Origin of the sequence: Gillisella taibaishanensis (assembly GCF_001938985.1) — a bacterium.
In the GTDB taxonomy this organism is placed as follows: domain Bacteria; phylum Pseudomonadota; class Alphaproteobacteria; order Rhizobiales; family Rhizobiaceae; genus Allorhizobium; species Allorhizobium taibaishanense.
On record NZ_MKIN01000020.1, the window covers coordinates 55,740 to 168,177 of the forward strand.

Here is a 112,438-nt window from a genome sequence, read left to right on the forward strand (position 1 = left end):
AGAATGTCAGGCAAAGATAGTTCGTCCTACGGAACACCGTCCATGACCTTTCTCATCGCCATGACCATCGGCATCGTCACCGGAGCCACCAGAAGCATCACGGCCATCGTCGCCGTGTCGCTGGTGTTGTTGGTGGCCGGGCTCTTTATGTTGGCCATGACGCCTGCCATGTCGGCCATGGACCTGCTGACGGCACTGATCGCCTATAATGTTGGCCTGATTGATTGCCTGATGGTGTCGCTCGCCCTGTCCAGCCGCAAGATCGCCTGAAGCGACCGGGCTTTGCCGCTTGCTCCAGTCTTATTTGACGCGGTAGACCCAAAGGCCTGTCTCGGTACCGCTCGCTAACAATTCCAGATAATCCGGCAGATTGCCTCGATCGAGCGCCCCGTACAGGCCATCAGGCTTCAGCTGGATCAATTCCCGGGTCTGCGGATCGGAGGGGCAAAAAGCAACCAGTCCAGCTTTGGCCCCAGCCAGAAATGCACGGGCATCCTCGGGGATCGACAGGCCAATATGCAGCTCCGTCAACATGCCAGCCTGGTTGCGGTGATAAGGCGCCGTTAGCACCCGATGATGGGTGAAGCGCAGTATGGCGGTTCCGAGTTCCGAGGATGCGGCAACGGTTGCTGGCGGTAGCGCTGCAAGCGGTGCCAGAGCCTGCGGCGTCGCGCAATTGACACCTGATGCTGGGCTTGAGCCCGCTGTCGAACCCGTTCCGCTGGCAATCTGCGGCTTCAGTCGCAGCGAACCCTGCACGATTGCCGTCCCCACGACAGCCCAGAGGGACGGTACCGACACGAGAATGGCAGCGATATAGACAAGGCTTTCCTTGATGCCTGCTGCGGGCCTCTGCGTTCTCTTGCGAAGATCAGCGATCAGCAGCGCCAGCGGCAGGATCGTAATGAGGTTGGAAAACATGGCGCCGCGCACTTGGATCAAGGCAACCGCAAAGCTCGTTGCCAAAAGCAGACCGAAGACCAGATGCGCTTCGACCTGTTCCCGGCGCCAGATCCTGGCACCACAGACGATAAGGCCGATCACGCCGACGACGTAGAAGCCGGCGACCGTCCCGGGTTCCTGGCGCGCCACGGCAAACACGGAACGGGCCTCGCCGACATTGTCCAGCCAGAGCGTCACCAGCATCGGGTCGAGATTGGAGAGTGGGTTGCCGAGGCATTGCGGCGCCAGAATGAGAGCGGAGAGGCCGACGCTGCCGCCGATTACTGCCAGCAGAACAAATCGCAGGCCAATTACGAGCCGGCTGGCAAAGGCGGCGGCGGAAAACAGCAGCCCGCCACCGATGGCCGTCAGCGAATAGTAACCGAAAGACAGGTTGTCGCAGGTCACAACCCGATAGGATTGCTGCGGAACGGTTGCCGCAAACAGCAGCGTCACCATCAGCGCCAGGCTGAGGCAATAGGCCATGGCGCAGGCACGCATCGACGCGCCATGATAAGCCCAGAGCAGGGCGACGATTACGCAAGCCACGGCAATCAGCGGCGTCGTTTCGGCGCCAATCGCTAAGGCCAGCGCTGCGGCTATTCCTGCGAGGCCGAACCATGGCCAGGTACGAGCCGTTGCCAGAATGGCAGTGAGAAAAACAATGATCGCGATCTGAACGTTATGGTGATCAATGGCGCCGGGCAGGAACCGGTTGGATGCCAGCAGATAAAGCGCCGTCAGGCCGAGCACGATATGCATCGCGACCCGCCCGCCAAGCCGGAGCCCAGCGTAACCTGATGACAAGAGTACCGGCACGGTCCAGGCAAGCGGCCAGATCGCCAGCGCAATCGCCTCTGCTGCCTGTTGTGGAAACCATAGCCCAGCCAGGCGGATCAAGGTGGCTATCGGCCAGTCGATCAGCCGCGACCAATGCATCAGCGTGCCGGGTAAAAGCCCCAGCCGATACTGCATCATGTCGAACCACCCTTGGCCGGAGAGATAGTCGCGCACCTCGACAAGCCGCATGGCATCGTCATTGTCTGCGCCGACATAATCAGTGGCAAAGGGAAGGCTGCCGGCGCACAGGCCGATCACGACCAGAAGGCAATAGCCGATCATCACTGCGAACGGGCGGACGCCACTTGATGCAGACGTCGCGGAAGGCGCGGAAGAAACGGGCTCTGCGGTCATGATCTGTCCGGGATGAAACGAGAAGACCTACCCGCAGATAGGTGCGCGTCTAGAATTTAGCGCTGGCGAAACCTAGCCTTAACCTTATCAAGAAATAGTAAAATCTTGACGGAGCCGCGTTTTGGCTGCCCGGACAGCGTATCGAGTAAGTTCATGGGCGAGACATCAACACCGGACGTGGCGGTCCTCATTCCCTGTTACAATGAAGCCGGCACGATAGCTTCGGTGGTGCGGGGCTTTCGCTCGGTCCTGCCGCAGGCGCGGATTTATGTCTACGATAACAATTCCACCGACGGCACGCCGCTTGCCGCCATGTTGGCTGGCGCCGAGGTGCTGCAGGAGCGCCGCCAGGGCAAGGGCCATGTCGTGCGCCGAATGTTTGCCGATATCGAGGCCGATCTCTACGTCATGGCCGATGGCGATGGAACTTATGATCCGATGGACGCTGGCGCCTTAATCCGCGCGCTTCTGGACGAGCGCGCCGACATGGTGGTCGCCACCCGCCGCAATGTGCGCCAAGATGCCGGTCGTCAGGGGCATGCGCTGGGCAATCGGCTGTTCAATGGCCTCTATCGGTTTTTGTTCGGACCCGGCTTCACCGACATCTTTTCCGGCTATCGAGCCTTCTCGCGCCGCTTCGTCAAAACCTTTCCGGCTGTCTCGGCCGGGTTCGAGATCGAGACGGAAATGTCGGTGCACGCCTCGCGGCTGAAGTTGCCCGTCGTCGAGCTGGAATTGGATTACGGCCGTCGTCCGGAAGGCTCTCATTCCAAGCTGTCGACATTGCGCGATGGGGCAAAGATTCTTTGGATGTTTGCAATGCTGGCCAAGGAGACACGGCCCTTCGCGGTGTTCAGCGCTCTTGCCGGCCTGGTGCTGGCGGTTAGCCTCGGCTTGATGGCGCCAGTCCTTGCCGAATATTTCAAGACGGGCCTTGTATCGCGCCTGCCGACCTGGGTGCTTTCTGTGGCGCTGCTGTTGATGAGCCAGCTTTTGCTGACCGCCGGGCTGATCCTCGATTCGCTATCGCGGGCGCGGGCCGAGCATCTGCGGCTCTCCTACATCGCTCTGCCGGCCTTCCGCGATCACCATGCTGTAACGGCCGAACGCGATCCGAGAACCGAGCCTCTGTCCGTGGATGCGGCATGAAAAGGCTACTGCGCTTCGCCTTGGTCGGCGCTGCCGGGTTTCTGATAGATGCCGGTATGCTATGGCTGTTGTTATCCGTGACGCCGCTTGGACCTCTAGCAGCGCGGGCGCTGGCAATCGCCATTGCGCTGATCTGTACCTGGCAACTCAACCGCGCCGTCACCTTCGGCGCGTCTCGCCACGGTCTTGCCCTGGAAGGCTTTCGCTACGGTTCCGTCGGCCTGGTCTCGTCGCTCGTCAACTACGGGCTTTATGCCGGGCTGCTGCTTGCAGTCCCGGCCCTCAATCCCTACGCGGCCCTGGTCTTCGCCTCGGCATCAGCCATGGCCTTCAGCTTCTTCGGCTATTCCCGCTTCGTATTTCGACGCTGAGCCGCAGGGTCAAACCGGTTCCCAGCCATCCTTTTCGCTGGCCCGGTAGATGGCGTCGATGAAGCGCTGGTTGGCGCGGGAGTTTTCGAGGGTTACCACTTCGCTCACCTCACCCGCGGCGGCCTTCGCGAAGGCCTCGACCTCCAGCCGGTACTGGCGACTATCGGGAAAGCGGAAAATGCGCGATTCCTGATGGTTGCGCGTCGTCAACTCCACCTCTTCGGCGCCCCAGCGGTCCGCATTGAACGGTGACTTCACCTCGATGAAACCTTCGGTGCCGTGAAACACCATGGTCTGGCGTGCTGCCATCTGGGTTGCGATGTAGAAGCTCATCTCGAAAGAGCCGAAATCGGCTTTGACGCTGGAATAGATATCGGTGCCGAACTCCGGATCACGCTCCGTCACGGCCTGCACCCGTACAGGCTCCTGCCCGGTGACGAACCGGGTGGTGATGGTCGGATAGACGCCGATATCTGGCAGTGCTCCGCCGCCAAGCTCCGGGATATTGCGCATGTTGCCGGGATCGCGGTTGAAATAGGTAAACGAGCCCTGCACATGCCTCAGCCGGCCTATGGCACCTTCGGCAAGAAGCGCCCGCACCTTATGCCAGACGGGCGTATAGGTCACCATGAAGGCTTCCGAAACCAGCACCTTGTTAAGGTCGCGCGCGGCGATCAGGCTGTCGATCTCCTGCGCTTTCAAGGCAATCGGTTTTTCGCAGAGAACATGCTTGCCGGCATCGGCGGCCTTGATGCTCCATTCCACGTGCTGGGCGGTCGGCAGCGGAATATAGACGGCGTCGATCACGTCGGAAGCCAGCATCTCCTCGTAGGAGCCGAAGGCGTGAGGCACGGAAAACCGGTCGGCCATGGCGCGGGCCCTGTCCAAGTCGCGGCTGGCAATGGCCGTGACGACGGCACCTTCCGCATCCTGAATGGCGGGAACGACCAGTTCCCGGCCGATCTTCGCCGTGGACAAGATTCCAAATCGCAGCATAGTTTCCTCCGCAAAACCATTCTTAAGCACAGGGGATATAGAGCATTTCCTGGGAAAGTGGAAACCGGTTTCCCGTCCGGAGATGCGTGAATGCGGCAGGTTCTGTCCCGGGAATGTGAATGGTGGCCGGTTGCCATCGGGATCGCAAACGTTAGTTTCTTTTCACTTTTTCCATTTTTAGAACTTTGGAGATCAACCATGCAGAAACGCAATCTTGGTCGCTCGGGCCTTGCTATCGCCCCGGTCGTGTTTGGCGGCAACGTCTTCGGCTGGACCGCGGATGAAGCCACATCCTTCAAGCTGCTCGATGCCTTCTTCGACGCCGGTTACAATGCCATCGATACCGCGGATGTCTATTCGCGCTGGATCGATGGCCATTCCGGTGGCGAATCCGAGACGGTGATCGGCAAATGGCTGAAGCGCGGCCATATCAGCCGTGACAAGGCGGTGATTGTCACCAAGGTCGGCATGGATATGGGCCAGGGCAAGCCTGATCTGTCGGCCAAATGGATTATCGAAGAGGTGGAAAATTCGCTCAAGCGACTGCAGACCGATTATATCGATCTCTACCTGTCCCATACCTTCGACAAGGACACGCCGCATGAGGAAACGCTGGGCGCCTATGCCCGGCTGAAGGAACAGGGCAAGATCCGTTCTCTCGGCTGCTCGAATTTCGATGCCGATCAGTTGCAGGCCTCGTTTGACGCCGCAGCCAAGGCCGGCTTGCCGCGCTATGACGTGATCCAACCGGAATACAATCTCTATAGCCGCAATCGGTTCGAAGGTCCGCTGGCCAATCTCTGCATCCGCGAAGAGATCGGCGTGATCAGCTATTACGCACTCGCCGCAGGCTTCCTCACCGGCAAATACCGTCAGCCTGAAGACAGCGCGGGCAAGGCGCGATCCTACCGGGTCAATGACTACATGAATGACAAGGGCTTTCGCATTCTCGACGCGCTCGATGCGGTCGCAGCTGAAACCGGCACGACGCCGGCGACCGTGGCCATTGCCTGGGTCGCGGCCCGGCCAGGCATTACAGCACCGATTGCCTCTGCCACGAGCCTGTCGCAGCTCGAGGCGATGATCAAGGCAGGAACGCTTGTTCTGTCGCCGGAGCAAATGGCCCGACTGACAGAGGCTGGCGCTGAAGCATGACGGAGCGTTTTGCTCCGCCGCGCACGGCCAAAGCCATGGCGCCACAGAGACGCGCGAGATTTGAAATCATGACGTAAATATAACAGCTTAGCGTGAAAATTTCTATTGCCTTTGTCGTGCCCCGGGCCTACCAATGGCCCGGGGAAAACGTGGGGCAAAAATATGAAAATCACCAAGACGATTTCGGCTCTTGCCACTATTGCATTGCTGTCCGGCTGCGCCATGTCACAGGAGCGCTATATGGCCATGAAAACCGCATTCGAAGGTAGCCCGAAGCTGCGTCAGAAGGCGGTGGCGGAATGCGAATTGCATGAGTCAAAGATGTCTCCAAAGACGATCAGAAATGTGGCGTTGGTGGCCAACACCACCCCTGATAAGATGCCCTATGTCATTTGTTCGCGGCTGATGAACGGGCTTGTATCTGGTCGGCTGACCTATGAGGATTACAGGAAGACGATAACCAGCGACGCTCCGCCGCCTGAGGTCATCAAAGTCATCCAGGGCCGATAGGACCATGCATTTTGTAACGGGAAAACGCGGCATTCTTGCCGCCGGACTGCTGCTGCTTGGCGGTTGTGACATGACGCCGGAAAAATTCGAGGCCACCCGTACCGCGCTCGAAGGCAGTCCAGGTCTGGTGCAGCACGTCATCAAGACTTGCGAGGCCGACTATCGCTCCAATCCGTCCGAGCGCCATAGCGCCGATGCGATCATGCGGGCGGCGGGCGTCCAGCTTTCGCCAGAGGTCTTATGCACCCGCGTCATCGCCAGGATCGCCAAAGGCAAACTGACCGTGCATGATTATAACAGTGGCGGTCGTGGCCAAGCCACTCCCGCCATGATCGCGGTTGTCCGCGGGCGATGATGCATCAACTGCGGTACCGGAAAAAGTCTACGAAAGCCCGTAGCGCCGGGCGCATCTGCCGGCGGGTCGGATAGTAGATATGGAAGCCGTCGAAGGGTGGGCACCAGTCTTCAAGTACGCGCACCAGCCGGCCTTCTGCCACATCCTGCTCCACCCTTTGATCGAAGACGAAGGCGAGACCAGCGCCGCCGAGTGCGGCCAGTCGGATCAACCTCTGGTCGGCAAGCGTCAGGATACCAGGCACGTCGACCACGACGGCTTGTCCGTCCCGCTCCAACTCCCATCGATAGATCCGACCGCTGGAAAACCGACGGCGGATACAGCGGTGCTGCATCAGGTCATGAGGATGGTACGGCGGTGGATAGCGCTCGAAATACTGTGGTGCGCCGACGATGGTGCCACGAATGGGTGCGCTCGCGCGGACCGCCACCATGTCGGCTTCCAGATGCTCACCCAGCCGCAGGCCCGCGTGAAATCCCTTCTCGACGATATCCTCGAACAGATCATTGGTGATCAGTTCGAGCCGGATATCGGGATAAAGTGCGAGAAACGCGCCAAGCTTCGGTACGATCAGGTCTTCGGCGGCAAGATGCGGCAGGGTGATCCGCAAGGGACCGGCCGGATGCGTTTTGTTTTCCGTCAGCGTGTCCAGTGCCATGCCGATATCGGCCAGCGCTGGCGCCAGCTTTTCCAGCAATTGCCGTCCTTCCTGCGTTGGCGCGACGCTGCGGGTGGTGCGGGCGAGTAGGCGCACGCCAAGGCTTGCCTCAAGCGCCGAGACCGCATGGCTGACGGCCGACGGAGCAATACCCCGTTCTTCCGCGGCCTTACGAAAGCTGGCGGTCTCGGCGACGGTGGCAAGCACCGCCAGTTGCGACAATTGGATTCGATTCATTGTTCTATTTGTTAGAACAGTCCTCGCGCAATTGCATGCATTATCTTCTGAGCACTGCGCTGTATCTTTGCTCAAGCCAATTCGATCTGGAGATCCATCATGCACACACGAAAACTCGGCTCCACGCTTTCCGTTTCCGCCATCGGCCTTGGCTGCATGGGTATGAGCCATGCCTATAGCCCATCGGCGGATGAATCCGCCTCGCTCGCCACGCTGGCACGGGCCGTCGAACTCGGCGTCACCTTCTTCGATACGGCGGAGGTCTACGGCCCTTTTACCAATGAAGTCCTGGTCGGCAAGGGCCTGAAGCCCTATCGCGATCAGGTGGTGATCGCCACGAAGTTCGGCTTCAAGATCGACGCGTCGAAATCCTCGCAGAGCGCCATGGTCGGTCTCGACAGCCGGCCGGAACATGTCAAGGCGGTGGCAGAGGCCTCATTGAAGCGGCTCGGCATCGAGGTCATCGACCTCTTTTACCAGCACCGCGTGGATCCGCAGGTGCCGATCGAAGAGACCGTAGGGGCCATGGCCGATCTGGTACGGGAAGGCAAGGTGAGGGCGCTCGGTCTTTCCGAGGCCAGCGCCGATACCCTGCGCCGCGCCCATGCGGTGCATCCGATTGCTGCCATTCAAAGCGAATATTCGCTCTGGACGCGCGATCCCGAAGAAAATGGTGTGCTGGATACGTGCCGCGAACTCGGCATCGGCTTTGTGCCCTTCAGCCCGCTTGGACGAGGTGCTTTGACCGGAGCCTTGAAGAACCTGGAAGGTCTGTCTGACAACGACTTTCGCCGAGGTCTGCCGCGCTTCCAGCAAGAGAATTTCGAGGCCAATCTGGCGCTGATCGAAGCCTTGGAAGCCATGGCCGCATCTAAGAACACAACGGCTGCCCAGCTGGCGCTGGCCTGGGTTTTGGCGCTGGGCGATTTCATCGTGCCAATCCCGGGGACCACCAAGATTGCCAATCTGGAAAAGAATGTCGGTGCCGTGGATATCAGCTTGAGCGCCGAAGAGGCTAAGGCGCTGGGGGATCTGCTGTCACCGCAGAAAGTGGCGGGCGGGCGTTATCCCGACGCCATGGCGGCGATGGCTAATAAGTGAGCCGCGATCGCTGCAATGCAAGTATGATTTCTCCCCGGCCTTCGCCGGGGAGAAATCAGCAATAAATATTAGCCGCGATAGTGCTTGCCGTGCCGGATCGGCGGGCCGTTATCAAGCGACTTCGGCGTCGATGGCGGCATATAGGAAAGCTTCAACGAAGCAAGCGTTGCACCGAGATTGATGCCGAGCGTGCTTTCAAGCGCGATAGGCTGCAGCGCTACCGAACCTTCGAAACCGCCCATCAGCACATTGACCGCGCCGCCAAAGCCGACGGCCACATTTGCGCTGGTGCCGCCGTAGCTGCCCTGCAATGCGCCTTCGACGAGGTGACCGGGAGCGTAAACGGCCCAGGCCATCTTGCCGCCCTGGACATAGCCGAGGTCAACGCCGAACTTGCTGAGCTTTCCCTGGTAATATTCGACAGGGGCCGAACTCGTCGGCTTGAATTCGCAGGTCAGGTCGCGGCTGGAGCCGACGACGGCGCTGATGCCGGGACTCATTTCGCAGGTGAGCATGCCAACCTGCACGGCAGCCTTGGCGCCCGTGGCGCCGAGCGGCAGGGCAATGGCAGCGGCGAGGGCTACGGCGGACAGCCGTGCGGCCTTCGATGGAGCGAGCAATGACATGGTGTTCTCCTTCATGGATAATTGCTGATCGAGCCTAAGGTTACAATTTAGGCGAGATCGTGCCTTTCTTAGAATTCATGCCGTAAAATTTTGTTCCACCCCTGGCATTCGTCAAGACTGTCAAGCCTTTGTGAGCAAAGCGAGATCAAGCCGGTGATCTTGTCTCAAAACAGGTCGCCGATTTGCTGCCTCAGCCGCTGCGCAATTGGTGCTGCAAGGAAGCGCGCCCGCTGCTGCGGATCGATTGATTTAAACGATACGCCCAAGAGCTCGGCCAGCATCAGCCGGTCGCTTGCGGCAAGGCGGTGTTCAACCCTCAACCCCGTCTCGACAAGACCGCCCTGCAAGACCCGGCAATAGCCGCCCGGCCTTTTGGCCTTGGTGTAACGTTTGGCAAAAAACCTATCTTCCATGCGGGCATTGAAGGTTGAGCAAGGAGTGCGGGGCGCCGTGACTTCGAGCAGGACCTCGCCCAGCATCAACCGGTCGCCAACGGCGAGGTCGCGGTTATCAAGTCCGTCAATCACAATGTTTTCGCCAAACAATCCAGGCGGAATTGGCCGGCCCAACTCTTCCTCCCACCATCGCAGGGTGAGGGCTCCTTCAAGATAGATCGCTTGGTCAGGGCCGCCATGATATTTGCGGTTGAGAATAGCATCGCCGACCAAGCCCTCGGCATCCACCATGACAGGGCCAGATAGCGGTTCCTTGACAATTCCGGTCTTGGTGTTGCTGCCATCAAGTCTCTGCGGTTGGCCGCGACAGACGCTCAGGATTTTCATGCGGATCATCTCCTTGCGGAATTCCATTTCACACGAACAAGGGTTACTTCTTTTTTGACGCACCGGGTTAACGAAAAACCGGATTCCACTTTTTCGCCCGATGCTCTAAGAACACGCCATGGCAAAGCGAGTCACCGGCCCCGAAATCGAAAAATTGATCCAGCTCCTGGCGAAAGTACCGGGATTGGGACCGCGCTCGGCACGCCGGGCGGCGCTACACCTGATCAAGAAGCGTGAGCAATTGATGGGGCCGCTGGCGACGGCCATGGGCGATGCCCATGCCAAGGTAAAAATCTGCTCCTGCTGCGGCAATGTCGACACCATCGATCCCTGCACGGTCTGCACGGATGTCAGGCGCGACCAGTCGATGATCATCGTCGTCGAAGACGTGTCGGACCTATGGGCCCTTGAACGCGCCGGCGCGATGAATGCCGCCTATCACGTGCTCGGCGGCACGCTGTCGCCGCTAGACGGCGTCGGACCCGATGATCTCAACATCAAGGGGCTGATCGACCGCGTGGCCGTTGGCGGCGTGCGTGAAATCATCATCGCGGTCAATGCCACCGTTGAGGGCCAGACCACCGCTCATTACATAACCGATCATCTGGCCGGTCTTGACGTCAAGATCACCCGCCTTGCCCATGGGGTGCCTGTTGGCGGCGAGCTTGACTATCTTGACGAAGGCACTCTGTCGGCGGCACTGCGCGCCCGCACAGTGATCTGAGCCGCGATTTAGAGCATCGCCCGGAAAGTGGGAACCGGTTTTCGGGTGACGACACCAACGCAAGAATAAAACTCTAGAGTTCGTGCCGACTTCAATATTCGAAACGATGTTTTTAGAGGCGCTCAATCTAAGATTGTTGCTCAATGGGAGACCACATGGCCCTTTTTGATGGTATGCAGCCTTATCGCACTCTGCTTGCAGCCGTGGCCGCCGTGCTCCTGAGCCTCGCTCCGGCCCGGGCCGAGCCAACCAAGGCGGATGTCGAAAGTCAGTTCCAGACCTGGGTCAATCGGACCCTCTGGCCGGAAGCGAAAAAGGCCGGCATTTCCCAAGCCACTTTTACCGCGACCATGAAGACGGCCAAGCTCAATTGGACGCTGCCGGATCTGGCGCCACCAGGCTTTCCTCCGCCAAAGCAGCGTCCGCAGAGCCAGGCGGAATTTTCCTCGCCCGGTCCCTATTTTCGCGAGGCGCGAATGCAGGCGCTGGCAGCCAGCGGTCGGGCGCTTGCCGAGCAATATGCCTCGACATTGAAAAAGATCGAGGCGAAATATGGCGTTCCCGGGCCGATCCTGCTGGCGCTCTGGGGCCGTGAAACCGGCTACGGCAAGGCGAAACTGCCCTACGAGGCGATCGATGTGCTGGCCACCAGCGCCTTCATGTCGACACGACAAGACCTGTTCACCCGCGAGTTGATCGATGCGTTGCGCATCATCGACGGCAAGGATGTCACGCCAGATGTGATGACGAGTTCCAGTGCCGGCGCCCTTGGCCAGCCGCAGTTCATGCCGTCGAGCTTCCTGCAATATGCAGTGGATTTCGACGGTGACGGCCACCGCAATATCTGGACCTCTGTGCCTGACAGCCTGGCGTCCATGGCCAATTTCCTGGTTCAGAAGGGATGGCAGCGCGGGCGCGACTGGGGCTTCGAAGTAACGATCCCATCAAGTGTTTCCTGTGCTCAGGAAGGACCTGATCTCGCCAAGCCGATGTCGGCCTGGGCTGCGACCGGCATTGCCCGCGTCGGCGGCAAGGCCTTTCCGAAACAGGATCTATCGGCGTCCACCATGATGTTGGTGCCCGCCGGCACGCATGGGCCGGAATTCCTGGTGACCCCGAACTTTTATGTGCTGAAGGAGTATAACAATTCCGATCTCTACGCCCTGTTCATCGGCAATCTCGCCGACCGGATCGCCTATGGCGCGCAAGGCTTTTCGGCGCCCTGGGGCGATGTTGGCCATATGCTGCGCTCCGATGTGCAGGCCATGCAGCAGGCGCTGATGAAGAAGAACTATGATGTCGGCAAACCAGACGGCCTCGCCGGCTTCAAAACCCGTAGGTCGCTGGGCGACTGGCAGGCAAAGAACGGGCTGAAGCCGACATGTTTTCCGGATGAGGATCTCAAGGCGAAATTGCGGTAGAGAAAATGGGAAGCCAGAGATGCTCGAAGCTCTCTAGAGTCAGTCAGGTTCAGATCGAACGATGCAGCCTTTCGATTCTTTTGTGTTCGTTTGTCTTTTCGGGAAAACCGGGTTCCACTTTTCCCCGACAAACTCTAGCGTATTGACCCAATTCAGTGAGGCCACCCCCATGTCAGCGGCGCGTTCATGAATTTCAAAATTCCGCAATTTCAGGTTGAATCTTGGCTACCACGTCTCGAAATTGCGGCGGACGCGGAGACGGACGATACGTTCGAGGAGTTTTGTCGCTCACTTCCGACGGGATACACGAGTCCTGACATTACCTTTCGCAATGTTGGCGATTCCTACATCCTCGGTTGGTGCGCAGCGATCAGGTCGGGCCCGCACGGCGATATTGAGGATACCTTGCATGGCATTCAGCCTCCACGGTTCGACGATATCGTTCCCAAGGGATTCGAAGTTCAGCGGCTGGAAGGGATCGTGCCGCTGGTGATCGGTAATGGCTGGTACAAAAACTATTATCATTGGATGCTTCAGGCGCTTTCTACGCTTCTTCTATTTCGCAAGCATAGCGGGGATCTCGATGTAACGATCGCGACCCCGAGCCTCAACGGCTGGAGGCAGCAAACCCTTGCTCTTATCGAGTTCGACGGGCGGGTGATCGAAATGGACTACAAGGATGTTCTCGATGTCGGCGACTGCATCACCAGCAATCTGACTGGCGGCACCTTCGCCCACTTGCCCCATCCGGCCATGCTGGCCGAGTTCGAAGCGGTTGCTGCAGGACTGGAAGATCAGCAGCAAAGCGGCCGCAAGATCTATGTCTCCCGGCTGGATGCCGGCGATGTCAGGCGAGTCGTGAACGAGGACGCCGTCTGCGAGTTCCTGGCAAGCTGTGGATTCGAGATCATCACCCCGGCCGAGCTCTCCGTAGAGGACCAGGCGCTCGCCTTTCGCGATGCCGACATTATCGTTGCGCCGCACGGAGCAGGTCTTGCCAATCTCGTCTTTTGCCCCTCAGGCACAGGAACCAGAATGATCGAACTGTTTCAGGCCAGCTGCCTGAACACCTGCTACGCGAAAATCTGCCAGGCAAAAGGCATGAACTATACCGCCATCGTCAATCCCGACCGCGTTGGCCTAGAGCCGGACGGGACACTCAAGGACGTCAGGACCCAAAACGATATGTGGCAGATCGTCGATATTGGCCTGCTTGAAAAGGTACTCTCCGCGTAACCTTATTTATCGGATCAGTGATGATCGATATGCGGCTTATGAAAAACGTCATCCGCCGGCGGGATGGTCTGGCGTTCGATCATCCGGTGGACGCGCGGCGGGTTGATGCCTTTATGCAGGTCTCCCAGCCGGTCGGTGATCTCGGCGTCGGCCTTGGTGCGGCGGTGGTTGTGGCGGACGTAATCGACCCAAGTCGGGGTGTGGTAGGTCTCGGTCCAGATATCGGGGTTCTCGAGATCGCGCATCAGCGCCCAGTTCTGTGCCCCGTCTCTGAGGCGAATACGACGGCGCTCGACCATGACCTTCAAGAATTCCGGCACATCCTTGTCGTCGATCTCAAAGTCGATCTGCACGACGATCGGGCCGCTGCGTGGGCGGATGTCGAGGCGCAGCGGCGGCTCGTTGAAGCGGTTGAGCGGGTTGAGGTCGAGGGCCGCGAAGGCAGGCATCGGTAGCGCAAGGCCGATGCCGACGCCGAGCGCCATCAGCACGGCGGCGGCGACAAGCGCCTGCTCGGAGGAGCCCGATTCAGCCAGAAGGCCCCAGATCCATGCGCCGCCGGCCATGCCTCCGAAGGTCGCTGTCTGGTAAAGCGAAAGCGCGCGGCCGACGACCCAGCGTGGCGTCGATAATTGCACCACGGTGTTGAACAGCGAGAGCGATAGAACCCAGCATGCGCCGGCGAGAACCAGGGCAGGCGCGGTGATAAAGAAGGAGTGGCTGATGCCGGTCAGCGCCAAGGCCAGTGCAAAGCCGGCGAAGGAACAGCTTACGATCTGTTCGCTGCTAAGCTTTTCCCGGATCCTTGCATTGGATATCGCCCCGCCGATAGCGCCGATGCCGAAGGCCCCGAGCAATCCGCCAAAGGCCAGCGGCCCACCGGCAAGATTGTCCTTCACGACAAGTGGCAGCAGCGAGAGGATCGCAGTGGCACAGAAGCCAAAGAAGAAGCCGCGAAAAAGCACTTTCATCAGATTTGGCGACATCGCCATATAGCGCAAGCCGGCTGCAATCGCGTGGCCGAGATTCTCTCTTGGAAGCGTCGCCTTTGGGTAGACCGGCTTCCAGCGAAACAGCGCATAGATCATCGAGAGATAGCTGACGGCATTGATCGCAAATGCAGTCGCGGCCCCTGCCAGCGCCACGATCAGGCCACCGATGGCCGGGCCAACGCTGCGGGTGATGTTGAACCCCATGCTGTTGAGCGACACGGCTGAGGGCAGGTCTTCACGGCCGACGATATCACCGACCGAAGCCTGCCAGGATGGGCTGTTGAGGGCGGTGCCGCAGCCGATCAGGAAGGTGAAGGCCAAAAGCGACCATGGGGTGAGCAGGCCGAACCAGGTAAAGACCGAGAGCAGCGCCGAGACGATCAGCAGAAAGGCCTGGGCAAACAGCATGACCCGCCGCCGGTCGAATCCATCAGCAATGGCGCCCGCCACAAGCGAAAACAGCATAATCGGCGCCGTGTTGGAGGCCTGTACCAGAGCCACCATGCTTTCCGACTTCGAGATCGAGGTCATCATCCAGGCCGCACCAACGTCCTGAATCAGCCCGCCGAAATTCGAGGTAATGCTGGCAAGCCAGATCGTTAGGAAGACCTTATTCTTGAACGGCGCCAAAGATGATTGTCTGTCCGGCACTGGATTTCCGCCTGGTATCGGGATGTCTGTCGAAGCGAGGCACGGTTGCGCCTACCTGCAAAGCGATTCTCTAGCCGCTGGCAGCTGGGTGCCAGTACAGAGAATTTCTAATATGGTTCGACCCCTCCCAAAAGATAGAGGCAAAAATGTGCCGTCAACGGTATTGAAGCGCGGTTGTGATCGGCGCGCGACAAAGCACGCCGATCCTTGAAATCATAGCTGACTAAATTCCTGTCGCCGTGCCCATTTCGGGCTTCGTCATAGGTGTCTTGCCGATCTTCAGGACCACTTTTTGCAAGGGCTTTTCGATTAGCCGGAATATCAAGACAGAAAGCAGGATCGTCAGCGCTACGGTTACAGCGACGGCGGCGGTGAGGGCGACCGTTCCCATCATTTTACCGAAGATTTTGATAGCGGCCTGAATGAAATAGGGATGGATGAGATAGAGGGAGTAGGAGGCATTGCCGAGCATCACCAGCAGCGACGCAATCGCGCCCTTGGGGCTGCGCCAGAACAGGAAGCCGCTGACAACGAGGGTGGAAAATATGCTGGGTGCCACGACCTGATGTACCGGAAGATTGCTCACCAACCAGTAGAGCAGGCAGGCCGCGCCGACTAAAAGCACGGCGATCGCATCGGAGCCGGCCTGGAAGAAGGCGGAGCGGCGATAAATTTGGCAGAGCGCAATTCCCAGCGCGAACTCGATCAAAACCGGATTGAAATAGAAGTGCCAAAGCATCGACCCATGCGGCCAGATCTCGTGCATCGTCACCAGGGCGACAAGAATGAGCGGGCAGAGGATGTCCGCCTTACCGCGCCACAGCATGCAGAGCGCGTAAAGGCAGTAGAAGAAGATTTCGTAGCAGAGCGTCCAGCCCAGGAACAGAAGCGGTTGTAGCGTCCCGTTTGGCTTGGGAAATGGAATGAACAGAAAGGATTTGACGACCGTCTCGACCGTCACCACCGTCGAGTTGAGCATGTTGGGCTTGATGAGCGCGACCAGAATGATCGCCAGCGTCAGCAGCCAGTAGAGCGGCACGACACGGGCGAAGCGCCGATGCAGGAAGTGGCCGATGCCGCGACTGGCATCGGTGCTGTAGCTGATGATGAAGCCGCTGAGGATGAAGAAGATGTCGACACCCATGGTGCCGAAAAAGAAGGGATTATTGATCCCACCGTATTCGACCGCAAGCCCGCTGCCGGCGTGATAGAGCACCACGGAGAAGGCTGCGATGAAGCGTAAGATCTGCAAGGACGGCAACATTCCGATTTGCGGTCGAACATGTCCTTCTTGATGCGTCATGGAAAACTCCAACCGGTGTTGTGACGGATTGCATTGGTAAGAATATCGGCGAGAACGCGATGAGCCTCGGTACTGGGGTGCCAATCGCATCCCAGCCCTGTCGCAAGCCTGTTCTTCAGCCGCAGATATTGGATGTTACGGTCGCCGTCTTGTTGACGCAGCCTTACGGCATCATTGATGGCCTGTTCCGCGGCGGCAAAGTCGGCCGTGTCGAGCATCGGTCCCAAGACGGCATAAATAAGCGCCTGCGGTTGCAGGGCGCGAATTCTCTCAAGCAATGTGCGGTCGTCGGCGACGAAAGAAACAGGTCGCTTTCCGCCGCCGAAATCATTGGTGCCAAGATTGACCACGACGATCTGGAACGGACCGGCATCCTTGATCGCCGCGCCCGCGTCTTGTGGTGTCGACGGCGTTGGTTTGTCGAGCATTCTGATCATGGTCGGCGTCGCAAGACCAGGATCGTTTTTCGAAATGCCGATGCCGGAAACAGCGATCGTCGCTAAATCGGCATTGAAATGCCTGGCCGTAAGCGCCCCATAGGTCAGATCGCTATTTGTGAGATCAGCGTTTGGTGGGCATGCGACGCCTTGACCCTCAAGGCCATAGCCGACGGAAATGGAATCGCCGACGATCAGCAACTTCCGATCCGCAGGTCTATCCGGCATAAAAGCGCCGTCCGTCGATGCGGACACGAAGGTGGTATCGCCGGAGATGTTTTCGGCGCGGCGCGTGAGCCTTGCCAGGTGCATCCCCTGCGGCAGGCCGGAGGCCACTTGGTATGATTGCCGGCCAGCGCCAAGGTCGAGCCGAGTTTTGCTGCCGTCGATATCGACGATCATGCTCATGCGGCCGGAATTCTCCAGCGTCACCGAAAGTGCTGCGCCGGAAAACCTCACGGTAAACCCGCTGCCCGGCCAGCCGAAACTGGAGGTCTGTTTGTCGACAACTCCGATCCATCGAGAAGGCTGCGTGCTGTCGGCCGCTGACGATTGATCCGACACGAGGCAGAATACTGACAAAAGAAATAAATATAGCAGGAATTGCATAGGGTAACGGCAGCCCTTTTGCTGATCTTGAAACCCTATCGAAATCTGAAGACGAGTCAATTAACGCGGGTTAATATTATAATACAGCAGTTCCTTTTGTCGGGTATGGCTATGCGCTTCGGCGATACTGCCTTGCTGCAACAATAAAAATGGATAATGGCGGTCACGTGCCGGATGGCTCCCGGCGGGGGGGGGGCGCGAAGGCTGGCCTGCGTTCTGCGCTTCCGGGGGCGGGTGTTGCGCGATGCGGGGGTATGGTCAAGGCACGCAAAATTCGAAAAGCTTGCATTCACGTGGCAGACGGCGTATATCGGCTTCAAATTCTTGATCGCCAGATGAAGAGTGGGCCCGGAAGGACCCGCTCTTTTTTGTTGGCGATGCACCAGAAACTCCATATCGAGCTCACGGGCTCCATTGCTAGGAGGACAGGTTTGTCCGAACACGTGCCAGCCGAGGCGGCCCTCGAGCCGCGCCTGATTATCGAAACCGGGATTGACCGCCGTGTCGCCGAGATTATCGAGCCCGTGATTGTCGAATTGGGCTTCAAGCTCGTGCGGGTGCGGATCATGAACCAGAATGGCATGACCCTGCAGGTCATGGCCGAGCGTCTCGATGGCACAATGAATGTCGAAGATTGCGAAACCCTGTCGATGGCGATTTCTCCCGTTCTGGATGTAGAAGATCCGATCGATAAGGAGTATCATCTCGAGGTTTCGTCGCCGGGCATTGATCGCCCGATGGTGCGCGCGTCCGATTTCACGCGCTGGCAGGGCAACCTTTTGAAATGCGAAACGTCCATTCTCGTCGGCGGCCGCAAGCGGTTTCGCGGCACGATTGCCGAAGTGGGCGCCAATGATTTCGTTCTGGAACGCGACCAGGTCGCCGCTGGCGAGGATCCGCGCGTGACCATTCCGTTTACGGCGCTGGCCGAGGCCAAGCTGATCCTGACGGATGAGTTGATCCGCGACGCTTTGCGGGCCGACAAGCTGGCCAAGGCGCAGGCCGCCAATCAGAACGATGAAGCGGACCAGGACGACGATGCCGATCAGAACGATGGGTCGGGCGAAGACCAATAACCGATAACGCGCCTGGAGGTGACTATGCCTCAGGCTGGAAGACGGAGACTTTAGACAATGGCAGTCAGTGCTAACCGGCTCGAGCTATTGCAGATCGCGGATGCGGTCGCACGCGAAAAGGTCATCGACCGCGAAATCGTGCTTGCTGCGATGGCCGACGCCATCCAGAAGGCCGCCCGGTCGCGTTACGGCTCCGAGACCAATATCCGCGCCGACATCAATTCCAAGACCGGCGAAATCCGCCTGCAACGTCTTCTGGAAGTGGTCGAGACTGTCGAGGACTATTCCACCCAGATCGCTCTGCCGCTGGCCCGCGACCGCAATGTCGATGCCAAGCTTGGCGATTTTATTGCCGATCCGCTGCCGCCGATGGATTTCGGCCGTATCGCCGCCCAGTCGGCCAAGCAGGTCATCGTGCAGAAGGTACGTGAAGCCGAGCGCGACCGCCAGTTCGACGAATTCAAGGATCGCGTCGGCGAAATCATCAACGGCACGGTCAAGCGCGTCGAATACGGCAACGTCATTGTCGATCTCGGCCGTGGCGAAGGCATCATCCGTCGCGATGAGATGATCCCGCGTGAAACCATGCGCTACGGCGACCGCGTCCGCGCCTATGTCTACGACGTGCGCCGCGAGCAGCGTGGCCCGCAGATTTTCCTGTCGCGTACCCATCCGCAGTTCATGGTGAAGCTGTTCACCATGGAAGTGCCTGAAATCTACGACGGCGTCATCCAGATCAAGTCGGTTGCCCGCGATCCGGGTTCGCGCGCCAAGATCGCCGTTATTTCCAACGATAGCTCGATCGATCCTGTCGGCGCCTGCGTCGGTATGCGTGGTTCGCGCGTTCAGGCCGTTGTCGGCGAGCTTCAGGGCGAAAAGATCGACATCATTCCGTGGTCGGCCGATCCGGCCTCCTTCATCGTCAATGCACTGCAGCCAGCGGAAGTCGCCAAGGTCGTGCTCGATGAAGATGCCGAGCGCATCGAAGTTGTGGTGCCGGATGAGCAGCTGTCGCTGGCCATCGGCCGTCGCGGTCAGAACGTGCGTCTGGCGTCGCAGCTGACCGGCTGGGACATCGACATCATGACGGAAGCCGAGGAATCGGAACGCCGCCAGAAAGAATTCAACGAGCGCACAAACCTGTTCATGGACGCGCTCGACGTCGACGAAATGGTCGGTCAGGTTCTGGCATCGGAAGGCTTTGCCCAGGTCGAGGAGCTGGCCTATGTCGATCTGGAGGAAATTGCCTCCATCGACGGTTTTGACGGCGATACCGCCGAAGAAATCCAGACCCGCGCCCGCGAATATCTGGAAAAGCTGGAAGCCGAAATGGATGCCAAGCGCAAGGCACTCGGCGTTGCCGACGAGTTGCGCAGCATCGATGGCATCACCTCGCAGATGATGGTTGCTCTCGGTGAAGACGGCATCAAGACGATCGAAGACTTCGCCGGCTGTGCTGCCGACGATCTGGTCGGCTGGAGCGAGCGTAAGGACGGCGAGACCAAGAAGTTTGAGGGTCTGTTCGCGAAGTTCGACATCTCGCGCACCGAAGCGGAACAGATGATTGTGCAGGCCCGCCTGGCGGCCGGCTGGATCACCGAAGCGGATATCGCCGCTGAAGCAGAAGCGGAAGAGGGAGAGCCGGAAGAGGCCGAGCAGGGCTCGTGATGACCGCCGATCAGTCCTTGGACGGGCGTCCGGCAAAGCCGGTCAAGGCGGTGAAGGACGGTCAGAACGACCGGACCTGCATCGTCACCCGCCAGCCGGGAACGCCTGAAACGCTGATCCGTTTCGTTGCCGGTCCCGATGGGGCCGTCGTGCCGGATCTGAAGCGGGAACTGCCTGGCCGTGGCTGCTGGGTGTCCGTATCCCGCGAGGCTATCGACAAGGCAGTGGCAAAGAAACTCTTTGCCCGTGCCTTGAAGGCCGATGTCACTGTTGATCCCGAGATGGGATCGCGCGTCGACCGGCTGCTCGCGCAGCAGGTGGCGGGCATGATGAACCTGGCACGCAAAGCGGGCCAGTTTGTAACCGGATCGGCCAAGGTCGATCTCGCTATTCGCAGCGGCTCGGCACTCGGCGTGTTCCATGCCACCGACGCTGCAGCCGATGGCGTTCGAAAATTGGACCAGGCCCGCAAGGCCTGGCACCTGGGAATGGAAACGGACGAAGAGGTCCCTTCTTTCCGTCTCTTCTCCGAGGCTGAAATGCAGGACCTGATGGGCCAGAACGCTTTTATCCATGCCTGCGCGCTTGCAGGACAGGCGGGTGAAGGTGTAGTGAAACGCGCAACTCTGCTTGAAACCTATCGCGGCGTCTCGTCGCGTCAGGCAAGTAGCGCTGGCCGTAAACCACAATGACGCGGTCACCGGTGAAAACCGGCCTCCGTGGTGTAGGACAGTATGTGAACGGCGTGGTCTGATGCGATAGTCATCCGGCCTCGCTCGAAGGAACGGGAACGGAATGACCGACAGCAAAGACGACAAGACACTCAGCGTTACGGGCAAGAAGACACTCACGCTCAAGCCGACGGGAGTGAACCAAGGTACCGTGCGCCAGGATATGGGTCGCGGTCGCACGAAGGCCGTTGTGGTCGAAACGCGCAAGCGTCGCCCGACCCGTCCTGAAGACGAGCGTGCAGGCCAGCCGCAGGGCCGGAGCGAGGACGCTCCTGCGCCAGCAGCGCCGGTTCAGGCACCGGCTCCGGTTGCAGCAGCACCGCAGGCACCTCGCCCTGCCGCAGCACCGCAGCCGCGTGTGCAGCAGACCAATCAATATTCGCAGCAGCGCCATCCCGGCCAGCAGAACCGGCCGCAGGGTTCGTCCCCGAGCCAGCAGAACCGTCAGCCTGAGCGTCCGCGTGGCGCCGTGCTGCACGATCTGTCGGCCAGCGAGATGGATGCCCGTCGCCGGGCGCTTGCCGAAGCGCAGGTTCGCGAAGTCGAAGACGCCAAGCGTCGCGCCGAGGAAGAAGTTCGCCGTCAGGCCGAAGAGGTCGAGCGTCAGCGTTTGGCCGTGATCGAGGCCGCCCGCCAGGCGGAAGAAGACAAGCTGCGCGCTCTGGAAGCCAAGAACGCGCCTGAACCCGCTCCGGAAGCTCCGGCTCCGGCTGTTGAAGCAACCCGTCCGGCAGACGCTGCTGGTCGCTCACCGTCTGCAGCTCCCGCCAAGCCGGGTGCTGCGGCAACGCCGGCGCCTGGTTTTGTGCGCGGTCGCAAGCCGGAAGGCGAAGAAGACGATGCTCGCGGCCCAGCCCGTGGCAGCCCGGTACGCGGCAAGGTCGTGCGTCCGGAGCCTGCAAAGGTTCCAGCCCGTCCGAAGACCGAAGACGAGCGTCGCCGCGGCAAGCTCACGGTCACCACGGCTGCTGTAGACGAAGACGGTGCAAGCCGTGGTCGGTCGCTGTCGGCCATGCGTCGCCGCCAGGAGAAGTTCCGCCGCAGCCAGATGCAGGAACCGCGCGAAAAGGTCATGCGCGAAGTCGTGCTGCCGGAAACCATCACCATTCAGGAACTGTCGCAGCGTATGTCCGAACGGGCCGTCGACGTGATTAAGTACCTGATGAAGGAAGGCCAGATGATGAAGCCAGGCGACGTCATCGACGCCGATCTGGCTGAACTGATCGCCACCGAATTCGGTCACACCGTCAAGCGCGTTTCGGAATCCGACGTTGAGGAAGGCATCTTCAACATAAAGGACGACGAAGGCGAATTGGTATCGCGTCCCCCTGTTGTCACCATCATGGGTCACGTCGACCACGGCAAGACCTCGTTGCTGGACGCTATCCGCAAGACTTCGGTCGTGTCGGGCGAAGCCGGCGGCATCACCCAGCATATCGGTGCCTATCAGGTCGAACAGAACGGTCAGAAGATCACCTTCATCGACACCCCCGGCCACGCGGCGTTTACCGCCATGCGTGCCCGTGGCGCCCAGGCGACCGACATCGCGATCCTGGTGGTTGCGGCCGACGACAGCGTGATGCCGCAGACGATCGAATCGATCAACCACGCCAAGGCGGCAGGTGTGCCGATCATCGTGGCGATCAACAAGATCGACAAGCATGAGGCAAACCCTGAAAAGGTTCGCCAGCAGCTTCTGCAGCACGAAGTCTTCGTGGAATCCATGGGCGGTGAAGTGCTCGACGTCGAAGTGTCGGCCAAGGCCAAGCTCAACCTCGACAAGCTGCTCGAAGCCGTGCTGCTGCAGGCCGAAATCCTCGACCTGAAGGCAGATCCGACGCGGACCGCCGAAGGCACAGTCATCGAAGCGCAGCTAGATCGTGGCCGCGGTGCGGTTGCGACCGTGTTGGTGCAGAAGGGGACGCTGCGTCCTGGTCAGATCATCGTTGCCGGCGACCAGTGGGGCCGTGTGCGTGCCCTGGTCAACGACAAGGGTGAGCATGTCAAGGAAGCAGGACCGGCAATGCCGGTCGAAATCCTCGGCCTGTCCGGTACGCCGGCCGCCGGCGACAAGTTCGCTGTGGTCGAAAACGAAGGTCGCGCTCGCGAGATCTCCGAGTATCGTCAGCGTCTGGCTCGTGACAAGGCCGCTGCCCGCCAGTCCGGTCAGCGCGGTTCGCTCGAGCAGATGATGAGCAAGCTGCAGGACACCGGCTTCAAGGAATTCCCGCTGGTCATCAAGGCCGACGTGCAGGGTTCTGTCGAAGCGATCGTTGCAGCGCTCGACAAGCTTGGAACCGACGAAGTCAGGGCCCGGATCGTTCATGCCGGCGCCGGCGCCATCACGGAATCGGATATCTCGCTTGCCGAGGCATCCAATGCCGCGATCATCGGCTTCAATGTGCGCGCCAATGTTCAGGCACGCACCGCAGCCGAGCGCTCTGGCACCGAGATCCGCTACTACAACATCATCTACGATCTGGTGGATGACGTTAAGGCAGCGATGTCGGGTCTGCTGTCGCCGGAACGGCGCGAAACCTTCCTCGGCAATGCCGAGATCCTCGAAGTGTTCAACATCACCAAGACCGGCAAGGTCGCGGGTTGCCGTGTCATCGAGGGCAAGGTCGAGCGTGGCGCAGGCGTCCGTCTGGTGCGCGACAACGTGGTCATCCACGAAGGCAAGCTCAAGACGCTCAAGCGCTTCAAGGACGAAGTCTCCGAAGTGCCGATGGGTCAGGAATGCGGTATGGCCTTCGAAAACTACGAAGACATCCGCGCCGGCGACACCATCGAGTGCTTCCGCGTCGAGCATATCACCCGCACGCTGTAAGCGTCGGTTCAGATCAGGAAGGCCGCTCCCGGGCGGCCTTCTTTCGAACTTGCATGACACTTTCGCTGCTAGTGCCGGTCTTCCTATGAAGAGGCGCTCCAGCTCCAGGGTTCGATCCCCACCCGCCTCTTGAAGGCCAATGAGAAACGACAATGAGCAAACCTACCAATTCCGCGCCATCGCAGCGCATGCTGCGTGTTGGCGAACAGGTCCGCGCCGCCATTACCCAGGTCCTGCAGCGCGGCGAAGTGCGCGACGACCTGCTTGAAAAGACGGTCATCTCGATTTCCGAAGTGCGTATGTCCACCGACCTCAAGGTCGCGACCGCCTTTGTCTCGCCGCTTGGCGTCAGCGATCATGACACCGTCATCGCCGCACTCAACCGCCACGCAAAGTTCATTCGCGGGCGGATCGGCGGCCAACTCCGGCAGATGAAATATATGCCGGAAGTGCGATTCCGCGACGATACCAGCTTCGACAATTATCGGAAAATCGACGAATTGCTGCGCTCGCCGGAAGTCGCGCGCGACCTTGGACCCGATACAGACACCAAAGAAGAAGAATAAGACGCAATGTCCAAACCCAGAAAACCCAAGGGCCGGCCGATTTCCGGCTGGCTTATCCTCGACAAGCCGGTGGATTACGGCTCGACCGAAGCTGTCGGCAAAATCAAGTGGCTGTTCAACGCTCAGAAGGCCGGCCACGCCGGCACGCTCGATCCGTTGGCATCAGGCATGCTGCCGATCGCGCTCGGCGATGCTACCAAGACCGTGCCCTACGTCATGGACGGCCGCAAGATCTACGAATTCACCGTGACCTGGGGCGAAGAGCGCTCGACGGACGACCTGGAAGGCGAGGCGACGCAAACCTCCGACCAGCGTCCGAGCGAAGAGCAGATCCGCGCCCTGCTGCCTGATTACACCGGCGTCATCGAGCAGATCCCGCCGCAGTTCTCGGCAATCAAGATCGCCGGCGAGCGCGCCTATGATCTCGCCCGCGAAGGCGAAGTGGTCGACATCCCTTCGCGCGAAGTGGAAGTTCACCGGCTGACCCTGCTGAAGGCGGATCGCGACTGCGCCTATTTCGAAGTCGAATGCGGCAAAGGCACCTATGTCCGCTCGCTCGCCCGCGACATGGGCCGCGATCTCGGCTGTTACGGCCATATTTCCGAACTGCGCCGCTCCTTTGTCGCTCCCTTTGCCGAAGACATGATGGTGCCGCTCGAGGACCTGATTGAGCTCGAAAAGATCGAGGACCGGGACGAGCGGCTTGCAGCCCTCGACGCGTTCCTGGTCGACACCGGCGAAGCGCTGATGGCGCTGCCGCAGATCCGCATCAGCGACGATCAGGCGCATCGGCTGCGCATGGGTAACCCGATCATCGTGCGCGGGCGCGATGCACCGCTTGCAGAGCCGGAAGCCGTCGCCTTTGCTGGCGGCAAGCTTATCGCGATCGGCGAGATCGGTGAAGGCGAGTTCCGTCCGAAGCGGGTCTTTGCCTGAGCTCTACCGCATCGTGTGGGCGAGGGCGACGTTTTGCCGCCCCTTCCCATGCAGGGCGGAATAGTATATAGGCGCACCAGCATTGCAGATATGCGTGCATTCATGGCCTCCGCTGGACGACATCCCGGCCGCAGGCGACCCAATTCCTCCATTCAAGAAAGGAACCACGATGTCGATCACCGCAGAACGCAAGGCAGCCCTCATCAAGGAATATGCAACCAACGAAGGCGACACCGGTTCGCCGGAAGTCCAGGTTGCTATCCTGACTGAGCGGATCACCAATCTGACCGAGCATTTCAAGGGTCACAAGAAGGACAACCACTCGCGTCGTGGCCTTCTGACGCTCGTATCCACCCGTCGTTCGCTTCTTGATTATCTCAAGAAGAAGGACGAAGGCCGGTACAGCAAGCTGATTGCGAGCCTCGGCATTCGCCGCTAAGCAATGGACCGGCGGGCTTCCGAGAGGAAGGACCCGCCGGTCGCTTTTCCGGAGCGTGTTGCGCTTCGTATAAATCGTTTCCATGGCAATCCTGCCAGGAAACATGGTCGCAACGACCCTCTGGCTGCTTACGGCTGAAGGCGCGTCGCATGTGACCGAGAATTTTGCGGCCTGCCTTGCGTTGACCAACGCCGGGTGCTGCAAACGGCAGGCCGGATGGGCCGGTGCTGCCGATGACAACCGATGGCCTGTCATGGGGCAGGATTGTTGGATGCTTCCGCCAAGTGCGGTTCGAAGCCTCCCGCTGTCTTGCCCGTGATGGTTCAGCACGATGCGTCTGATCATGGCTTTGATGCTTAGGCATCCGAGCCGCCAGCGCATATGAAGGACAAGATATGTTTGATGTTCACAGCGTTGAGATCGAGTGGGCCGGCCGGCCGTTGAAGCTGGAAACGGGCAAGATCGCCCGCCAGGCCGACGGCGCCGTTCTCGCCACTTATGGCGAAACTGTTGTTCTCGCCACCGTGGTTTCCGCCAAGTCGCCGAAGCCAGGCCAGGATTTCTTCCCGCTCACCGTAAATTACCAGGAAAAGACCTATGCTGCCGGTAAGATCCCAGGCGGCTATTTCAAGCGCGAAGGCCGTCCGAGCGAAAAGGAAACCTTGGTTTCCCGCCTGATTGACCGCCCGATCCGCCCGCTCTTCCCTGAAGGTTACAAGAACGACACCCAGGTTGTCGTCACCGTTGTCCAGCACGACCTTGAAAACGATCCTGACGTACTGTCGATGGTTGCCGCATCGGCGGCCCTGACGCTGTCGGGCGTGCCCTTCATGGGTCCGGTCGGCGGCGCTCGCGTCGGCTACATCAATGGCGAATACGTCCTCAACCCGCATCTCGACGAGATGGATGAGTCGGTTCTCGATCTCGTGGTTGCCGGCACCCAGGACGCCGTCCTGATGGTCGAGTCGGAAGCCAAGGAACTGAACGAAGACATCATGCTCGGCGCCGTCATGTTCGGCCACAAGGGCTTCCAGCCGGTTATCGACGCGATCATCAAGCTCGCTGAAGTCGCCGCCAAGGAACCCCGCGAATTCGAACCGGAAGATCATTCCGCTCTCGAAGCCGAAATGCTTGGTATCGCCGAAACCGAATTGCGCGCCGCCTACAAGATCACCCAGAAGGCCGAGCGCTACGCAGCGGTCGACGCCGTCAAGGCCAAGGTGAAGGCGCATTTCTTCCCGGAAGGCGTAGAGCCGAAGTACACCGCCGAAGTCATCGGCGCGGTGTTCAAGCACCTGCAGGCGAAGATCGTTCGCTGGAACATCCTCGACACCAAGAGCCGTATCGACGGTCGTGACCTGGAAACGGTTCGCGCTATCGTGTCGGAAGTCGGCATTCTGCCGCGCACCCATGGCTCGGCCCTGTTCACCCGCGGTGAAACCCAGGCGATCGTTGTTGCGACGCTCGGTACCGGCGAAGACGAACAGTATGTCGACAGCCTGACGGGCATGTACAAGGAACGCTTCCTGCTGCATTACAACTTCCCGCCCTACTCGGTCGGTGAAACTGGCCGCATGGGCTCCCCGGGCCGTCGCGAAATCGGTCATGGCAAGCTCGCATGGCGCGCTATCCGTCCGATGCTACCATCGGCTGACCAGTTCCCCTACACGTTGCGTGTCGTCTCCGAGATCACCGAGTCCAACGGCTCGTCCTCGATGGCAACCGTTTGCGGCACCTCGCTGGCATTGATGGATGCCGGCGTACCGCTGGCCAAGCCGGTTGCCGGCATTGCCATGGGTCTGATCCTTGAAGGCGAGCGTTTCGCCGTTCTCTCCGACATCCTCGGCGACGAAGATCACCTCGGTGACATGGACTTCAAGGTTGCCGGTACCGCTGACGGCATCACCTCGCTGCAGATGGACATCAAGATCGCCGGTATCACCGAAGAGATCATGAAGGTCGCGTTGGCTCAAGCGCAGGGCGGCCGCAAGCATATTCTTGGCGAAATGGCCAATGCCATTACCGAAGGACGCTCGCAGCTTGGCGAATTCGCACCGCGCATCGAAGTCATGAACATCCCGGTCGACAAGATCCGTGAAGTCATCGGCTCCGGCGGCAAGGTCATCCGCGAAATCGTCGAAAAGACCGGCGCCAAGATCAACATCGAAGATGATGGCACCGTCAAGATCGCCTCTGCCTCCGGTAAGGAAATCGAAGCTGCCCGTAAGTGGATCCATTCCATCGTTGCCGAGCCGGAAGTCGGCTTGGTTTACGAAGGTACGGTCGTCAAAACCGCAGATTTCGGTGCTTTCGTCAACTTCTTCGGTTCACGCGATGGCCTGGTCCATATCAGCCAGCTGGCTGTCGACCGTGTCGCCAAGACCCAGGACGTCGTCAAGGAAGGCGACAAGGTATGGGTCAAGCTGATGGGCTTCGACGAGCGCGGCAAGGTTCGTCTGTCGATGAAGGTCGTCGATCAGGCCACCGGCAAGGAACTCGCTGGCGAGAAGAAGGCCGAGGGCGACGCTGCCGCTGAATAAGCGCAGCCGATTGTCTTTGAAGGCGCGGAAGATTTTCCGCGCCTTTTTTTATCCGACAGCGCCGCGCGTTTTGTAAAACGCGCAAAGGACGCTGTAACACCTTAAATCTACTGTATAATTCCTTAGATCGATTCTGATTTAAGGAATTATACAGCCACGACGAGATTGACGAGCCATGAGCCGCGAGACCCTGAAGACCATTTTTCATCCCTTCGTCACCGACGCCGTTGCCTTGCCGGGTGAAGGCGAGCGCTTCCTGTTTCTCGGTGCGGAAGCCGGCTTCGTAAAGCCGGAGGGCTTTGGTGCGGAACTGACGGTCGTTCAGGGCTTCCGGCCCGACTTCCGCCGATTGGAAGCGGCCCGGCAGGCACCCGTTCCTATTGCGGCTGGCGAGGCTTATGACGGCGCCTTGGTGTTGGCTGGCAAGCACAAGGGGCTGAACGAAAACCGCGTCGCTGGGGCGCTGACGCGGGTCAAGGCAGGCGGCATTATTGTCGTTGCTGGTACGAAGGAAGACGGCATCCAGCCGCTACGCAAGCAGATCGACCGACTCGGCTTTGAGCCACAATCCCTGCCGAAATACCACGGGATCGCCGTCTGGTTCACGGCTCCCGCCGATGCATCCGCAGCCATCTCTGCGCTAGCTTCCAAGCCCGTGATGATCGACGGTCGGTTTGAGACCTTTGCCGGCCAATTTTCGCATCTGCATGCCGATCCAGGCTCGGAGCTGCTGGCAAGCCGTTTGCCGGAGGACTTCGATGGCAATGCTGCAGATTTTGGTGCTGGCTGGGGCTATCTCTCCGTCATGCTTGCCGAAAAGGCACGCCGCACCAACCGCATCGACTTGTTCGAAGCCAATTACGAGGCCCTGGAGCAGGCGAAGAAGAACCTGGCGCGCAATTGCCCTACTTTGGCTACCCGTTTCTTCTGGCAGGATCTCGGCACCGAACCTGCCAAGGAGAAATACGATCTGGTCGTCATGAACCCTCCGTTCCACGAGGGGCATGCAGCCGAACCGTCAATCGGGGAAGCCATGATCAAGGCGGCATCCGATGCACTGCGCGGCGGCGGTGATCTGCTGATGGTCGCCAATCGCGGCTTGGCCTATGAGCCGGTCTTGGCCGCCCATTTCCGCCAACACGGTGAAACCTGCCGCAATGCGCGCTACAAGGTGCTGTGGGCGAAGAAATAAGTCTCAGACTATTCAACAAAAAAGCGCCGGGAAATCCAGGCGCCTTTTTTGTTGATCGAGTGGACCTCGGTTATTCCGCGTCCGATGAGCGCAGCACATCAAGGGCCGGCAATGAGGTAACGTTATAGCCGCTGTCGACGTAATGCACTTCGCCGGTTACGCCAGCGGAAAGATCCGACAGGAGATACAGCGCCGAGCCACCAATATCTTCAATAGTCGGCGTCCGGCGTAGCGGTGCGTTCTTCTGGTTCCAGTTCAGGATGGCGCGTGCGTCGGAGATGCCGGCGCCTGCCAGCGTGCGCACCGGGCCAGCCGAGATGGCATTGACGCGGATGCCGCGCGGACCGTAATCGCAGGCGAGGTAGCGCATGGAGGATTCCAGCGCGGCCTTGGCGACACCCATGACATTATAGTTCGGGATAACGCGCATCGAGCCGCCATAGGTCAGCGTCAACATTGCGCCACCATCGGTCATCAGGTCTGCCGCGCGCCGTGCAATTTCGGTAAACGAGAAGCAGGAAATCACCATGGTACGGGTGAAGTTTTCCCTAGATGTGTCGGCGTAGAGGCCTTTTAGCTCGTTCTTGTCGGAAAAGCCGATGGCATGTACGACGAAATCGAGCTTGCCCCAACGCTCCTTGATAGCAGCAATGGTTGCATCGACGGATGCCAGATCTTCGACGTCGCAGGGCAGAATGAAGTCTGAACCGAGCTGGCTGGCTAGCGGTTTAACGCGCTTTCCCAAGGCTTCGCCCTGATAGGTAAAGGCAAGCTCAGCACCGGCAGACGAAAGTGCCTGGGAAATACCCCAGGCGATCGAGTGGTTATTCGCGACGCCCATAATGAGCCCGCGTTTACCTTGCATGGAAGCGATCATCAATGTCATCCGTTATGGCGCTGAAACACCAGTGTTGCGTTGGTGCCGCCAAAACCGAAGGAGTTAGAAAGGACAGTGTCAATCTTGGCATTGTCGATGCGCTGGCGCACGACAGGCACGCCTTCGAATTCCGGATCGAGCGTGGTGATATGAGCGCTTTCGCCGATGAAACGCTCCTGCATCATCAACAGGCCATAGATCGATTCCTGCACGCCGGCAGCGCCGAGCGAATGTCCTGTCAGCGACTTCGTGGACTGGACATGCGGGATCTTGTCACCGAACACGGCGCGGATGGCACCGATTTCCTTGCTGTCGCCGACCGGCGTCGAGGTGCCATGCGTATTGATGTAGTCGATATCGCCCTTGACGGTCGACATCGCCTGACGCATGCAACGGATCGCACCTTCACCTGAAGGCGCAACCATATCGTAGCCATCCGAAGTCGCGCCATAGCCGGTGAGTTCGGCATAAATTTTCGCGCCACGGGCCTTAGCATGCTCCAGCTCTTCGAGAACCAGCACGCCAGCACCGCCAGCGATGACGAAGCCATCGCGGTCGACATCATAGGCGCGCGAAGCCAGGGCCGGCGTGTCGTTATACTTGGTCGACATGGCGCCCATGGCGTCGAACAGGTCGGACATCGACCAGTCAAGATCTTCGTGACCACCAGCGAACATGATGTCCTGCTTGCCCCACTGGATCATTTCTGCAGCATTTCCGATGCAATGAGCCGAGGTCGAGCAGGCAGACGAGATCGAATAGTTGACGCCGTGGATCTTGAACCAGGTCGCGAGCGTCGCGGATGCGGTCGAAGACATGGCTTTCGGCACGGCAAACGGGCCGATTCGCTTCGGGCTCTTGTTCTGACGGGTAATATCGGCCGCCTCGACGATCTGCCGGGTCGACGGACCGCCGGAACCCATGATGATGCCGGTGCGCTCGTTGGCGGCATAATCCTTTTCCTCAAGGCCAGAATCGGCGATTGCCTGCTTCATGGCCACGTGGTTCCAGGCACCGCCCTGCGACAGGAAGCGCATAGCGCGTCGGTCGACGAGGTCGCTCGTGTCCAGCGTAGGCTGGCCCCAGACCTGGCATTTGAAACCATGTTCGGCAAAATCGGGAGAAAAGGAAATGCCGGACCGGGCGTCGCGTAGCGATGCCGTCACCTCTGCGGCGTTATTGCCGATGGAGGACACGATGCCCAGACCCGTAACTACTACCCGTCTCATGTAATAGACCTTTTGCTTGATTGGGGAGAGGCGCTCAGTCGGCCTTATCCTTGAACAGGCCGACCCGCAGGTCGGTCGCCTTGTAGATGACCTCGCCATCGGCCTTCATCCAGCCATCGGCGATGCCAAGAACGAGGCGGCCGCGCATGACGCGTTTGAAGTCGATGCCGTATTCCACGAGTTTCGTGGAAGGGGTGACCATGCCGGTAAATTTTACTTCGCCGGTGGAAATGGCCCGGCCCTTGCCAGGCTCGCCGAGCCAGCCGAGATAAAAACCCGTCAACTGCCACATGGCGTCCAGGCCCAGGCAGCCCGGCATGACCGGATCGCCCTGAAAATGGCAAGGGAAGAACCAGAGGTCGGGAGTGATATCAAACTCGGCGCGAATATAACCCTTGTCATGAGGGCCACCGGTCTCGGAAATATCAGTGATGCGGTTGAACATCAGCATTGGCGGCAACGGCAGCTGGGCGTTACCCTGGCCGAACAGCTCGCCGCGACCGCAGGAGAGAATTTCCTCGTAATTGTAGCTCGTTTGTCTTTCGTTCATCGGTCTTTCAATTCCCCCCTTTAGGCGTTCCGCATTAGGAGACTTAAAGCAAGATGGCGACGAATTGAAGCCGATGCCAGTTCATTCCAACGCTTTGCGCGGATGTGTTTGGCCTCGGTTCCGGTCGCTTTCTGTCGTCCGCATACAGGAAGCGCCCATCCTCCACCAGTGGTAAAATCGGTCAATCGCCCCAACATCAGGGCTTTCACTGGATTTACCCTAGGTGAAACTATTGAAAGACCGGACCTTACCGGATATATCAGTACGGCAATGGTGTAATTTCAAGGGACGAAGCGGAGATCGTCGGCATGGTGGCGCAAGCCTCTCGGGAAGTAGAAGCAAAACTGCGTCGGTCCGGCCTTCGGCCGACACGGCAACGTGTTGCCTTGGCTTCTCTTCTTTTTGCCAAGGGCGACCGACATTTGACTGTGGAAGAGCTGCACGAAGAAGCGGTTTCCGCGGATGTGCCCGTTTCGCTTGCCACCGTTTACAACACGCTGCACCAGTTCACGGAAGCCGGCATGATCCGGGTTCTCGCGGTCGAAAGCAACAAGACCTATTTCGATACCAATGTTTCCGATCATCACCACTTCTTCGTGGAAGGTCGCAACGAAGTGCTCGACATTCCCGTCAGCAATATCGAGATCGGCAATCTGCCGGAGCCGCCTGAAGGCATGGAAATATCCCATATCGACGTGGTTATTCGCCTGCGTCCCAAGGCTTGAGCTCTCGGTTGACGGCTTGCTAGCCAATCATTTCCGGTCACTGATTTATTTGATCTCCTAACCCTCACATGACGTCGTCAGGATGTCTGCCGGCCTGATGGCCGTAGCGGGGAAATGTCCAGCCAAAGAAAATCGCGCCGGCACGGACTAGAAATGCTGCGAGAACACCACCTGCGGAAGCCCAGTAAAGCGGCGCTCCGACGATGAATGCTCCGGTGAACACGCAGGCCCCGATCAGGGCTGCAGTGATGTAGATTTCCGGCCGCAGCAGAACCGAAGGTTCGTTGGCGACAATATCACGCAAGACACCGCCAAGCGTCGCGGTCATCACGCCGGTCACGATGGCGATGGTTGGTGATCCCGTTGCGGCCAAGCCCTTGGCCGCTCCCATGACGCAATAGGCGGCAAGGCCAACTGCATCGAGCCAGATCAATAGCTTGTAGCGTGATTCCACCAGATGGGCCGTGAAAAACACCAGCACCGCAATCGTGCAGCAGATCAGGATATAGCTCGGATTGACCACCCAAAATACCGGCAGGCGGCCAAGAATGATATCGCGCACCGTGCCGCCGCCCGTGCCTGTTACCGTTGCCAGAAACAGGAAGCCGATCAGATCCAGCTGCTTGCGCGAGGCGGCAAGCGCGCCGGTTGCGGCAAACAGCGCGACGCCGGCATAATCGAGATAGAGCAGCAACGACATGACGGTCCTGACATCGTACGGTTGGTGAAGAATCGCCTGCAAGCTTATACCGCAAGGCCTTACCCAAGGCATTCGGCCTCGCATCTTCTTTCTTCCAAGACAAGGGCCGCGCAAGCTGGATGGGATATGGCAACAGATAATGCTCCGCCCCGAAAAATGGAAAGGCTCTGCGCACCAGGCGGGGAGCCGCAATCCTGCCGAAGGTTCCTGCCCGTGAAATTCCTCGCTCGTCTCCTTCTGTGCCTGCTTTTTGTCATGCCGGCTTCCGTCACCTTCAGCCAGCAGCAATTGGTCAGCGATCCCGAGATCTACGAGAAGGATCATTTCCGCAAAGTTTGCGACAAGGCCGAATTCGACGACAACTATGTTACCCGGCTCGACATTAACAACGACGGTCTCATTGATGCCGTTGTCAACGAAGGCGCGCTGACCTGCGACGGCAAGCACGGTCCCGATTGCGATGCCGACGGTTGCCCCTACAATTTCTATGTCCAGGTCAAGGAGGGCGGTTACCTGATGATCGCGACCGCCAAGATCTATGGCTACGACTTTATCCAGCGCTTCGGTAACAAGGTCTTCGTTTTGAAGATGCCGCCACACTTTTGTGATCGGACCGACGGGCCACAATGCGAAATGACCGTGCGGGTACGCGGTGTAATGTTCGTGACGATATTCAAAAAATAGGGTGCACGGGCCGGAACGGGACATGCGAAGACCGAAGCCTGTCGCATGTCCCGCGTCCCTCGAAGCGAGCGTTAGCCTTAGATCTTCGCCACAGAGGCTGATCGGAGACGATGATACTCTTCCTTCGCGATAGGTACTGCGGTCTTGAGGCCGAGGTCGTCGATCCCGATGCGGTAGGTTTCGCGCGCAGATAGCGCTGCGAGAGCTGAAATCACGGTAATCCCGAGCGTCCAGCAGCCAATGACCACGGGGATATTGGCGGAGCCGGGCGGAGCCACAGCCGTAAACAGTGCCGGAAACAGGGCGGTGAGGGCGGTACCGACATTTTGGGCGATGGCCATTGAGGAGACGCGGATGCGGCTCTTGAACAATTCCGGATAGAATGATGGGAAGACCGCGTTATAGCCCTGGTAGCAGACGCCCCACATCAGCAGCGACATGGCAATCGCCATCGGCACGTTATGGATGCTGATCGCGTAGAGATAGCCGAAGGACAGAGCCCCGGCGAGCAGCGAACCGACCACGAGCGGCGGCTTGCGGCCAATGCGATCGGACAATCCGCCGACAAATGGGATGACCAACACGGCGACGACGTTGCCGAGAACCGGAATCCAGAGGTAGACATCCTTGCTGAAGCCTATCCCGTAAGCCGGCTGCACCGCATAGGCCGCGCCGAACACTGTCGTGACTGTCGGTATGACATTCATGAGTGCCATGCACATGACGCGGATGATATCTGCCCAGCCTTCGCGAAACGCCTCGATAACAGGCGCCTTCGAAACTTCGCCTCTCTCACTGGCGGTGACGAAGGTCGGCGTTTCCTCGACCTTGCGGCGGATGATGAAGCCGACGATGACGACGAGGATCGACAACAGGAAGGGAATGCGCCAGCCCCATGCGATGAAGGCTGCCGGGTCCATGTAATGGGCAAGCGGCAGGAAGACGGCGGCGGCAAAAATCTGGCCCGCTTGCACACCCTGAAGCGCAAAGGAGGCGAAGAACCCGCGTCGGCCGGCAGGAGCGTGCTCGAGAATCATCGATGATGCGCCGGATATCTCGCCAGCCACGGCAAAGCCCTGGATCAGGCGAAGCACGATCAGGAGAACGGGAGCCCAGATGCCGATTTGTGCATAGGTCGGGAGCAGACCGACCGCCAGCGTCGAAAAGCCCATCAGAAACAAGCAGGTCAGCATCATTTTCTTGCGGCCGTAGACATCACCGATATGGCCAAGCACGAAGGCGCCGAGTGGGCGGCTGACATAGCCGACGCCATAGGTCGTCAGCGACGCGATGATGGCGGTGGTGGGATCTGCCGAGGGAAAGAACAGCTGCGGAAACACCAGCGCTGCGGCAGTCGCGTAGATGAAAAAGTCATAATATTCCAGCGCCGAACCGATCCAGCCGCTGGCCGTGGCGGCACGGGATTGCCCCTGCGCCGCATCCCGATCTGATGACATGTTTTTTCCTCCCAATGACTATTCCATCAGCGGGGAAACAAAGCAGACACCGGATCGTCATTCCTCTGCCGACAATTCGGGCCATTCAGCTTTGGCAGCCAAAGATGGAAACTTTTGTTGTTTGTTGTTGCCGTGTAAGGACGATAGTCAGCGCAAACACGTGGTGCAAGCCGATCCAACGATCGTTGGTACGCCTCTTGTCCTACACGGAAAACGCCAGAATTTAACTCGTTTTGGAAGGTTTGGTGGAGCTAAGCGGGATCGAACCGCTGACCTCTTGCATGCCATGCAAGCGCTCTCCCAGCTGAGCTATAGCCCCATAAGGGTCCGGCAATTGCCGGGTCCGGGAACCGTGTGAAGCAGTGCTTCGTTCGGTGTGGCGGCTTAATACGTGCTGCTATTGCCCGTGACAAGCCAAAAAATGCGACCCCGGCGATTTTTTTTAATCCGGGGTCGCGACGGCTGAAATTACACTTCGTCGTCGTCGCCGGTCACGCCGATAATGCCCGACATATCATCGTCTTCGTCATCTTCGTCGGCTTCCAGGAAGGTGTCGTCGTCATCGTCGCCGATTTCGACATCGTCATCGCCGATATCAGGAATGTCGTCGCCGCTTGCTGCGTCGTCGGCATCTTCCAGAGACACCAGTTCGACATCAGTGTTTTCGGTATCGACTTCCGCGACCTCTTCCTCTTCAGCCTTTTCCATGATGGCGGCAACAGAGGTCTCTTCGAAGTAAGAGAGCGGCCAGGATTTTTTCGTATAAGGGGATACGACCGGATCATTGTTCAGATCGTAGAATTTCTTGCCGGTGTCGGGGCAAGTGCGTTTGGTTCCAAGTTCTGCCTTCGCCACTGTCAAAGCCTCATGAAGTCGTTGGAAAAGAGGGCATGCGCCAAGGACCCGAACCCTTGGGGTCGGTCCAATCGTAGTCGGTCCCCTTAATCGTTGCGGTGTCGTCTGTCAAAGGCAAACTAGCCTTTGGCGCCCAGTATGCCTGGTATGCCTGCCGATAACACGCTCGGCAGCGTCGGGCGACACATGCGGGGATGACCGCACGGTTTCATTATGTTAGGGGCCGAGACCAAGAGGGACCGACGAGACAGGAAGAGGAAATCGTTTGACCGGGGCGACGAAAACCACCTTTGTAATTGCCATCGACGGTCCGGCCGCAGCAGGCAAGGGCACGCTGTCGCGGCGCATCGCCGACAGCTATGGATTCCACCACCTCGATACGGGCCTAACCTACCGAGCTACAGCGAAAGCGCTGCTGGATGCCGGCATGCCGCTGGATGACGAGGCAGTTGCGGAGCAAACGGCGCTGGACCTCGATCTGGCCGGCCTCGACCGTAACGTGCTCTCTGACCACGCAATCGGTGAGGCAGCCTCGAAGATTGCCGTGATGCCGGCGGTGCGCCGGGCTTTGGTGGAAGCGCAACGGCGATTTGCGTCGAAAGAACCCGGAACCGTGCTCGATGGGCGCGATATCGGCACTGTGGTGTGCCCGGATGCTGCGGTAAAACTCTATGTCACGGCCTCGCCGGACGTGCGTGCCCGGCGCCGTTTTGATGAAATCGCGGCCCGTGGCGAGCCTGCCGATTATCAGGCTGTGTTCGAGGACGTCAAACGCCGCGATGCGCGCGACATGGGGCGGGCCGACAGCCCTTTGAAACCGGCTGAAGACGCGCACTTGCTAGATACGTCCGAAATGAGTATAGAGGCGGCGTTTCAAGCTGCGCGTTCTGTGATCGATGCAGCCTTGAAGAGCAGATAGCATGCATTTAGCAGATGGAGGCCGTCCGGTCGTCATCTGAACCAGCCGAAACCAGTGTCCTTGCGCCGGATTGTCCTTTTAAAGGGCGGATGCGGGATCGGCCGTTATCAACACCAACCCACCGGCGCACTGCGCATTCCAAGTGAATGCGATTAGGAGATTTCATGTCTGTTTCTACCCCGACACGGGACGATTTCGCGGCCCTGCTGGAAGAGTCCTTTGCCAAGACCGATCTGGCCGAAGGCTATGTTGCCAAGGGCATCGTAACGGCCATCGAGAAGGACGTCGCTATCGTTGACGTCGGCCTCAAGGTCGAAGGTCGCGTTCCGCTGAAGGAATTTGGCGCTCGCGCCAAGGACGGCCAGCTCAAGGTTGGCGACGAAGTTGAAGTTTACGTCGAGCGCATCGAAAACGCGCTGGGCGAAGCTGTTCTTTCGCGCGAAAAGGCTCGCCGCGAAGAAAGCTGGATCAAGCTCGAAGCCAAGTTCGAAGCCGGCGAGCGCGTCGAAGGCGTTATCTTCAACCAGGTCAAGGGTGGTTTCACCGTCGATCTGGACGGCGCCGTTGCCTTCCTGCCGCGTTCGCAGGTCGACATTCGTCCGATCCGCGACGTAACCCCGCTGATGCACAACCCGCAGCCCTTCGAAATCCTCAAGATGGACAAGCGTCGCGGCAACATCGTTGTATCGCGTCGTACGGTTCTGGAAGAATCCCGCGCCGAGCAGCGTTCTGAAATCGTTCAGAACCTCGAAGAAGGCCAGGTTGTCGAAGGCGTCGTCAAGAACATCACCGATTACGGTGCGTTCGTCGACCTCGGCGGCATCGACGGTCTGCTGCACGTCACCGACATGGCATGGCGTCGCGTCAACCATCCTTCGGAAATCCTGTCCATTGGCCAGTCGGTCAAGGTTCAGATCATCCGCATCAACCAGGAAACCCACCGTATCTCGCTAGGCATGAAGCAGCTCGAGTCGGATCCGTGGGATGGCATTGCTGCCAAGTACCCGGTTGGCAAGAAGATCTCCGGTACCGTCACGAACATCACCGACTACGGTGCATTCGTCGAGCTGGAGCCGGGCATCGAAGGCCTGATCCACATCTCGGAAATGTCCTGGACCAAGAAGAACGTACATCCCGGCAAGATCCTGTCCACCAGCCAGGAAGTTGACGTGGTCGTTCTCGAAGTCGATCCGTCCAAGCGTCGTATCTCGCTTGGCCTGAAGCAGACGCTCGAAAATCCGTGGCAGGCATTTGCCTACAGCCATCCGGCTGGCGCTGAAGTCGAAGGCGAAGTCAAGAACAAGACCGAATTCGGCCTGTTCATTGGCCTCGAAGGCGATGTTGACGGCATGGTTCACCTGTCGGATCTCGACTGGAACCGTCCGGGCGAGCAGGTCATCGAAGAATACAACAAGGGTGACGTCGTTCGCGCCGTCGTTCTCGATGTAGACGTCGAAAAGGAACGCATCTCGCTCGGCATCAAGCAGCTCGGCAAGGATTCGGTCGGTGATGCCGCCGCTTCTGGCGACCTGCGCAAGAACGCCGTCGTGTCCTGCGAAGTGACTGCCGTCAATGACGGTGGCGTCGAAGTGAAGCTCGTCAACCATGAAGACATCTCGTCCTTCATCCGTCGTGCCGACCTCGCTCGTGACCGTGACGATCAGCGCCCTGAGCGTTTCTCCGTTGGCCAGGTTTTTGACGCTCGCGTCACCAACTTCTCCAAGAAGGATCGCAAGGTCATGCTGTCGATCAAGGCTCTGGAGATCGCTGAAGAGAAGGAAGCCGTCGCTCAGTTCGGTTCTTCCGATAGCGGCGCTTCGCTTGGTGACATCCTGGGCGCAGCCCTGAAGAACCGCAGCAACGACTAATCGCTGGTCTTTGACCGTTGATATCAGGCCGCCGGACAGCAATGTCCGGCGGCTTTTGTTTGCGCGCGAGGCGCAAGCGCAGGCCGCAGCATCGTTTGATGCTGTGAAGGCGCTGCATTTGCAGCAAAAATGGTATCGACCGACTTGATGTCAGGATCGTCATGCTCTAAATTTAGAACAATTCTAAATTGGAGATCCGGCATCATGTTTCGTTCCATGTTCGCCCCAGCTAAGCGTCGCCTTGACAGTCTCTCGGAGCAGGAAATTCTGGCGCTTGCGATTTCCTCCGAGGAGGACGATGCCCGAATCTACCTCGCCTATGCCGATCGGTTGAAAGAGCAGTACCCGCAGTCGGCCAAGGTATTTTCCGACATGGCGGAGGTGGAGCACGCCCACCGCAACATGCTGATCGAGATGCACCGTCAGCGGTTCGGCGATCAGATTCCTATTATCCGGCGCGACCATGTACAGGGGTTTCTTAGCCGCAAACCTGACTGGCTGCAGGCGCAATTGACTGTGGATCAGGTGCGCGATGAGGCAGAGGCCATGGAACGCTCGGCCTATAATTTCTACGTCGAAGCGCAGAAGCACGTCTCGGATGCGCGGATCAGGACATTGCTCGGCGACCTTGCCATGGCAGAGCAGGGGCATGAAGACGTCGCGCATATGCTGGGCGAGAAGCATCGTCCTGCAGACGTCAAGGAGCATGAGCAGGAAACCGCTCGCCGCCAATTCGTTCTCACCTATGTGCAGCCGGGACTTGCGGGATTGATGGACGGCTCGGTCTCGACCCTGGCGCCGATTTTTGCCGCAGCCTTTGCAACGGGCGATACCTGGCAAACCTTCCTCGTTGGCCTTTCCGCGTCAGTGGGTGCCGGCATTTCGATGGGGTTCACAGAAGCGTCTCACGATGACGGCAAGATTTCCGGTCGAGGTTCCCCGATCAAACGTGGCCTCGCCTGCGGGATCATGACTGCCCTTGGCGGTCTTGGACACGCTCTGCCATATCTCATCCCGCATTTCTGGACCGCGACGGCAATTGCCGGAATCGTCGTCTTCATCGAGCTCTGGGCTATCGCCTTCATTCAGAACAAATATATGGAAACGCCGTTCTGGCGGGCGGTCCTTCAGGTCGTCTTCGGTGGTTCGTTGGTGCTTGCTGCGGGCATTTTGATCGGTAACGGCTGAGACGTACCCGCGCCGTGACGCAGAAATGACACTGGGCGTGTGATCTCCGAGGACGCTCAGGCCATTACGCAACAAAGCCCGGATGTCGTCCATCCGGGCTTTGTGTTTGAGCTGTAAATCGGGCAGTTACTTCAGCGCAGCAACCGGAACGTCCTTGCCGCTTTCGATCGTCACCCAGCGGCCCGTGTCGAACGTCGCCTGGCGCTTCAGGTAGGTATAGGGCGTCTCGTTCCAAAGCTTGACGTCATCGACGAGGTTGTCGAGAATATAGTCGCCTGTCGAGGTACGCAGAGTCAGTACAGCGTGGCCTTCGCCATCCGCCTTGCGAACGACGGTGATCAGCAGATCCGATTCAGAAAAGCCAGCCTGCAGCAGGCGCTTGCGCTTCAACAGCACGAAATCTTCACAGTCGCCGGCATCGACAGGATATTCCCACCATTCCTCGCGACCATAGACTTCCATGTCGGTCATCGGCGTAATCGTCTTGTTGACATCGACGTTGATGGCACGCACGACGTCCCAGCCATGATCGGTGACCAGACGGGCCGGGGCCGGCTTGCTGCGCACCTGGCACTCTGCCTTGTAGCGCAGGCAGAATTCGTAATGACCGATCGGCTGCGAGGTGATGCCGCCAGTGACCATGGAAGCAGGAGCGAACGACGCCATGTCGGCAGCCGCATTGCCCGCCAGAAACAGCGGAAGCGCCAGAAAAGCAGCCAGTGCCGAAAGCCTGAAAGTCATTGGACGTCCCTTAAATTCTTAACAAAGAGTTAAGATTACCAGGGGCGCAGAGTCAATCTCCCGGCGTTCGGGGGAGGGGGCTATCGGCCAATATGGTTAAAATCCGTTAAGGAATGTGGAGTTTATGTCGCATTTGCAGGCGCCGGGTCACGCCGCTGGCGTGATGAGGGCCTTTATCGCGCTCTTCATTCTCTCTATGTCTTGGGGTCGGGAAAGCCTGTGGTCGCCATCGCGCACCAGGGTCAGCACCACATCGTCGGCGGGCAGATGCTCGACCAGCTTCAGCGCATGGGAATAGGGCACATCAGGGTCGACCATGCCCTGGAGAATATGAACTGGGCATCCGGTTTCGATCAATCCGGTCAGGACCCGATTTCCCCGCCCATCCTCGATCAACGCGCGAGTAAAGATGTTGGGCTCAGGACTATAGGCGGATACTTCTTCAAAATAGCCCTTCTCTGCTAATTGCGTGCGCTCGTTCTCACTCAACTGCGGCTCTATCAATTCGCTGGTGAAGTCCGGCGCTGGGGCAATCAGGACCAGCCCCGCCACCTTGACAACTGCCTTTCGCTTGCTCAGTTCCTGGATCAAGCGAAGCGCGATCCAGCCACCCATGGATGAGCCCACCAGCACGACCTGATCCTGTTTGACGTGGTCGAGGACGGCCAGCGCCTCTTCCAGCCAGCGGGAAATCGTGCCGTCGCGGAAAGCGCCGCCCGACGCGCCATGCCCTGAATAATCAAAGCGGATGGCGGGAGCCCCGAGAGAGGCCGCCAAATCCTCCATCTCCATTGCCTTGGTGCCTGTCATGTCCGACCGATAGCCCCCCAGCCAGACGCAGGCAGGTAGCCCAGCCACCGTGCCCGGCCGAAGGATCACTGCGATGTCGCGGGCCTCGCCTGCCTCGCCAACGGTGATGGTATGGGCAAGGGATGGGGTTGCGCTGTCGGTCATGCTGGTCTCCTGAAATGCTTGGCTGGTATAAAACAGATTCTTCTTCGCACGACAGCAGGTGATTTTTTTAAAAATCTATGCTATCAGGTTGCGAACAGCGGTCCGAAACAAAGCTCAGCCTTGCAAGGCGGGTGAATCGGGCCTATCTGACGTTTCGAAATCCACTCTTTCTCTGTCCGAAACTATTGAGGAGAATACGACCATTCGCAGACCGTTCAAAGCCGATGCCCCCGTTAAGGACGGGCCGCGCTCCAACCGGGAGATCCGGGTTCCAAAGGTCCAGTTGATTAACGAAGAAGGCCAGAACCTCGGCGCTGTGCCGACGGACCAGGCGCTCCGCATGGCGGAAGAAGCCGGCCTCGATCTGGTCGAAATTTCGCCGAATGCCGAACCGCCCGTGTGCAAGATTCTGGATCTTGGCAAGCTGAAATACGCCAACCAGAAGAAGGCGGCCGAAGCACGCAAGAAGCAGAAGATCGTCGAAGTCAAAGAAATCAAGATGCGTCCGAACATCGACACTCATGACTATGAAGTGAAGATGAAGTCGATGTCCCGTTTCTTTGAAGAAGGTGACAAGGTCAAGGTCACGCTGAAGTTCCGTGGCCGCGAAATGGCTCACCAGGAACTCGGCATGAAGCTGCTGATGCAGGTTAAGGAAGACACTCTCGAAGTGGCTAAGGTCGAGGCCGAGCCAAAGCTCGAAGGCCGTCAGATGATGATGGTTCTCGCCCCGAAGTAACCTGTCCACTGATGGATGGATCCTGCTGGCTTGCCTAGCATCTTAATCCTCCGGATAAAAAACGACGTGCGCCGCAGGGCGCGCGTCGTTTTTTTGCGTTGGTAGCCGCCGGACTAATAGGGCGCCGGGCCGGGCGTGGCCGAACTCAAAGCTGACAAAATCTTGACAGCGCCGTCAGCGCCGTGTCAGCGGCGATTTGGCATTGTCCAAATCAACAGACGGGATTTACCCCACGTCCCCACAACGTTCCCTGTTCTGTTAGCCATCCTGTGCCCCTGGATGGCGATAAGGCTCCTAAGCCTATCAAAAACTCCGCCGTATACGTTAGTATCGGCGGAGTTATTGTTTTTTGTTTTGTAATTATCCAAGCTTTGTCTTTTGTATTTCGCAATGCGGCGAATTTACTAAAGACAGCAGCCATAAAACTTTACACGCCATTTTCACGTATCTATGAAAAGGAAAGCCATCTGATTCGAGTTGCAGCCTCATACGCAGGGCGGCTTGGTCGTGCTGGAGCCTATTCGTTCGATGAAACCGGAAGCGCTATGAGAAACGGCTCAACGGAGGTCGAGAGATGCGAGGTCGCGCCTGCGTCCGAGCGTGGCCGTGTCCGTTGCATGCGTTCCCGCTCTTATCACCGCTCCCGATCGCCTCTCAGGCTGCTCATGATCATGGCTTTGAGCCTCTCCTGTTCGGCTCTTGTCGTTCAAGACGCCTTTGCGGATGGTCACGGAGGACCTCCGGGCGGGCGGGGCGGCGATCCACCAACAGGTGGCCAGCCGGGCGGCGGCCCTGGTGGCGGAATGGGCGGACCTCCTGGTGGACCACCAGGAGGCTTTGGTTTCAATGGTGGTGCTCCGGGCCGCGACAGTTCGGGTCATTCGCCAAGCGGAAACGTGCCGTCCTGGCGCTCTGATCCGCCCACCGCGCCGGACAGTTCACCGGAAAATGACTTGAATATGGTCCGACCTCAGGTGTTGGACGGCGTCAAGAGTGGGCGCTATCGCTCCTTGCGCGAAGTTCTCGCCAATGTGAACATGCCGGAGGGCTCACGCCTGATCGACGTTGATCTGCGTCACATGACAGGCGGCGACTTCTATCTGTTGACTATCAAGGATGTCTCCGGCCGATTCCGCACTTTGAAAGTGGATGCACGCACCGGAAAGCCGCCGTGAGGGTCTGGGTTGTTGAAGTGCGTGACCCGAGCAACGACGGTCGAACACTTGCGGCAGCGACATGCCAGGCAATAGATTAACGCGCGGGCCAAGCCGAAGGGCCTCATCGCGCGTCATGTTCCACATTCCCGGCGATTATGCGGAGAACACGAGACCTTGCGTATCTTACTGGCTGAAGACGACGTCAATATCGGCCGCCATGTCGCGGAATCGCTGAGGGCGGAGGGCTATGAAGTTATGGTCATCAGCGAGGGCCCGGAGGTCTGGGAAGCGGGGGAGGATAGCGGACTGAGCGCTATTATTCTGGACCTCGGTCTACCGGGACTGGACGGGCTTTCCATTTTGCGTCGCTGGCGCAAGGATCGTATTCAAACGCCTGTCCTGGTGCTGACGGCACGCGGTTCATGGATGGAACGAGTGGACGGCTTCGATGCCGGCGCAGACGACTATCTTCCCAAGCCTTTCCGCACCGAGGAATTGCTCGCGCGTTTGCGCGCCCTGTTGCGGCGCGCCGGCAAGGTCAGTCATACGCTGTTTTCGGCCGGGCGTTTCCAGGTGGACGAGGCCGGGCGAATCGTCACCTTCAATGGTGTGCCGCTCGATGTGAGCCCGCTGGAGTTCCGGCTGATCCAACTGCTCGTGCAGAACAAGGGACGGGTGTTTTCGGCCTACGAGATTGCCAACCAGATCCAGGGCCGAGACGATGATGCATCGAAGAATGCCGTCGAGGCCATGGTAGCGCGCATTCGCAAAAAGACCGATGGCAGCGCCATAGAGACCCGCCGTGGCTTCGGTTATGTCGTGCCGGAAGAAGGCTGATGCTGAAATCTCTGCGCTTCAGACTAGCAGTCGGTTCCTTCCTCGCAATCGGTCTTGCCCTGCTGGTGTTTTGGTTCGCAGTCGGCTTTCTGTTTATCAATTATGTCGGCCAGCAGTTCAGTACGGAGATGGGCGCGATCATCGACACCATTGCCTCTCGCCTGAAGGTGGAAAATGGTCGGCTTGAGATCGTGTCGCCGCCCTCAGATCCCCGCTTTTCCACCGTCAGCGGCGGTCGGTATTGGCAGGTCTCGACGCCGGATGGCCGGAGCCTGCGGTCGCGATCGCTCTGGGACGTGGAATTGCCGCCGACAGGTCTTCGCACCGAAGGTCCGTTCAACTTCAGCAGGGCTGAGGGACCAGGTGGAGAAGATATTTTGCTGCTGCGCAGTGAAATCAGTATTTCCGACAATGGCAAGGACTATCCCGTCATCATCTATGCCGGCTTTCCGCTGGCGGATCTGATCAAGCCTCTCGATCAGCATCGGGAACGATCGCGTATCGTCATGCTGGTGACGGCCTTCGTTCTCGTCTGTACGGCGCTTCTGCAGGCAAGGGTCGTGCTCAAGCCTCTGACGGGGCTGCGCAACGAAGTGTCTCTCGTTCGTGGCGGTCAGTTGCGGGTCATGGACGATAGTGTGCCGCTCGAAGTGATGCCGCTTGTCGATGAAATCAATCTTTTGCTGAGTGAGCGGCAACTGGCAATCGAGAAGGCCAGAGGTCGGGCAAGCGACCTGGCGCATGGGCTGAAGACGCCGCTTACGGTTCTGGCGCAACTGGTTCAGCACCTGCCGCCCGCCGAGCGCGAGGCGGCCTTCGAACAGATCGATCTGGTACGCCAGCGCGCTGATCGGCAATTGCAGGCGGCGCGGCTCGGGGTCGAGCAGATGCAGGCGACCGACATGCAGAGCCTGATCGGCAAACTGATCAAGGTTCTCGATCCGATTGCCAAGGCGAGAGACCTCCATTGGAATGCCGACGTGGAGCAGGGCCTGACCATAGAGGCCGATGCGGGCGATCTTGCCGAGGCGATCGGCAATATTCTTGATAATGCCGTCAAGTGGGCCGTATCGACCATCCAGATCAGGGCTTATGCTGAGCGGGATATGGCCACCATCGTGATCGGCGATGACGGCCCGGGCGTGCGGCCTGAAGACCGGCAGCAGGTTCTGCGCCGCGGCGAGTTTCTTGATGACAAACAGGGAAGTTCGGGTCTCGGCCTGGCAATCTGCGCCGATATCATGACCGCCTATGGTGGCAGTCTCAGCCTGGATCAGGCCGATATCGGTGGCCTGCAGGTGACCTTGCGCTTTCCTCGCAATGGCGGGCGGAAGGTTCCGGTCCATCCGATCTGACCGATATCGCGGCTTGGGAGCCTCAAATGCAGGCGGATCAGGCGATTTTTGCGCTGCGGTCTCGAATCCCGTTGCGCTTTTTCAGACCCGCGGTTATAAGCCCCCGTCCGAACGGTCCGGCAGGGCATGCCGTGGCCGTTCTTTATGCTTGAAAACAGGCTTCGTCTGCCTGTTTCGATACAAGAACAATGGAGTAGCAAAATGCCCAAGATGAAGACGAAATCCTCCGCCAAGAAGCGGTTCAAGATCACTGCCTCCGGCAAGGTTCTGGCCGCCGCCGCTGGCAAGCGTCATGGCATGATCAAGCGGTCCAATAAGTTCATCCGCGACGCACGCGGAACGATGGTCCTCGCCGAAGCAGACGGCAAGAAGGTCATCAAGAACTACCTGCCGAACGGTCTCTGAGACCACTCGCTTCTGGATCAATAAGGAGATCATGATATGTCACGCGTAAAACGCGGCGTTGCCGCTCATGCCAAGCACAAGAAGGTTCTGAAGGCCGCAAAGGGCTTTTACGGCCGCCGTAAGAACACCATCCGCGCCGCTAAGGCTGCAGTGGACCGTTCCAAGCAGTACGCTTACCGCGACCGCAAGGTCAACAAGCGCAACTTCCGCGCTCTGTGGATCCAGCGTATCAATGCTGCCGTTCGCGAATCTGGCCTGACCTATGGCCGCTTCATCGACGGCCTGAACAAGGCTGGCATCGAAGTGGACCGTAAGGTTCTGTCCGACATGGCCATCCATGAGCCGGCAGCTTTCGGTGCTCTGGTCGAAGCCTCCAAGAAGGCTCTCGTGTACCTCAAGGACGCCGGCACGAAGAACGAGTTTGAGACCGCTGTTAAGTAATCAGCGCGTCCCAGACTGAATTGGTATTGGGAAACCCGCGCTGGGCAAACTGGCGCGGGTTTTTCTTTTGTATTTGACGCATTGGCTCGACAAACCGCAGGCGGTTTGGCAAGCACTTCGGTGCGATGACAAAATTTACAGCATGGTGCTTGCGTCCGCTGGTGTGGATGCCGCATGACGCCGATGGCGCAACAGGGGCAGGAAAGACGACATGTCCGATCTCGAAAGTTTGAAAAGCGCGATTCTGGCCGATATCGCCGCCGCATCCGATGAAGCCGCCATCGAGGCCGTGCGCGTCGGAGCCATGGGCAAGAAGGGCTCCGTGTCTGAACTGTTGAAGACGCTGGGCGCCATGACGCCTGAAGATCGTCAGACGCGGGGTGCTGCGATCAATGCACTGAAGAACGAGATCACTGAGGCGCTGAACGCCAAGAAGACGGCGTTGAAGGATGCTGCGATCGAAGCCCGCCTTGCCGCCGAAAAGCTTGATGTCTCGCTGCCGGTGCGCTCCTCGCCCGCCGAACGTGGCCGCATCCATCCGATCAGCCAGATCATCGATGAAATTACCGCGATTTTCGCCGACATGGGTTTCTCCATTGCCGAAGGCCCGGATATCGAAACCGACTATTATAACTTCACGGCGTTGAACTTCCCCGAGGGTCACCCGGCGCGGGAAATGCACGACACCTTCTTCCTGCAGCCGGACGCAAATGGTGAGCGCAAGGTGCTGCGCACTCATACTTCGCCGGTGCAGATCCGCACCATGGAAGCGCAAAAGCCGCCAATTCGCATCGTCATTCCCGGCAAGACCTACCGCCAGGACAGCGATGCGACGCATTCGCCGATGTTCCATCAGGTCGAAGGTCTGGTCATCGACAAGACCGCCAATGTTGGCCACATGCGCTGGATCCTCGAAGAATTCTGCAAGGCCTTCTTCGAAGTCGACAACGTCACCATGCGCTTCCGCCCCTCCTTCTTCCCGTTCACGGAGCCGAGCTTCGAGGTCGATATCCAGTGCGACCGCTCCTCTGGCCCAATCGTTAAGTTCGGCGAGGGAACGGACTGGATGGAAATCCTCGGCTGCGGCATGGTGCACCCCAACGTGCTGCGCGCCGGCGGACTCGATCCCGATGAGTACCAGGGCTTCGCCTGGGGCATGGGGCTGGACCGCATCGCCATGCTGAAATACGGCATGCCCGACCTGCGCGACTTCTTCAACGCCGATGTCCGCTGGATGAGCCATTACGGTTTTCGTCCATTGGACGTGCCGACACTGTTTGGTGGTCTGAGCGTGTGATGGCATGCTGAGCGGAAAATATGCCGGTGCGGTGCAATTTGCCTTCGGCGATTCGCCTGAACTGGCAGATGAACTGCTCAGCCTGGTTTTGATCGGCACGAAGACAGCAACATGCGGGGCGCTCAGGGATTACACGCCGGGCGGTGAAGTGCTTCCTCAGGTGGGTCGGCAGGATATAGTGCTGGATGGGAGTGGTCGTCCGGCGGCGGTGATCGAGACGGTCGAGGTTACTGTTCGCCGGTTTGAAGATGTCGATGCGGAATTTGCCTTTGAAGAGGGTGAAGACGATCGGTCACTGACAAGCTGGCGGCGAGAGCATGAAAAATACTTTCGGCGCAATGGCGGCTTTTCGCCGGACATGGAATTGGTCTGCGAGCGGTTTCGCCTCGTGGAACGACTGAATCAGGATCAGGGCTGACGCCCGCTGCGGAAGAAGAGATTGTTACAATGAAATTCACCCTCTCCTGGCTGAAAGATCATCTGGACACCGACGCCACGCTTGATGAGATCTGCGAGCGGCTGACGGCAATCGGCCTCGAGGTCGAGGACGTCGATGATCGTGCGGCCTATAAGCCATTCACCATCGCCAAGATCCTGACGGCCGAAAAGCACCCGGAAGCAGACCGCCTGAAGGTTCTCACGGTCGATGCCGGTGACGGAAAGCCGGTACAGATCGTCTGTGGCGCACCGAATGCCCGTGCGGGCCTGATCGGGGCGCTGGCGCGGCCAGGCACCTATGTTCCCGGCATCGATGTGACACTGTCGGTTGGCAAGATCCGCGGCGTCGAAAGCCATGGCATGATGTGCTCTGAAAAGGAGTTGAACGTCTCCGAGGACCACAACGGCATCATCGACCTGCCTGATGATGCACCGGTCGGGACACCGTTTGCCTCCTATATCGGGCTGGATGATCCGGTCATCGAGATCAATCTGACGCCGAACCGTCCCGACTGCACCAGCATCTACGGCATCGCACGCGATCTGGCCGCCTCAGGCCTCGGCACGCTGAAGCAGCCGAAGGCTCCGTCCTTCGCCGTGGATGGCGAGACACCGCAGGAGGTCCGCCTCGAACTGGATGACAGCAACCTTTGCCCCGGTTTTGCCTATCGGTTGGTTCGCGGCGTCAAGAACGGCCCGAGCCCGAAATGGATGCAGCAGCGGCTGAAGGCCATCGGTCTGCGCCCGATCTCGGCGCTTGTTGACGTCACCAACTACATGACCTTCGACCAGGGCCGTCCGATGCACGTTTTCGATGCGGACAAGGTCAAGGGCGTGCTGACCGTACGCCGCGCCAAGGACGGCGAAGACATCCTGGCGCTGGATACCCGCACCTATAAGCTTAGCGCCAATACGGTCGTCATCGCTGATGACAATGGAGTCGAATCCATCGGCGGCATCATGGGCGGCGAGCACTCCGGCTGCGATGAAAACACCGTCAACGTGCTGGTGGAATCGGCTCTCTGGGATCCGATCAACATTGCCAAGAGCGGCCGCGGCCTCGGCATCATCACCGATGCCCGCTATCGGTTTGAGCGTGGCGTTGATCCTGAGTACATGATCCCAGGCCTGGAGCGCACCACGCAGCTTATCGTCGACATGTGCGGCGGTACGGCAGCGGCCTCCAAGGTTGTGGGCTATAAGGGCCACGAGAAGAAGCGCGTCACCTTCCCCTTCTCGGAAGTGAAGCGCCTCACGGGCCTCACCGTGTCAAACGCAGAAGCCCGCGCGATCCTCACCGGTCTTGGCTTCGAGGTTGAAGGCGAAGGCGAGGTGGTGACGGTTGCCGTTCCCTCCTGGCGTCCCGATGTGGATGGCAAGGCCGATCTTGTTGAAGAGGTCATGCGCATTCACGGCGTCGACAATATCAAACCTGAGCCGCTGCCGCCGACCGGCAGCGTCAATGGCCGCATTCTGACGACGCTGCAAATCCGCACCCGCACGGCGCGCCGTGCGCTTGCCGCACGCGGCATGCTGGAAGCTGTGACATGGTCCTTCATTCCGGAAGATCAGGCGAAGCTATTTGGCGGCGGCAGTGCTGCGCTGAAGCTTGCGAACCCGATTGCCGCCGATATGTCCGACATGCGGCCTTCGCTGTTGCCGGGGCTGCTGACAGCCGCGCAGCGCAATGCAGACCGTGGTTTTGGCGATGTGGCGATCTTCGAAGTGTCCGGCACTTATGAAGGCGACACGCCGGAAGGTCAGCGCCGGGTGGCCGGTGGCATTCGCCGTGGCACGGCATCGCTTGCCGGCGCCGGCCGTATGTGGTCCAACGCTGCAAAGGGTGGCGGCAAGCCGGTGGATGTCTATGACGCCAAGGCCGATGCCATGGCCGTTCTGGAAGCCTGCGGCCTGCCCATGGCCAATGTGCAGATCGAACAGGGCGGGCCGGATTGGTATCACCCCGGTCGTTCCGGCACGATCAAGATGGGCCCTAAGGTCGTGCTCGGCCATTTCGGCGAGTTCCACCCGAAGACCTTGAGTGCTCTTGATGTGTCAGGCGCGCTCTGCGGCTTTGAAATCTATCTCGACGCCCTGCAGGAGCCGAAGAAGAAGGCGACCCGCACCAAGCCCGCGCTGGAGCTTTCGCCCTTCCAGATGGTCAAGCGCGACTTCGCCTTCGTGGTGGACAGCACGGTGGAAGCCGGCAGCCTGATCAAGGCTGCCACCAGCGCCGACCGTAAGCTGATCTCGGGCGTCAACGTCTTCGATATCTTCGAAGGTGCAAGCGTCGGCGAAGGCAAGAAGTCTGTGGCCATCGAAGTGCTGATCCAGCCGGTGGAAAAAACCCTCACGGACGAGGATTTCGACGCCCTGACGAAGAAGATCGTCGGCAATGTCGAGAAGACGACCGGTGGAACGCTGCGGGCCTGATTTGACTGCCTGAACAAAAGTTTGCCGCGCATTCCGGAAGGACTGCGCGGCATTTTTTATGAGTTTGGCGCTCAGAAAGCGCATCAAGAAAGCGAGATTGCTGGACAGCAATTTCTTTCCACCAAAAGCCAGCCTCCCGGCTCTTGGCAAAATCAACGCTTCACCGGCTCACAATGCGGTGCCTTCGCCCTCAATAGAACGGCGAGCGGCAGACATGCGGACGGCCATCGCCGCCGATAAAGCGGTTTGTGTCCGGATTATAGGCCCGGTGACGGTCCATGCACCAGCGGACATGGCGGCCCCAGCCGGGCGGCGGTGGCGGTGCTGGACGATAGTAACCCGGTGGCGGTGGAGGCGGTGCTGGCCGGTAGTAGCCTGGCGGCGGGGGCGGCGGCGGCGGACGGCCGTAATCCGGTCTGTCATAGCAGCCATAGGAATCGCAGACATAGCGGATGTCGACGATCTCGGATGCTGCCGTGGCGGACGGTTCTGCTGGCCGGGGCATGGCAGCCGAGGCCAGGCTTGGCATCAGTCCCGCGACGGATAGTGCAACCCCCATCAGGGTATTGCGGAAAAAGGGCATTCAATGCCTCCTCAAAAACTCCGGCCGGGCCGGATCGCTTCTTCGCTTTCTCAATCAGGGTCATCCGTTGGGAAGCCGTCCTATGGAGCCCCAAGCAAAACACCGTGATGCTTCTGCCCCGGTGATTCTAACCGCCTGGTATCGCGGCTGAAAAGCGTATCAGGCATAGCCGAATTTTTATAGGAGATGATGCAGAGCTTCGCAGCAGTTTTTTTGGCTCCAGCCGTTGCGCCAATTAAAAGCCCTGATTTCAGTTGCTTGCGTCAATGTTGAATGATGCTGCAAAATGAAAGGGATAGGTGGTCCCCGAAAAAAATCGCCGATGACATGAAAAGTTCAAAAACCGTGTTGACAGGGGCCACCCAGCCGACTAAATCCCTCCTCGTCGCCCAGATGGCGGAATTGGTAGACGCGCCAGCTTCAGGTGCTGGTACTCGAAAGGGTGTGGAGGTTCGAGTCCTCTTCTGGGCACCAATTCCTAAACCAGATCAATGGTTTGGTTTAAGAAACAAAGAGCCCGGCATTGCCGGGCTTTTTTGTTTTTTCAGCGGTCTTCAAATTAAAAAAATATCGTTCGGACTGGTCGACAATGACCGTGGACGCTACTCTCCGACATCGCGCGGATCGATGCCTGGTACCCATGCGCCGCTGCGTGGCGGCTCGCTTCCCGTGTAGCTCACGCCGCTGTCTGTCGTGCAGTGATAGACGGTGCGCGGCATGCCGGATCCCAGGAAGTGGAAATCGCGCGTACCGCGCCCTTCCATCAGCACGGTTTCCGTCTTGCAGTTATAGCTGGCTGCAAGATTCTGTTTGTCGATTTCCGCCTGCGTCTTAACGCCAGGCAAATCCTTATAGCCCTCAACCGGCCGGGCCCAATTTTCCGCTGCTGGCGTCTTGTTCAGGCTGGACTTGTTCTGGTCGGCCAGGCTTGGCCCAGCCATCAGCATGCCTGCCGCCAACAAGGCTGCCATGCCATATGCTGCGACCGTTTGCATGGAGATCTCCCTTCGTTGCCATCTTGAGCAGATATAGGAAATGTGGGCCGCCGATGAAAGGTCAGGAGGCGTTGCGGCCCATCACGGTTTTGCAAGCGCGTGGCCCATAAGAGGAAATAAACCGACTCGGCCGCTACCGTGTCGGATCAGAAGCGGTCGGAAACGCGAATGCCGGCCGGGCCGAGAATAACGGCTACCAGAACTGGCAGAAAGAACAGGATCATCGGTACGGTGAGCTTCGGGGGTAGCGCGGCCGCCTTCTTTTCGGCAGCGTTCATCCGCTCGTCGCGGCCTTCCTGAGCGAGCACGCGCAGAGCCTGACCGATCGGCGTGCCGTAGCGTTCCGCCTGGATCAGGGCCTGGCATACGGATTTGACGATTTCCAGCTGCGTACGATTTCCCAGATTTTCATAGGCCGTGCGCCGGTCCTGCAGGAAGGACAGCTCTGCGGTGGTCAGCACCATTTCCTCGGCCAGAGCCGGTGATTGAGATGCCATCTCGTCGGCGACGCGACGCATGCTCGCTTCCATCGACATGCCGGATTCAACGCAGATCAGCATCAGGTCCAAAGCATCGGGCCAGGCACGTCTAATCGAATGTTGCCGTTTGGTTATCCGATTGGAGATATAGATGTTAGGCAGGTAAAAGCCGATATAGCCCGCCACGATGACAGCCAGAAAGCGCATGGCGAAGGGGCGAGATTGCAGGTTGTTCAGTACGAAGATCCAGACAGTCGCCAGCGCCAGGAACAGAAAGGGCAACAAAAAGCGAGCCGCCAGGAAGGTGTTGAGCGCGTTTTGTGACCGAAGTCCCGCAGCCTTCAGCCGGTCCACGGTCTTTTCATCCACCAGCGCCTTGCGCAGGTTGAAACGCTCTACGATCTTGCGGGCCGAACTGTTCTCGGTGCTGCGCAGGCTACCGCGGCTGCCCTCGCCGTTCATCCGGGCGCGCTCTCGGGCGCGGATCAGGTCTCGTTCCGAAGACACGGCCTTCATTCGCTGATTGAGGTCGTTGCGCTCCAGCAGCGGCGAAATCAGCGTGTAAAGCGTGGCAAGGACAGCAATGGCCACCAGGACCGCAATCAGCAGAGCCGGATTGGTGAGCTTGGCGGCGAGATCGGCAGACATGGCGAGCCCTCAGATATCGAAGTTGATCATGTTGCGCATGACGAGAATGCCGATCGACATCCACACCGCCGAAAAGCCGAGAATCATGTGGCCACGTGGGTCAGTGAAAAGCACCATGATATAAGCCGGCGACGAGATATAGACGAGAAAGGCGACGATGAAGGGCAGCGCCCCGATGATAACGGCAGAGGCTTTGGCCTCCATTGACAGCGCGCTGACCTTGGCCTTCATCTTGCGCCGCTCGCGCAGTACTTTCGACAGGTTGGCGAGAGCTTCCGAAAGATTGCCGCCTGCTTGCGACTGGATGGCTATGACAATGGCGAAAAAACTGACTTCCTGCAGCGGCATGGAAGCGAACATGCGGGCGCAGGCCTCCGGCACCGTGATCCCCAATTGCTGACTATCGACGACGCGGCGGAACTCGGTCTTGACCGGCTCCTGCGCATCGACCGCAATCATCCGGATCGCGTCGTTGAGTGGCAGGCCCGACTTGATCGAGCGCACCATTACGTCGAGCGCATTGGGAAACTCGGTGAGGAATTTTTCCTGGCGCCGCTTGATCAGAAAATTGACTATCCATCGCGGCAAACCGGCGCCCGCCGTAAAGCCGATACCTGCAGCCACCAGCAGCGACAGGCCAAGTACGAAGCAGATGCAGAAGAAGACGAGGCTAAGCGTCGTCGAGGCGATGATGAACTGGGGAAGGCTGAGGTTCAGTCCGGTCTGGCCAAGCCGCTGCTTGAGCGACTGGCCGGAGATCTTCTTGTTTTTCTCGTTCTGCTTGCGCTCGATTTCCTTCAGCGTGTCCTGCACCGACTTGCGGCGCTTAGAGAGCTCCTGGACCCGATCACGGGTCACTTGCTTCTTGACGGTGTCTGCCTCTGCGTTCTTAACCCTTGCAAGTCGGCTCGCAGTCTTTTTGTCGGCTTCGACCCGTGAAAACAGGAAGACATAGGCCAGCGACCCTGCCGCAAGAGCGGCGAGAATGACAATCGCAAGCACATTCAGGTTCATGGCTGTTCCGCCTTATGCCATACCGGTTTTCTGTTCCATCGCGTCCAGCGCCGTCGCCAGGCGCCGTTCTTCATTGTAATAGCGCGCCCGTTCCCAGAAATGCGGCTTGCCGATGCCGGTGGAGATATGCCGACCGATGATCTTGCCGGTCAGGTCTTCGCCGTCCATCTCGTAGCGCATCAGGTCCTGGGTGATGATTACATCGCCTTCCATCCCCACAACCTCGGTAATGTGGGTTATGCGGCGCGAGCCGTCGCGCAGGCGGGCCGCCTGAATAATGACGTCGACCGAACCGGAAATGATTTCACGCACCGTCTTTGCCGGCAGCGAATAGCCGCCCATGGCGATCATCGATTCCATACGGCTGAGGCATTCGCGCGGCGTATTGGCGTGGATCGTGCCCATGGAGCCGTCATGGCCGGTATTCATCGCCTGCAACAGGTCGAAGACCTCGGATCCGCGCACTTCGCCGACGATGATCCGCTCCGGCCGCATACGCAGGCAGTTTTTGACGAGATCGCGCATGGTGATCTCGCCTTCGCCCTCGATATTCGGCGGGCGGGTTTCGAGGCGCACCACATGCGGCTGTTGCAATTGCAGTTCGGCCGTATCCTCGCAGGTGATGACGCGCTCGTCTGGGTCGATATAGCGTGTCAGACAGTTGAGAAGCGTTGTCTTACCCGAGCCCGTGCCACCTGAAATCACCACATTGCAGCGGACACGACCGATGATCTGCAGCACTTGCGCGCCCTCGGGTGTGATCGCGCCGAACTTGACCAACTGGTCGAGATTGAGCTTGTCCTTCTTGAATTTACGGATGGTCAGCGCGGGGCCGTCGATCGACAGCGGCGGAGCGATGACGTTGACGCGCGATCCGTCCGGCAGGCGCGCGTCGCAGATCGGGCTCGATTCGTCGACCCGGCGGCCGACCTGGCTGACGATGCGCTGGCAGATGGAGAGAAGCTGGGCATTGTCGCGGAAGCGAATCTCGGATTCGATGGTCTTGCCGCCGACTTCGATAAAGGTCTGGCCGGCGCCATTGACCATGATGTCGGAAATATCGTCGCGCGCCAGAAGCGGCTCCAGCGGGCCATAGCCGAGCACATCGTTGCAGATGTCGTCGAGCAGTTCTTCCTGCTCGGAAATCGACATGGCGAAATTCTTGATGGAAATGATATCGTTGACGATATCGCGAATTTCCTCGCGCGCGCTTTCCGCATCCAGCTTGGCAAGCTGTGACAGATCGATCGTATCGATCAGCGCCGAGAATACCTGGCTCTTGACGTCGTAATAGTCTTCGGTGCGGTTCTGACGACGTCGCGAAGCTTGATCGGCGGCTGGCGCCGGTCTTGGTGCTTCAGCGCGCGCGGCATCGAGCCGGCCCGACGGTGCGGTGGTTGCCGGATTGGGCGATGACAGCGTCGAGACCGGCAGCGGCACGCCGGCACCGGACTTTCCAGACCCTTCATTTCCACGTTTACCGAACATCGTCTCGTTCCAGTTGGCCCTCGTCAAAAGGCATTCTTGTCATGCCTGTCTACTTGGTCATGTTCATTTGCGGCCGAGCAGGCCGAAGATCGTGCCAAGTCCAGACTTCTTCTGCTTCTTTGCGCTCACCCGTCCTGTGACGAGATGAGCGATCTGGGAAAATGTCTCAGCCGTCGGGCTCTTCGCGTCGATCTCGGCAATCATTCTCCCGCTATTGGCCGCATTGCCAAAAAGCTGCGTATCGAAGGGAATGATGGCTGCCGGCTGCATCTCCAGCGGCTCAAAGAAATCGCCCGGCGAAATCTCCGGCCGCTTCGGCATGCCTGCCTGGTTGAGGATCAAGTGAGGGATCTTGTCATTGGGGCGCAGCCGTCTCAGCGCGTCCAGCAGGTTCTTGACGTTGCGCAGATTGGCAAGGTCGGGCACGCAAGTCAGGACGATCTCGTCGACTTCAGCCAACAGGGCGAGCGTCCACTCGCTCCAGCCGTGCGGGACGTCGAGAACCGTGATCGGAGCGCTGCGTTGTAAGGTCTCCAGAAGCGGTAGGAACGCGCCGCGATCGAAGTCATAGGTTCGGTCAAGCAGTGAGGGGGCGGCCAGCAGTGAAAGGTTTTGCGAGCAGGAGGTCAGCAGACGGTCGAGAAACACTTCGTCCAGCCGCTCCGGGGCAAACACGGCCTCGGCAATGCCTTGAGCCGGATCCTGGTCGAAGTCGATATTGGCTGTGCCGTATGGCAGATCCAGATCGGCCAGGATGGTCTGCGAAGCAAACAGCGAAGCGATCATGAAGGCGGCGTTATGGGCAATGGTCGAGGAACCGACACCGCCTTTGGCACCCATGAAGGCGACGCTGCGCCCGAGCGGCTCGGCATCGGGATCGATGAAGATCGAGGACAAGGCGCCGATGATATCGGCCATGCTGACTGGCGCGACGATATAGTCCGACACGCCGTTGCGCATCAGTTCGCGATAAAGCGCGATGTCGTTATAGCGCCCGACAACGATCACGCGTGTCGATGGATCGCAAACCTCCGCGAGTGGCGCGAGATCGCCTAGCAGATCTTCCGGTTTGGAATCGGTTTCCAGGATGACAAGATTGGGTGTCGGCGCGCCCGCAAACATGTTTACGGCTGCAGAAATGCCGCCGCTGGTGATGCGCGTGCTGACCTTTGCCATACGGCGGTCGCGCGAAACCTCTTCCATGACGGCAAGCACAGTATCCGTGATACAGAAGGCGTGCACGGAAATGCGCGGCAAGGGCCGAAACTGTTCAAGATTGCTGGCGCGAACCGGCTCCGGAGCCATATCCTCGTCACTCGATCCGGCAATGTCGTATTTGATCGTATTCATCTGCCTGTCCCCCGCGATCCTCTCGATCAGTTCGTCGTGGATGTCGTGGTCGAGGTATCTTTACCCTTGCGATAGTTGTCGATCACGGTCGCGCGCCGTTCGGCATCGATCGGCGTTGTGCCGCGCGGGGCGATCAGGTCGGTCGGACTGGCGATCTGCGCGGCCAGATTGGCCTGCGAAGAGCAGCCGAAATTCTGCCAGTTCCGGTTCTGAGACGTGTCGTTCGACAGATCCTCCGGCCACTGTCCGCAGGGACCGGCGACCGCCGTCGTGGCGACATAGCTCAGGCGGATCGGTGCTGCATCGCCCGTCGCTTCGGCCGAGTACGGCCGCTCGATGATCTTTGGTGCGGCAATGCCCTTGGCGATCAGCAGGCTATGCACTTGGCGGGCGAGGGTGGACGCCGCTGCCGCATTTGGCGAGCCGCGCGGCACCATGATCTGCACGTAGCCGGTCGAGGCATTGCGGTAATCCTGGGCAAAGCCAATTATGGAATCGCTCATGCCGATGGTCAGACGGCTGGATCCCTGCGCCACCGGCAGATCCAGCGAATGCTCCACATCGGTAACGACGATGGGATGGCGGGTGCGATAATCATCCGGAATAGAACCGGTCTTCATGTCGTCTCTCATGCCGCCGCAGCCGGAGAGCGCAAGCGCTGCGGCAAAGCCGACCGAAAGAGCTGCAATGCGGGCGAGCTGGTGGGCAGAGACGGTATTTAGGCGATATGCCGGGTAAAATCTCATCTGTCCGCCCTCACTTGTAGATATAGCCGACGTTGCCATGATAGGCGCCGCCGTTCGCTGTCGCTTCTTTGCGGCCATAGACTTTGTTGACTCGGTTCAGGAAATACATGGCGCCGTCGCCGGCCGGGTTGAAATTGTCGTCGGGGCGCGACAGCGCGTTGCGCGCGACGGGACGGACGAGATAAGGCGTGGCAATGATCACCAGTTCGGTCTCGTTGCGCACGAAATCCTTGCTGCGGAACAGGGTGCCGAGAATTGGGATTTTCGAAATGCCGGGCAGGCCCGACATTGCTTGGCGCACATTGTCCTGCACCAGGCCGGCAATCACGATCGAGCCGCCGGACGGCAGTTCCACCGTAGTGGATGCCTCGCGCTTGCGGATCGACATATATGTCGAGCCTGGAATGGAAGCGTCGGTATTTCCGGTAACGACATTGCCTTCATACGTTGGCTCTGAGACGTTGGTCTCGATCGCCAGGCTAATGCGGCCCGGAGAGAGAACCACGGGGCGGAAATTCAGCTGGATGCCATAGTCGACCGTCGACGTGGTTCGCGACACTGTCTTTTGGCCGGTGGTGCTGTCGGTGGAGATTTCCTGGCCTGCAGCCAGACGATATTCGCCACCGACGTAAAATTTTGCCTGCTCGCCAGAAATGGCCGTCAGGCTGGGCTCGGCCAGTGTACGCATCACGCCGGCCTGTTCCATGGCGTTGACATAGGCGCTGATGCCGAAACTGCCGATCGATTTCGAAATTGCTGCGGTGCCGCCGACATCGACGGCATTGCCGAGATTGGCCGGATTGGCATAGCTGATGCCGCTGGTGCCATCCGTGGCGCTGGCACTGACGCCGAGCTGTTTCAGAACCTGGCGGCTGACTTCGGCGACGGTCACCTTCAGCGTCACCTGGTCATCGCCTTCGATCGTCAACATGTTGACGATCTGCGAGGTCTGGCGGTCTTCCGCATAGATGGCCACCGCGCCGTCACCGCTGCTGTTGCTGGTTGCCGTCTCCCCGCGGGTGGTGGCTTCACCGCCCTGAAGGAAAGCCTTGGCGAGACTGATGGCGCGAGAGGAATCCTGCGGGGTGCGCACGGTGCCGCTCAGCACGACGTTGTCGGAGATGATCTCGACCTTGATATTGGAGTCTGGAATGAACCGGGCAATATTGGCCTGAAGACCCTCGATATCGCGCTCGATCTGCAGATCGAGGCTGACGATTTCGCGGCCATCGGCGCCGAAGATGAAGATATTGGTCTGTCCGACCTTCTTGCCGAACAGATAGATGCGCCGCGACGTGCGAGTGACGGCATCGGCCAGTTCAGGATCGGCCACCAGGATATCGTGGGCATCTTCCGGCAAGTCGACGACAATGGCCTTATTCAAACCAAGCTTCAGGTCGCGCCGCGCGCCTGGACCGGTCTGGGCGATACGCACCAGGCTCTGGGCGCCGCCAGCAAGGGCTTCCACCTGCCAGGCAAGCGGACCAGCACCGGGTACGCCAATAATCGAAAGACCGAGCGACAACGTGCCCGTCAGGGCGATGCGCAGCAGGCGCTGCGTGGACATGCTTTTGGGAAACCGTCTGATCATTGTTTTACAGCTCCCGTGGACTTGACGATCTGTCCTGATTTGATGACCTGAACTTGTGGACCGCCGCCGTCGCCGCTGAGCAGGTAACTGGCTGCGGTATTGTCCTGCTCCTGCGCGTCGGCCACGGAGCGCAGCGCCAGTGACAGCCGCTCGGCCATCTGCTGTGCGACGGTGAGCACCTTTGTCTGCTCTGGCGTGAGTTCCAGCGTGGCTGTCGTGCCGATGACCGACTTGGTTCCGTCGTTCTTCTCTTCAATCTGCTGATCGATGGCGAGAACACGGACATTGGACAGAACGGTTTCTGTCAGGTGATTATCGTTGTCGCCCTTGCGGACCATGATGACGTCCACCCGGTCATTGGGCAGGATGAAGCCACCAGCGCCGGTCGCCACGGAGATTTCAGTAGAAATTGCCCGCTTTCCGGCAGGAAGCAGCGCTGAGAGCGTCTTGTTGGAGGCATCGGCAATCTTTTCGATCCGGATCGGCTCACCTTCGAAAATCGGCAGGCGCACCACGAGGCCAGCGAGATCGGTCAACGCCTGCGGACGGTTTTCTTCGGTGATGAAGCCGTCGACCAGGTCGGATTTCGGCCACTCCATCCAGCGCATCGCCTTGTCGCTCAACCGCGCACCAACAGGCAGACTCGAAGACGAGACAAGGACCTTCGTCGTCGGCTCCTTGGTGACAACAGGCTCCGACTGCTGGACAACGACGCGCTTCTGCCCGCTCAGCCCCATGGCCAGCAGCCCGGCCAAGCCGGCCGCGACCACTGCGACAAAGAGAATTAGAATTCGGGCGGGTTTCATGGTCTGTCCTCAAGGCGGCGAACGCGATCGTGAGGCTGAGATGACCAGAAATTGGTGTAATTATAGTTAACAATGACCTTATTGGTTTGGTTAACAGATCATAAAAGTAACCAAACTTTGCTAGGTTTCAAAGAAAAACCCGGCGTAATTTCTGTTTGGCCGAGGTAAAAATTTGTCAACATTCGTCGCCGAACCGGCTGCCACCGGACGTTATTGGGCGGCGCGCGAAAGCGCTATCGCGATCAACGGTGCGCTGAGAAAGCTGCAGAAGCCACCGACTGCAATGGCAATGCCATAGGGGATCTTCTTCTCGACGATCAGCGAGCGCGGCAGACGCAGGCCGAGCGCCATGACGGTATTGGCCTGGCTGCGCAACAAAACGATCATCACGGTCAGGACACCGCCGAACAAAGCGACTTCGATTAAGAACTCGACGAGGCTAATATTGAAACCGTACCAGACCGCCGCCGCCGTCAGGAGCTTGGCATCGCCGCCGCCCATGACGTTGAATGCAAACAGTGTGAAGCAACCCATGAATACGATGAGTCCCCCAAAGATCTGCATGCCGATCAGCGTCAGCGGCAGTCCGAGCGCAATGGCAAGCGCGGCAAAGCCGAGCAGCAGCGACAGCGGAATCTTGTTTGGGATTTTCATTTCGAACAGGTCGGTAAACGCTGCCATTGCCATGCAAAGTGGAAAGACCAGAGATAGCGTAATAGCCAGCATCGCGTTAGATATCCAAAAGAAGAGGACGCGCCACACGGCCCGTGTAAAACTGAGTTAGCAAAAATAAGTAAAGAAGCGGTATGCCGACCGTGGAAATGAAAAAGCCGCCTTGAACAGGCGGCTCTTTTGCATGAACACTAAGACCGCTGTTATCATGCCATGTCAGGCTGCCTTGCGGCTGACAAAGCTTACTGGCTCTTGGTGACGCCCTTATCCATCTGCGTTCCCACATTGTTAAAGGTGGTTCCGATGCTCGTTCCGAGCGAGGTCGCACCTGCAACGAGAGCAACGGAAATCAGCGCAGCTATCAAGCCGTATTCGATGGCGGTTGCGCCGGATTCGTTTTTCAAGAAACGTGAAAAAGTCTTCATGCTTTTCTCCTGATCCAAAGGGTTCGATCGCCTGCCGACTGTCCCCGTCATTTGCTAGAACTCAAGTTAAACAATCGACCCGCTACGAGGTCGCTTCCCGGCGACCAAAGCTTACTGGCTCTTCGTAACGCCCTTGTTCATCTGCGTTGTCAGATTGGTGAATGTGCTGCTGATGCTGGTACCGAGCGAGGTTGCGCCTGCAACCAGGGCCACGGAAATCAGGGCGGCAATCAGGCCGTATTCGATCGCGGTTGCGCCGGATTCGTCTTTCATGAGACGTGCGAAAATCTTGGTCATGTTCTCTTCCTGCTCCACAAGGGTTTGATCTCGTCCGTCAACTGTTCCCGTCGATCGGTTGAGCAGAAATTACAGGTCCGGCTATTGCTATCGGCTTAAAAAAACGAGTTAATTAACACTGAACAGGCCGTTGATTTTGTTGTGGTAAATGCAAAATAAAACAAATCTCTACAATCCTTGCTTTCTAGCTGATCAACTTTCGTTATGTAGCTTTCCAATCCATAATTGTGCCTTTTTCTCTGCGCGCAGCTGGCCGGTTGCGAGACAGTCGCCAGTGTTTTTGTCTTCCTTGTCCTGAACAGGCAGCAGTTTCACGCTTCATTTACCATTTTACCTCAGGCTTGAGTTCTGTTCTCCAGCCGGGAAATGTTCTTTTATGATACTGCCCTTGCCAATTCGCTGTTGCCTTGGCCTGCTGCTTGCCGCAACGGCATTCGGGGGTAGTCCGGCTTGCGCCGAGGACCCGATGATGCGCGTCTTTATGAACCAGGCGCGAATTCTGAAGCTCGACCGCCCGGTCAGCAAGGTCATCATCGGCAACGAAAAGGTGGCAGACGCAACGGTGGCCGATCCGAAGACCATCGTCTTGACCGGCCGCAGCTTCGGCACGACCAATCTGGTTTTGTTGGACAGTCAGGGCAACGCCATCGTAGATGAACGAATTCTCGTTTCGATTGACGAAGCCAATACCGTGCGCCTGTACAAGCAGACGCAACGGACAGTGCTTTCATGCACGCCGAGCTGTGAGCAACACACCCAGTCCGGGTCCTCCTCGGGCGACACCTCTTCCACGGGCGGCACCTCGAGCGCCACGGTCAACCAGTAGGTCGGTGCGCAGCATGCGAAGCGACGTCTGCACAAACTAAACGTCTGAGTTCATTCAGTTTCTCTAACGTGTACTGTTTGGCTGTTTTTGCCGCTTCGCGTGCAAACTGACATAATTCGGAAACGAAAATTAAACAGATACGGCCCTAGTCTTCGCTCGGATACAACAACTGGTATTCTGAGATGACGTTTTCAGATGGCTTGCGCAGTGAGCGCGACGACGGACCGTGGCGGCGATGGAAAATCGCGGCCCTGCGGTTTCGGCGCTCCCGTGACGGCTCGGCCGCCATCGAGTTTGCGATCCTCGCTATCCCGTATTTCTTGATCATTTTCGCCATTCTCGAAACTTTTGTAGCCTTCATTGCGGAACAGACCGTCAATGCTGCGGTCGATACGCTGAGCCGGCAGTTGCGGACCGGCAACATCACCTACCAGTTAAGCCGCAGCACCGATAAGACCGCGGTGCAGTTCCGCCAGCTTTTCTGCAACGAGATCTCCTTCCTTTTGACTTGCGATGCGAATGAAGTGGCGACGCCAAATCGACTTTGGCTCGACGTTCGCAGTTTTTCCACATTTTCGGCCATGCCGACGACGATTGCCACGACCTCGGGCAGCCTCGATACGTCGAGCTTTGCCTTTACACCCGGCGGCGCAAGTTCGATCAACATGCTGCGGGCCTTCTATTACTGGCCTGTCACCACTGATCTCGTGCGGCCCTATATCGCCACCATCCATCGCCCGGGGGTATCGAGTAACTCGGACTACCTGATCGTCTCGACCACGGCGTTCCAGAACGAGAATTATCCATGAGCCGGCCACCCGCCATGATCGCATGTTTTGGCTCGGCTCATAGATGCTTGGCACAAATGGTGCGAGATCGCTCTGGCGTCGGTGCTGTCGAATTCGCCCTCATCGTGCCCCTGCTTCTGGTGCTTTATCTCGGTGCTTTCGAACTGACGATGGCGCTCGGTGTCTCACAGCGTACGACCTCCAGCGCCGGCGCCATTGCCGATATCGTTGCGCGCCAGCAAAAGACTGTCACGAAGGCCTTTTTGAAGACAATGCCTGACGTGATGAACGCAATTTTTGCCCCGACGGCCACGACAGGCTACACGCTAAAAATCACCGGCATCAAAGTCGACGCCAATGTCAAGGCGACGGTAGCATGGTCCTGGGCCCAGGACGGCTCAAAACCCTACGCGACGGGTGCCACGGTGACACTTCCAAACAGCATGGCCGCCGCCAACGCGTTTTTTGTGCATGCGGAACTGACGATGCCGCATCAACTCGTGACCTACATGACCGGTTTTACCGGATCGAGTGTCAGTACGATCACTCTCGCCCGTGATTATTACTTTCGACAGCGCGAAAATGGCGAGATCGCCTGCTCGGATTGTTGAAAGCATTCCCAGGAAAAGTGCGTAGCGGTTTTCCGTCCGGGAATGCGTGAGGAAAGCTATTCCCAGGAAAAGTGCGTAGCGGTTTTGCCAATCGGGAATGCGCGAGGTGAAGCTATTCCCAGGAAAGTGCGTAGCGGTTTTCCGCCGAGATCATGTCTCCACGACGATTTGCCTTCATTCGCCTGAATGGCTATGCAATCGGTTCAATCGATTGTGACATGCCCTTTGGGTGGGATGGATAAAACATGGCGCGCGCCTTTCTGTTCGTTCTGGATTCCTTCGGCGTCGGCGGCGCCCCGGATGCAACGGCCTATGGTGATGAGGGGGCCGATACGCTTGGCCATATTGCCGAATTCTGTGCGGCTGGCGTCGGCGACCGTGAAGGTCTGCGAGCCGGGCCCTTGCTGCTGCCCAATATGTCGGCGCTCGGCCTGATGCAGATAGCCCAGATGGCAAGCGGCAGCCTGCCGGCCGGCATGGACCTGCCGGAGCGGGTGTTTGGCCTGCATGGCGCGGCAAGCGAGGTGTCGAAGGGCAAGGACACGCCTTCGGGTCACTGGGAAATCGCCGGAACGCCTGTTCGCTTCGACTGGGGTTATTTTCCAACAGAAGGAGAGGCTTTTCCCCCCGAACTCGTGGCTGCCATCTGCGAAAAGGCCGATCTTCCCGGCATTCTCGGCAATTGTCATGCCTCTGGCACCGATATCATCGCCCGGCTTGGGGAGGAGCATTGCCGCACCGGCAAGCCGATCTGCTACACTTCCTCAGACAGCGTCTTCCAGATCGCAGCCCATGAACAGGCGTTCGGCCTGGAGCGTCTGCTGCGGCTCTGCGAGATCGTCCGGGAACTGCTCGATCCCTACCGCATCGGCCGGGTCATTGCCCGCCCCTTCGTCGGCACCAGCGCCTCGACATTCGAGCGCACCGGCAATCGCCGCGATTACTCGGTTCTGCCGCCGGAACCGACGCTGCTCGACCGATTGAGCGAGGCGGGCCGCACCGTGCATGCGATCGGCAAGATCGGCGATATCTTCGCCCACCAGGGCACGGGACGCGAAATCAAGGCCAATGGCAATGCCGCTCTGATGGAGGCAACCCTGAAGGCCGTGGAAGAGGCCGAGGACGGCGACCTCGTCTTCACCAATTTCGTTGATTTCGACATGCTCTATGGCCATCGGCGTGACGTGCCGGGCTATGCTGCGGCTCTGGAGGCTTTCGATCTCTGGCTGCCGGATGTCTACCGCAAGCTGGAGCCTGGCGACATGGTGATCCTGACAGCCGATCACGGCTGCGACCCCACCTGGCGGGGCACCGATCATACGCGTGAACGCGTGCCGGTCATGGCCTTCGGCCCCGGCATCCGGGCACGTTCGATCGGTATTCGCGACAGCTATGCCGATATCGGTGAAACCATCGCCGCCCATCTCGGTCTTGAGCCGGGCCGCTACGGACGGAGTTTTCTATGACGGCCTCTCTGCTCAAAGCCGAACTGCATTGCCATGTCGAAGGGGCCGCACCGCCGGCCCTCGTTGCCGCCCAGGCAGACAAATACGGTATCGACTGGCACCCGTTCATCCGTGACAACGGGTATGTCTGGGAGGACTTTACCAGTTTCATAGCCGCCTATGATTTTGTTGCCTCGGTTTTCCGCACAGAGGAAGATTACGCCGCCCTGGCGGAGGCCTATCTCTGCGAATTGGCAAGCGTCAACACGATCTATAGCGAGCTATTCGTCTCTCCCGATCACGGTGAGGCGGTGGGCCTATCGGCGGAAGCCTATATCGAGGGGCTGGCAGCCGGCATCCTCGCGGCTCGCGACAAGACAGGGATCGAATGCCGGATGGTGATCATCGGCGAGCGGCATCTCGGCCCGGACAACGTGCTGCGCCGGGCGAAATGGCTGGCCGGTTATAGTCATCCGCTGGTCACCGGCTTCAACATGGCCGGCGAAGAGCGAATGAACCGGGTTGCCGATTATGCACCGGCCTTCGATATCGCCCGCGAGGCCGGCTACGGCATCACCATCCATGCCGGCGAATTGTGCGGTGCCTTTAGCGTTCGTGATGCGCTGGATCTGGTGCGCCCGAGCCGGATCGGCCATGGCGTGCGCGCCATTGAAGATCCCGATCTGGTGAAGCGGCTGGCAGATGAGGGCGTGGTGTTGGAAGTCTGCCCAGCCTCCAATATCGCGCTTAAGGTTTTCGATGATTACCCGAGCCATCCCATGAGGGCCTTGGCGGATGCTGGCGTGCGGCTCTGCATCAATTCCGATGATCCGCCGTTTTTCCATACCTCGCTTGCCAATGATTATGCCTTGGTGGCCGGCATGGGCTTCTCCGAGGCGCAGATCAATGCCATGACCCGCACCGCTATCGAGGCGGCTTTCGTGGATGAGGTAACCCGGAAAGCCCTGCTGCAAAGGCTGCAAAAGGCCGGTTCTGGGGATGAGACGGCGATTTAGCCGCTGCAACCCTTGCTCAGCACGGCGATTCGTTGGAAGAACAGTTCAATCGAGACGAAAGCGGAAAAGACAAGAGGTTCCCATGGACGGCGTCACAGTCATCAATCACCCCCTGGTGCAGCACAAGCTGACCTTCATGCGCCGCAAGGAAACCTCCACGGCTGGCTTTCGCCGGCTGCTGCGGGAAATTTCGACGCTGCTCTGCTACGAAGTCACCCGGGATCTTGAGCTGACGGTCGAAACCATCGAGACCCCGATGGAAGAGATGGAAGCGCCTGTTCTGGAAGGCAAGAAGCTGGTCTTCGCGTCGATCCTGCGCGCTGGCAATGGCCTGCTGGAAGGCATGCTCGATCTTGTCCCCTCGGCCCGCGTCTCGCATATCGGCGTCTACCGCGACCATGAGACCCTGCAGCCGGTGGAATACTACTTCAAGGCACCGGAAAGCCTGTCGGAGCGGCTGGTGATTGTCGTCGATCCCATGCTGGCAACCGGCAACTCCTCCATCGCCGCCGTCGACAAGCTGAAAGAGCGCGGCGCGAAGAACCTGCGCTTCGTCTGCCTGCTCGCCGCACCCGAAGGCCTCAAGCATTTCCGTGAAGCGCATCCTGATGTGCCGATTTACACCGCCTCGATCGACAGCCATCTGAACGAGCAAGGCTATATCGTTCCTGGCCTCGGCGATGCCGGGGACCGGATGTACGGTACAAAGTAACAGCCCATTTACCAAAAAGAGATCGAAGCCCGGCGTTACCAGCGCCGGGTTTTGCATTTGAGCAATCCTCTTAACCGGGATGAAACGGTCAGCCCTCTTTCTATCTGCATCAAGGCTTGTGCATTTCCGGACGGGGAACCGGTGTCGTCTTGTCCCGGATAAACTCTCAAGGGTGAATGGCATGCTGATGCGGGTTCTGGTCTTTGCCGGCTTGACTGCCGTCGTTGCGACGCAGGTGCCAGCCTATCTGCAAAGCATGGCGCGACAGGAACCTGCTGCCGCCGTGGCGCAACCCGCCAATCTTGCGCCACCGATGGCATCTATGCCGGGCCAGGCAATTCTCAACGCTGACAATCGTGGTCATTTTACCGCGTCCTTCCGCATCAACGGCAAGTCCGTCGAGGCCATGATTGACACGGGCGCTACATCAGTGGCCATCAACGAGACTACGGCTCGCAGGCTCGGCTTTGGCGGCCAGGGGCTCGATTTCAAATACAAGGTCACCACCGCCAATGGCACCACTGCTGCGGCCCGGGTCGTGCTGGATCGCGTCGAGCTTGGCAGCGTGCGGGTCGAGGATGTCGAGGCCATGGTTTTGCGCGACAAGGCTCTATCAGACACGCTGATCGGCATGAGCTTCCTGTCGAGGCTCGGCAGTTACAAGGTCGAGGCAGGGCGGCTGAAACTCAGCCAAAAATAAAGGGCCCCTCGAAAGAGGAGCCCCACATCCGTCACTGGATGGCTGATGGCGCTCAGTGAGCGCCGGACATGTCGCCGAGCACGTCCTTGGAGGCCACTGTGGCATCGGCATTGAGCTTATAGACCATCGGAACGCCGGTCGCGAGATTGACGCTGAGGATCTGTTCCTTGGTGAGCTTGTCCAGAACCATGACCAGCGAGCGCAGCGAGTTGCCGTGAGCGGCCACCAGAACCTTTTCGCCACGCAGTACGCGCGGCAGGATTTCGGTGAGGTAATAGGGCCAGACGCGGGCGCCGGTATCGCGCAGGCTTTCGCCGCCCGGCGGCGGTACATCATAGGACCGGCGCCAGATATGGACCTGCTCCTCGCCCCATTTGGCGCGGGCATCGTCCTTGTTGAGACCGGACAGATCGCCATAATCGCGCTCGTTGAGCGCCTGATCGCGGATGGTTTCAAGCCCGGACTGACCGAGATTGTCGAGAATGATCGCGCAGGTCTTCTGGGCGCGGGAGAGGTCGGAGGTAAAGGCGATGTCGAAGGTCATGCCGTAATCCTTCAGCGCCTTGCCGCCGGCATTGGCTTCCTGCACGCCAAGCTCGGTCAGGTCAGGATCCCGCCAGCCGGTAAACAGGTTCTTCAAATTCCAATCGCTCTGGCCATGGCGTACGAGCACGAGGGTACCGGTCATCGACGAATTCCTCTTTTAGATCACAGTTGAGACGAAAGCCCGAGAACATCGAGCATGGAGTAAAGGCCGGGCTTCTTGTCCCGAGCCCAGAGCGCTGCCTTGACGGCGCCGCGCGCAAAGATAGAACGGTCGCCAGCACTGTGCGACAGGGTAACGAGTTCGCCTTCGCCGGCAAAGAGCACCGAATGCTCGCCGATGACGGAGCCGCCGCGCATTGTGGCAAAACCGATCGAGCCCTGCTCGCGCGGGCCGGTATGGCCGTCGCGTACTTTGGCGGCCTTGTCGTTGAGATCGATGCCACGGCCTTGCGCGGCCGCTTCGCCCAAAAGCAGAGCGGTGCCGGAGGGAGCGTCGACCTTGTGCTTGTGATGCATTTCAAGCACCTCGATATCCCAGCCGGAGGCTTCCAGCGCCTTGGCTGCCTGGGCGACCAAAACCGACAACAGATTGACGCCGAGGCTCATATTGCCCGACTTGACCAGCCGGGCATGCCGGGATGCGGCCTCGAATTTTGCCTCGTCAGTGGCAGAGCAGCCGGTCGTGCCGATGATATGAACGATCCTGGCCTGGGCGGCGAGGGCGGCAAACTCAACCGAGGTTTCCGGGCGAGTAAAATCAATGACGCCATCCGCATGGACAAAGGCGGCGAGCGCGTCGTCGGTCACAGGCACTCCGAGCTGGCCGACACCAGCGAGTTCGCCAGCGTCCTTCCCGAGAGCAGACGAGCCAGGCCGGCTGACGGCCCCATGCAGCACCGCACCATCAGTCTGGCTGATGATCCGGATCAGCGCCTGCCCCATGCGGCCGCTGGCGCCAACCACCACAAGCTTCATCGGTGCACTGGTTGCCGTCTCTGTCATGCCTTGGTCTCCGTCATCATTCGCCCATCAACCCTGGCCCTCGGCCGCCTCGGTGGTTTACAGCGCCGGGCTTCCGTTGGTTGCCTGCATGTTGTTGAGCCGTGCATAAAGCCCATCAGGACTTTGCGTCAGCGTTCTGTGATTGCCTTCCTCGACCACCCGACCGTCCTGCATGACGACGATCTTGTCGGCCTTGACGACGGTGGACAGCCGATGGGCGATGACAACGACGGTGCGGCCATTCATGGCTTCATCGAGCGCTTTCTGCACGGCGGCTTCCGATTCCGTGTCGAGCGCCGAGGTTGCCTCGTCGAGCAGCAGGATCGGCGCGTTACGTACCAGGGCACGGGCGATCGACAGGCGCTGGCGCTGGCCACCGGACAATGTCAGGCCGTTTTCGCCAACAGGCGTCTCGTAGCCCTGCGGCTGCGCCAGGATGAAATCATGGGCATGGGCAAGACGCGCTGCCTCTTCCACCTCAGCATCGGTGGCATCGGGACGGCCATAGCGGATATTGTCGCGGATCGTGCCTTCAAACAGGTAAGGGTGCTGCGAGACATAGGCGATATGCTTGCGCAGTGAGGCCTTGGTGACATCTGCGATGTCCTGTCCATCGATCAGGATCTGGCCCTGCGGCGGATCGTAGAAGCGCGGGATCAGCGTGATGATCGTCGATTTGCCAGCGCCCGATGGCCCGACCAGCGCCGTCGTCTTACCGCCTTCGGCAATGATACTGACGCCTTTGAGAATTTCCGGACCATTGCCATAGGCGAAATGAATGTCGCGCAACTCGATCCGGGCTTCGGTCACCGTCAATTCGGTGGCATTGGGCTTGTCGCGCTGATGCGGCTGGGTATCCAGAATGGCGTAGATCATCCGGGCGTTGACCACGGCCCGCTCCATCTGGATCTGCAGTTTCGCCAGCCGCTTGGCCGGTTCATAGGCCATCAGCAGGGCGGCGATGAAGGAGAAGAAGGCGCCCGGCAGCATGCCGCCGGCAATGGTGCGATAGGAGGCGTAGGCGATGACGGCTGAAATCGCGAGGCCTGCAAAGCTCTCGGTGATCGGCGAGGTGCGCTCGCTGAGGCGGGCGATGCGGTTGGCGCGGCTTTCGGCGCTTTCGATGATGCCTTCCACCTTGCGGCCAAGCTCGGCTTCCATGGTGAAAGCCTTGACCACGGCAATGCCCTGCACGCTTTCCTGCATGGCGCCGAGAACCCGGCTGTTGAGCAGCACGGAATCCGTCGTCGCCTTGCGCAGGCGCTTCGATATATAGCGTAGAGAATACAGTACCGGCGGCGCGACCACGAAGACGATCAGTGTCAGGACCCAGTCCTTGGCGAGCATCACGCCGACCAAGCCGATCAGGCTGAGCAGATCGCGGGCCGTCGAGGTGATCGTCAGGTTCAGCACGTCTCTGATACCGTTGACGTTCTGGCTGACCTGGGCTGCGAGATGCGCTGAACGGGCTTCGTTGAAATAGCCCATCGACAGCGTCATCAGGTGGTTGAACAACCGCTTCTGATAGCGCGCCACGATATTGTTGCCGATTTTCGACAGCGCCACAGCCTGACCGTAGCTCGCAAGGCCGCGCAGTGAAAAGGCAATGAAGATCGACAAGCAGATGATCCAGACCAGATCAGCACGCTTGTTGGCGAAGGCCTCGTTGATCACGGTTTCCATGATCCAGGCGGTGAAGGCGGTGGTCAGTGCGACGGTTGCCAGGCAGATGATGGCAAAAATGTAACCGCGGATATGGTCGCGGCCATTCTCGGCAACGACCCGCTTCAGGACGGCCGTGATGCTTTCCGACGACTCTGGCAGGGAGGTCTTGATAGTGTCGCGCAAGAAATGTCTTTCCCGTTCGGTTCGCCTGCTGTTTGTCCTTACGCATGTCCAGGCGGAAAACCGGTTCCACTTTTCCTGGAAATGCGTCAGCGGCAACAGTACTCTAGCGGCCATCATGGCCGTCGTCAGCCCGGTCTATACCCAGTCCGGTTGCTTTTGACCATAGACCTTCCGAAGTGGGGTCAGCGCTGCCAGCGCCGACCTTCATGCTTTACGCCATAACTCGAAGGCGTGCGGGCATAGGCCGAGAGCCCTGAGAGAGCAGCCTGCGGATGAGTGACGACGAAGGTAGGAATAGTCTTCATCATCGCCGAATGCGGTGCCTTGTCCTCGAACGCGGCCCGGAACTCCGGCTTGTGCAACAGAGGGATGATCCTTTGCGAAATGCCGCCCGACAGGAAGACGCCGCCCCGGGCCATGAACACCAGAGCCATATCGCCGGCCAGACGGCCAAGATAAGTGACGAACAGCGTCATGGTCTCGACGCAGACCGGATCGCTGCCGGCGAGCGCATGCTGCGTCACTTCGGCAGGGTCGGTCCAGACGGCCTCAATGCCATCGGCGGCGCAGATTGCCTTGTAGAGATGGACGATACCGCGTCCGCACAGGATTTGTTCGCCGGAAATCCGTCCGTCGATCTGTTCGACATGCGGGAAAATCTGCCAGTCACGCTCGCTACGCGGCCCAAGATCCACGTGTCCGCCTTCGCCGGGGACCGGAAACCATGTATGCTGCGTATACAGCAGGCCGCCGACGCCAAGGCCGGTGCCTGGGCCGAGAATGACCCGCGATCCGAGCGAGTTTTCACTAAGCGCGCCAATCGGCTGGCGATCGTCACGCCCAAGCGATGCGGCGGCCAGTGCCTGCGCCTCGAAATCGTTGACGACGAGTACGTCGTCGAAACCGAGTTCTGAGATCATCGCCTTCGGGCGGATGACCCAGGGACAATTGGTCAGCGGAATTTCGTCGTCCTTGATCGGACCGGCCACGGCCAGGATGGCTGAGCGCGGCTGCACGCCTGACTTATCCAGGATACGGTCCTGAATGGCCTGGTCGATGGTTGGGAAATCTGCAGTCTGGATTGTCGGAAATTCCTTCGGCGCGCCATGGGCGTCGGTCAGGATCCAGAAGCGGGCATTGGTGCCGCCGATGTCGCCGACAAGGACCGGAAAGGGCATGTGATCGTTTTCAGGAGATTTTGGCATCGGAACATCCCTTTTTGGTCTTACGGCGTCTTGAAGAACGACGTCATATCATTCGGCAATGACAGGCAAAAGCCGGTCGGCCGTCGCCCGGTTCAGCGCCATCGGCGTATCATAGAGTATGGCGAGCCGCATCAGCGCCTTGACGTCGACATCGTGCGGCATCGGGGTGAGGGGATCGACGAAGAAGATCAGCATGGCAACCTCTTCCTGCGCAATCATCGCGCCGATCTGCTGGTCGCCGCCCAAGGGGCCGCTCTTCATCCTGATAACGTCAAGTGTCGGACAGGCCTCCTGCACCCGACCGCCGGTCGTGCCTGTGGCGACGATCTGCCACCCCGCAAGATAGGTCTGGTGGCGACGGGCAAAAGCCGCCATCTCGTCCTTCATCTTGTCATGGGCGATCAAAGCAATCTTCTGGCGCTCAGCCATGGGTCCTCCCCCGAGCGATTTAATCGATTTGAAAAGCGTCTTACACTAAGGGCAGGGCGCTTGAAAAGCGGTCGCGGTGAACTGTCCCGATCGCAAGCATGTCGCGCAAAAGTGCGCGGCAGTTTTGCGGGAACGACATGCGTCAAACCGAATACTTGAAATGTGCAACGCTTCAAGGCGGTGGGGCGGCGGCCGGCACGTCTTCGCTTGGCTGCGGGCCATCATCGCCTGCTGCCGAGGACCGAACTGCAGCGCCACCGGCATTTGTAAAGGCCTTCGCTCCGCCATAGGTGGCCTGCTTCTCGCTGGCGACGGCGGGTGCCTCCAGAATGGCGGCACAGGCTTTCGGCAAATCCGAGACCATGACCGGCCGCGGCGGCGGCGGTGGCTTGGCGTTGGGATCTCTTTTCTTCTGCTCCCAGGGCTCTTTGGTGAACCACCAAGCGAGCGACTTATCGCACCCATCGCCGGCCGGCACCTTCGCCTGCGGCTTGCAGCCTGCGGCACCCGGCGGGCAGGATAGCCGGATATGGAAATGCGCGTCGTGACCGTAGATCGGCCGGATCTTGCCCATATCTGTACGGTCGCCCGTCCAGCTCTCGCAGAGCTTCTTCTTGATCGTCGGATTAACGAAAATCCGCTCGACCTGCGGATAGCGCGCCGCCAGCATCAGCAGCTTGGCATGGGTTGGGGTCCAGGTCTGCGGATTGATCGTCAGGAACTTGTCCTTAAGGATCATCGAGGTGAAGGGCAGGTCTTCACGCTGCTGCGCCGTCAGCCGCTTGCTCGGCATCGGCGTCAGCCAGATATCGGCATCGAGCCCGACCTGATGCGAGGCATGGCCATTGGCCATTGGCCCGCCGCGTGGCTGGGCGATGTCGCCGACCAGCAGCCCCGGCCAACCGATTGCCGTGGCATCCCGCGACAGTTGCTCGATGGTCTTGATCATGGCCGGATTTCCCCAGCGACGGTTGCGCGACAGCCGCATGGCCTGCCAGGTCGGCCCATCGGTCGGCAAGGCAACGGCGCCGCTCATGCAGCCGCGAGCATAGGAACCGTAGGGCATGGCTGGACCGCTGTTTGGAAGCGTCGGCTGGGAGAACGCGACTTTCGCCGGCTGGTCCGGTTCGGCCATCGCAGCCTGCTGTCCCATCGCCACGAGAACCAGCCCGCCGGCCAGCATGCGAAAAAGCCCCTGTCGTCTCGTCAAATGTCACCTCGTCCCGGAGAATCACTTAGATCGTACCTGCCTGCAATCTAAAGCATGTAGCGCAAAACGTAACTGCCCTTGGATAGGCCAAACGGCCCATTGATAAAGATCGTCCAGGCAAGGCCTTCCCGGCGATCTCAATTTCGCGCAGAGGACGCCTGTCTTTCGCCCGGTTTTGCCGTAACCTGTCGGCAAAGCGCGCCGGTTGATTCTCCCCACAGACGGGATACGCCCGGCGGTATCATGCAGTGAATGCAGGCTTTACGGCCTGTCAGTAGACGTTCGGGGGTATCTATGGCTGTGATCCACGCTGGCATGCGGATTGTGCTGCTATGTCTGTCCTTTCTCGCCATGACCGCCTTCGCTGGCCCGGCCGCTGCGCAGGAACTGCAATGGCGCCACGCCATTGGCGTCATTGATCCGCCGAAATATCCTCAAGGCTTCAAGCGCTTCAATTACGTCAATCCCGACGCGCCCAAGGCGGGCGAGTTGAAGTTGTCGGCCGATGGCACCTTTGATACATTCAACCCGGTTCTCGATAAGGGGCAAATAGCCGCCGGTCTCATCCCGCGTCTGTCGATGGTGACCGAGACGCTGTTGAAGCCGTCGCTTGACGAGGACGGCACGAGTTACGGGCTACTGGCCGAAGCGCTCGCCTATCCTGACGATTTTTCCTTCGTCAAATTTCGGTTAAGACCCGAAGCGAAATGGGCGGATGGCCAGCCAGTCACGCCGGAAGATGTCGTTTTCAGCTTCGACAAATTCAAGGAGCTCAACCCTCTCTATAGTTCCTACTACTCCCACGTCTTAAAGGTGGAAAAGACCGGCGAGCGCGAGGTGACTTTCACCTTCGATGAGAAGGGTAATAAGGAGCTCCCTAGCATTGTCGGTGAGCTGGACATTGTGCCGAAACATTGGTGGGAAGGGCAGGGGCCGGACGGCAAGCCGCGAGATATTGCTAAGACCACGCTCGAGCCGATCCTTGGATCTGGACCCTATCGAATTGCTGCGTTCACGCCGGGAGGCTCGGTGCGCTATGAGCGTCGCGACGATTACTGGGGCAAGGATCTGCCGGTCAATATCGGTGACAACAACTTCAAATCCGTCACCTTCACGTTTTTCAGTGATCAGAATGTCGAGTTTGAGGCCTTCCGAGCCGGCAACGTCGATTATTGGCTTGAAACCAAGGCCGCGCATTGGGCGACAGCATTTGACTTCCCTGCTGTCAAGGAAGGGCGGGTGCTGCGGGAAGAGCTGCCTAATCCGTACCGTGCGACGGGGATTATGCAAGCCATGGTTCCCAACCTTCGCCGGGATATCTTCCGGGATCAGCGGGTCCGGGAGGCATTGGCTTATGTTTTCGATTTCGAAGAACTGAACAGGACGGTGTTTTTCAATAGCTACAAGCGCGTCGACAGCTTCTTCTGGGGCACGGAACTGGCCTCGTCCGGCCTGCCGCAAGGCCGGGAGCTCGAGATTTTAAAGGCACTGAAGGATGAGGTGCCGTCGGAGATTTTCACCGAGCCTTACACAAATCCTGTTGGGGGAACGCCGGAAAAGCAACGCGATAATCTTCGCAAGGCGATAAGCCTTCTGACGCAGGCAGGATATGAAATTCGCGGAAACAAAATGGTCAAAGTCGCGACCGGTGAGCCGTTGAAATTCGAAATTCTGCTCAGCAGTCCGATCTTGGAAGTGGTGGCGGTTCCCTATGCCAACATGCTGCGCAAGATTGGTATTGAGGCTAACATCCGCACGGTAGACTCGTCACAATATATCAACCGGCTGCGCAATTTCGACTATGACATGACTTGGACGGTCTGGGGCCAGACGAGAAACCCCGGCAACGAGCAACGGAATTATTGGGGATCGGCCTCCGCCAACCGACAGGGATCGCGCAACTATGCGGGCATTGCCGATCCGGCGATCGATAAATTGATCAATCAGGTGGTCTTTGCGAAGAGCCGGGACGAACTTGTCGCCGCCACTCGGGCGCTCGACCGGGTCTTGCTGGCGCATCACTATGTCATTCCCATGTACTATGGAAATACCGCGCGTATTGCCTATTGGTCGAAGCTAGCGCATCCGGCCGAACTGCCCACCTTTTCGCTCGGCTTCCCCGATATCTGGTGGGCAAAATGATCGTATCACGCCTTCCCGAATAGACCGTCATGCACCGCCTGCTTTGCAGGCCGCATTTCAGCAGCTACCAATAGGCACCGCGAATCAGCACCCGATAGAAAACTGAAACCACAAAGGACGGATGGATTGGCAAAGCGAGATGGCACGGTAAAAACGGGGACGGTCCGCTAATGGGCGCCTATATCCTGCGCCGCCTGCTGCTGATGATCCCGACCATTGTCGGCATCATGGGCATATCCTTCCTGGTCATCCAGTTTGCTCCGGGCGGTCCGGTCGAGCAGGTCGTGGCGCAACTGAGCGGCCAGGGCGACAGCGCCGATCAGCGCCTGTCGGGCGGCGGTGATCTTGTGGCTCAGGGCGGTGCCGATGCCGGCTCCAGCTACCGCGGTGCCCAGGGGCTTGATCCTGAACTGATCAAGAAGCTGGAAAAACAGTTTGGCTTCGACAAGCCGCCGCTCACCCGCTTTGTCGAGATGATGTGGAATTACATTCGCTTCGATTTTGGCGAGAGTTTCTTCCGCAACACGTCGGTGATTGATCTGATCCTGGAGAAAATGCCCGTATCGATCTCGCTTGGCGTCTGGGTCCTCTTGCTGTCCTATGCGATTTCCATCCCGCTCGGCATCCGCAAGGCGGTCAAGGATGGCTCGACTTTCGACGTCTGGACCTCAGGCATCATCGTCGTCGGCTACGCCGTGCCGGGCTTCCTGTTCGGTATCCTCCTGATCGTGCTGTTTGCTGGTGGCTCTTTTTACAACTGGTTCCCTTTGCGTGGCCTGACATCGGATAATTTTACCCAGCTTGTCTGGTGGCAGAAGATCCTTGATTATTTCTGGCACCTGACCCTGCCGCTGACGGCGCTGCTCCTGTCTGCCTTTGCCACGACGACGCTGCTCACCAAGAATTCCTTCATCGACGAGATCAAGAAGCAATATGTGGTGACGGCGCGGGCCAAGGGTCTGAGCGAGCACCGGGTGCTTTACGGCCATGTGTTTCGCAATGCCATGCTGATCGTCATTGCCGGTATTCCCGGCGCTTTCGTCTCGGCCTTCTTCACGGGCTCGTTGATGATCGAGAATATCTTCTCTCTCGATGGTCTCGGCCGGCTCGGCTATCTCTCGATCATCAATCGCGATTACCCGATTGTGTTTGCCACGCTCTATATCTTTTCGTTGCTGGGTCTCGTCGTCAGCCTGGTGTCCGACCTGATCTACACCTGGATCGACCCGCGAATCGACTTCGACCGGAGGGATGTCTGATGGCAGCCGTTCCCGAACACTTGGCCAAGCCGCCGAAAAAGCCGTTTCTCACACCGATCAACTGGCGCCGGCTGGAGAATTTCAAGGCCAATCGCCGTGGTTACTGGTCCTTCTGGATCTTCATGGTCCTGTTCGTCCTCAGCCTGTTTGCCGAGCTGATCGCCAATGACCGACCAATCATTGCCTCCTACAAAGGCGAGATCCTGTTTCCGGTCGTGGTGAACTACCCAGAGGAGAAATTCGGTGGCTTTCTCGCCGTCACCGATTATCGCTCAAACTTCGTCTCCGACGAGATCAATGCTCATGGCTGGATGATCTGGCCGCCGATCCGCTATTCCTACAGCACCGTCAATTCGGACATCCCGCAATCGGCCCCGACTCCGCCCTTCTGGCTGATGGATAAGCAGCAGCGGTGCAAGGCCTATCCCAAGGGCGCCGACGATCCGAACTGCATTATCGGCAACATGAACTGGCTCGGCACCGACGACCAGGCGCGCGACGTTGCCGCCCGGATGATCTACGGTTTCAGGATTTCCGTGCTGTTCGGCCTGGCGCTGACGCTGGTTTCCGCCGTCATCGGCGTTACCGCCGGTGCGATCCAGGGCTATTTCGGCGGCAGAACCGACCTGTTGATGCAGCGCTTCATCGAGATCTGGTCATCGATTCCGCTCCTCTACATCCTGCTGATCATTGCATCCCTTCTGCCGCCCGGCTTCTTCGTGCTGCTCGGCATCATGATGCTGTTTACCTGGGTGCATTTCGTCGGCATCGTCCGGGCGGAATTCCTGCGGGCCCGCAATTTCGAATATGTCAATGCCGCCCGGGCGCTGGGCGTCGGCAACTGGACGATCATGCGCCGCCATCTCCTGCCCAATGCCATGGTGGCGACCCTGACTTTCCTGCCCTTCATTCTGTCCGGCTCGATCACCACCCTGACCTCGCTCGACTTTCTCGGTCTTGGCATGCCGCCCGGCTCGCCGTCGCTCGGCGAGCTGATCGCCCAGGGCAAGCGCAATCTGCAGGCGCCCTGGCTGGGGCTGACGGCCTTCTTCACCATGGCCATCATGCTGTCGCTGCTGATTTTCATTGGCGAAGCCGTGCGCGATGCCTTCGATCCCAGGAAGACCTTCAAATGACCGCGCCGCTTTTATCCGTCCGCGATCTGTCGGTAGCCTTCAATCAGGGAGATCGCCAGAGCCTCGCCGTCGATCACGTCAGCTTCGACATCGCGCCGGGCGAGATCCTGGCCTTGGTCGGCGAATCCGGCTCGGGAAAATCCGTGTCGGCCGCTTCGATCCTGAGGCTTCTGCCTTATCCCGCCGCGTCGCATCCGTCGGGCGAGATCCTCTTCGACGGCAAGGACCTGCTGCGCCTGTCGGAGCCGGCTTTGCGCGCCGTGCGCGGCAACGACATCACCATGATTTTCCAGGAGCCGATGACCTCGCTCAATCCGCTGCACACCATCGAGCGGCAGATCGGCGAGATCCTGGAATTGCACCAATCGACGTCAGGCGATGCTGCTAAGACACACATCCTGGACCTGCTGCGCCAGGTCGGCATCCGCGATCCGGAAAAGCGTCTGTCGGCGTTTCCGCATGAACTCTCAGGCGGCCAGCGCCAGCGCGTGATGATCGCCATGGCGCTTGCCAACCGGCCGAAGCTGCTGATCGCCGATGAGCCGACCACGGCCCTCGACGTCACGGTCCAGGCCCAGATTCTGGCGCTGCTGGCCGGGCTGAAGCGCGAGCATGGCATGTCCATGCTGTTCATTACTCATGACCTCGGCATCGTGCGCAAATTTGCTGACAGGGTCTGCGTGATGACCGGCGGCAAGATCGTTGAAGCCGGCCCGGTCGAGACCATCTTTGCCGATCCGCAGCATGCTTATACGAAGAAATTGCTGGCATCTGAGCCGCGCGGCGTGCCGCCGGCCACCGATACCGCCAAGCCCGTGGTCATGGAAGGCCAGGACATCCGCGTTTGGTTTCCGATCAAGGCCGGCTTCCTGCGCCGGGTGGTCGATCAGGTGAAGGCCGTCGATGGGGTGGACCTCACCCTGCGGGCCGGGCAAACGCTGGGTGTTGTCGGCGAATCCGGCTCGGGCAAGACCACGCTTGGCCTGGCGCTGGCCCGGCTTATCTCTTCAAAAGGGCGGATAGGCTTTATCGGCCAGAATATAGACGGCTATTCATTCAAGCAGATGCGGCCGCTGCGCGACAGGCTGCAGGTCGTCTTTCAGGACCCGTTCGGCGCGCTCAGCCCGCGCATGTCCGTGGGCGATATCATTGCCGAAGGCCTGAAAGTGCATGAGCGTGCATTGTCGGCTGAAGAGCGCGACAGCCGGGTCTGCTGGGCACTGGACGAGGTTGGGCTCGATGCCGCGACCCGCTGGCGCTATCCGCATGAATTTTCCGGTGGCCAACGCCAGCGCATCGCCATCGCCCGCGCCATGGTGCTGAAACCGCGTTTCGTCATGCTGGACGAGCCGACCTCGGCTCTCGATATGACCGTGCAGGCCCAGGTGGTTGATCTGCTGCGCGATCTGCAAAGCCGCCACGATCTTGCTTACCTGTTCATCAGCCATGATTTGAAAGTGGTACGGGCGCTCGCCAATGACATCATCGTCATGCGCTCCGGAAAAGTTGTGGAGCAGGGACCGGCGCAAGAGGTTTTCGCCGCGCCGAAACAGGATTATACCAAGGCTCTTCTTGCCGCTGCTTTCGACATCAAGGCGATGAACATCGGCGGCGTCAGCCAATAGGCAATCAAGGGAAAGCGCATCGGTTTTTCTTGAACTGCCCACTCTCGTTCTGCATCCATAACCGCCTCAAGGATTTCCAATGTCTGCCAAGCCTGCCGTGGTGATCGACCTCAAGTTTTCGCGCGCCGCCATGGAGACAGCGCTGTCAGGCGCTTTCCAGGATCGGGAGGTGATCGACCTCGGTGATCCCGCCAATGCCGACCGTGATCTCTCGACAGCTGCTTATGCGGTGCTGTGGAAGCCGGAGCCGACGCTGTTTACCCGTGCAAGCGGCCTGTCCGTACTGTTTTCCGGCGGTGCCGGTGTCGATCACGTTCTGACGCTGCCTGATTTACCGGATCTTCCTATCGTCCGTTTCGTCGACCGCAGTCTGACCGACCGGATGAGCGAATGGGTAGTGCTGCAGTGTCTTTATCACCTGCGCCACATGACGACCTACCAGCAGCAGCAGCGGGACAAACAATGGCACGAACTTGCCCTGCAGCCTGAGGCGCGAGATGTCACCGTCGGCGTGATGGGGCTTGGCGTTCTCGGTCAGGATGCGGTGCGCAAGCTCAAAATCATGGGCTTTAACGTCATCGGCTGGTCGCGCCGCAGCAAGCAGGTCGACGGCGTCGAGACCTTTGACGAAGACCACATCGACCAGTTCCTTGCCCAGACCGATATTCTCGTCGGCCTGTTGCCATTGACCCCGGAAACGCGGGGACTGTTCGATAGCAGCCTGTTTTCACGGCTGCGCCAAGGCGGGGCACTGGGCAAGCCGGTCTTTCTCAACGCGGGCCGTGGTGGGAGCCAGGTGGAAGCCGATGTCATCACCGCCCTGCAGAAGGGTGTACTCGGCGGCGCATCGCTCGATGTTTTCGAGAAGGAGCCGCTTGGCACCGATAGCCCGCTATGGACTATGGAAAACGTCGTGATCACCCCGCATTCAGCGGCCGCCTCTGATGTGCGGGCGCTATTTGCCCATGTCGAGAAGCAGATCGCCCGGTTCGAAGCCGGCGAGCCGCTGCAACATGTCGTGGACCGCCGGTCGGGTTATTGATCAGCGCTCACTGACACACCGATCAGGCGCCCGCTGCTGCTTCGCGCCAATCGGGAACTTTTCCTGCTGCCGGTTCGTTGGCAAACCAGGAGGCGCATCCTGCGCCTGTTGTAGGGGAGGGTTATCCGATGGCCGGGCCAGGTAATTTCAATGGGAATGATGAGCGCAACACGGCGGCCGAGCGCCCACTCGAGCCAACAGAGGCCCGCCAGGGTTTTCGCGGCAAGCCGGTGCTGATCGTGTTGCTGGCCGGTCTTGTTCTTGCGCTGGTCGCATGGATTCCGGCTGAATGGTGGGGCCAGAAAATCGCGCCGTCAAAGGATCCGGCAACGGAAACCACGCGTCCGACCACCGCCCCCCAGCAACCGCAGAATAGTCAGCCGACAACAACGCCCTGAGCGGGCATGACAAGGAAAATAGCGATCCTGGTTTCTCGAAGATTTGGGAAATCAATGAGGTAGGGCACCTTTGCATGCAGCTAATTGCCTGGAGTTTGCCCCGCCCCTAGACTTTGGCTGCAGTTTTTTCGATAAGAGGGCCTGAATCATTGCACGTCGTAGTGTGATGGCATTGAAGCGGCCGCACCACGGCCGATGACGGGCGGCGAGGACGAATGGCCAAGACGGATATTGCAAGGCGGGTCTATAACCATGCCTGGAAGCTCGACCCCATCGTGCGCAGCCTGCTCGATACCGATTTCTACAAGCTGCTGATGTTGCAGATGATCTGGAAACTCTATCCGGATGTCGATGTCACCTTCACGCTGATAAATCGGACGACAAAGGTGAGGCTCGCCGAAGAAATCGATGAGGCGGAACTGCGCGCCCAACTCGATCACGTGCGAACGCTCGGTATCAGCAAGAAAGAATTGATCTGGCTGGCCGGTAACACATTCTATGGCCGTACCCAGATTTTCGAGCCGGAGTTCCTGGCCTGGCTTTCCACCATCCGCCTACCGGCTTATGAGCTATCCAAGCGTGATGGCCAATATGAGCTGACCTTCCGTGGCCGCTGGACGGAAACGACGCTTTGGGAAATCCCGGCGCTCGCGATCATCAATGAGCTGCGCTCCCGCGCTGCCCTGAAATCCCTCGGCTATTTCTCGCTGGACGTGGTCTATGCGCGTGCAAAGGCCAAGATGTGGGAAAAGGTCGAGCGGCTAAAGCAATTGCCGGGTCTGCGCATTTCCGATTTCGGCACGCGTCGCCGCCACAGCTTTCTCTGGCAGAGGTGGTGCGTTGAAGCGCTCAAGGAAGGAATAGGAGAAGCCTTTACCGGCACTAGCAACGTCTTGCTGGCGATGGATTCCGATCTTGAGGCCGTCGGCACCAATGCCCACGAATTGCCGATGGTGGCGGCGGCTTTGGCAAAGACCGATTCCGATCTCGCCAATGCGCCCTACAAGGTGCTGCAGGACTGGAACACGCTCTATAACGGCAACCTGCTGATTGTGCTGCCGGACGCCTTTGGCACAACGGCCTTCCTGCGCAATGCGCCTTCCTGGGTAGCGGATTGGACCGGTTTCCGTCCCGACAGCGCCCCGCCCATCGAAGGCGGCGAAAAGATCATCGCCTGGTGGGAAAAGATGGGCCGCGACCCAAGCCAGAAACTGCTGATCTTTTCCGACGGATTGGATGTCGACGCGATCATCGACACGTACCGTCATTTCGAAGGCCGTGTGCGGATGAGCTTCGGTTGGGGCACCAATCTCACCAATGATTTCATCGGCTGCGCGCCGCATGACATCGCCGGCCTGAAGCCGATCTCGATCGTCTGCAAGATCACGGAGGCCAATGGCCATCCCGCCGTGAAGCTCTCGGATAATCCCCTGAAGGCGACCGGTGAGCCGGCGGAGGTGCAGCGCTATCTGAAGTTTTTCGGTTCGGAAGATCGAGTCGAGCACGCAGTTAAAGTGTAAGCGCGTCCGCCTCATGCGATCGGAGCCAGCGTGCCAGCGCTTCAATGACTTTGAGGCGTAAACAGGTCTTGCGGGCCATGGCGCGCAGCAAGGTGCGATCATTGGCCCCGAAGCCCATATCCTGCATGACATCCGCTGGTGTCATGCCCTGCGCTGTCATGATGGCTTCCATGCGTGATATTGTCTGTGGCAACAGATAGCGGCCATTGGCAATTGGAGCATTCGAAAACGCTGAATGCGAGTCCTGCGTGGGCAGAGCGATGTCTCCCGCCAACGTTAGCCATGTGGCAAACTCCTGCCGTTCCTTGGGGGAGGCTTTTTTCCAGGAGTTTTTCAGCTTTTGCACACGAGTTCGCTCTGGCCGCAGCTCGACAAGCTCGAGCGCCGCCCGCAACGAACCAATCCGTCCGGCGATGAAATCACTGTAGACGCCAGGGCATCGAACGCGAAGACGCTCTAGATCCTTGTTTTTACGTGTTTCCGGACGGAAAACCGGCTCCCACTTTTCCTGGAAACACTCTGAATCCGCTGCTTTTGTTGTTTTTTCTTTTTTGGACATCGTTACCCATTAGCAGAGGCCCGCTGCGCGGCTTCTGATCTATCTTTAATCACGTTCAATACGACGCTATGGAAGTCTTTGAAAAAGATCCTGCCCCACAAATCGCAGTAGGCATTGATAGGCGTTCTGATCCGATAGCGGCTTGTCAGCGTCAACCGCGTATTGCCATTGGCCAAAGGCTCCAGACGGTAGTCGCCATTGGTGAGCGTGAGATACGTGCTGTTGACGTCGATATGGCCTTCAATAGCCGAAGGAATGGAGTCGGGTGAAAAACGGAAATTCCATGAAAGGAAGCGATTGGTTTCCCAGCCGGTTATGACCTCTTCAAACCGGATATTCTTCGTCCATTTGAGGTGACGGACAGCACTGGTTCCCTCGTCAGTCAGCAGAGCGTCCTGCGGCTGCGGCATGCCCAAGACGCCGTGGCTGAACGTAAACTTCAGCTCGCTTGGATCGATGTTGCGAATTTCCACCGTGTTTCGCCAGACAGTCTCGGCCGGTGCCGCAATCTCGATGACCGTCGTTATATCAGAAAGATGGTCGGCATAGATCAGGTGAGGCTCAATCGGCAGCCCAACGAGGGGCAGGACGATAAGAAAGGTGGCACGACCAGGAGACCGGAATTTGCGGATCAGTGTCAATGTCAGGAGAGAGCCGAGGCAGGATGCCAAGGCGAAGATCGGAAGCCCCATCACCACGCAGATTATGCTCTCGTTGAAAAAGAGCACGGTCAAAGCGAGGCCGATACCGATGACCATCCAACCCAGTTTAATCTGCCGCCAAGCCGTGCTTTTGCCGCGCGGATCAGCAATGCTTGTGGCAAGGCTAGAGATCGCCATCGGCATAAGCACAAGCCCGCCAACAAAGGGCAGGCCGGAATTTTTATCTGTCCAAATCAGACCATACAGCAAAAGTGCATAGATAAGCGCGACAATGACGGCAATGGAGATGCGCTCAATGATAGGCGGGGTGGTGGATGCACTCACGCGATTACGCTCCGTATGAATTGCCCAGCGTTATAAACGCGAACAAGCCCGACGAGACAAGAGGCTTAAACACCTAGCGCATCCTGACTGGATTTTGGGGCCCCAAGCATCGCAGCGACGTTATCGAGCTGAGTAGGTTGCTATGCCAGGCCACGAAACAGCGCCTGCATACGGAAAGGGCTCTGGCCCAGCCAATTTAGTTAAATCAAAGTTTTGGATATAATGGCGGACAGGGAGGGATTCGAACCCTCGGTACGCTTTCACGCACACACGCGTTCCAGGCGTGCGCCTTAAACCACTCGGCCACCTGTCCGTTTTTCGAAGAGCTTGCTGCGGGGCAGCTTGGCCGTTCGGGCGGGACATATATCAAGGATTCGGCGGCGATCAACCCAAATCTGACAGTTTTTCGACAAAGCCTCGGAAAACTTTCGCGCGGCACCGACTTCGGCCGTTGGGCTTCGATCGCCGATCCTGTAAAAGCGTCGTGTTTGTGAGAGAAAAGTTGCCTCCGGTTTTCCCGACAAAACGGACGCAGGCGCGGAAATCGAAAGTCTGTTCGGCTCAATTTGAGGCTGACGAGGCTGACACAGTCTGGCGAAATGCATGGTGAGGATATGAAGGTGATGCGGTTTCTGTTGCGGCTTTTCAGCTTCCTGGCCCTGGTGCTGGCCGTCATCGCCGGCACGACCGATGCGATTGAATCGGTTGCCTTGTCAGATGTCGTCACCACGCCCTTTGGATCGCTCTGGGCCGATGTCGGGCCTGCCAGCCTTGCTCTGGTCAAACAGGCTCTCACCACCCATATAGGGGACAACGGGTTGCAATTGGCAGATGACTTGTTGTTGCGACAACCGGCATTTGCGGTTTTCCTCGTGATTGCCCTGCTGTTATGGATCGCCGGATACAAGCGACGCGCCGCAGCCGGTCGTTTTGCAGCCTGAAATTCAGTTCTTGCCCGCCCCAATCCTTGGACCCATGCAAAGGGAGACGCGCCATGCTGTTGAATGCCCTATTTTCGAAAAAGACCGTTATGCCCACGCCGGACACAGCTCTACCGGGGCGTGACCGGGAAATGCCCACCGCCGCGCTCCATTTCGTCAGCGGTCGTCCGCTGAAAGGTCCTTATCCCGAGGGGACGAAGACCGTCTATCTCGGCATGGGCTGCTTCTGGGGTGCCGAGCGATTGCTGTGGAACACGCCAGGTGTTTGGGTGACCGCGGCAGGCTATCAGGGCGGATTTACGCCCAATCCGACCTATGAGGAGACCTGCACCGGCCAGACCGGCCACGCGGAAGTGGTCAAGACCGTTTATGATCCGACAAAGGTAACGCTCGAGGACCTGTTGAAGATCTTCTTCGAAGCGCATGATCCGACGCAGGGCATGCGCCAGGGCAACGATATCGGTAGCACCTACCGGTCCGCGATCTATACTGAAAACGACGAGGATCTTGCCTCAGCGCGGCAGGTGGCGGCCCGTTTCCAGGATGCGCTTTCAAAGGCGGGCCACGGTGAAAAGATCACGACGGAGATCGCGCCAGCCGGTTCCTTCTATTATGCCGAGGATTATCACCAGCAATATCTGGCCAAGAATCCCAACGGTTACTGCGGTCTACGCGGCACCGGCGTCAGTTGCCCAATCGCCTGATCGCGAGATCGGGTTAAAAATCAAGCAAACAAGCCGTTGATGCGGCTTGTTTTTTCGCCTTTCGGCTTCAAAAAGCAGCAGCCCTGTTAATATTTACCAGTTGAAAAAAATCTGGTGAATTTTTTGGAAAGCCGTGCAAGGATAAGGCCCAGCCAATCCTAAGAGGGGGCGGGCGGGTTTGTCGCGCCGATATTTCGGCGATCGACAGAAAGCCTTTCAAGAACAACACAAGCAACATCAGGGCTGCATCATGAAGAAATCCCTTATCACGCTGTTTGCCATGGCCGCTATGTCGGCCTCGGCGCTTGCGGCCGACATCAAGCCGGCGCTCGTCTATGGCACCGGCGGCAAGTTCGACAAGTCCTTCAACGAAGCAGCCTTCCATGGCGCCGATAAGTTCGAAAAGGAAACCGGCATCAAGTTCCGGGATTTCGAACCTACCAGCGACACCCAGGGTGAGCAGGCAATCCGCAACTTCGCCTCCAAGGGTTTCAGCCCGATCGTCGCCGTATCCTTCGCCTGGACCTCGGCTATGGAAAAGGTCGCGGCCGAATTTCCTGATACCAAGTTCGTGATCGTCGATTCCGTCGTCGACAAGCCCAATGTTCGTTCCGTCGTCTTCAAGGAAGAAGAAGGCTCGTATCTGGTCGGTCTGATGGCTGGCATGGCGTCCAAGTCCGGCAAGGTCAGCTTCGTCGGCGGCATGGACATTCCGCTGATCCGCAAGTTCGAGTGCGGCTATGAGCAGGGCGCACGCGCGGCCAATCCGAAGATCGAAGTGCTGCAGAACATGGTCGGCACCACGGGTGCGGCCTGGAATGACCCGGTTCGTGCCGGCGAATTGACGAAGAACCAGATGGACCAGGGTTCCGACGTGATCTACGCGGCGGCCGGTGCATCCGGCATGGGTGTGTTGCAGACGGCTGCTGACGCCAAGAAGTTCTCGATTGGCGTCGATTCCAACCAGAACTACCTGCATCCGGGTTCGGTTCTGACCTCGATGGTCAAGCGCGTCGACCTCGCCGTCTACAACGCCTATGCCGATGCCAAGGCTGACAAGTTCAAGCCAGGCCTCGAAGTGCTCGGCGTCAAGGAAGACGGCGTCTCCGCCGCCATCGACGACAACAACAAGGCTCTGGTCACGCCTGAGATGAAGGCGGCTGTCGACAAGGCCAAGGCTGACATCATTGCCGGCACTATCAAGGTCCATGATTACATGAAGGACAATTCCTGCCCGAAGTAATCTAGTAGCCAAGGGCGCGAGCGGTTTTCCGTCTCGCGCCCTTTTTGTGTCCGCCATCCGGAGTTTTGCACGTGGCCCCAATCCCCGCGATCGAAGTCCCTGCGACCAATGTCCCTGCGATCGAACTCATCGGGATCGACAAGAAATTCGGTCCGGTTCACGCCAATAAAAATATCAATCTGACCGTCGCCAAGGGCTCGATCCATGGCATTATCGGTGAAAACGGTGCCGGGAAATCGACGCTGATGTCGATCCTCTATGGCTTCTATCAGGCCGACAGCGGCGACATCAAAGTCGGCGGCCAGAGCACTGTCATCAAGGACAGCCAGACGGCGATTTCCTGTGGCATCGGCATGGTGCACCAGCACTTCATGCTGGTCGAGAATTTTACCGTTCTGGAAAATATCATGTTGGGCGCTGAAGGCGGCGCTCTCCTGGCTAAGGGGACGGCTGCGGCGCGCGCCACCCTGAAGCAGCTGGAAACAGATTACGGCCTTGACGTTGATCCGGATGCTGTTGTCGAGGAGCTTCCGGTCGGCCGCCAGCAGCGGGTGGAAATTCTAAAAGCGCTCTATCGCGGCGCCGATATTCTCATTCTCGACGAGCCGACCGGGGTGCTGACGCCGGCCGAGGCCGATCACCTGTTCAAGATCCTTCGCGTGTTGCGTGATCAGGGCAAGACCGTCATCCTCATCACCCACAAGCTGCGCGAGATCATGGCGATCACCGATACGGTCTCGGTCATGCGGCGTGGCGAGATGGTCGCGACCCGCAAGACGGCAGAGACCACGGTCGAGGAGCTGGCGGAACTGATGGTTGGCCGCCGCGTGCTGCTGCGGGTGGACAAGCAGCCGGCAAGCCCGCGCGACGTGCTGCTTTCAGTCAAGAACCTTACCGTCAAGGACAGCCGTGGCGTCGTCATGGTCGACAACGTGTCCTTCGATGTGCGCGCCGGCGAAATCGTCGGCATTGCCGGCGTCGCCGGCAATGGTCAGAGCGAGTTGTTGGAAGCAATTGCAGGCATCCGCAAGCCGGTGTCCGGCGAAATCCTGATCGAGGGGGCGCCAGTCACTGGTTACGACCCAGCCCGGCTGCGTCGGATCGGCCTTGGTCATATCCCGGAAGACCGCCATCACATGGGCCTCGTCCTCGCCTTCGAGGAAAGCCAGAATGCCATTCTCGGCTATCACCGCGATCAGCGTTACGGCAAAGGACCCTTCCTTGACCCGAAGGCGATCCGCACTGCTGCTGAAGCCGAGATTGCCAAATATGATATCAGGCCGCCCAATCCGCGGCTGAAGACCGCGAATTTCTCCGGCGGCAACCAGCAGAAAATCGTCGTTGCTCGCGAAATCGAGCGCGATCCGACCGTGCTGATCATTGGTCAGCCGACCCGTGGCGTCGATATCGGCGCGATCGAATTCATCCACCGGCGAATTGTCGAAACTCGCGATGCCGGCAAGGCGCTGCTGCTGGTTTCGGTGGAACTGGATGAAATCCGCGCCCTGTCCGACCGTATCCTGGTGATGTTTGCCGGGAAGGTCGTGGGTGAAAAGACGGCAGATGCCGATGAACAGACGCTGGGCCTGATGATGGCCGGCATTGCCGCTTGAGGTTTTGATGAGCACCGCTTCCATTCCGCTGCCGAACTGGATCACCTACGGGCTTTTGCCGCTGATCAACCTGCTGCTCGCCTTCCTGATTTCCGGCCTGGTGGTCTGGATCATCGGCGAAAATCCCTGGGATGCGCTGGTTTTGATGCTGCAGGGCGCGCTTGGCCGGGGCGAGGGCATCGGCTTTACGCTGTATTATGCCACCAATTTCATTTTCACCGGCCTGTCGGTTGCCGTTGCCTATCATGCCGGCCTGTTCAATATCGGCTCGGAAGGCCAGGCCTATGTCGGTGGGCTCGGTGCTGCCCTGGTGGCGCTGGCGCTCGACCATTACTGCCCCTGGTATGTGACCATGCCCTTTGCGGTGATCGGTGCTGCCGTGTTCGGCGCTGCCTGGGCGCTGATCCCGGCCTGGCTGCAGGCCAAGCGCGGCAGCCATATCGTCATCACCACCATCATGTTCAATTTCATCGGCGCAGCGCTGATGGTCTATCTCCTGGTGCATGTGCTGATCGTGCCGGGCAAGATGGCGCCGGAAACCCGCACCTTTCTCGAGGGTGGCCAGTTGCCGAAGCTGGACTGGCTTATGGCCATGTTCGGCCTGAAACTCGGGCCTGCCCCCTTCAACGTATCCTTCCTGATTGCACTGGTCGCTGCGGCAGCCGTCTGGGTGCTGATCTGGCGCACCAAGCTTGGCTATGAAATGCGCACGCTCGGCATCAGCCGGTCGGCGGCGGCCTATGCCGGCATTCCCTATGTGAAGATCGTCATCATCACCATGCTGATCTCGGGCGGCCTGGCAGGCATGATGTCGCTCAACACGGTCATGGGCGCTTCCGCCCGTTTGCAGGTGGAGTTTGTCGGCGGCGCTGGCTTTGTCGGCATCGCTGTCAGCCTGATGGGCCGCAGCCATCCACTTGGCATCGTCATAGCCGCCATCCTGTTCGGCGTGCTCTATCAGGGCGGGGCAGAGCTGTCCTTCGACATGCCCAACATCACCCGTGACATGATCGTGGTCATCCAGGGCCTGGTCATCCTGTTTGCCGGTGCGCTGGAATTCATGTTCCGCCCGGCTCTGGTGCGCCTCTACCAGACGATGTCGCGCCAGACAGTTTCGGGCCAGAAGATTTCGGAAAAGTAAGGAGCTGACGGCATGGACAATTTTGAAATGATCCTCAGCATCCTCGGCTCGACTATCCGCCTGTCGATCCCGCTGATCTTTACCGCACTGGCCGGGCTGTTTTCCGAGCGTGCCGGCGTGTTCGACATCGGGCTTGAAGGTAAGATGCTGGCTGGCGCCTTCGCTGCTGCCTGCATCGCCTATCTCACCGGTTCGGCCTGGGCCGGATTGGCCGGCGGCATTGTCGTTTCCATCGGCTTTTCGCTGGTGCACGGCTTTGCCTCGATCACCAATCGCGGCAACCAGATCATTTCAGGCGTCGCACTGAATTTCGTCGCCGCCGGCCTGACGGCGGTGCTGGGCCAGGCCTGGTTCAGCCAGGGCGGCCGCACGCCGCAATTGCCGAGCGACGCCCGTTTCCAGCCGATCGTGCTGCCAGGCGTCGATGCTATCAAGGACGTGCCGTTTCTCGGTCCGCTCTATGTCAACGTCATCTCCGGCAACAATATTTTGACCTATCTCGCCTTCCTCGCCGTCCCCTTGAGCTGGTGGGTGCTTTATCGTACCCGGTTCGGTCTGCGTTTGCGCGCGGTGGGCGAAAATCCAGGTGCTGTCGATACGGCAGGCATTTCGGTCGCCTGGCTGCGCTACCGGGCGGTGATTGTCGCGGGCTTTCTCTGCGGCTTTTCCGGCGCTTATCTCGCCATTGCCCAGTCGGCGGCCTTCATTCGCGACATGTCGGCGGGCAAGGGTTATATCGCGCTTGCCGCGCTGATCTTTGCCAAATGGAAGCCGGTGCCTGTGATGTTCGCCTGCCTGCTGTTCGGCTTCCTCGATGCGATGTCCAATTTCATGCAGGGCAAGGCTGTGCCTGGCATCGGCGAAGTGCCGGTACAGATCTTCCAGGCGCTGCCCTATATCCTGACCTGTATTCTGCTGGCAGGCTTTATCGGTGCCGCCAATGGTCCTAAGGCGGGCGGTGTGCCCTATGTGAAGGAGCGGTAACAACCATGTCTCATGACCTGTTCGAGGCGGCCAAGGATGCGATGCGCCATGCGCATGCGCCTTATTCCAAGTTTCCTGTTGGCGCGGCGATCCGGGCCGATGACGGCAAGATCTATACGGGCGCCAATATCGAGAACCTGTCCTTTCCCCAAGGGTGGTGCGCCGAGCCGACGGCTATCGGCTGCATGATCATGGGCGGCGGTCGCAAGATCGTTGAGCTTGCTGTCATTGCCGAGAAGCTGGCGCTGTGCCCGCCCTGCGGCGGCTGCCGCCAGAAAATCCGCGAATTCGCCTCGGCCGAGACCAAGATCTATCTGTGTGATGAAGTCGGCGTGCAGAAGGTGATGAGCATGGATGAGCTTCTGCCCTTCAGCTTCGAGACGGACACGCTCGGATGATCCCCGCCGTCGACCTCTTGATCGACCGGCTGAATGGGCTTCTGCCGCGCATCGCCATCGTGCTCGGCTCAGGCCTTGGCGGGCTGGTGGACGAGGTAGAGAATGCCGTGCGCATTCCCTTTGCCGATATTCCAGGCTTCCCCGAGGGGGGTGTTTCCGGCCATGCCAAGGAACTGGTCGCCGGCTTTTTCGCAGGCCTGCCCGTCATCATGGTGGCCGGCCGCGTGCATTACTACGAAAAAGGTGATGCCAGCGCCATGCGCCTGCCGATCGAGGCGCTTTCGGCGCTTGGGGTCAAGACGCTGATCCTGACCAATGCGGCCGGATCGCTCCGGCACGACATGCCGCCGGGATCGGTGATGCAGATCACCGATCACATCAATTTCTCGGGGCTAAACCCGCTGATCGGCGAAAGTGGCGATGGCCGCTTCGTCGGGATGACAGCCGCCTATGATGCCGATCTCGCGGCGGCGATGTATCAGGCGGCAAAGGATGAAGACATTCCCTTGTCATCCGGCGTCTATATGTGGTTCTCCGGCCCGAGTTTCGAAACGCCGGCGGAAATCCGCATGGCGCGGCTGTTGGGAGCCGATGCGGTGGGCATGTCCACCGTGCCGGAGGTAATCCTGGCACGATATTTCGGTCTCAAGGTTGCGGCCGCCTCGGTTATCACCAATTATGGGGCCGGGATGACCGGTGCCGAACTTAGCCACGAGGAGACCAAGGATATGGCTCCAATCGGTGGCAGCAGACTTGCCGTCATCCTGAAGCGGATGATCGCCAATGGAGGAGCGGATCTTGGATAGTCGTGAATTGCGCGAATGCGCAGCCGTCGCCCTGTCGGTGCTGGATCTCACCAATCTCAAGGATGATTGTACCAGCGCCGAAATCGAAGATCTCTGCGCGCGCGCCACCAGCCCGCTCGGTCATACCGCGGCAATCTGCATCTGGCCGCGGTTCATCGCCCAGGCGCGCGCCATTCTGGGCACTGAAAGCCCGGTGCGGATCGCGACCGTCGTGAATTTCCCCTCCGGCGATCTCGATGTCGCAACCGTTGTCGCCGAGACGCGGGCAGCGCTCGCCGATGGTGCCGACGAAATCGATCTGGTCATTCCCTACCGGGCATTCATGGCCGGTGATGAAGCAGCAGTGGAACGGATGATTGCGGCCGTGAGAGCCGAGATTGCTGCTCCTGCGCTTTTGAAGACCATTCTGGAAACCGGCGAGCTGAAAAGCGCCAGCCTGGTATCACGTGCGTCGCAGATCGCCATTGCCGGCGGCGCCGATTTCATCAAGACCTCGACCGGCAAGGTCTCGGTCAATGCGACGCTGGAGGCAGCCGATCTCATGCTGCAGGAAATCCGCGCCAGCGGCCGCAAGGTTGGCTTCAAACCAGCCGGCGGTATTTCCACGGTCAAGGATGCAAGCCTTTATTTCCGCCATGCCAGTGCAATCATGGGTGAGGATTGGGTGATGCCGTCGACCTTCCGGTTTGGCGCATCTGGCCTGTTCAACGATATCCAGGCAATCATGACCGGCGAAAAGGCCACCGGACAAAAGGCAGACAGCCAGACGAGCAGCTATTGATCATGCAGCCCGTGGAGATCATTCGTCGCAAACGCGACGGTGCCGAACTCTCCGATAGCGAACTGCAGGCCTTCATTCGTGCGCTTGGCCGGGACGAATTGTCGGAAGGTCAGATCGCGGCCTTTGCCATGGCCGTTTTTCTGCGCGGCATGAGCGACGCTGAGACCGTGGCGCTCACGCTTGCCATGCGCGACAGCGGCACGGTGCTCTCTTGGAAAGGGCTGGGGCGACCGGTCACCGACAAGCATTCCACCGGTGGGGTCGGCGACAACGTCTCGCTGATGCTGGCGCCGATCGTCGCCGCCTGCGGCCTAGCCGTGCCGATGATTTCCGGCCGGGGCCTCGGCCATACCGGCGGTACGCTCGATAAGCTCGAATCGATCCCGGGCTACAATATCGCGCCTTCCGCCGAGGAATTTCGCAGGCTGGTCGATACAGTCGGCTGCGCCATCATCGGCCAGACTGCCGATCTCGCACCCGCCGACAAGCGGCTTTATGCCGTGCGCGACGTCACCGCTACAGTCGAATCCATTCCGCTGATCACTGCCTCTATTCTGTCGAAGAAACTGGCAGCGGGGCTCGAAAGCCTCGTGATGGATGTGAAGTTCGGCAATGGTGCCTTCATGGACAGCGCCGAAGAGGCGAGCATTTTGGCGCGCAGCCTGGTCGCGGTTGCCAATGGTGCTGGGGTCAAGACCACGGCGCTGTTGACCGATATGAACCAACCGCTGGCCGATGCCGCAGGTAACGCCGTCGAAATCGCCAATGCCGTGGCTTTCCTTAAAGGCGAAAAGGCGGGCCGCCGGTTGGAGACGGTGACGCTCGCGCTCGGTGCCGAGATGCTGGTCAATGCGGGCGCGGAGACGGATCTTGACCAGGCGCTGGCGCGCTGCCGCCAAGTGCTTACGAACGGTGCTGCCGCCGAGCGTTTCGGGCAGATGGTCCATGCCCTCGGCGGGCCGGCGGATTTCCTTGAGCGAGCGGAGCATTATCTGCCAAAGGCCCCGCTGGTTATTCCGGTCCTTGCCACGGCTTCCGGCTTCCTCTCCAGCGTTGCCAGCCGCGACATCGGCATGGCCGTCATCGACCTTGGCGGTGGCCGCCGCCGCGCCACTGACCGCATCGATCATGCCGTCGGCTTCAGTGACTTCCTGCCGGTCGGCACCCCTATTGCCAGAGGGGATGTGCTTGCACTTGTCCATGCCAATGACGAGGTTAGCGCGACTCGTGCCGCGCAGGTGATTGCCAGCAGCTTCGTCATCGGGGAAGACCAGCCGGCGCGACGGGAAGATATCGCCGAGCGGATCAGTTCTCGATCGTGAATTGCACCCGGTCGGCGGGAAAGCGCGTCACGGCATATTGCACCGGCACGCCATCAATATCCGTATTCAGCGCCTTGGCGATCATGACGATCGCCCCGGGCGACAGGCCGAGTACGTCGCGGTCGCCGGGATCGGCATGCACGGCGCTGATTTCGGTGCGCAGCCGGAGATAATCGCCAAGACCACAGGCGGCAAAGGCTGCGGTGATTGAGCCGCTCTTGCGATAGGCAGCATCGATGCCCTCGAAACGGGGTAGCGGAAACCAACTGGTCGACCGCGAGACAGCCTGGCCATCGGCCTTGCGCAACGCTTCGAGGCGCATGACTGGAGTGCCAGCCTCCAGGCGCAAATGATTGGCGATGTCAGCATCGGCAGGTTCGATAGCACTGTCGAGCAGCAGGCCTTCCACGGCTCGGGCCTGGTCGCCAATCCCAGGCGTAAAGCGAGTGCGCTTTGATATCGGAAAATTGATCCGGTCTCGTCGCTCGATCAGCGTGCCGCGACCCTGCATCGCACGCACGATGCCTTCCTGGGCAAGGGCTGCCAGAGCGCTGCGCACCGTATGGCGATTGACCCCGAATTCCGCCGCCAGAACCGCCTCCGGCGGCACCATCCCCGTGGCGTCATAGGCGCCGTCACTGATCGATACGCGGATGCGATCGGCAATCTGACGCCATAGCGCAACGCCGGTCTGTCTTTCGATCGTTTTTGGCCCCACCCGCTTTTTCCCCTCATGTCACATGCTTGTCATTCAAGCTGGATATTTATAGGATGAATTTGTATGGTTGTCTATATAAATAGACAAATTACTTTGAAACAGGAGAAGGCAATGGCGGCGCAAGCGCAAAATGCGGGTCCTGATCACAGTGCTCGAAAACGGGTCGTGGATCTCTTGGCGGCTGCAAGTCTGTCGGAGCTAAAGGCGCTCTGGGCCGAACTGCCGGAGCCACCACAGGCGCAGTTCCTGCGCGGACCGGAAACGGGCTTGGTGATGGTGCGCGGGCGCATCGGCGGCGGTGGCGCGCCGTTCAATCTCGGTGAAGTCACGGTGACCCGTGCAACGTGCCGATTGGCCTCAGGCCAGGTCGGTCACGCCCAGGCGCTCGGCACGTCCAAGGAAAAGGCCAGGCTGTCGGCAATATCAGATGCGCTTTGGCAGGATGAAGCATACCGCGACCGTGTCGAGGCGCTGCTGGTCTCTGTCGAGCGCCGCATTGAGGAGGCCGACCGCCGCAAGGCGGAAGAGGTAGCGGCAACCAAGGTCGATTTCTTCACCATGGTCAGAGGAGAAGACTGATGCTGGACGCAGATAGCTTGATCGGCGGCTTTTCGAACCCGGTCTTCGATGCGCAGACGGTATTTCGTGCCGTCATGGATGGCATGGCTCGTCCGGGTAGCCGCCAGACGATAGGGCTCGGGCTGCAGCCGCCGGCGCCGTTTGGCTTGGCGCAGGCCGCGATTGCGCTGACGCTTTGCGATGTCGACACGCCCGTCTGGTTAAGCACAGGCCTCGCCAAAGGAGCGGTGCCGAACTGGCTGAGTTTTTACACCGGTGCCGTGACGGTGCCGCAAAAGGCCGATGCGCATTTCGCCTTCTTCGAAGGTGGCAGTCCGCTGCCCGCCTTCGGACAATTCTCGGGCGGCACTCAGGACTATCCCGACCGCTCCGCCACCCTCGTCTACGAACTGCCGAGCCTTGATGGCGGTGATGTGCTGGTTCTGACGGGTCCCGGCATCGAGGATAAGGCGACTGTCGCGCCGCATCATCTGCCTGAGGGTTTCCTGCGCCAGTGGCAAGACAATCGCGCCCTGTTTCCGCGTGGGGTGGATGTCGTCCTCACCGCCGGCCGGGATTTCCTTTGCCTGCCGCGCAGCTGCGCAATCGCTCTTAAGGAGGCGTGAATGTATGTTGCCGTAAAGGGTGGCGAAGCCGCCATCGCCAATGCTCACCGCCTGCTGGCCGACCGCCGTCGCGGTGACCGCACACTTCCTGCCATGACCGTCGAACAGATCGTCGAGCAGTTGGCACTGGCCGTCGGTCGCGTCATGGCCGAGGCCTCGCTCTATGACCGCAAGCTGGCGGCGCTTGCCATCAAGCAGGCCCGGGGCGACATGATCGAAGCGATCTTCCTGCTGCGCGCCTATCGCACCACTCTGCCGCGTTTCGGCCTGTCGGAGCCTGTCGATACTGGTGCCATGCGGATCGAGCGACGCATTTCCGCGACCTATAAGGATCTGCCCGGCGGCCAGTTGTTGGGGTCGACCTTCGATTATACCCATCGTCTGCTCGACCCCGCGCTGCTGGATGAAGAGGAGACCGAGCAACCATTGCGCAAGCCCGATCTCGGTGAGCCGGCCATGCGGGTCTCGGATATTCTTTCCGGCGAAGGACTGATCGAGCCGGATGGCGACATGCCTGAAGATCATCTGGCCGGTGACATCACCCGCGAGCCTATCGAGTTCCCGATGGCCCGCGATCTGCGCTTGCAATCGCTGGCGCGCGGTGATGAAGGCTTCCTGCTGGCGCTCGCCTATTCCACCCAGCGCGGCTATGGCCGCAGCCATCCCTTTGCCGGTGAAATCCGCCTGGGCGAGGTCGAGGTGGAGTTGGATGTGCCGGAACTCGGCTTTGCCGTGTCGCTCGGGCGTGTTCAGGTGACGGAATGCCAGATGGTCAATCAGTTCAAAGGGTCATCCAAGGCGCCGCCGCAGTTCACCCGTGGTTATGGCCTGGTTTTCGGCCAAAGCGAGCGCAAAGCCATGGCAATGGCTCTCGTCGATCGGTCCTTACGCGCCTCTGAGCTTGGCGAAGATATCGTGGCACCAGCCCAGGATCAGGAATTCGTTCTGTCCCATTGCGACAATGTGCAGGCGACCGGTTTCGTCGAACATCTGAAGCTGCCGCATTACGTGGATTTTCAGGCGGAACTGGATCTGGTTCGCCGCATGCGTGCCGAGCACGAACAGGCGCGCCAACAGGGGCTCGGCCTCAGCGAGGCGGCAGAATGACCGGCAACTCAATCGTGTTCGGAATACCAGAAGGCGCAGAGCGTCGACATGCCCAGCATGAGCGTCACAAAGATGGCGAACATCATTTCGATTTCCATGTCTCTGTCTCCCTGCACTCTTTGATTGAAAAGCATGTTGTCTTGGAGGGTAACGCAGAATGATTACGGAAGTTTCACCGATGGATGAATTAGCCTCCTATAATTTTGCCTATCTCGATGAGCAGACCAAGCGGATGATCCGCCGGGCCATCCTGAAGGCCATCGCCATTCCCGGCTATCAGGTGCCGTTTGCCTCGCGCGAAATGCCTATGCCTTACGGCTGGGGCACCGGCGGCGTGCAGGTGACGGCGGCAATTCTCGGGCCGGACGATGTGCTGAAGGTCATCGACCAGGGGGCTGACGACACCACCAATGCCGTCTCCATCCGCGCCTTCTTCCAGAAGGTCGCCAATGTCGCGGTCACCACCCATACCAGCGAAGCCTCGATCATCCAGACCCGCCACCGTATCCCCGAGGAAAGGCTGCATGCCGGCCAGGTCCTGGTCTATCAGGTGCCGATCCCCGAGCCGCTGCGCTTCCTCGAGCCGCGCGAGACAGAGACCCGCAAGATGCACGCGCTCGAGGAATACGGCTTGATGCATGTGAAGCTCTACGAGGACATCGCCCGCAACGGCCGCATCGCCACGACCTATGCCTATCCGGTCAAGGTCGCCGGTCGCTATGTGATGGACCCGTCGCCGACCCCGAAATTCGACAATCCGAAAATGCACCGGTCTGAGGCCCTGCAATTGTTCGGTGCCGGCCGGGAAAAGCGGATTTATGCCGTGCCGCCCTTTACCGATGTCGTCAGCCTCGATTTCGAGGACCATCCATTCGAAATCCAGCGCTTCGACAAGCCCTGCGCCCTGTGCGGCGCCGAGCATGTTTATCTCGACGAGGTGATCCTCGACGACAAGGGCGGGCGGATGTTTGTCTGCTCCGATACCGACCATTGCGAGGACCGCCGGGCGCATGGCCATCGCGGCGAGATGCTTGCCGATCCCGACACTGATCCCACCCATGAGGAGGCCGCGCCATGAGTGAACAAGCAATGAGCGAGCAACCGCTTCTGAAGGTCCGCGACCTCTCGAAATTCTATGGCCGGCGGATCGGCTGTGCCAATGTCTCCTTCGATCTCTGGCCCGGTGAAGTGCTGGCCGTGGTGGGCGAATCCGGCTCCGGCAAGACTACGCTGCTTTCCTGCCTCTCGACCCGGCTGATGCCGACGACAGGCAGCGTCGACTACCGTATGCGTGACGGCGCCTATCGCGAACTCTATCACATGAGCGAGGCCGAGCGCCGCTTCCTGATGCGCACCGATTGGGGCTTCGTCCATCAGAACCCCGCCGATGGCCTGCGCATGACCGTGTCGGCCGGCGCCAATGTCGGCGAGCGGCTGATGGCCGTGGGCGAGCGGCATTACGGCAATATCCGCGCCACCGCCACCGACTGGCTGGAGCGGGTGGAAATTGCGTCAGACCGCATCGACGACCAACCGCGCGCCTTTTCGGGCGGCATGCGCCAGCGCCTGCAGATCGCCCGCAATCTCGTGACCAATCCTCGTCTGGTCTTCATGGATGAGCCGACCGGCGGCCTGGATGTGTCAGTTCAGGCCCGGCTTCTCGACCTGGTACGTGGTCTGGTCGCCGATCTTGGCCTGTCGGTCATCGTCGTCACCCACGATCTCGCCGTCGCAAGATTGCTGTCGCACCGGATGATGGTGATGAAGGATGGCCATGTCATCGAGCAGGGCCTGACCGACCGGGTGCTGGACGATCCGCGCGAGCCTTACACCCAGTTGCTCGTTTCCTCGATCCTGCAAGTGTGATTGGAGCACCCATGCCCACGCCTCTTATCGTTTCCGATGTCGCCAAAAGCTTCACGATGCATCTGCGCGGTGGACTGGTTCTGCCTGTCGTGCGCAATGTCAGTTTTTCCGTCGAAAGCGGCACCTGCAGCGTGCTGGGCGGACCGTCCGGCATTGGCAAAAGCTCGATCCTGAAAATGCTCTACGGCAACTATGCCGTCGATAGCGGCCAGATCCTGGTGCGCCATCACGATGCGGTAGTCGATCTCGCTTCGGCCGCGCCGCGTATGGTGCTGGACATCCGCCGGGACACGATGGGCTATGTCAGCCAGTTCTTGCGCACCGTGCCGCGTGTGTCGGCGCTTGATGTCGTTGCGCAGCCGCTGACAGCGCGTGGCGCCTCCGTCGAGGAGGCGAGGGCGGTGGCGAGCGATCTCCTGGCCAAGCTGAACCTGCCACAGGCGCTCTGGCAATTGCCGCCCGCCACCTTCTCCGGTGGCGAACAGCAGCGCGTCAACATCGCTCGCGGCTTCATCACCGATCACAAGATCCTGCTGCTCGATGAGCCGACCGCGTCGCTCGACGCGAAGAACCGGGCGGTGGTGATCGAATTGATTGCCGCGAAGAAGGCTGCTGGCGTGGCGATGCTCGGTATTTTCCACGATGAGGAAGTGCGCGAGGCCGTTGCCGACAACATTCTCGACGTCTCGCAGTTTTCGCCCCGGAGTATTGCCGCATGAGCACCCGTCTTGGCATCGAGCCTGTTATCCATCCGAGCGCCAGCGTAAAAGACAGCACGCTCGGCCGCTACTGCGAAGTGGCGGAGCGCACCCGGCTGGATGAAGTCGAGATGGGCGACTATTCCTATATCATGCAGGATGGGTCGGTCTGGTGCGCGACGATCGGCAAATTTGCCAATATCGCCGCCAGCGCCCGCATCAATGCGCCCAATCATCCGACTTGGCGGGCGACGCTGCATCATTTCACCTATCGCGCCGCCGACTATTTCGAGCGCGCTGACATGGACGCGGACTTCTTCGCCTGGCGGCGGGAAAACCGGGTGATGATCGGCCACGACGTCTGGATCGGCCATGGCGTTACCATTTTGCCGGGCGTGACGATCGGCAATGGTGCGGTGATCGGCGCCGGCGCGGTCGTCTCGAAACCCGTTGCGCCTTACACCATCGTCGGCGGTGTGCCGGCCAAGCCGATCAAGCCGCGCTTCGCGCCTGGCATCGGCGAGCGCATGGACCGGCTTGCCTGGTGGGATTGGGACCACGAGCGGCTGCATGCGGCCTTGGCTGATTTCAGATCCATGTCTGCGGAAGAGTTTTTGACCCGACACGAAGTATCGTTTCCAGTATAGGAGTGCCCCTGAATGATTTAACAAAAATGTCATGAAACTGACATTGGTGCTTCACTTGCTTGGTCTATAGCTCGCTTCAATTTGGACATGAGGTCGGACGGGGCGCATGAATTTTGAACTGACCGAGGTAACGCGACGTTTCGGCAAGAAGACTGCCGTCGAAGCCGTGACCCTGTCCATTCCGCATGGTCAGATGGTCGGCATCATCGGTCGGTCCGGTGCCGGAAAATCGACCTTGCTTAGGATGATCAACCGGCTTGCTGATCCCACCTCCGGCTCCATGCGGTTTGGCGATCAGGATGTGTCGCGGCTCAAGGGTGCTGCCCTGCGCAACTGGCAGCGCGATTGCGCGATGATCTTCCAGCAGTTCAATCTGGTGCCGCGTCTGGATGTGCTCACCAATGTTATGCTGGGGCGTCTCAACCATCGCTCGACGGTGCTGAGCCTGCTCAATGTGTTCACCCGCGAAGAGCGGATCATGGCGATCGCGGCGCTGGAGCGTCTGGGTATCGAACAGACGGCGATGCAGCCGGCGGGCACCTTGTCGGGTGGCCAGCAGCAGCGTGTCGCCATCGCCCGCGCCTTGATGCAGGCCCCGAAAATGGTGCTCGCCGACGAGCCGATTGCTTCGCTGGACCCGCTGAATGCCAAGATCGTCATGGATGCGCTGCGCGACATCAACGAGCGCGAAGGCATTACGGTGATCACCAATCTGCACACGCTGGATACGGCGCGCGCCTATTGCGAGCGGATCATCGGCATGGCGGCGGGACGGGTGGTGTTCGACGGTCCGCCCGAGGCGCTGACGGCTGACGCGGTGGAGGCGATCTACGGCACCGGCCAGGACGGATCGGCCATCGACGAAAGCATGACCTCGACGACCATTCGGCTGCCGAAGCCGGATCTGGCCCTGTCGTCCCATGCGCCTTTATCGATGGCGGTTCCGGTAAACTGAGCATTTCCAGGAAAAGTGTGAAGCGGTTTCCCGTTCGGAAATGCGTGAAGATAACGGGATCAATCGCGAAGCCATGACATCAATCGACTTCGCCTGAAGGCTTCGGTCTTCCGGTGCTGCCTTCGCTTGCCCGCGTCAAAGGCACTTTCTGACATCACAGGGACAGATCCGGATTTGGCGGAAAACCAGGCCGGAAAACCAGGAGAGAGACCATGTTGAAGAAAATCCTGCTTGCATCGGTGACGCTTCTGTCGCTGGCCGGCGTAGCTGCTGCGGAAGACCTGAAGGAATTCCGCATCGGCATCCTCGGCGGCGAAAACGAAGCCGACCGTCTGCGCAACTATAACTGCCTGTCGGACGGCCTGAAGAAGCAGTTCGGCTTCACCAAGGTTTCGCTCTTCCCGGCCTCCGACTATGACGGCGTCATTCAGGGCCTGCTCGGCGGCACGCTCGATTATGCCGAGCTTGGCGCCTCCGGCTACGCCAAGGCCTATCTGGCCAATCCCAAGGCTGTCGAGCCGATCCTGACCACCGTGCAGACCGACGGCTCCATGGGCTATTACTCGATCATGGTTGCCCGCAAGGACAGCGGCATGACCAAGGTCACCGACATCAAGGGCAAGAAGCTCGGCTTTGCCGATCCCGATAGCACCTCCGGCTACCTGATCCCGACCGTGACCCTGCCCGACGCGCTCGGCGGCAAGCCAGTCAAGGATTACGTCGCGTCGACCGGCTTCGGCGGCGGTCATGAAAATCTGGTTCTCGAAGTGCTGAAGGGCACCTTCGATGCCGGTACGACCTTCGGTTCCGGCGTCGGCAACTTCAAGGACGGCTATACGTCGGGCAACCTGCGCAAGATGGTCGACAAGGGCGTTCTCAACATGGACGACCTGGTCGAACTGTGGAAGTCGCCGCTGATCCCGAACGGCCCGATCGTTGTTCGCTCGTCCATGAGCGATGACATGAAGACCAAGATCAAGGCCTATATGATGGCCCTGCCGAAGACCGACGCAGCCTGCTTCGCCGCCATCGAAGGCGGCGATTTCAAGGGCTTCGCAGAGGTGAATGTCGATTTCTACAAGCCTGTCATCGATGCCCGCAAGGCCACCATCGGCGGCTGATAGCTCCGCTTAAAGACGAGCCGCCGGCATGATGCCGGCGGCTTCTCCATTTTACCCATTTCGGAAAGTGTCCGATGAGCCATACCGCCGGATTGTCCCTGCTGAGCGATCAGGGCCGCGTGATCGAAAGCCACTGGAACGCGCTTGCCAGAACCCGTCGCCTCTATACGCTGGCCGGCCTTGCCGTACTGCTTCTGGCGCTGTCGGGATCGCTCTGGTTTGCCAACGACACCAATTCGGGGAAGTTCCTCGACCGGCTGCCGCATCTGTTCGATTTCGTGGAGACGCTCATTCCCCGCGATGGCCGCGAGATCTGGCGGGCGATGTTCGACCTGCCGTCGCCCTATGACGATGGCAGCCTGAAATACAATTATCCGGAAGGGCGCTTCTACATTACCCAGACGCTCTACATCCCTGAATATTTCTACAAGATGATCGAGACGCTGAACATTGCACTGGTCTCGACGCTGCTGGGTGGCATGCTCGGCTTCTGCCTGTCCTTCATGGCTGCGCGCAACATGATGCCGAGCAAGTGGGTGCGCTGGCCGGCACGGCGGTTCATGGAAGTGCTTCGCGCCTTTCCGGAAGTGGTCCTGGCTGGTTTCTTCCTCGCCATCCTCTCGCTCGGGCCGATCCCGGCGATGATTGCTGTGTCCGTCCATACGGTGGGCGCGCTCGGCAAGCTGTTTTTCGAAGTGGTTGAGAATGCCGATATGAAGCCGGACGAGGGCCTGCACGCCGTTGGCGGCAATTGGCTGGAGCGGCTGTGGTTCGGCATGGTGCCGCAGGTCATGCCAAATTTCATCAGCTACGCCCTGCTGCGCATGGAAATCAACGTGCGCGCCTCCACCATTATCGGTGCGGTCGGCGGTGGCGGCATCGGTGAACCCTTGCGTCTGTCGATCAGCCAGGGCCATGCGGCGAAAACTGTCGCCATCGTCATGCTGCTGCTGACGACGGTGATTGCCGTCGATCAATTCTCCGCCTGGCTGCGCCGCAAATTGGTCGGCGAACAGGCCTTCCATGTGGTCGCCTGAGGATTTGTCATGACCCATCTCTCCGCTGCCGACATGGACAAGATCGCCGCTCGCCATCCCGAGATCTTCCGCCGCAGCCTATTGCAGCGCTACAAGGTGCCTATCACCGTCTCGGTTCTGGCGCTCTATTTTGCCTTTTCCTGGTGGTTTTTTGCCGTTGGCAAGGTGATCTCCACCGCCAACTGGTCGATTGCCGGCAACTACCTGGCCGATTGGGTTTCCTACGAAATCCGTCCGGAAATCAATATTGCCGGCGACGGCGCCATCTCGATCGCCTATTCGCGCTTCGATCCTATCGGCCCCAACCCGAACCCGAACTGGCTGGTCACCCAGAAGGCGATGATGACGCGCACGACGGGTGCAGCAGATGCACCGGCCGCAGCCGCGCCGGCTCCAAAACCCTCCAGCTTCAATTTCATGGGCGCCGCGACGCAGCAGGCACCCGTCGAGGTGGCAGCGCCGACCACGCGGCAGGAGGAAGTGATCACCAAGGCCGATGTACGGCTCGGCGCTCATTCCTCGCTGCTGGTTGATCCTGCCAGTGTCGAACTTACGCGCGGAGCCGAAAGCGTCACCCTGATGCTCGACCGCAAGGCCGGCACTGTGCTTGCCGATGGCCCACTGCCGACCTGGGTGGAGCAGCGGGAGCGCGGCGGCCGCGTCATGGCCTATTTCGGTTTCGACGGCTGGGTCGACATCAGCGCCGACCGGGTGCGTGTGCGCAACCGCTTCTTTGGCTGGGCCAATTTCTTCTTTGACACCAATTCCGCTTTCTTCGGCAAATCGACCGGTGAGGTGATCAGCCTGGTGACATCGGGCGCCAGGCTCGATCCGGCCCAATCCAACCTGTCGCTCGCCTGGAACGACATTCTCTACAATCCATCCTGGCAGCATCTCGATGTCTGGACCAAGCTGGCGCAGACGCTTGTCATGGCCTTTGTCGGCACGGTCTTCGCCTCGCTGGTCGCCTTTCCCCTATCTTTCATCGCGGCGCGCAACATCACCCGCAACCGGCCAGTCAATCAGATCACCAAGCGTTTCTTCGATTTCCTGCGCTCGGTGGACATGCTGATCTGGGCGTTGTTTTTCACCCGCGCTTTTGGGCCGGGGCCGCTTGCTGGCATTTCGGCGATTTTCTTCACCGATACCGGCACCTTTGGAAAGCTCTATTCCGAGGCATTGGAGAATATCGACGACAAGCAGCGCGAGGGCGTGAAATCGGTCGGCGCCTCGCCGCTCGCGGTGCAGCGCTTTGGCATCCTGCCGCAGGTTCTGCCGGTATTTGCATCGCAGGCTTTGTATTTCTGGGAATCCAATACCCGTTCGGCGACGATCATCGGCGCGGTTGGTGCCGGCGGCATTGGTCTCAAACTCTGGGAGGCAATGCGCACCAACCAGAACTGGGAAAATGTCTGCTATATGGTGCTGCTGATCCTGCTGGTCGTGTTCGTCTTCGACGCGATTTCCAATCTGCTGCGTTCCAAACTGATCGGCGCGCAGCGCTGATCCGATTATTCCTCCATATTCGCGCGCATTGGTCGGGCGGAGCTTGTTTCATAGGCGTGAGAAAGGTCAAATGACGCTTCCTCATGCTGATTCTTAGGGTTGATGCCTTGCGTTACGCCATTTATTTCACGCCGCCCGCCGATGATCCGCTGACTCTCGTCGCAAGACACTGGCTTGGCCGGGATGCCTTCAATGGTGCGCTGGGCGAGCAGGCGCCGGTCGAAGGCTTTTCCGCCGAGGAGATCGCTGCACTGACCGCCGATCCGCGCCGCTATGGCTTTCATGCGACGCTGAAGGCGCCGTTTTCCCTGAAGGAAGGCGCGAGCGAAGCGGACCTGATCGAGGCTTTCGAGCGCTTCTGCGAAACAGTACCCGCGTTTGAGATCCCGAGCGCGGTGGTCGATCAGCTCGGTCCTTTCTTTGCCCTCGTTCCCGAGCATCGCCATCAGCCCCTGCAGGATTTCGCCGCCTCTGTGGTGGAGGCCTTCGAACCGTTCCGCGCACCCTTGAGCGAAGCCGATATCGCCAGGCGCAAGCCGGAAAAGCTGAGTGAGGGCCAGCGCGCGATGCTGACAAAATGGGGCTATCCCTATGTGTTCGAGGAATTCCGCTTTCACATGACCCTGACTGGACCGGTAGGGCCGGAGCAAAGTCCTGCCATGCGCGCCGCTCTCGAAGCCCGCTTTGCCGATTTTAATCGCCGACCGCTACCCGTTACCGGCCTTGGCCTTTTCATTGAGCCGAACCGTGGCGCTCCTTTTATCGTTCACCGCTGGTTGCCCCTTAAAGTTTGTCAGGGAAAAGTGGGAACCGGTTTTCCCGAAAAGACAAACGAAAACCAGACAGACGCTCGCAGGCGTGAAGGAAATCTCTGATGTCGAATGAAACTGTCTTCTCGAATGCCACCGTGGTGCTTGAAAGCGGATTGCTGCTCAAGGGAACCGTCGTGATCCGTGACGGCCTGATCGCCGAAATCTCCGAGGGTGCCAGCAGCGTGGGCGAGGACTTCGGTGGCGATTACCTTATCCCCGGCCTGGTCGAGCTCCATACCGACCATCTCGAATCCCACTATTCGCCACGCCCCGGCGTGCGCTGGAACAAGACGGCTGCGATCCAGGCCCATGATGCCCAGGTCGTCACGTCAGGCATTACCACCGTCTTCGATTGTCTGCGCATGGGCTCGGATGAAGATGGCGGCTTTGAAAAGGGCGAAATGCGCGACATGGCCGATGCCATCCAGGCCGCCGAGAAGGACGACCGGTTGCGTGCCGAGCATCTCCTGCATCTGCGCTGCGAAGTAGCCTCTGACAATGTGCTGGATCATTTTTCGGATTTCGAACAGGACCCGCATGTGCGGCTGGTCTCGCTGATGGACCATTCCCCGGGCCAGCGCCAGTTTCAGACCATGGATCAATACACGCTCTATTATAAGACCAAGAAGGGTTTGACCGACGAGGCTTTTGCCCGTTTCGTTGCAAAGCGGCTGGAGGCTTCGGCGCAATATTCCGGCGAGCATCGTGACACGCTCGCCCGCATCTGCGCCGAGCGCGGCATCACTGTCGCCAGCCATGACGACGCGACGCTGGCTCATGTCGAGGAGGCCAAGGGCCATGGCGTGCGGCTGGCGGAGTTTCCGACCAGTCTCGAAGCTGCTGATGCCTCGCATCAGGCCGGCATGAGTGTGCTGATGGGCGCGCCGAACGTGGTGCGCGGCGGCTCCCATTCCGGAAACATCGCCGCCACCGATCTGGCGGAACGCGGCGTGCTCGACGTTCTCTCGTCGGACTATATCCCGCTCAGCCTGTTGCACGCACCTTTTGTGCTGGCCCATCGCTACGAGGCGATCAGCCTGCCGCAGGCACTGGCCATGGTCACCTCGACGCCCGCCCGCACCGTTGGTCTCGATGACCGGGGTCGGATCGCGCCTGCCCTACGTGCCGACCTGGTTCGGGTGCGCTACAGCGAAAACCAGGGCGGCGTGCCTGTCGTGCGCTCGGTCTGGCGCCAGGGCAGACGGGTGGCGTAATGGCGCAATCTCCTGCCAAAGCCGACAGCCTTCCGGCTCAAGGCCGAATGGTCGTCGTGGTCGGCCCAAGCGGTGCCGGAAAGGACAGCCTGATGGCCTATGCCCGGCACCATTTTGCCGGGGTCACCACCGCCGAAAACAGGGCCGTGCATTTCGTGCAGCGCGTGATCACCCGACCCGCCGATGCCGGCGGTGAGGACCACCTTCCCGCCACACCGACCCAATTCGACGATATGAGGGCCGCCGGCCGCTTTGCCATCGATTGGGATGCCCATGGTCTGAGCTACGGCATTCCGGAAGAGGTGCATAGCTGGCTATCGGATGGTGGAGTGGTGATTGCCAACGGCTCACGCTCGGTCCTGCCGCAGTTCCGCGAGGTGTTTCCGCAGCTGACGGTGGTCAATATCACCGCGCGCCCTGAGGTTCTGGCCGATCGGCTGGAAGCGCGGGGGCGGGAGAGCCGCGAAGATATCCTGCAGCGGTTGCAGCGCGGCTCGCCCGATATCAGCGGTGACTATCCCGTTGTTACCATCGACAATTCGGGCGCGCTCGATGAGGCCGGACGGCATTTTGTCGGCGCGATTGAAGCCCTGCTGAAGGCGTGATAGATCCCTTATCCGCGTTACTGGCGAATAAAAGCGTGATGGGAAGGATGGCGTGGCCAGCAGTTTTGTGGCGCTCTTGATCCCACTGCACACTTGAAGATGGAGCACCATCGGGAAGCGCGGCGCTTGTGTTTTCATGAGCAAGCGATCAGCGGATGTCCGCGGCCGTACGCCTGGGCAATTTCCTCTTTTGATGGAGATGCCGTATGACGATGCTTGCAACTTTATTTGCCATAGCCACCGCCCTTCTGGTCGGCGCAGCAAGCCCTGGGCCGAGCTTTCTTCTCGTCAGCCATCTAGCCATGACCCGATCCAGGAAGGCCGGCCTGATGGCGGCGCTGGGCATGGGCACAGGCGGACTGGTGTTTGCGCTGCTGGCGCTTGCCGGATTGGCGACCTTGATCACCCAATTCGGTTGGTTGCACCGGCTGTTGCAGATCGCTGGTGGCCTTTATCTCGTCTCCATGGCGTGGAGGCTGTGGCGCGGTGCTTCACAACCAATCGAGCAGCAGATGCAAGGTGAAATGCCCGCGTCTCTGGCCCGGACCTATGGCACCGCCTGCCTGACGCAGATCAGCAATCCCAAAACCGCTATTGTTTATGCCAGCATTTTCGCGGCCCTGCTGCCGTTCCGGCCAGATCAGATGCTCGTTCTGCTGTTACCGGGCGTGGTTTTTCTGGTGGAGGCGGGATGGTATGCGCTGGTCGCGCTGGTGTTCTCGGCGCCGATGCCCCGCCGTGCCTATCTGGCAGCCAGGAAGCCGCTGGATCGTCTGGCGGCCCTGGTGCTCGCAGGTCTCGGACTGCGGCTGGTCATCGAGGGCGTGAGAACCTGATCTGCATTTTGAGTCTGTCAGGTTCAGATCGAACCAGACAGACACTCTTTTCTCTGTTTTCGGTTGTCATTTCGGGAAAACCGGGTTCCACTTTTCCCTGACAAACTCTAGCGAAGCGGGGTCTTTGCCGCGCTGTTGGTGGCACCCGTATCCTTTGCCGCCAGCTGCTTCCAGGTGTTCTGCTGGTTCATCATCGTGCGGAGATAGGCGAGATTGGCCTGAGCCTGGTCGGGCGAAAGCTCGGCCCGGGCGATCCGGTCTGCTTCGTCGAAGCGTCCTTGCAGGCCGACGACAAGAGCAAGGTTTTGGCGGATGCGGCTATCTGCGCCGGGCTGCTGGGCTGCGGTGCGAAGATAGGTTTCCGCCGTCTTCAGGTCGCCGCCGAGCAGGTAGGACATGCCCATATTCGACAGGACTGAGGGCTCGTTCGGCTGGATCTGTAGGGCCTGCTGATAGGCGGCGCGGGCTTCCTGGGTGCGACCGAGTTGGTCGAGGACGGCGCCCTGGGCCGAATAGAGCCGCCAATCGGGCCGATCTGGCGTCTGGGCACGGGTAATGGTGGTCAGCGCCTGTTCCAACTGGCCAGCTGCTGCTTGCGCTTTGCCGTAGGCCGCAAGCACTGTGCGGTCGGACGGATTGGCAATAACAACTTGCTGCATGACGGACAGCGCCTGCGGCGCCCGGCCGCTCATCTGCAGCAGATTGGCATAGGCAATGCCGATCTGGGCGTTCTTGCGGTTCTTTTCATAGGCTCGGCCCATGGTATCCGTGGCCACGGCAATTTCACCAGGCGTCATCTGCTCGACCGGCTTGGTCATGGCAGGGATAGAGCCGGTCGACATGTTGTCGGTCTTGGAGCCGTTCTGCGATGTGGTTGCGCAGCCGCAAAGGGTCAGCGCCAAGACAAGCGCCGTCAGAGCCGGACGACCAAGCCCTTTGCGGACCTGCCCTTGAACCTGCTCTGGAACCTGAACGCATGAACGCCACATGGCCATGTATACCCCCAAAAGCCTATGGTTACGGGGCGAATGATTCGTTCTCTTCCTCGCAACTCTGGCAAAAGCAATAATCTGTTAACCCTAATGGATTGTTAATTTCCGCTGTGTGAAGGTCTTTGGGCGGGAGGCGCCGACTGGCTGGTCATCCAGCAAAATCAGCAGGATCAAAAGAACCGGTTCTAAAGGATTTTGCTGTAAATTCTCGCTCCGAGAAGACGTGGAACCGCTAAAGGGCAATCATGGCACCCTATCAATATATCGAAAGACCCACCCCATTCCTGACCAAGGGCGGAAAATCCCTGCCGATCTTCGCGGTGACGCCGGCTCATATCGAAACGGGCGCCATCGACCCCGTCGCGCTGGATTGGGCGAAAAAGGCCGGATACAAGGCTGACGTGGGGTCGCTGCTGCTGATTCCGACCAGCGATGGCCAGTTGGGCGGAGCCCTGTTCGGGCTTGGCACGTCACCCGGCGAAAATCCCTTCCTGACCGGCAAACTGGCGCGTTCACTGCCCGGCGGCGATTGGCACATCGAAACCGCGCCCTTGACCGCTAACCGCCTGGTTATGGGCTATGGTCTCGGCAGCTACCGGTTCGAGCGCTACAAAGCCGACAAGTCGGATCATCCGAAACTGCTGATGCCGCAGGATGCTGACGCTGGTGACATCGCCCGCCAACTCGCCGGCGTTTTCCTGGCGCGCGACCTGATCAACACGCCGACCAACGACATGGGACCGGCGGACTTGGAAAAGGCCTTCCGCGATCTTGCCAGTCACTACAAGGCAGAGGTCAGCGTCGTCGTGGGCGATGAACTACTGCACCGCAATTTTCCGCTGGTACACACTGTCGGCCGGGCCAGTGCCCAGGCGCCGCGGCTGTTGGAGATGCGCTGGGGCAAGAAGGGCCATAAGAAGGTCACTTTGGTTGGCAAGGGCGTCTGCTTCGATACCGGCGGTCTCGACATCAAGCCTTCCTCCTCCATGTTGCTGATGAAGAAGGACATGGGCGGTGCCGCGAATGTGCTCGGCCTGGCGCTGATGATCATGGATGCCAAGTTGAAGGTCGATCTGCGCGTCATCGTGCCGGCCGTTGAAAACTCGATTTCCGCCAACGCCTTCCGCCCAGGCGATGTCTATACCAGCCGTCAGGGCCTGACGGTGCAGATCGACAATACCGATGCGGAAGGCCGGCTGATTCTCGCGGATGCCCTGACCTACGCCGATGAGGAGGAGCCCGATCTGCTGATCGACATGGCGACGCTGACGGGCGCTGCGCGGGTGGCACTCGGCCCGGATGTCCCGGCCTTCTTCAGCAATGACGATGGTCTGGCCTATGATCTGGCCGATGCAAGCCTGGAGACAGACGATCCCTTCTGGCGCCTGCCGCTGTTTCCCGGCTACGAGAAACTGGTCCGCTCGCAGATCGCTGATCTCACCAATGCGCCGGCCGGCGGCATGGCGGGCGCTATCACGGCAGCGCTGTTCCTCAAGCGCTTCGTCACCCGCACGGCAAGCTGGGCGCATTTCGACATCTTCGGCTGGGCCTCGCAGGACCGGCCTCATAGTCCTGTTGGCGGTGAAGCCCAGGCGATCCGGGCACTCTACCGCTATATCGGTTCGCTGAAATAAGTCGATTTGTGACCGTTCCAATTTGAATGAAAACACCCGGGCCTGCTTGCAGCGCCCGGGTTTTTTGTGTGATATGGAACGGAAGCGAAACGAGAGCGGAGCCGGCAATGAGCCTTGACCTGACGGCGACGGCGGCCCTGGGCCTGTGGCATCATGTGACGCTGCGCCAGGTGCAGGGCGATGGTCGCGATCTGACGC

114 protein-coding genes and 3 tRNA genes (1 of these 117 running past the window's edge) are annotated in these 112,438 nt (G+C 59.4%); 76 read left to right on the forward strand and 41 right to left on the reverse strand.

Annotation, left to right across the window (positions count from 1 at the left end):
- The first annotated feature begins 42 nt into the window (after positions 1-42).
- Positions 43-270 (forward strand): hypothetical protein, encoded by a 228-nt coding sequence (locus BJF91_RS05430; protein ID WP_075613482.1) that lies wholly within the window; start codon positions 43-45, stop codon positions 268-270.
- A gap of 30 nt (positions 271-300) precedes the next feature.
- On the opposite strand, the gene BJF91_RS05435 is transcribed toward BJF91_RS05430, so the two are convergent.
- Complete coding sequence (locus BJF91_RS05435; protein WP_139310593.1) at positions 301-2,139, reverse strand: hypothetical protein; 1,839 nt, start codon at positions 2,137-2,139, stop codon at positions 301-303.
- Between the two features lie 150 nt (positions 2,140-2,289).
- Between BJF91_RS05435 and BJF91_RS05440 the strand changes: the two genes are divergently transcribed.
- Complete coding sequence (locus tag BJF91_RS05440; protein WP_075613484.1) at positions 2,290-3,285, forward strand: glycosyltransferase; 996 nt, start codon at positions 2,290-2,292, stop codon at positions 3,283-3,285.
- Entirely contained in the window at positions 3,282-3,656 is a 375-nt protein-coding gene (locus BJF91_RS05445) for a GtrA family protein (protein WP_075613485.1), read from the forward strand. Before BJF91_RS05440 ends, BJF91_RS05445 begins: the two co-directional genes overlap by 4 nt.
- A gap of 9 nt (positions 3,657-3,665) precedes the next feature.
- Here BJF91_RS05445 and BJF91_RS05450 read toward each other — a convergent pair whose 3' ends face one another.
- Positions 3,666-4,652: a Gfo/Idh/MocA family protein gene (locus tag BJF91_RS05450; RefSeq protein WP_075613486.1), complete on the reverse strand. Its 987-nt coding sequence runs from the start codon at positions 4,650-4,652 to the stop codon at positions 3,666-3,668.
- Positions 4,653-4,850: 198 nt separating this feature from the next.
- On the opposite strand from BJF91_RS05450, the gene BJF91_RS05455 reads away from it, so the two are divergent.
- From BJF91_RS05455 to BJF91_RS05465, 3 genes are all read left to right on the forward strand, one after another.
- Positions 4,851-5,807: an aldo/keto reductase gene (locus BJF91_RS05455; RefSeq protein WP_075613487.1), complete on the forward strand. Its 957-nt coding sequence runs from the start codon at positions 4,851-4,853 to the stop codon at positions 5,805-5,807.
- Positions 5,808-5,969: 162 nt separating this feature from the next.
- Positions 5,970-6,317, forward strand: a complete 348-nt coding sequence (locus tag BJF91_RS05460; RefSeq protein ID WP_075613488.1) for a hypothetical protein — start codon at positions 5,970-5,972, stop codon at positions 6,315-6,317.
- A gap of 4 nt (positions 6,318-6,321) precedes the next feature.
- Positions 6,322-6,672, forward strand: a complete 351-nt coding sequence (locus BJF91_RS05465; RefSeq protein WP_075613489.1) for a hypothetical protein — start codon at positions 6,322-6,324, stop codon at positions 6,670-6,672.
- 4 nt (positions 6,673-6,676) lie between these two features.
- Here the strand turns inward: BJF91_RS05465 and BJF91_RS05470 are convergent, their stop codons facing one another.
- A complete protein-coding gene (locus BJF91_RS05470) occupies positions 6,677-7,567 on the reverse strand; it encodes a LysR family transcriptional regulator (RefSeq protein ID WP_075613490.1) in 891 nt (296 codons plus the stop codon).
- Between the two features lie 99 nt (positions 7,568-7,666).
- On the opposite strand from BJF91_RS05470, the gene BJF91_RS05475 reads away from it, so the two are divergent.
- On the forward strand, positions 7,667-8,668 hold the full coding sequence (locus BJF91_RS05475) for an aldo/keto reductase (protein ID WP_075613491.1): 1,002 nt from the start codon (positions 7,667-7,669) through the stop codon (positions 8,666-8,668).
- Positions 8,669-8,736: 68 nt separating this feature from the next.
- On the opposite strand, the gene BJF91_RS05480 is transcribed toward BJF91_RS05475, so the two are convergent.
- Positions 8,737-9,294 carry a DUF992 domain-containing protein gene (locus BJF91_RS05480; protein WP_075613492.1) on the reverse strand — a complete coding sequence of 186 codons (558 nt, stop codon included), beginning with the start codon at positions 9,292-9,294 and terminating at the stop codon, positions 8,737-8,739.
- 164 nt (positions 9,295-9,458) lie between these two features.
- Positions 9,459-10,076: an MOSC domain-containing protein gene (locus tag BJF91_RS05485; protein ID WP_075613812.1), complete on the reverse strand. Its 618-nt coding sequence runs from the start codon at positions 10,074-10,076 to the stop codon at positions 9,459-9,461.
- 118 nt (positions 10,077-10,194) lie between these two features.
- On the opposite strand from BJF91_RS05485, the gene recR reads away from it, so the two are divergent.
- The 3 genes from recR (at position 10,195) to BJF91_RS05500 (ending at position 13,457) form a co-directional block, all read left to right on the forward strand.
- The gene (gene recR / locus BJF91_RS05490; protein WP_075613493.1) at positions 10,195-10,800 is read left to right on the forward strand and encodes a recombination mediator RecR; all 606 of its coding nucleotides are present in this window, start codon (positions 10,195-10,197) and stop codon (positions 10,798-10,800) included.
- 155 nt (positions 10,801-10,955) lie between these two features.
- On the forward strand, positions 10,956-12,221 hold the full coding sequence (locus BJF91_RS05495; RefSeq protein ID WP_234801553.1) for a lytic murein transglycosylase: 1,266 nt from the start codon (positions 10,956-10,958) through the stop codon (positions 12,219-12,221).
- Between the two features lie 186 nt (positions 12,222-12,407).
- A complete protein-coding gene (locus tag BJF91_RS05500) occupies positions 12,408-13,457 on the forward strand; it encodes a glycosyltransferase family 61 protein (RefSeq protein ID WP_075613494.1) in 1,050 nt (349 codons plus the stop codon).
- A gap of 14 nt (positions 13,458-13,471) precedes the next feature.
- Here the strand turns inward: BJF91_RS05500 and BJF91_RS05505 are convergent, their stop codons facing one another.
- From BJF91_RS05505 to BJF91_RS05515, 3 genes are all read right to left on the reverse strand, one after another.
- Positions 13,472-15,100, reverse strand: coding sequence for an MFS transporter (locus BJF91_RS05505; protein ID WP_075613495.1), 1,629 nt, complete (start codon positions 15,098-15,100; stop codon positions 13,472-13,474).
- 223 nt (positions 15,101-15,323) lie between these two features.
- On the reverse strand, positions 15,324-16,403 hold the full coding sequence (locus BJF91_RS05510) for an acyltransferase family protein (RefSeq protein ID WP_075613496.1): 1,080 nt from the start codon (positions 16,401-16,403) through the stop codon (positions 15,324-15,326).
- Positions 16,400-17,299, reverse strand: a complete 900-nt coding sequence (locus BJF91_RS05515; protein ID WP_234801554.1) for an SGNH/GDSL hydrolase family protein — start codon at positions 17,297-17,299, stop codon at positions 16,400-16,402. The genes BJF91_RS05510 and BJF91_RS05515 overlap by 4 nt, the downstream gene beginning before the upstream one ends.
- Between BJF91_RS05515 and BJF91_RS25280 the strand changes: the two genes are divergently transcribed.
- The 10 genes from BJF91_RS25280 to BJF91_RS05560 all read left to right on the forward strand — a co-directional run bounded on the left by BJF91_RS25280 (position 17,247) and on the right by BJF91_RS05560 (position 29,427).
- Positions 17,247-17,396 (forward strand): hypothetical protein, encoded by a 150-nt coding sequence (locus BJF91_RS25280; protein WP_234801571.1) that lies wholly within the window; start codon positions 17,247-17,249, stop codon positions 17,394-17,396. The genes BJF91_RS05515 and BJF91_RS25280 overlap by 53 nt on opposite strands.
- A gap of 484 nt (positions 17,397-17,880) precedes the next feature.
- A complete protein-coding gene (gene rimP / locus BJF91_RS05520; RefSeq protein ID WP_075613498.1) occupies positions 17,881-18,525 on the forward strand; it encodes a ribosome maturation factor RimP in 645 nt (214 codons plus the stop codon).
- Between the two features lie 57 nt (positions 18,526-18,582).
- A complete protein-coding gene (gene nusA / locus BJF91_RS05525) occupies positions 18,583-20,193 on the forward strand; it encodes a transcription termination factor NusA (RefSeq protein ID WP_075613499.1) in 1,611 nt (536 codons plus the stop codon).
- Complete coding sequence (locus BJF91_RS05530; protein ID WP_139310594.1) at positions 20,193-20,885, forward strand: RNA-binding protein; 693 nt, start codon at positions 20,193-20,195, stop codon at positions 20,883-20,885. The genes nusA and BJF91_RS05530 overlap by 1 nt, the downstream gene beginning before the upstream one ends.
- 103 nt (positions 20,886-20,988) lie before the next feature.
- Positions 20,989-23,754: a translation initiation factor IF-2 gene (infB, locus tag BJF91_RS05535; RefSeq protein ID WP_075613500.1), complete on the forward strand. Its 2,766-nt coding sequence runs from the start codon at positions 20,989-20,991 to the stop codon at positions 23,752-23,754.
- A gap of 152 nt (positions 23,755-23,906) precedes the next feature.
- On the forward strand, positions 23,907-24,320 hold the full coding sequence (gene rbfA / locus BJF91_RS05540; RefSeq protein WP_075613501.1) for a 30S ribosome-binding factor RbfA: 414 nt from the start codon (positions 23,907-23,909) through the stop codon (positions 24,318-24,320).
- A gap of 6 nt (positions 24,321-24,326) precedes the next feature.
- On the forward strand, positions 24,327-25,256 hold the full coding sequence (truB, locus tag BJF91_RS05545; protein WP_075613502.1) for a tRNA pseudouridine(55) synthase TruB: 930 nt from the start codon (positions 24,327-24,329) through the stop codon (positions 25,254-25,256).
- 169 nt (positions 25,257-25,425) lie between these two features.
- Entirely contained in the window at positions 25,426-25,695 is a 270-nt protein-coding gene (gene rpsO / locus BJF91_RS05550) for a 30S ribosomal protein S15 (protein WP_060719398.1), read from the forward strand.
- Between the two features lie 395 nt (positions 25,696-26,090).
- The gene (gene pnp, locus BJF91_RS05555; protein WP_075613503.1) at positions 26,091-28,235 is read left to right on the forward strand and encodes a polyribonucleotide nucleotidyltransferase; all 2,145 of its coding nucleotides are present in this window, start codon (positions 26,091-26,093) and stop codon (positions 28,233-28,235) included.
- A 175-nt stretch (positions 28,236-28,410) separates the two neighbouring features.
- Positions 28,411-29,427, forward strand: a complete 1,017-nt coding sequence (locus BJF91_RS05560; RefSeq protein WP_075613504.1) for a class I SAM-dependent methyltransferase — start codon at positions 28,411-28,413, stop codon at positions 29,425-29,427.
- 70 nt (positions 29,428-29,497) lie between these two features.
- On the opposite strand, the gene fabI is transcribed toward BJF91_RS05560, so the two are convergent.
- Genes fabI through fabA form a run of 3 tightly spaced genes read right to left on the reverse strand, consistent with a single transcriptional unit; the run spans position 29,498 to position 32,083 of the window.
- On the reverse strand, positions 29,498-30,304 hold the full coding sequence (gene fabI / locus BJF91_RS05565) for an enoyl-ACP reductase FabI (protein ID WP_075613505.1): 807 nt from the start codon (positions 30,302-30,304) through the stop codon (positions 29,498-29,500).
- Between the two features lie 5 nt (positions 30,305-30,309).
- The gene (gene fabB / locus BJF91_RS05570) at positions 30,310-31,533 is read right to left on the reverse strand and encodes a beta-ketoacyl-ACP synthase I (RefSeq protein WP_075613506.1); all 1,224 of its coding nucleotides are present in this window, start codon (positions 31,531-31,533) and stop codon (positions 30,310-30,312) included.
- A 34-nt stretch (positions 31,534-31,567) separates the two neighbouring features.
- Positions 31,568-32,083, reverse strand: a complete 516-nt coding sequence (gene fabA, locus BJF91_RS05575; protein ID WP_075613507.1) for a 3-hydroxyacyl-[acyl-carrier-protein] dehydratase FabA — start codon at positions 32,081-32,083, stop codon at positions 31,568-31,570.
- Between the two features lie 308 nt (positions 32,084-32,391).
- Here fabA and irrA point away from each other — a divergent pair, with 308 nt between their 5' ends.
- Complete coding sequence (irrA, locus tag BJF91_RS05580) at positions 32,392-32,808, forward strand: iron response transcriptional regulator IrrA (protein WP_075613508.1); 417 nt, start codon at positions 32,392-32,394, stop codon at positions 32,806-32,808.
- 64 nt (positions 32,809-32,872) lie between these two features.
- On the opposite strand, the gene BJF91_RS05585 is transcribed toward irrA, so the two are convergent.
- Positions 32,873-33,508: a trimeric intracellular cation channel family protein gene (locus BJF91_RS05585; protein WP_075613509.1), complete on the reverse strand. Its 636-nt coding sequence runs from the start codon at positions 33,506-33,508 to the stop codon at positions 32,873-32,875.
- 255 nt (positions 33,509-33,763) lie between these two features.
- Here BJF91_RS05585 and BJF91_RS05590 point away from each other — a divergent pair, with 255 nt between their 5' ends.
- Complete coding sequence (locus tag BJF91_RS05590) at positions 33,764-34,192, forward strand: hypothetical protein (RefSeq protein ID WP_075613815.1); 429 nt, start codon at positions 33,764-33,766, stop codon at positions 34,190-34,192.
- 77 nt (positions 34,193-34,269) lie between these two features.
- On the opposite strand, the gene BJF91_RS05595 is transcribed toward BJF91_RS05590, so the two are convergent.
- The 3 genes from BJF91_RS05595 to BJF91_RS05605 form a co-directional block, all read right to left on the reverse strand.
- Positions 34,270-35,649 carry an MFS transporter gene (locus tag BJF91_RS05595; protein ID WP_075613510.1) on the reverse strand — a complete coding sequence of 460 codons (1,380 nt, stop codon included), beginning with the start codon at positions 35,647-35,649 and terminating at the stop codon, positions 34,270-34,272.
- 243 nt (positions 35,650-35,892) lie between these two features.
- Positions 35,893-35,968: transfer RNA gene (locus BJF91_RS05600), tRNA-Ala, on the reverse strand.
- A 149-nt stretch (positions 35,969-36,117) separates the two neighbouring features.
- Positions 36,118-36,504, reverse strand: coding sequence for a TIGR02300 family protein (locus BJF91_RS05605; protein ID WP_075613511.1), 387 nt, complete (start codon positions 36,502-36,504; stop codon positions 36,118-36,120).
- A 265-nt stretch (positions 36,505-36,769) separates the two neighbouring features.
- Between BJF91_RS05605 and cmk the strand changes: the two genes are divergently transcribed.
- Together cmk and rpsA are read left to right on the forward strand one after the other, a co-directional pair.
- The gene (gene cmk / locus BJF91_RS05610) at positions 36,770-37,423 is read left to right on the forward strand and encodes a (d)CMP kinase (RefSeq protein WP_075613512.1); all 654 of its coding nucleotides are present in this window, start codon (positions 36,770-36,772) and stop codon (positions 37,421-37,423) included.
- Positions 37,424-37,587: 164 nt separating this feature from the next.
- Entirely contained in the window at positions 37,588-39,291 is a 1,704-nt protein-coding gene (gene rpsA / locus BJF91_RS05615; RefSeq protein WP_075613513.1) for a 30S ribosomal protein S1, read from the forward strand.
- Positions 39,292-39,314: 23 nt separating this feature from the next.
- Here rpsA and BJF91_RS24725 read toward each other — a convergent pair whose 3' ends face one another.
- A complete protein-coding gene (locus BJF91_RS24725) occupies positions 39,315-39,497 on the reverse strand; it encodes a hypothetical protein (RefSeq protein ID WP_139310595.1) in 183 nt (60 codons plus the stop codon).
- Between BJF91_RS24725 and mbfA the strand changes: the two genes are divergently transcribed.
- Complete coding sequence (gene mbfA / locus BJF91_RS05620) at positions 39,496-40,479, forward strand: iron exporter MbfA (RefSeq protein ID WP_075613514.1); 984 nt, start codon at positions 39,496-39,498, stop codon at positions 40,477-40,479. The two genes, BJF91_RS24725 and mbfA, sit on opposite strands and share 2 nt — an antisense overlap.
- Before the next feature lie 126 nt (positions 40,480-40,605).
- Here mbfA and BJF91_RS05625 read toward each other — a convergent pair whose 3' ends face one another.
- Both BJF91_RS05625 and BJF91_RS05630 read right to left on the reverse strand, forming a co-directional pair.
- A complete protein-coding gene (locus BJF91_RS05625; protein ID WP_075613515.1) occupies positions 40,606-41,220 on the reverse strand; it encodes a transglutaminase-like cysteine peptidase in 615 nt (204 codons plus the stop codon).
- 147 nt (positions 41,221-41,367) lie between these two features.
- Positions 41,368-42,174, reverse strand: coding sequence for an alpha/beta hydrolase (locus BJF91_RS05630; RefSeq protein ID WP_075613516.1), 807 nt, complete (start codon positions 42,172-42,174; stop codon positions 41,368-41,370).
- Positions 42,175-42,376: 202 nt separating this feature from the next.
- On the opposite strand from BJF91_RS05630, the gene infC reads away from it, so the two are divergent.
- From infC to pheT, 9 genes are all read left to right on the forward strand, one after another.
- Complete coding sequence (gene infC / locus BJF91_RS05635; RefSeq protein ID WP_075613816.1) at positions 42,377-42,913, forward strand: translation initiation factor IF-3; 537 nt, start codon at positions 42,377-42,379, stop codon at positions 42,911-42,913.
- Positions 42,914-43,866: 953 nt separating this feature from the next.
- Positions 43,867-44,088 carry a PepSY domain-containing protein gene (locus BJF91_RS24975; RefSeq protein ID WP_162843837.1) on the forward strand — a complete coding sequence of 74 codons (222 nt, stop codon included), beginning with the start codon at positions 43,867-43,869 and terminating at the stop codon, positions 44,086-44,088.
- A 156-nt stretch (positions 44,089-44,244) separates the two neighbouring features.
- Positions 44,245-44,907, forward strand: a complete 663-nt coding sequence (locus BJF91_RS05650) for a response regulator transcription factor (RefSeq protein WP_075613519.1) — start codon at positions 44,245-44,247, stop codon at positions 44,905-44,907.
- Entirely contained in the window at positions 44,907-46,262 is a 1,356-nt protein-coding gene (locus BJF91_RS05655; RefSeq protein ID WP_075613520.1) for a sensor histidine kinase, read from the forward strand. The genes BJF91_RS05650 and BJF91_RS05655 overlap by 1 nt, the downstream gene beginning before the upstream one ends.
- A gap of 201 nt (positions 46,263-46,463) precedes the next feature.
- A complete protein-coding gene (rpmI, locus tag BJF91_RS05660) occupies positions 46,464-46,667 on the forward strand; it encodes a 50S ribosomal protein L35 (protein WP_075613521.1) in 204 nt (67 codons plus the stop codon).
- Between the two features lie 36 nt (positions 46,668-46,703).
- Positions 46,704-47,108: a 50S ribosomal protein L20 gene (rplT, locus tag BJF91_RS05665; RefSeq protein WP_075613522.1), complete on the forward strand. Its 405-nt coding sequence runs from the start codon at positions 46,704-46,706 to the stop codon at positions 47,106-47,108.
- A gap of 211 nt (positions 47,109-47,319) precedes the next feature.
- The gene (pheS, locus tag BJF91_RS05670) at positions 47,320-48,405 is read left to right on the forward strand and encodes a phenylalanine--tRNA ligase subunit alpha (RefSeq protein WP_075613523.1); all 1,086 of its coding nucleotides are present in this window, start codon (positions 47,320-47,322) and stop codon (positions 48,403-48,405) included.
- Between the two features lie 4 nt (positions 48,406-48,409).
- A complete protein-coding gene (locus BJF91_RS05675; RefSeq protein WP_075613524.1) occupies positions 48,410-48,823 on the forward strand; it encodes an ASCH domain-containing protein in 414 nt (137 codons plus the stop codon).
- Positions 48,824-48,852: 29 nt separating this feature from the next.
- Entirely contained in the window at positions 48,853-51,276 is a 2,424-nt protein-coding gene (pheT, locus tag BJF91_RS05680) for a phenylalanine--tRNA ligase subunit beta (protein WP_075613525.1), read from the forward strand.
- A 190-nt stretch (positions 51,277-51,466) separates the two neighbouring features.
- Here the strand turns inward: pheT and BJF91_RS05685 are convergent, their stop codons facing one another.
- On the reverse strand, positions 51,467-51,859 hold the full coding sequence (locus BJF91_RS05685) for a BA14K family protein (RefSeq protein WP_075613526.1): 393 nt from the start codon (positions 51,857-51,859) through the stop codon (positions 51,467-51,469).
- A gap of 387 nt (positions 51,860-52,246) precedes the next feature.
- On the opposite strand from BJF91_RS05685, the gene BJF91_RS05690 reads away from it, so the two are divergent.
- Positions 52,247-52,333, forward strand: a tRNA-Leu gene (locus tag BJF91_RS05690).
- 128 nt (positions 52,334-52,461) lie between these two features.
- On the opposite strand, the gene BJF91_RS05695 is transcribed toward BJF91_RS05690, so the two are convergent.
- The 11 genes from BJF91_RS05695 to BJF91_RS05745 form a co-directional block, all read right to left on the reverse strand.
- Entirely contained in the window at positions 52,462-52,854 is a 393-nt protein-coding gene (locus tag BJF91_RS05695) for a hypothetical protein (protein ID WP_075613527.1), read from the reverse strand.
- Between the two features lie 146 nt (positions 52,855-53,000).
- On the reverse strand, positions 53,001-53,981 hold the full coding sequence (locus tag BJF91_RS05700; RefSeq protein ID WP_075613528.1) for a type II secretion system F family protein: 981 nt from the start codon (positions 53,979-53,981) through the stop codon (positions 53,001-53,003).
- 9 nt (positions 53,982-53,990) lie between these two features.
- Complete coding sequence (locus BJF91_RS05705) at positions 53,991-54,995, reverse strand: type II secretion system F family protein (RefSeq protein WP_075613529.1); 1,005 nt, start codon at positions 54,993-54,995, stop codon at positions 53,991-53,993.
- A 12-nt stretch (positions 54,996-55,007) separates the two neighbouring features.
- Positions 55,008-56,483 (reverse strand): CpaF family protein, encoded by a 1,476-nt coding sequence (locus tag BJF91_RS05710; protein WP_075613530.1) that lies wholly within the window; start codon positions 56,481-56,483, stop codon positions 55,008-55,010.
- 63 nt (positions 56,484-56,546) lie between these two features.
- Positions 56,547-57,833: an AAA family ATPase gene (locus BJF91_RS05715; RefSeq protein WP_075613531.1), complete on the reverse strand. Its 1,287-nt coding sequence runs from the start codon at positions 57,831-57,833 to the stop codon at positions 56,547-56,549.
- A gap of 26 nt (positions 57,834-57,859) precedes the next feature.
- On the reverse strand, positions 57,860-58,579 hold the full coding sequence (locus BJF91_RS05720; RefSeq protein WP_075613532.1) for a CpaD family pilus assembly protein: 720 nt from the start codon (positions 58,577-58,579) through the stop codon (positions 57,860-57,862).
- 10 nt (positions 58,580-58,589) lie between these two features.
- Positions 58,590-60,146, reverse strand: coding sequence for a type II and III secretion system protein family protein (locus BJF91_RS05725; protein ID WP_234801555.1), 1,557 nt, complete (start codon positions 60,144-60,146; stop codon positions 58,590-58,592).
- Between the two features lie 20 nt (positions 60,147-60,166).
- Positions 60,167-60,976, reverse strand: a complete 810-nt coding sequence (cpaB, locus tag BJF91_RS05730; protein WP_075613534.1) for a Flp pilus assembly protein CpaB — start codon at positions 60,974-60,976, stop codon at positions 60,167-60,169.
- Positions 60,977-61,186: 210 nt separating this feature from the next.
- Positions 61,187-61,702, reverse strand: coding sequence for an A24 family peptidase (locus BJF91_RS05735; RefSeq protein ID WP_075613535.1), 516 nt, complete (start codon positions 61,700-61,702; stop codon positions 61,187-61,189).
- Positions 61,703-61,890: 188 nt separating this feature from the next.
- A complete protein-coding gene (locus BJF91_RS05740) occupies positions 61,891-62,073 on the reverse strand; it encodes a Flp family type IVb pilin (protein WP_075613536.1) in 183 nt (60 codons plus the stop codon).
- Between the two features lie 111 nt (positions 62,074-62,184).
- Positions 62,185-62,370: a Flp family type IVb pilin gene (locus BJF91_RS05745; RefSeq protein ID WP_075613537.1), complete on the reverse strand. Its 186-nt coding sequence runs from the start codon at positions 62,368-62,370 to the stop codon at positions 62,185-62,187.
- Positions 62,371-62,749: 379 nt separating this feature from the next.
- Between BJF91_RS05745 and BJF91_RS05750 the strand changes: the two genes are divergently transcribed.
- The 7 genes from BJF91_RS05750 to BJF91_RS05780 all read left to right on the forward strand — a co-directional run bounded on the left by BJF91_RS05750 (position 62,750) and on the right by BJF91_RS05780 (position 68,468).
- Positions 62,750-63,196 (forward strand): pilus assembly protein N-terminal domain-containing protein, encoded by a 447-nt coding sequence (locus tag BJF91_RS05750; protein ID WP_407639861.1) that lies wholly within the window; start codon positions 62,750-62,752, stop codon positions 63,194-63,196.
- Positions 63,197-63,378: 182 nt separating this feature from the next.
- Positions 63,379-64,005: a TadE/TadG family type IV pilus assembly protein gene (locus BJF91_RS05755; RefSeq protein ID WP_075613538.1), complete on the forward strand. Its 627-nt coding sequence runs from the start codon at positions 63,379-63,381 to the stop codon at positions 64,003-64,005.
- Between the two features lie 56 nt (positions 64,006-64,061).
- Complete coding sequence (locus tag BJF91_RS05760) at positions 64,062-64,595, forward strand: TadE/TadG family type IV pilus assembly protein (protein WP_234801556.1); 534 nt, start codon at positions 64,062-64,064, stop codon at positions 64,593-64,595.
- A 245-nt stretch (positions 64,596-64,840) separates the two neighbouring features.
- Positions 64,841-66,061 carry a phosphopentomutase gene (locus BJF91_RS05765; protein WP_075613539.1) on the forward strand — a complete coding sequence of 407 codons (1,221 nt, stop codon included), beginning with the start codon at positions 64,841-64,843 and terminating at the stop codon, positions 66,059-66,061.
- Positions 66,058-67,056, forward strand: a complete 999-nt coding sequence (locus BJF91_RS05770) for an adenosine deaminase (protein WP_075613540.1) — start codon at positions 66,058-66,060, stop codon at positions 67,054-67,056. Before BJF91_RS05765 ends, BJF91_RS05770 begins: the two co-directional genes overlap by 4 nt.
- An 82-nt stretch (positions 67,057-67,138) precedes the next feature.
- Positions 67,139-67,768 carry a uracil phosphoribosyltransferase gene (gene upp / locus BJF91_RS05775; protein ID WP_075613541.1) on the forward strand — a complete coding sequence of 210 codons (630 nt, stop codon included), beginning with the start codon at positions 67,139-67,141 and terminating at the stop codon, positions 67,766-67,768.
- 181 nt (positions 67,769-67,949) lie between these two features.
- Entirely contained in the window at positions 67,950-68,468 is a 519-nt protein-coding gene (locus BJF91_RS05780) for a TIGR02281 family clan AA aspartic protease (RefSeq protein ID WP_075613542.1), read from the forward strand.
- A gap of 52 nt (positions 68,469-68,520) precedes the next feature.
- Here BJF91_RS05780 and BJF91_RS05785 read toward each other — a convergent pair whose 3' ends face one another.
- The 6 genes from BJF91_RS05785 to mepA form a co-directional block, all read right to left on the reverse strand.
- The gene (locus tag BJF91_RS05785) at positions 68,521-69,156 is read right to left on the reverse strand and encodes a 2,3-bisphosphoglycerate-dependent phosphoglycerate mutase (RefSeq protein ID WP_075613543.1); all 636 of its coding nucleotides are present in this window, start codon (positions 69,154-69,156) and stop codon (positions 68,521-68,523) included.
- A 20-nt stretch (positions 69,157-69,176) separates the two neighbouring features.
- A complete protein-coding gene (gene dapB, locus BJF91_RS05790; protein ID WP_075613819.1) occupies positions 69,177-69,989 on the reverse strand; it encodes a 4-hydroxy-tetrahydrodipicolinate reductase in 813 nt (270 codons plus the stop codon).
- 84 nt (positions 69,990-70,073) lie between these two features.
- Positions 70,074-71,864 (reverse strand): ABC transporter ATP-binding protein, encoded by a 1,791-nt coding sequence (locus BJF91_RS05795; protein ID WP_075613544.1) that lies wholly within the window; start codon positions 71,862-71,864, stop codon positions 70,074-70,076.
- A 182-nt stretch (positions 71,865-72,046) separates the two neighbouring features.
- Positions 72,047-73,069: a glucokinase gene (locus BJF91_RS05800; protein ID WP_075613545.1), complete on the reverse strand. Its 1,023-nt coding sequence runs from the start codon at positions 73,067-73,069 to the stop codon at positions 72,047-72,049.
- 48 nt (positions 73,070-73,117) lie between these two features.
- Positions 73,118-73,498 carry a methylglyoxal synthase gene (locus tag BJF91_RS05805; RefSeq protein WP_075613546.1) on the reverse strand — a complete coding sequence of 127 codons (381 nt, stop codon included), beginning with the start codon at positions 73,496-73,498 and terminating at the stop codon, positions 73,118-73,120.
- Positions 73,499-73,670: 172 nt separating this feature from the next.
- Positions 73,671-74,681, reverse strand: a complete 1,011-nt coding sequence (gene mepA, locus BJF91_RS05810) for a penicillin-insensitive murein endopeptidase (protein WP_075613547.1) — start codon at positions 74,679-74,681, stop codon at positions 73,671-73,673.
- A 321-nt stretch (positions 74,682-75,002) separates the two neighbouring features.
- Between mepA and BJF91_RS05815 the strand changes: the two genes are divergently transcribed.
- The 7 genes from BJF91_RS05815 to pncB all read left to right on the forward strand — a co-directional run bounded on the left by BJF91_RS05815 (position 75,003) and on the right by pncB (position 83,830).
- Complete coding sequence (locus tag BJF91_RS05815; RefSeq protein WP_075613548.1) at positions 75,003-76,850, forward strand: extracellular solute-binding protein; 1,848 nt, start codon at positions 75,003-75,005, stop codon at positions 76,848-76,850.
- A 170-nt stretch (positions 76,851-77,020) separates the two neighbouring features.
- Positions 77,021-78,109: a microcin C ABC transporter permease YejB gene (locus BJF91_RS05820; protein WP_075613549.1), complete on the forward strand. Its 1,089-nt coding sequence runs from the start codon at positions 77,021-77,023 to the stop codon at positions 78,107-78,109.
- Positions 78,109-79,245: an ABC transporter permease gene (locus tag BJF91_RS05825; RefSeq protein WP_075613550.1), complete on the forward strand. Its 1,137-nt coding sequence runs from the start codon at positions 78,109-78,111 to the stop codon at positions 79,243-79,245. The genes BJF91_RS05820 and BJF91_RS05825 overlap by 1 nt, the downstream gene beginning before the upstream one ends.
- Positions 79,242-80,870, forward strand: a complete 1,629-nt coding sequence (locus BJF91_RS05830) for an ABC transporter ATP-binding protein (protein ID WP_075613551.1) — start codon at positions 79,242-79,244, stop codon at positions 80,868-80,870. Before BJF91_RS05825 ends, BJF91_RS05830 begins: the two co-directional genes overlap by 4 nt.
- Positions 80,871-80,949: 79 nt before the next feature.
- Positions 80,950-81,912 (forward strand): 2-hydroxyacid dehydrogenase, encoded by a 963-nt coding sequence (locus BJF91_RS05835; protein WP_075613552.1) that lies wholly within the window; start codon positions 80,950-80,952, stop codon positions 81,910-81,912.
- A 128-nt stretch (positions 81,913-82,040) separates the two neighbouring features.
- Positions 82,041-82,310 carry a hypothetical protein gene (locus tag BJF91_RS05840; protein ID WP_075613553.1) on the forward strand — a complete coding sequence of 90 codons (270 nt, stop codon included), beginning with the start codon at positions 82,041-82,043 and terminating at the stop codon, positions 82,308-82,310.
- Positions 82,311-82,525: 215 nt separating this feature from the next.
- Positions 82,526-83,830: a nicotinate phosphoribosyltransferase gene (gene pncB, locus BJF91_RS05845; protein ID WP_075613554.1), complete on the forward strand. Its 1,305-nt coding sequence runs from the start codon at positions 82,526-82,528 to the stop codon at positions 83,828-83,830.
- On the opposite strand, the gene BJF91_RS05850 is transcribed toward pncB, so the two are convergent.
- The 3 genes from BJF91_RS05850 to BJF91_RS05860 form a co-directional block, all read right to left on the reverse strand.
- Positions 83,820-84,389 carry a hypothetical protein gene (locus BJF91_RS05850; RefSeq protein ID WP_210289086.1) on the reverse strand — a complete coding sequence of 190 codons (570 nt, stop codon included), beginning with the start codon at positions 84,387-84,389 and terminating at the stop codon, positions 83,820-83,822. The two genes, pncB and BJF91_RS05850, sit on opposite strands and share 11 nt — an antisense overlap.
- 2 nt (positions 84,390-84,391) lie before the next feature.
- The gene (locus tag BJF91_RS05855) at positions 84,392-85,375 is read right to left on the reverse strand and encodes an SRPBCC family protein (protein WP_075613555.1); all 984 of its coding nucleotides are present in this window, start codon (positions 85,373-85,375) and stop codon (positions 84,392-84,394) included.
- Between the two features lie 223 nt (positions 85,376-85,598).
- Positions 85,599-85,688 (reverse strand) — tRNA-Ser (locus BJF91_RS05860).
- A 310-nt stretch (positions 85,689-85,998) separates the two neighbouring features.
- Here BJF91_RS05860 and BJF91_RS05865 point away from each other — a divergent pair.
- The 10 genes from BJF91_RS05865 (at position 85,999) to deoA (ending at position 95,308) form a co-directional block, all read left to right on the forward strand.
- Complete coding sequence (locus tag BJF91_RS05865; protein WP_075613821.1) at positions 85,999-86,316, forward strand: hypothetical protein; 318 nt, start codon at positions 85,999-86,001, stop codon at positions 86,314-86,316.
- Between the two features lie 53 nt (positions 86,317-86,369).
- Entirely contained in the window at positions 86,370-87,020 is a 651-nt protein-coding gene (gene msrA / locus BJF91_RS05870) for a peptide-methionine (S)-S-oxide reductase MsrA (protein ID WP_075613556.1), read from the forward strand.
- 250 nt (positions 87,021-87,270) lie between these two features.
- Positions 87,271-88,263, forward strand: coding sequence for a BMP family lipoprotein (locus BJF91_RS05875; RefSeq protein ID WP_075613822.1), 993 nt, complete (start codon positions 87,271-87,273; stop codon positions 88,261-88,263).
- Positions 88,264-88,343: 80 nt separating this feature from the next.
- Positions 88,344-89,876: an ABC transporter ATP-binding protein gene (locus tag BJF91_RS05880; protein ID WP_407639862.1), complete on the forward strand. Its 1,533-nt coding sequence runs from the start codon at positions 88,344-88,346 to the stop codon at positions 89,874-89,876.
- 7 nt (positions 89,877-89,883) lie between these two features.
- Positions 89,884-91,017, forward strand: coding sequence for an ABC transporter permease (locus BJF91_RS05885; protein ID WP_075613557.1), 1,134 nt, complete (start codon positions 89,884-89,886; stop codon positions 91,015-91,017).
- Between the two features lie 12 nt (positions 91,018-91,029).
- The gene (locus BJF91_RS05890) at positions 91,030-92,001 is read left to right on the forward strand and encodes an ABC transporter permease (protein ID WP_075613558.1); all 972 of its coding nucleotides are present in this window, start codon (positions 91,030-91,032) and stop codon (positions 91,999-92,001) included.
- Between the two features lie 5 nt (positions 92,002-92,006).
- Positions 92,007-92,399, forward strand: coding sequence for a cytidine deaminase (locus tag BJF91_RS05895; RefSeq protein WP_075613559.1), 393 nt, complete (start codon positions 92,007-92,009; stop codon positions 92,397-92,399).
- Positions 92,396-93,205, forward strand: a complete 810-nt coding sequence (locus BJF91_RS05900) for a purine-nucleoside phosphorylase (RefSeq protein WP_075613560.1) — start codon at positions 92,396-92,398, stop codon at positions 93,203-93,205. The genes BJF91_RS05895 and BJF91_RS05900 overlap by 4 nt, the downstream gene beginning before the upstream one ends.
- On the forward strand, positions 93,198-93,986 hold the full coding sequence (gene deoC, locus BJF91_RS05905) for a deoxyribose-phosphate aldolase (protein WP_075613824.1): 789 nt from the start codon (positions 93,198-93,200) through the stop codon (positions 93,984-93,986). The genes BJF91_RS05900 and deoC overlap by 8 nt, the downstream gene beginning before the upstream one ends.
- A gap of 2 nt (positions 93,987-93,988) precedes the next feature.
- On the forward strand, positions 93,989-95,308 hold the full coding sequence (gene deoA / locus BJF91_RS05910; RefSeq protein ID WP_075613561.1) for a thymidine phosphorylase: 1,320 nt from the start codon (positions 93,989-93,991) through the stop codon (positions 95,306-95,308).
- Here deoA and phnF read toward each other — a convergent pair.
- Complete coding sequence (gene phnF, locus BJF91_RS05915; RefSeq protein ID WP_075613562.1) at positions 95,292-96,026, reverse strand: phosphonate metabolism transcriptional regulator PhnF; 735 nt, start codon at positions 96,024-96,026, stop codon at positions 95,292-95,294. The two genes, deoA and phnF, sit on opposite strands and share 17 nt — an antisense overlap.
- 111 nt (positions 96,027-96,137) lie before the next feature.
- On the opposite strand from phnF, the gene phnG reads away from it, so the two are divergent.
- From phnG to BJF91_RS05990, 15 genes are all read left to right on the forward strand, one after another.
- On the forward strand, positions 96,138-96,605 hold the full coding sequence (gene phnG / locus BJF91_RS05920; protein WP_075613563.1) for a phosphonate C-P lyase system protein PhnG: 468 nt from the start codon (positions 96,138-96,140) through the stop codon (positions 96,603-96,605).
- Positions 96,602-97,210, forward strand: coding sequence for a phosphonate C-P lyase system protein PhnH (phnH, locus tag BJF91_RS05925; RefSeq protein ID WP_184412851.1), 609 nt, complete (start codon positions 96,602-96,604; stop codon positions 97,208-97,210). Before phnG ends, phnH begins: the two co-directional genes overlap by 4 nt.
- A complete protein-coding gene (locus BJF91_RS05930; protein WP_075613565.1) occupies positions 97,211-98,317 on the forward strand; it encodes a carbon-phosphorus lyase complex subunit PhnI in 1,107 nt (368 codons plus the stop codon). It abuts the gene before it with no gap.
- 178 nt (positions 98,318-98,495) lie between these two features.
- The gene (locus BJF91_RS05935; RefSeq protein WP_075613825.1) at positions 98,496-99,395 is read left to right on the forward strand and encodes an alpha-D-ribose 1-methylphosphonate 5-phosphate C-P-lyase PhnJ; all 900 of its coding nucleotides are present in this window, start codon (positions 98,496-98,498) and stop codon (positions 99,393-99,395) included.
- A gap of 11 nt (positions 99,396-99,406) precedes the next feature.
- On the forward strand, positions 99,407-100,183 hold the full coding sequence (gene phnK, locus BJF91_RS05940; RefSeq protein WP_075613566.1) for a phosphonate C-P lyase system protein PhnK: 777 nt from the start codon (positions 99,407-99,409) through the stop codon (positions 100,181-100,183).
- A gap of 11 nt (positions 100,184-100,194) precedes the next feature.
- A complete protein-coding gene (gene phnL / locus BJF91_RS05945; protein ID WP_075613567.1) occupies positions 100,195-100,902 on the forward strand; it encodes a phosphonate C-P lyase system protein PhnL in 708 nt (235 codons plus the stop codon).
- Positions 100,899-101,528, forward strand: coding sequence for a DapH/DapD/GlmU-related protein (locus tag BJF91_RS05950; RefSeq protein ID WP_075613568.1), 630 nt, complete (start codon positions 100,899-100,901; stop codon positions 101,526-101,528). Before phnL ends, BJF91_RS05950 begins: the two co-directional genes overlap by 4 nt.
- Positions 101,529-101,634: 106 nt before the next feature.
- Positions 101,635-102,483, forward strand: a complete 849-nt coding sequence (gene phnC, locus BJF91_RS05955) for a phosphonate ABC transporter ATP-binding protein (RefSeq protein WP_075613569.1) — start codon at positions 101,635-101,637, stop codon at positions 102,481-102,483.
- A 212-nt stretch (positions 102,484-102,695) separates the two neighbouring features.
- Positions 102,696-103,604 (forward strand): phosphonate ABC transporter substrate-binding protein, encoded by a 909-nt coding sequence (gene phnD / locus BJF91_RS05960; RefSeq protein WP_075613570.1) that lies wholly within the window; start codon positions 102,696-102,698, stop codon positions 103,602-103,604.
- Positions 103,605-103,678: 74 nt separating this feature from the next.
- Positions 103,679-104,641, forward strand: coding sequence for a phosphonate ABC transporter, permease protein PhnE (gene phnE, locus BJF91_RS05965; RefSeq protein ID WP_075613571.1), 963 nt, complete (start codon positions 103,679-103,681; stop codon positions 104,639-104,641).
- 9 nt (positions 104,642-104,650) lie between these two features.
- Entirely contained in the window at positions 104,651-106,147 is a 1,497-nt protein-coding gene (gene phnE / locus BJF91_RS05970) for a phosphonate ABC transporter, permease protein PhnE (protein WP_075613572.1), read from the forward strand.
- 107 nt (positions 106,148-106,254) lie between these two features.
- Entirely contained in the window at positions 106,255-107,022 is a 768-nt protein-coding gene (locus tag BJF91_RS05975) for a DUF1045 domain-containing protein (RefSeq protein WP_083943210.1), read from the forward strand.
- On the forward strand, positions 107,022-108,173 hold the full coding sequence (locus BJF91_RS05980; protein ID WP_075613573.1) for an alpha-D-ribose 1-methylphosphonate 5-triphosphate diphosphatase: 1,152 nt from the start codon (positions 107,022-107,024) through the stop codon (positions 108,171-108,173). The genes BJF91_RS05975 and BJF91_RS05980 overlap by 1 nt, the downstream gene beginning before the upstream one ends.
- Positions 108,173-108,778, forward strand: coding sequence for a phosphonate metabolism protein/1,5-bisphosphokinase (PRPP-forming) PhnN (gene phnN, locus BJF91_RS05985; RefSeq protein WP_075613574.1), 606 nt, complete (start codon positions 108,173-108,175; stop codon positions 108,776-108,778). Before BJF91_RS05980 ends, phnN begins: the two co-directional genes overlap by 1 nt.
- A gap of 206 nt (positions 108,779-108,984) precedes the next feature.
- Positions 108,985-109,614 (forward strand): LysE family translocator, encoded by a 630-nt coding sequence (locus BJF91_RS05990; RefSeq protein ID WP_075613575.1) that lies wholly within the window; start codon positions 108,985-108,987, stop codon positions 109,612-109,614.
- Between the two features lie 107 nt (positions 109,615-109,721).
- Here the strand turns inward: BJF91_RS05990 and BJF91_RS05995 are convergent, their stop codons facing one another.
- On the reverse strand, positions 109,722-110,609 hold the full coding sequence (locus BJF91_RS05995) for a tetratricopeptide repeat protein (RefSeq protein ID WP_234801557.1): 888 nt from the start codon (positions 110,607-110,609) through the stop codon (positions 109,722-109,724).
- Between the two features lie 242 nt (positions 110,610-110,851).
- Here BJF91_RS05995 and BJF91_RS06000 point away from each other — a divergent pair, with 242 nt between their 5' ends.
- Together BJF91_RS06000 and BJF91_RS06005 are read left to right on the forward strand one after the other, a co-directional pair.
- Positions 110,852-112,240, forward strand: a complete 1,389-nt coding sequence (locus BJF91_RS06000) for a leucyl aminopeptidase family protein (protein WP_075613576.1) — start codon at positions 110,852-110,854, stop codon at positions 112,238-112,240.
- Between the two features lie 107 nt (positions 112,241-112,347).
- A protein-coding gene (locus BJF91_RS06005) for a MarR family winged helix-turn-helix transcriptional regulator (RefSeq protein WP_075613577.1) crosses the window boundary here: on the forward strand, positions 112,348-112,438 show its 5' portion. Its footprint extends 260 nt past the window's final position; only the first 91 of its 351 coding nucleotides appear in the window; its start codon is at positions 112,348-112,350; its stop codon lies beyond the right edge, outside the window.

Bases quoted from the DNA above. Each gene is read 5' to 3' on its own strand.
- BJF91_RS05430 (WP_075613482.1), top strand. From the start codon at position 43: ATGACCTTTCTCATCGCCATGACCATCGGCATCGTCACCGGAGCCACC.
- BJF91_RS05440 (WP_075613484.1), top strand. From the start codon at position 2,290: ATGGGCGAGACATCAACACCGGACGTGGCGGTCCTCATTCCCTGTTAC.
- BJF91_RS05445 (WP_075613485.1), top strand. From the start codon at position 3,282: ATGAAAAGGCTACTGCGCTTCGCCTTGGTCGGCGCTGCCGGGTTTCTG.
- BJF91_RS05450 (WP_075613486.1), bottom strand. From the start codon at position 4,652: ATGCTGCGATTTGGAATCTTGTCCACGGCGAAGATCGGCCGGGAACTG.
- BJF91_RS05455 (WP_075613487.1), top strand. From the start codon at position 4,851: ATGCAGAAACGCAATCTTGGTCGCTCGGGCCTTGCTATCGCCCCGGTC.
- BJF91_RS05460 (WP_075613488.1), top strand. From the start codon at position 5,970: ATGAAAATCACCAAGACGATTTCGGCTCTTGCCACTATTGCATTGCTG.
- BJF91_RS05465 (WP_075613489.1), top strand. From the start codon at position 6,322: ATGCATTTTGTAACGGGAAAACGCGGCATTCTTGCCGCCGGACTGCTG.
- BJF91_RS05470 (WP_075613490.1), bottom strand. From the start codon at position 7,567: ATGAATCGAATCCAATTGTCGCAACTGGCGGTGCTTGCCACCGTCGCC.
- BJF91_RS05475 (WP_075613491.1), top strand. From the start codon at position 7,667: ATGCACACACGAAAACTCGGCTCCACGCTTTCCGTTTCCGCCATCGGC.
- BJF91_RS05480 (WP_075613492.1), bottom strand. From the start codon at position 9,294: ATGTCATTGCTCGCTCCATCGAAGGCCGCACGGCTGTCCGCCGTAGCC.
- BJF91_RS05485 (WP_075613812.1), bottom strand. From the start codon at position 10,076: ATGAAAATCCTGAGCGTCTGTCGCGGCCAACCGCAGAGACTTGATGGC.
- recR (WP_075613493.1), top strand. From the start codon at position 10,195: ATGGCAAAGCGAGTCACCGGCCCCGAAATCGAAAAATTGATCCAGCTC.
- BJF91_RS05495 (WP_234801553.1), top strand. From the start codon at position 10,956: ATGGCCCTTTTTGATGGTATGCAGCCTTATCGCACTCTGCTTGCAGCC.
- BJF91_RS05500 (WP_075613494.1), top strand. From the start codon at position 12,408: ATGAATTTCAAAATTCCGCAATTTCAGGTTGAATCTTGGCTACCACGT.
- BJF91_RS05510 (WP_075613496.1), bottom strand. From the start codon at position 16,403: ATGACGCATCAAGAAGGACATGTTCGACCGCAAATCGGAATGTTGCCG.
- BJF91_RS25280 (WP_234801571.1), top strand. From the start codon at position 17,247: ATGCGGCCGGAATTCTCCAGCGTCACCGAAAGTGCTGCGCCGGAAAAC.
- nusA (WP_075613499.1), top strand. From the start codon at position 18,583: ATGGCAGTCAGTGCTAACCGGCTCGAGCTATTGCAGATCGCGGATGCG.
- BJF91_RS05530 (WP_139310594.1), top strand. From the start codon at position 20,193: ATGACCGCCGATCAGTCCTTGGACGGGCGTCCGGCAAAGCCGGTCAAG.
- infB (WP_075613500.1), top strand. From the start codon at position 20,989: ATGACCGACAGCAAAGACGACAAGACACTCAGCGTTACGGGCAAGAAG.
- rbfA (WP_075613501.1), top strand. From the start codon at position 23,907: ATGAGCAAACCTACCAATTCCGCGCCATCGCAGCGCATGCTGCGTGTT.
- truB (WP_075613502.1), top strand. From the start codon at position 24,327: ATGTCCAAACCCAGAAAACCCAAGGGCCGGCCGATTTCCGGCTGGCTT.
- rpsO (WP_060719398.1), top strand. From the start codon at position 25,426: ATGTCGATCACCGCAGAACGCAAGGCAGCCCTCATCAAGGAATATGCA.
- pnp (WP_075613503.1), top strand. From the start codon at position 26,091: ATGTTTGATGTTCACAGCGTTGAGATCGAGTGGGCCGGCCGGCCGTTG.
- BJF91_RS05560 (WP_075613504.1), top strand. From the start codon at position 28,411: ATGAGCCGCGAGACCCTGAAGACCATTTTTCATCCCTTCGTCACCGAC.
- fabI (WP_075613505.1), bottom strand. From the start codon at position 30,304: ATGATCGCTTCCATGCAAGGTAAACGCGGGCTCATTATGGGCGTCGCG.
- fabB (WP_075613506.1), bottom strand. From the start codon at position 31,533: ATGAGACGGGTAGTAGTTACGGGTCTGGGCATCGTGTCCTCCATCGGC.
- fabA (WP_075613507.1), bottom strand. From the start codon at position 32,083: ATGAACGAAAGACAAACGAGCTACAATTACGAGGAAATTCTCTCCTGC.
- irrA (WP_075613508.1), top strand. From the start codon at position 32,392: ATGGTGGCGCAAGCCTCTCGGGAAGTAGAAGCAAAACTGCGTCGGTCC.
- BJF91_RS05585 (WP_075613509.1), bottom strand. From the start codon at position 33,508: ATGTCGTTGCTGCTCTATCTCGATTATGCCGGCGTCGCGCTGTTTGCC.
- BJF91_RS05590 (WP_075613815.1), top strand. From the start codon at position 33,764: ATGCCGGCTTCCGTCACCTTCAGCCAGCAGCAATTGGTCAGCGATCCC.
- BJF91_RS05595 (WP_075613510.1), bottom strand. From the start codon at position 35,649: ATGTCATCAGATCGGGATGCGGCGCAGGGGCAATCCCGTGCCGCCACG.
- rpsA (WP_075613513.1), top strand. From the start codon at position 37,588: ATGTCTGTTTCTACCCCGACACGGGACGATTTCGCGGCCCTGCTGGAA.
- mbfA (WP_075613514.1), top strand. From the start codon at position 39,496: ATGTTTCGTTCCATGTTCGCCCCAGCTAAGCGTCGCCTTGACAGTCTC.
- BJF91_RS24725 (WP_139310595.1), bottom strand. From the start codon at position 39,497: ATGATGCCGGATCTCCAATTTAGAATTGTTCTAAATTTAGAGCATGAC.
- BJF91_RS05625 (WP_075613515.1), bottom strand. From the start codon at position 41,220: ATGACTTTCAGGCTTTCGGCACTGGCTGCTTTTCTGGCGCTTCCGCTG.
- BJF91_RS05630 (WP_075613516.1), bottom strand. From the start codon at position 42,174: ATGACCGACAGCGCAACCCCATCCCTTGCCCATACCATCACCGTTGGC.
- BJF91_RS05655 (WP_075613520.1), top strand. From the start codon at position 44,907: ATGCTGAAATCTCTGCGCTTCAGACTAGCAGTCGGTTCCTTCCTCGCA.
- rpmI (WP_075613521.1), top strand. From the start codon at position 46,464: ATGCCCAAGATGAAGACGAAATCCTCCGCCAAGAAGCGGTTCAAGATC.
- rplT (WP_075613522.1), top strand. From the start codon at position 46,704: ATGTCACGCGTAAAACGCGGCGTTGCCGCTCATGCCAAGCACAAGAAG.
- pheS (WP_075613523.1), top strand. From the start codon at position 47,320: ATGTCCGATCTCGAAAGTTTGAAAAGCGCGATTCTGGCCGATATCGCC.
- BJF91_RS05675 (WP_075613524.1), top strand. From the start codon at position 48,410: ATGCTGAGCGGAAAATATGCCGGTGCGGTGCAATTTGCCTTCGGCGAT.
- pheT (WP_075613525.1), top strand. From the start codon at position 48,853: ATGAAATTCACCCTCTCCTGGCTGAAAGATCATCTGGACACCGACGCC.
- BJF91_RS05685 (WP_075613526.1), bottom strand. From the start codon at position 51,859: ATGCCCTTTTTCCGCAATACCCTGATGGGGGTTGCACTATCCGTCGCG.
- BJF91_RS05695 (WP_075613527.1), bottom strand. From the start codon at position 52,854: ATGCAAACGGTCGCAGCATATGGCATGGCAGCCTTGTTGGCGGCAGGC.
- BJF91_RS05700 (WP_075613528.1), bottom strand. From the start codon at position 53,981: ATGTCTGCCGATCTCGCCGCCAAGCTCACCAATCCGGCTCTGCTGATT.
- BJF91_RS05705 (WP_075613529.1), bottom strand. From the start codon at position 54,995: ATGAACCTGAATGTGCTTGCGATTGTCATTCTCGCCGCTCTTGCGGCA.
- BJF91_RS05710 (WP_075613530.1), bottom strand. From the start codon at position 56,483: ATGTTCGGTAAACGTGGAAATGAAGGGTCTGGAAAGTCCGGTGCCGGC.
- BJF91_RS05715 (WP_075613531.1), bottom strand. From the start codon at position 57,833: ATGAATACGATCAAATACGACATTGCCGGATCGAGTGACGAGGATATG.
- BJF91_RS05720 (WP_075613532.1), bottom strand. From the start codon at position 58,579: ATGAGATTTTACCCGGCATATCGCCTAAATACCGTCTCTGCCCACCAG.
- BJF91_RS05725 (WP_234801555.1), bottom strand. From the start codon at position 60,146: ATGTCCACGCAGCGCCTGCTGCGCATCGCCCTGACGGGCACGTTGTCG.
- cpaB (WP_075613534.1), bottom strand. From the start codon at position 60,976: ATGAAACCCGCCCGAATTCTAATTCTCTTTGTCGCAGTGGTCGCGGCC.
- BJF91_RS05735 (WP_075613535.1), bottom strand. From the start codon at position 61,702: ATGCTGGCTATTACGCTATCTCTGGTCTTTCCACTTTGCATGGCAATG.
- BJF91_RS05740 (WP_075613536.1), bottom strand. From the start codon at position 62,073: ATGAAGACTTTTTCACGTTTCTTGAAAAACGAATCCGGCGCAACCGCC.
- BJF91_RS05745 (WP_075613537.1), bottom strand. From the start codon at position 62,370: ATGACCAAGATTTTCGCACGTCTCATGAAAGACGAATCCGGCGCAACC.
- BJF91_RS05755 (WP_075613538.1), top strand. From the start codon at position 63,379: ATGACGTTTTCAGATGGCTTGCGCAGTGAGCGCGACGACGGACCGTGG.
- BJF91_RS05760 (WP_234801556.1), top strand. From the start codon at position 64,062: ATGGTGCGAGATCGCTCTGGCGTCGGTGCTGTCGAATTCGCCCTCATC.
- BJF91_RS05765 (WP_075613539.1), top strand. From the start codon at position 64,841: ATGGCGCGCGCCTTTCTGTTCGTTCTGGATTCCTTCGGCGTCGGCGGC.
- BJF91_RS05770 (WP_075613540.1), top strand. From the start codon at position 66,058: ATGACGGCCTCTCTGCTCAAAGCCGAACTGCATTGCCATGTCGAAGGG.
- upp (WP_075613541.1), top strand. From the start codon at position 67,139: ATGGACGGCGTCACAGTCATCAATCACCCCCTGGTGCAGCACAAGCTG.
- BJF91_RS05780 (WP_075613542.1), top strand. From the start codon at position 67,950: ATGCTGATGCGGGTTCTGGTCTTTGCCGGCTTGACTGCCGTCGTTGCG.
- BJF91_RS05785 (WP_075613543.1), bottom strand. From the start codon at position 69,156: ATGACCGGTACCCTCGTGCTCGTACGCCATGGCCAGAGCGATTGGAAT.
- dapB (WP_075613819.1), bottom strand. From the start codon at position 69,989: ATGAAGCTTGTGGTGGTTGGCGCCAGCGGCCGCATGGGGCAGGCGCTG.
- BJF91_RS05800 (WP_075613545.1), bottom strand. From the start codon at position 73,069: ATGCCAAAATCTCCTGAAAACGATCACATGCCCTTTCCGGTCCTTGTC.
- BJF91_RS05805 (WP_075613546.1), bottom strand. From the start codon at position 73,498: ATGGCTGAGCGCCAGAAGATTGCTTTGATCGCCCATGACAAGATGAAG.
- mepA (WP_075613547.1), bottom strand. From the start codon at position 74,681: ATGCTGGCCGGCGGGCTGGTTCTCGTGGCGATGGGACAGCAGGCTGCG.
- BJF91_RS05815 (WP_075613548.1), top strand. From the start codon at position 75,003: ATGGCTGTGATCCACGCTGGCATGCGGATTGTGCTGCTATGTCTGTCC.
- BJF91_RS05820 (WP_075613549.1), top strand. From the start codon at position 77,021: ATGGGCGCCTATATCCTGCGCCGCCTGCTGCTGATGATCCCGACCATT.
- BJF91_RS05825 (WP_075613550.1), top strand. From the start codon at position 78,109: ATGGCAGCCGTTCCCGAACACTTGGCCAAGCCGCCGAAAAAGCCGTTT.
- BJF91_RS05830 (WP_075613551.1), top strand. From the start codon at position 79,242: ATGACCGCGCCGCTTTTATCCGTCCGCGATCTGTCGGTAGCCTTCAAT.
- BJF91_RS05835 (WP_075613552.1), top strand. From the start codon at position 80,950: ATGTCTGCCAAGCCTGCCGTGGTGATCGACCTCAAGTTTTCGCGCGCC.
- BJF91_RS05840 (WP_075613553.1), top strand. From the start codon at position 82,041: ATGGCCGGGCCAGGTAATTTCAATGGGAATGATGAGCGCAACACGGCG.
- pncB (WP_075613554.1), top strand. From the start codon at position 82,526: ATGGCCAAGACGGATATTGCAAGGCGGGTCTATAACCATGCCTGGAAG.
- BJF91_RS05850 (WP_210289086.1), bottom strand. From the start codon at position 84,389: ATGTCCAAAAAAGAAAAAACAACAAAAGCAGCGGATTCAGAGTGTTTC.
- BJF91_RS05865 (WP_075613821.1), top strand. From the start codon at position 85,999: ATGCGGTTTCTGTTGCGGCTTTTCAGCTTCCTGGCCCTGGTGCTGGCC.
- msrA (WP_075613556.1), top strand. From the start codon at position 86,370: ATGCTGTTGAATGCCCTATTTTCGAAAAAGACCGTTATGCCCACGCCG.
- BJF91_RS05875 (WP_075613822.1), top strand. From the start codon at position 87,271: ATGAAGAAATCCCTTATCACGCTGTTTGCCATGGCCGCTATGTCGGCC.
- BJF91_RS05885 (WP_075613557.1), top strand. From the start codon at position 89,884: ATGAGCACCGCTTCCATTCCGCTGCCGAACTGGATCACCTACGGGCTT.
- BJF91_RS05890 (WP_075613558.1), top strand. From the start codon at position 91,030: ATGGACAATTTTGAAATGATCCTCAGCATCCTCGGCTCGACTATCCGC.
- BJF91_RS05895 (WP_075613559.1), top strand. From the start codon at position 92,007: ATGTCTCATGACCTGTTCGAGGCGGCCAAGGATGCGATGCGCCATGCG.
- BJF91_RS05900 (WP_075613560.1), top strand. From the start codon at position 92,396: ATGATCCCCGCCGTCGACCTCTTGATCGACCGGCTGAATGGGCTTCTG.
- deoA (WP_075613561.1), top strand. From the start codon at position 93,989: ATGCAGCCCGTGGAGATCATTCGTCGCAAACGCGACGGTGCCGAACTC.
- phnG (WP_075613563.1), top strand. From the start codon at position 96,138: ATGGCGGCGCAAGCGCAAAATGCGGGTCCTGATCACAGTGCTCGAAAA.
- BJF91_RS05930 (WP_075613565.1), top strand. From the start codon at position 97,211: ATGTATGTTGCCGTAAAGGGTGGCGAAGCCGCCATCGCCAATGCTCAC.
- BJF91_RS05935 (WP_075613825.1), top strand. From the start codon at position 98,496: ATGGATGAATTAGCCTCCTATAATTTTGCCTATCTCGATGAGCAGACC.
- phnK (WP_075613566.1), top strand. From the start codon at position 99,407: ATGAGCGAGCAACCGCTTCTGAAGGTCCGCGACCTCTCGAAATTCTAT.
- phnL (WP_075613567.1), top strand. From the start codon at position 100,195: ATGCCCACGCCTCTTATCGTTTCCGATGTCGCCAAAAGCTTCACGATG.
- BJF91_RS05950 (WP_075613568.1), top strand. From the start codon at position 100,899: ATGAGCACCCGTCTTGGCATCGAGCCTGTTATCCATCCGAGCGCCAGC.
- phnC (WP_075613569.1), top strand. From the start codon at position 101,635: ATGAATTTTGAACTGACCGAGGTAACGCGACGTTTCGGCAAGAAGACT.
- phnD (WP_075613570.1), top strand. From the start codon at position 102,696: ATGTTGAAGAAAATCCTGCTTGCATCGGTGACGCTTCTGTCGCTGGCC.
- phnE (WP_075613571.1), top strand. From the start codon at position 103,679: ATGAGCCATACCGCCGGATTGTCCCTGCTGAGCGATCAGGGCCGCGTG.
- phnE (WP_075613572.1), top strand. From the start codon at position 104,651: ATGACCCATCTCTCCGCTGCCGACATGGACAAGATCGCCGCTCGCCAT.
- BJF91_RS05980 (WP_075613573.1), top strand. From the start codon at position 107,022: ATGTCGAATGAAACTGTCTTCTCGAATGCCACCGTGGTGCTTGAAAGC.
- phnN (WP_075613574.1), top strand. From the start codon at position 108,173: ATGGCGCAATCTCCTGCCAAAGCCGACAGCCTTCCGGCTCAAGGCCGA.
- BJF91_RS05990 (WP_075613575.1), top strand. From the start codon at position 108,985: ATGACGATGCTTGCAACTTTATTTGCCATAGCCACCGCCCTTCTGGTC.
- BJF91_RS05995 (WP_234801557.1), bottom strand. From the start codon at position 110,609: ATGGCCATGTGGCGTTCATGCGTTCAGGTTCCAGAGCAGGTTCAAGGG.
- BJF91_RS06000 (WP_075613576.1), top strand. From the start codon at position 110,852: ATGGCACCCTATCAATATATCGAAAGACCCACCCCATTCCTGACCAAG.